Source organism: Tepidicaulis marinus, assembly GCF_000739695.1.
Lineage (GTDB): Bacteria > Pseudomonadota > Alphaproteobacteria > Parvibaculales > Parvibaculaceae > Tepidicaulis > Tepidicaulis marinus.
In genome coordinates this window covers 1-107,508 of the sequence record NZ_BBIO01000001.1, presented here as the reverse complement: position 1 = coordinate 107,508, position 107,508 = coordinate 1, and the positions used below count along the sequence as shown (strand labels likewise).

128 protein-coding genes, 1 tRNA gene and 1 pseudogene are annotated in these 107,508 nt (G+C 60.8%); 104 read left to right on the top strand and 26 right to left on the bottom strand.

From position 1 onward, the window contains the following. Positions 1 to 920 precede the first annotated feature (920 nt). Positions 921 to 1,538 carry a S24 family peptidase gene (locus tag M2A_RS00650; protein ID WP_197052800.1) on the bottom strand — a complete coding sequence of 206 codons (618 nt, stop codon included), beginning with the start codon at positions 1,536 to 1,538 and terminating at the stop codon, positions 921 to 923. Between the two features lie 204 nt (positions 1,539 to 1,742). Between M2A_RS00650 and M2A_RS17685 the strand changes: the two genes are divergently transcribed. The 23 genes from M2A_RS17685 (at position 1,743) to M2A_RS17000 (ending at position 17,411) form a co-directional block, all read left to right on the top strand. Next, complete coding sequence (locus M2A_RS17685) at positions 1,743 to 2,048, top strand: helix-turn-helix domain-containing protein (protein WP_197052799.1); 306 nt, start codon at positions 1,743 to 1,745, stop codon at positions 2,046 to 2,048. 186 nt (positions 2,049 to 2,234) lie between these two features. Further along, on the top strand, positions 2,235 to 3,083 hold the full coding sequence (locus M2A_RS17015; protein ID WP_052379088.1) for a ParB N-terminal domain-containing protein: 849 nt from the start codon (positions 2,235 to 2,237) through the stop codon (positions 3,081 to 3,083). Beyond that, positions 3,083 to 3,568 carry a hypothetical protein gene (locus M2A_RS00640; protein ID WP_045441713.1) on the top strand — a complete coding sequence of 162 codons (486 nt, stop codon included), beginning with the start codon at positions 3,083 to 3,085 and terminating at the stop codon, positions 3,566 to 3,568. The genes M2A_RS17015 and M2A_RS00640 overlap by 1 nt, the downstream gene beginning before the upstream one ends. After that, a complete protein-coding gene (locus M2A_RS00635) occupies positions 3,565 to 5,517 on the top strand; it encodes a transposase domain-containing protein (RefSeq protein WP_045441711.1) in 1,953 nt (650 codons plus the stop codon). The genes M2A_RS00640 and M2A_RS00635 overlap by 4 nt, the downstream gene beginning before the upstream one ends. 84 nt (positions 5,518 to 5,601) lie before the next feature. Beyond that, positions 5,602 to 6,570, top strand: a complete 969-nt coding sequence (locus M2A_RS00630; protein ID WP_052379087.1) for an AAA family ATPase — start codon at positions 5,602 to 5,604, stop codon at positions 6,568 to 6,570. 8 nt (positions 6,571 to 6,578) lie between these two features. Beyond that, complete coding sequence (locus tag M2A_RS00625) at positions 6,579 to 6,785, top strand: hypothetical protein (protein ID WP_045441708.1); 207 nt, start codon at positions 6,579 to 6,581, stop codon at positions 6,783 to 6,785. Continuing rightward, on the top strand, positions 6,782 to 7,093 hold the full coding sequence (locus M2A_RS00620) for a hypothetical protein (RefSeq protein WP_045441705.1): 312 nt from the start codon (positions 6,782 to 6,784) through the stop codon (positions 7,091 to 7,093). The genes M2A_RS00625 and M2A_RS00620 overlap by 4 nt, the downstream gene beginning before the upstream one ends. Beyond that, on the top strand, positions 7,090 to 7,632 hold the full coding sequence (locus M2A_RS00615) for a helix-turn-helix domain-containing protein (RefSeq protein WP_045441702.1): 543 nt from the start codon (positions 7,090 to 7,092) through the stop codon (positions 7,630 to 7,632). The genes M2A_RS00620 and M2A_RS00615 overlap by 4 nt, the downstream gene beginning before the upstream one ends. Beyond that, entirely contained in the window at positions 7,625 to 8,161 is a 537-nt protein-coding gene (locus M2A_RS00610; protein ID WP_045441699.1) for a host-nuclease inhibitor Gam family protein, read from the top strand. Before M2A_RS00615 ends, M2A_RS00610 begins: the two co-directional genes overlap by 8 nt. After that, positions 8,148 to 8,438 carry a DUF6378 domain-containing protein gene (locus M2A_RS17920; protein ID WP_045441696.1) on the top strand — a complete coding sequence of 97 codons (291 nt, stop codon included), beginning with the start codon at positions 8,148 to 8,150 and terminating at the stop codon, positions 8,436 to 8,438. Before M2A_RS00610 ends, M2A_RS17920 begins: the two co-directional genes overlap by 14 nt. Next, positions 8,435 to 8,824 carry a LexA family protein gene (locus M2A_RS00600; RefSeq protein WP_081875271.1) on the top strand — a complete coding sequence of 130 codons (390 nt, stop codon included), beginning with the start codon at positions 8,435 to 8,437 and terminating at the stop codon, positions 8,822 to 8,824. The genes M2A_RS17920 and M2A_RS00600 overlap by 4 nt, the downstream gene beginning before the upstream one ends. After that, on the top strand, positions 8,821 to 9,525 hold the full coding sequence (locus M2A_RS17005) for a regulatory protein GemA (protein ID WP_052379085.1): 705 nt from the start codon (positions 8,821 to 8,823) through the stop codon (positions 9,523 to 9,525). Before M2A_RS00600 ends, M2A_RS17005 begins: the two co-directional genes overlap by 4 nt. Continuing rightward, a complete protein-coding gene (locus M2A_RS17915; protein WP_156101648.1) occupies positions 9,522 to 9,773 on the top strand; it encodes a hypothetical protein in 252 nt (83 codons plus the stop codon). Before M2A_RS17005 ends, M2A_RS17915 begins: the two co-directional genes overlap by 4 nt. After that, positions 9,766 to 10,164: a hypothetical protein gene (locus M2A_RS00585; protein WP_156101647.1), complete on the top strand. Its 399-nt coding sequence runs from the start codon at positions 9,766 to 9,768 to the stop codon at positions 10,162 to 10,164. The genes M2A_RS17915 and M2A_RS00585 overlap by 8 nt, the downstream gene beginning before the upstream one ends. Positions 10,165 to 10,287: 123 nt before the next feature. Continuing rightward, positions 10,288 to 10,845 (top strand): glycoside hydrolase family 108 protein, encoded by a 558-nt coding sequence (locus tag M2A_RS00580; protein WP_081875270.1) that lies wholly within the window; start codon positions 10,288 to 10,290, stop codon positions 10,843 to 10,845. Then, positions 10,845 to 11,468 (top strand): 3TM-type holin, encoded by a 624-nt coding sequence (locus M2A_RS00575; protein WP_052379083.1) that lies wholly within the window; start codon positions 10,845 to 10,847, stop codon positions 11,466 to 11,468. Before M2A_RS00580 ends, M2A_RS00575 begins: the two co-directional genes overlap by 1 nt. Continuing rightward, positions 11,371 to 11,679: a TraR/DksA C4-type zinc finger protein gene (locus tag M2A_RS18495; RefSeq protein ID WP_081875269.1), complete on the top strand. Its 309-nt coding sequence runs from the start codon at positions 11,371 to 11,373 to the stop codon at positions 11,677 to 11,679. Before M2A_RS00575 ends, M2A_RS18495 begins: the two co-directional genes overlap by 98 nt. Then, the gene (locus M2A_RS00565; RefSeq protein WP_045441684.1) at positions 11,679 to 12,077 is read left to right on the top strand and encodes a DUF2730 family protein; all 399 of its coding nucleotides are present in this window, start codon (positions 11,679 to 11,681) and stop codon (positions 12,075 to 12,077) included. The genes M2A_RS18495 and M2A_RS00565 overlap by 1 nt, the downstream gene beginning before the upstream one ends. Continuing rightward, positions 12,074 to 12,379 (top strand): VpaChn25_0724 family phage protein, encoded by a 306-nt coding sequence (locus M2A_RS00560; RefSeq protein WP_045441681.1) that lies wholly within the window; start codon positions 12,074 to 12,076, stop codon positions 12,377 to 12,379. Before M2A_RS00565 ends, M2A_RS00560 begins: the two co-directional genes overlap by 4 nt. Positions 12,380 to 12,381: 2 nt before the next feature. After that, on the top strand, positions 12,382 to 12,945 hold the full coding sequence (locus tag M2A_RS00555) for a DUF3486 family protein (RefSeq protein ID WP_052379082.1): 564 nt from the start codon (positions 12,382 to 12,384) through the stop codon (positions 12,943 to 12,945). Continuing rightward, the gene (locus M2A_RS00550) at positions 12,938 to 14,593 is read left to right on the top strand and encodes a terminase large subunit domain-containing protein (RefSeq protein WP_052379081.1); all 1,656 of its coding nucleotides are present in this window, start codon (positions 12,938 to 12,940) and stop codon (positions 14,591 to 14,593) included. The genes M2A_RS00555 and M2A_RS00550 overlap by 8 nt, the downstream gene beginning before the upstream one ends. After that, positions 14,584 to 16,017: a hypothetical protein gene (locus M2A_RS00545; protein ID WP_045441678.1), complete on the top strand. Its 1,434-nt coding sequence runs from the start codon at positions 14,584 to 14,586 to the stop codon at positions 16,015 to 16,017. Before M2A_RS00550 ends, M2A_RS00545 begins: the two co-directional genes overlap by 10 nt. Positions 16,018 to 16,019: 2 nt before the next feature. Then, complete coding sequence (locus M2A_RS17000) at positions 16,020 to 17,411, top strand: putative phage head morphogenesis protein (RefSeq protein WP_052379080.1); 1,392 nt, start codon at positions 16,020 to 16,022, stop codon at positions 17,409 to 17,411. 103 nt (positions 17,412 to 17,514) lie between these two features. On the opposite strand, the gene M2A_RS00535 is transcribed toward M2A_RS17000, so the two are convergent. Next, positions 17,515 to 17,715 (bottom strand): hypothetical protein, encoded by a 201-nt coding sequence (locus M2A_RS00535; RefSeq protein ID WP_045441675.1) that lies wholly within the window; start codon positions 17,713 to 17,715, stop codon positions 17,515 to 17,517. Positions 17,716 to 18,050: 335 nt separating this feature from the next. Between M2A_RS00535 and M2A_RS00530 the strand changes: the two genes are divergently transcribed. The 17 genes from M2A_RS00530 (at position 18,051) to M2A_RS00450 (ending at position 31,312) form a co-directional block, all read left to right on the top strand. Continuing rightward, the gene (locus tag M2A_RS00530; RefSeq protein ID WP_045441674.1) at positions 18,051 to 18,446 is read left to right on the top strand and encodes a hypothetical protein; all 396 of its coding nucleotides are present in this window, start codon (positions 18,051 to 18,053) and stop codon (positions 18,444 to 18,446) included. Further along, on the top strand, positions 18,443 to 20,776 hold the full coding sequence (locus M2A_RS00525; protein WP_052379079.1) for a phage major capsid protein: 2,334 nt from the start codon (positions 18,443 to 18,445) through the stop codon (positions 20,774 to 20,776). Before M2A_RS00530 ends, M2A_RS00525 begins: the two co-directional genes overlap by 4 nt. Positions 20,777 to 20,904: 128 nt before the next feature. After that, positions 20,905 to 21,561 carry a hypothetical protein gene (locus tag M2A_RS00520; RefSeq protein WP_045441672.1) on the top strand — a complete coding sequence of 219 codons (657 nt, stop codon included), beginning with the start codon at positions 20,905 to 20,907 and terminating at the stop codon, positions 21,559 to 21,561. Next, complete coding sequence (locus tag M2A_RS00515) at positions 21,561 to 22,079, top strand: hypothetical protein (RefSeq protein ID WP_045441671.1); 519 nt, start codon at positions 21,561 to 21,563, stop codon at positions 22,077 to 22,079. Before M2A_RS00520 ends, M2A_RS00515 begins: the two co-directional genes overlap by 1 nt. Then, positions 22,079 to 22,621 carry a hypothetical protein gene (locus tag M2A_RS00510; protein ID WP_045441669.1) on the top strand — a complete coding sequence of 181 codons (543 nt, stop codon included), beginning with the start codon at positions 22,079 to 22,081 and terminating at the stop codon, positions 22,619 to 22,621. The genes M2A_RS00515 and M2A_RS00510 overlap by 1 nt, the downstream gene beginning before the upstream one ends. Continuing rightward, positions 22,614 to 23,261, top strand: coding sequence for a phage baseplate assembly protein V (locus tag M2A_RS17675; RefSeq protein ID WP_081875266.1), 648 nt, complete (start codon positions 22,614 to 22,616; stop codon positions 23,259 to 23,261). The genes M2A_RS00510 and M2A_RS17675 overlap by 8 nt, the downstream gene beginning before the upstream one ends. Positions 23,262 to 23,268: 7 nt before the next feature. Further along, positions 23,269 to 23,466, top strand: a complete 198-nt coding sequence (locus M2A_RS00500; RefSeq protein WP_045441667.1) for a hypothetical protein — start codon at positions 23,269 to 23,271, stop codon at positions 23,464 to 23,466. Positions 23,467 to 23,477: 11 nt separating this feature from the next. Continuing rightward, on the top strand, positions 23,478 to 23,804 hold the full coding sequence (locus M2A_RS00495; protein ID WP_244444346.1) for a GPW/gp25 family protein: 327 nt from the start codon (positions 23,478 to 23,480) through the stop codon (positions 23,802 to 23,804). Then, positions 23,801 to 24,784 (top strand): baseplate assembly protein, encoded by a 984-nt coding sequence (locus M2A_RS00490; RefSeq protein ID WP_045441665.1) that lies wholly within the window; start codon positions 23,801 to 23,803, stop codon positions 24,782 to 24,784. Before M2A_RS00495 ends, M2A_RS00490 begins: the two co-directional genes overlap by 4 nt. Next, positions 24,777 to 25,352, top strand: coding sequence for a phage tail protein I (locus tag M2A_RS00485; RefSeq protein WP_045441664.1), 576 nt, complete (start codon positions 24,777 to 24,779; stop codon positions 25,350 to 25,352). Before M2A_RS00490 ends, M2A_RS00485 begins: the two co-directional genes overlap by 8 nt. Next, a complete protein-coding gene (locus M2A_RS16995) occupies positions 25,336 to 26,343 on the top strand; it encodes a phage tail protein (RefSeq protein WP_052379078.1) in 1,008 nt (335 codons plus the stop codon). The genes M2A_RS00485 and M2A_RS16995 overlap by 17 nt, the downstream gene beginning before the upstream one ends. 2 nt (positions 26,344 to 26,345) lie before the next feature. Beyond that, positions 26,346 to 27,008, top strand: a complete 663-nt coding sequence (locus M2A_RS16990) for a hypothetical protein (RefSeq protein WP_052379077.1) — start codon at positions 26,346 to 26,348, stop codon at positions 27,006 to 27,008. Positions 27,009 to 27,023: 15 nt separating this feature from the next. Further along, entirely contained in the window at positions 27,024 to 28,211 is a 1,188-nt protein-coding gene (locus M2A_RS00465) for a phage tail sheath subtilisin-like domain-containing protein (RefSeq protein WP_045441662.1), read from the top strand. An 80-nt stretch (positions 28,212 to 28,291) separates the two neighbouring features. Continuing rightward, positions 28,292 to 28,789, top strand: a complete 498-nt coding sequence (locus M2A_RS00460; protein ID WP_045441660.1) for a phage major tail tube protein — start codon at positions 28,292 to 28,294, stop codon at positions 28,787 to 28,789. 23 nt (positions 28,790 to 28,812) lie between these two features. Next, positions 28,813 to 29,085 carry a phage tail assembly protein gene (locus tag M2A_RS00455; protein ID WP_045441658.1) on the top strand — a complete coding sequence of 91 codons (273 nt, stop codon included), beginning with the start codon at positions 28,813 to 28,815 and terminating at the stop codon, positions 29,083 to 29,085. Then, on the top strand, positions 29,082 to 29,210 hold the full coding sequence (locus M2A_RS18440; RefSeq protein ID WP_280113595.1) for a hypothetical protein: 129 nt from the start codon (positions 29,082 to 29,084) through the stop codon (positions 29,208 to 29,210). The genes M2A_RS00455 and M2A_RS18440 overlap by 4 nt, the downstream gene beginning before the upstream one ends. After that, on the top strand, positions 29,207 to 31,312 hold the full coding sequence (locus M2A_RS00450) for a phage tail tape measure protein (RefSeq protein ID WP_052379076.1): 2,106 nt from the start codon (positions 29,207 to 29,209) through the stop codon (positions 31,310 to 31,312). Before M2A_RS18440 ends, M2A_RS00450 begins: the two co-directional genes overlap by 4 nt. 4 nt (positions 31,313 to 31,316) lie before the next feature. Here the strand turns inward: M2A_RS00450 and M2A_RS00445 are convergent, their stop codons facing one another. Beyond that, positions 31,317 to 31,709: a hypothetical protein gene (locus M2A_RS00445; protein WP_045441656.1), complete on the bottom strand. Its 393-nt coding sequence runs from the start codon at positions 31,707 to 31,709 to the stop codon at positions 31,317 to 31,319. Between the two features lie 62 nt (positions 31,710 to 31,771). On the opposite strand from M2A_RS00445, the gene M2A_RS00440 reads away from it, so the two are divergent. Both M2A_RS00440 and M2A_RS00435 read left to right on the top strand, forming a co-directional pair. After that, positions 31,772 to 32,203: a phage tail protein gene (locus tag M2A_RS00440; RefSeq protein WP_045441654.1), complete on the top strand. Its 432-nt coding sequence runs from the start codon at positions 31,772 to 31,774 to the stop codon at positions 32,201 to 32,203. Beyond that, positions 32,200 to 32,409, top strand: a complete 210-nt coding sequence (locus M2A_RS00435) for a tail protein X (RefSeq protein ID WP_045441652.1) — start codon at positions 32,200 to 32,202, stop codon at positions 32,407 to 32,409. The genes M2A_RS00440 and M2A_RS00435 overlap by 4 nt, the downstream gene beginning before the upstream one ends. 4 nt (positions 32,410 to 32,413) lie before the next feature. Here M2A_RS00435 and M2A_RS00430 read toward each other — a convergent pair whose 3' ends face one another. After that, positions 32,414 to 32,842 (bottom strand): hypothetical protein, encoded by a 429-nt coding sequence (locus M2A_RS00430; RefSeq protein WP_045441650.1) that lies wholly within the window; start codon positions 32,840 to 32,842, stop codon positions 32,414 to 32,416. Between the two features lie 44 nt (positions 32,843 to 32,886). Between M2A_RS00430 and M2A_RS00425 the strand changes: the two genes are divergently transcribed. From M2A_RS00425 to M2A_RS00410, 4 genes are all read left to right on the top strand, one after another. Continuing rightward, positions 32,887 to 33,861 (top strand): contractile injection system protein, VgrG/Pvc8 family, encoded by a 975-nt coding sequence (locus M2A_RS00425; RefSeq protein WP_045441647.1) that lies wholly within the window; start codon positions 32,887 to 32,889, stop codon positions 33,859 to 33,861. A 47-nt stretch (positions 33,862 to 33,908) separates the two neighbouring features. Then, on the top strand, positions 33,909 to 34,313 hold the full coding sequence (locus M2A_RS17910; RefSeq protein WP_156101646.1) for a hypothetical protein: 405 nt from the start codon (positions 33,909 to 33,911) through the stop codon (positions 34,311 to 34,313). Between the two features lie 100 nt (positions 34,314 to 34,413). Next, entirely contained in the window at positions 34,414 to 35,217 is an 804-nt protein-coding gene (locus M2A_RS00415; protein WP_045441641.1) for a DNA adenine methylase, read from the top strand. A gap of 5 nt (positions 35,218 to 35,222) precedes the next feature. Next, positions 35,223 to 36,059 (top strand): bifunctional DNA primase/polymerase, encoded by an 837-nt coding sequence (locus M2A_RS00410; RefSeq protein WP_045441638.1) that lies wholly within the window; start codon positions 35,223 to 35,225, stop codon positions 36,057 to 36,059. A gap of 208 nt (positions 36,060 to 36,267) precedes the next feature. Here M2A_RS00410 and tsaD read toward each other — a convergent pair whose 3' ends face one another. Next, entirely contained in the window at positions 36,268 to 37,305 is a 1,038-nt protein-coding gene (gene tsaD, locus M2A_RS00405; RefSeq protein WP_045442226.1) for a tRNA (adenosine(37)-N6)-threonylcarbamoyltransferase complex transferase subunit TsaD, read from the bottom strand. A gap of 161 nt (positions 37,306 to 37,466) precedes the next feature. Here tsaD and hemC point away from each other — a divergent pair, with 161 nt between their 5' ends. The 6 genes from hemC to M2A_RS00370 all read left to right on the top strand — a co-directional run bounded on the left by hemC (position 37,467) and on the right by M2A_RS00370 (position 43,360). Next, positions 37,467 to 38,396, top strand: coding sequence for a hydroxymethylbilane synthase (gene hemC / locus M2A_RS00400; protein ID WP_045441635.1), 930 nt, complete (start codon positions 37,467 to 37,469; stop codon positions 38,394 to 38,396). Between the two features lie 29 nt (positions 38,397 to 38,425). Beyond that, positions 38,426 to 39,136 carry a uroporphyrinogen-III synthase gene (locus tag M2A_RS00395; RefSeq protein ID WP_045441632.1) on the top strand — a complete coding sequence of 237 codons (711 nt, stop codon included), beginning with the start codon at positions 38,426 to 38,428 and terminating at the stop codon, positions 39,134 to 39,136. A gap of 89 nt (positions 39,137 to 39,225) precedes the next feature. Continuing rightward, positions 39,226 to 40,560: a mitofilin family membrane protein gene (locus M2A_RS00385; RefSeq protein ID WP_052379075.1), complete on the top strand. Its 1,335-nt coding sequence runs from the start codon at positions 39,226 to 39,228 to the stop codon at positions 40,558 to 40,560. Between the two features lie 16 nt (positions 40,561 to 40,576). Then, positions 40,577 to 42,184 carry a heme biosynthesis protein HemY gene (locus tag M2A_RS00380; RefSeq protein WP_045441623.1) on the top strand — a complete coding sequence of 536 codons (1,608 nt, stop codon included), beginning with the start codon at positions 40,577 to 40,579 and terminating at the stop codon, positions 42,182 to 42,184. Between the two features lie 9 nt (positions 42,185 to 42,193). After that, positions 42,194 to 43,144 carry an alpha/beta fold hydrolase gene (locus M2A_RS00375; protein WP_045441620.1) on the top strand — a complete coding sequence of 317 codons (951 nt, stop codon included), beginning with the start codon at positions 42,194 to 42,196 and terminating at the stop codon, positions 43,142 to 43,144. Positions 43,145 to 43,180: 36 nt separating this feature from the next. After that, entirely contained in the window at positions 43,181 to 43,360 is a 180-nt protein-coding gene (locus tag M2A_RS00370; protein ID WP_045441617.1) for a DUF2256 domain-containing protein, read from the top strand. Here the strand turns inward: M2A_RS00370 and M2A_RS00365 are convergent. From M2A_RS00365 to M2A_RS00355, 3 genes and pseudogenes are all read right to left on the bottom strand, one after another. Continuing rightward, positions 43,357 to 44,880: a cryptochrome/photolyase family protein gene (locus tag M2A_RS00365; RefSeq protein WP_045441615.1), complete on the bottom strand. Its 1,524-nt coding sequence runs from the start codon at positions 44,878 to 44,880 to the stop codon at positions 43,357 to 43,359. The genes M2A_RS00370 and M2A_RS00365 overlap by 4 nt on opposite strands. Before the next feature lie 11 nt (positions 44,881 to 44,891). Next, a pseudogene (locus M2A_RS00360) lies at positions 44,892 to 45,364 on the bottom strand (ATP-dependent Clp protease proteolytic subunit). An 81-nt stretch (positions 45,365 to 45,445) separates the two neighbouring features. Next, positions 45,446 to 45,808, bottom strand: coding sequence for a helix-turn-helix domain-containing protein (locus M2A_RS00355; RefSeq protein ID WP_052379074.1), 363 nt, complete (start codon positions 45,806 to 45,808; stop codon positions 45,446 to 45,448). Between the two features lie 276 nt (positions 45,809 to 46,084). Here M2A_RS00355 and M2A_RS00350 point away from each other — a divergent pair. Further along, positions 46,085 to 46,160: transfer RNA gene (locus M2A_RS00350), tRNA-Thr, on the top strand. A gap of 8 nt (positions 46,161 to 46,168) precedes the next feature. Here the strand turns inward: M2A_RS00350 and M2A_RS00345 are convergent. From M2A_RS00345 to M2A_RS00335, 3 genes are read right to left on the bottom strand one after another with little or no spacing between them, the layout of a single operon-like run. After that, positions 46,169 to 46,786: a DNA-3-methyladenine glycosylase I gene (locus M2A_RS00345; RefSeq protein ID WP_045441613.1), complete on the bottom strand. Its 618-nt coding sequence runs from the start codon at positions 46,784 to 46,786 to the stop codon at positions 46,169 to 46,171. 22 nt (positions 46,787 to 46,808) lie between these two features. Then, entirely contained in the window at positions 46,809 to 47,096 is a 288-nt protein-coding gene (locus M2A_RS00340; RefSeq protein ID WP_045441611.1) for a YciI family protein, read from the bottom strand. Between the two features lie 50 nt (positions 47,097 to 47,146). Continuing rightward, positions 47,147 to 47,779 carry a TetR/AcrR family transcriptional regulator gene (locus M2A_RS00335; RefSeq protein WP_081875262.1) on the bottom strand — a complete coding sequence of 211 codons (633 nt, stop codon included), beginning with the start codon at positions 47,777 to 47,779 and terminating at the stop codon, positions 47,147 to 47,149. Positions 47,780 to 48,103: 324 nt separating this feature from the next. On the opposite strand from M2A_RS00335, the gene yghU reads away from it, so the two are divergent. Together yghU and M2A_RS00325 are read left to right on the top strand one after the other, a co-directional pair. Further along, a complete protein-coding gene (yghU, locus tag M2A_RS00330; protein WP_045441610.1) occupies positions 48,104 to 48,970 on the top strand; it encodes a glutathione-dependent disulfide-bond oxidoreductase in 867 nt (288 codons plus the stop codon). Continuing rightward, a complete protein-coding gene (locus tag M2A_RS00325) occupies positions 48,967 to 49,329 on the top strand; it encodes an MmcQ/YjbR family DNA-binding protein (RefSeq protein WP_045441608.1) in 363 nt (120 codons plus the stop codon). The genes yghU and M2A_RS00325 overlap by 4 nt, the downstream gene beginning before the upstream one ends. Positions 49,330 to 49,338: 9 nt before the next feature. Here the strand turns inward: M2A_RS00325 and M2A_RS00320 are convergent, their stop codons facing one another. The 3 genes from M2A_RS00320 to M2A_RS00310 form a co-directional block, all read right to left on the bottom strand. Next, positions 49,339 to 50,727, bottom strand: coding sequence for a flavin-containing monooxygenase (locus M2A_RS00320; protein WP_045441605.1), 1,389 nt, complete (start codon positions 50,725 to 50,727; stop codon positions 49,339 to 49,341). A 91-nt stretch (positions 50,728 to 50,818) separates the two neighbouring features. Continuing rightward, positions 50,819 to 51,046, bottom strand: a complete 228-nt coding sequence (locus tag M2A_RS00315; RefSeq protein ID WP_045441602.1) for a hypothetical protein — start codon at positions 51,044 to 51,046, stop codon at positions 50,819 to 50,821. Positions 51,047 to 51,068: 22 nt separating this feature from the next. After that, a complete protein-coding gene (locus tag M2A_RS00310; RefSeq protein WP_045441599.1) occupies positions 51,069 to 51,818 on the bottom strand; it encodes an SDR family NAD(P)-dependent oxidoreductase in 750 nt (249 codons plus the stop codon). 178 nt (positions 51,819 to 51,996) lie between these two features. Between M2A_RS00310 and M2A_RS00305 the strand changes: the two genes are divergently transcribed. From M2A_RS00305 to M2A_RS00290, 4 genes are all read left to right on the top strand, one after another. After that, positions 51,997 to 52,434, top strand: coding sequence for a hypothetical protein (locus tag M2A_RS00305; protein ID WP_045441597.1), 438 nt, complete (start codon positions 51,997 to 51,999; stop codon positions 52,432 to 52,434). A gap of 116 nt (positions 52,435 to 52,550) precedes the next feature. Next, complete coding sequence (locus M2A_RS00300; protein ID WP_052379073.1) at positions 52,551 to 53,684, top strand: transporter; 1,134 nt, start codon at positions 52,551 to 52,553, stop codon at positions 53,682 to 53,684. A 9-nt stretch (positions 53,685 to 53,693) separates the two neighbouring features. Next, entirely contained in the window at positions 53,694 to 54,236 is a 543-nt protein-coding gene (locus M2A_RS00295) for a copper chaperone PCu(A)C (RefSeq protein ID WP_052379072.1), read from the top strand. Between the two features lie 155 nt (positions 54,237 to 54,391). Further along, positions 54,392 to 55,267 (top strand): hypothetical protein, encoded by an 876-nt coding sequence (locus M2A_RS00290; RefSeq protein ID WP_045441595.1) that lies wholly within the window; start codon positions 54,392 to 54,394, stop codon positions 55,265 to 55,267. Positions 55,268 to 55,309: 42 nt separating this feature from the next. On the opposite strand, the gene M2A_RS00285 is transcribed toward M2A_RS00290, so the two are convergent. Then, the gene (locus tag M2A_RS00285; protein WP_045441592.1) at positions 55,310 to 56,368 is read right to left on the bottom strand and encodes an SO2930 family diheme c-type cytochrome; all 1,059 of its coding nucleotides are present in this window, start codon (positions 56,366 to 56,368) and stop codon (positions 55,310 to 55,312) included. A 41-nt stretch (positions 56,369 to 56,409) separates the two neighbouring features. Continuing rightward, positions 56,410 to 57,702, bottom strand: coding sequence for a parallel beta-helix domain-containing protein (locus M2A_RS00280; protein WP_052379071.1), 1,293 nt, complete (start codon positions 57,700 to 57,702; stop codon positions 56,410 to 56,412). 166 nt (positions 57,703 to 57,868) lie between these two features. Here M2A_RS00280 and M2A_RS16985 point away from each other — a divergent pair, with 166 nt between their 5' ends. From M2A_RS16985 to M2A_RS00215, 12 genes are all read left to right on the top strand, one after another. Further along, positions 57,869 to 58,471 (top strand): TetR/AcrR family transcriptional regulator, encoded by a 603-nt coding sequence (locus M2A_RS16985; protein WP_081875261.1) that lies wholly within the window; start codon positions 57,869 to 57,871, stop codon positions 58,469 to 58,471. Positions 58,472 to 58,829: 358 nt separating this feature from the next. Then, complete coding sequence (locus M2A_RS00265; RefSeq protein WP_081875260.1) at positions 58,830 to 60,848, top strand: DUF1302 domain-containing protein; 2,019 nt, start codon at positions 58,830 to 58,832, stop codon at positions 60,846 to 60,848. A 402-nt stretch (positions 60,849 to 61,250) separates the two neighbouring features. Next, positions 61,251 to 62,636 (top strand): DUF1329 domain-containing protein, encoded by a 1,386-nt coding sequence (locus M2A_RS00260; protein ID WP_197052798.1) that lies wholly within the window; start codon positions 61,251 to 61,253, stop codon positions 62,634 to 62,636. Positions 62,637 to 62,851: 215 nt separating this feature from the next. Continuing rightward, positions 62,852 to 63,943 (top strand): WD40/YVTN/BNR-like repeat-containing protein, encoded by a 1,092-nt coding sequence (locus tag M2A_RS00255; RefSeq protein WP_052379068.1) that lies wholly within the window; start codon positions 62,852 to 62,854, stop codon positions 63,941 to 63,943. A gap of 211 nt (positions 63,944 to 64,154) precedes the next feature. After that, positions 64,155 to 64,961, top strand: a complete 807-nt coding sequence (locus tag M2A_RS00250) for an enoyl-CoA hydratase/isomerase family protein (RefSeq protein ID WP_045441584.1) — start codon at positions 64,155 to 64,157, stop codon at positions 64,959 to 64,961. Positions 64,962 to 64,963: 2 nt separating this feature from the next. Beyond that, positions 64,964 to 66,163, top strand: a complete 1,200-nt coding sequence (locus M2A_RS00245) for an acyl-CoA dehydrogenase family protein (protein WP_244444345.1) — start codon at positions 64,964 to 64,966, stop codon at positions 66,161 to 66,163. 26 nt (positions 66,164 to 66,189) lie between these two features. Next, positions 66,190 to 67,365 carry an acyl-CoA dehydrogenase family protein gene (locus M2A_RS00240; RefSeq protein WP_052379067.1) on the top strand — a complete coding sequence of 392 codons (1,176 nt, stop codon included), beginning with the start codon at positions 66,190 to 66,192 and terminating at the stop codon, positions 67,363 to 67,365. Between the two features lie 134 nt (positions 67,366 to 67,499). Then, on the top strand, positions 67,500 to 68,135 hold the full coding sequence (locus M2A_RS00235) for a TetR/AcrR family transcriptional regulator (protein WP_158597242.1): 636 nt from the start codon (positions 67,500 to 67,502) through the stop codon (positions 68,133 to 68,135). Between the two features lie 32 nt (positions 68,136 to 68,167). Beyond that, positions 68,168 to 68,944, top strand: a complete 777-nt coding sequence (locus M2A_RS00230) for an SDR family NAD(P)-dependent oxidoreductase (protein ID WP_045441581.1) — start codon at positions 68,168 to 68,170, stop codon at positions 68,942 to 68,944. Positions 68,945 to 69,068: 124 nt separating this feature from the next. Further along, positions 69,069 to 69,878 carry an enoyl-CoA hydratase/isomerase family protein gene (locus M2A_RS00225; RefSeq protein ID WP_045441578.1) on the top strand — a complete coding sequence of 270 codons (810 nt, stop codon included), beginning with the start codon at positions 69,069 to 69,071 and terminating at the stop codon, positions 69,876 to 69,878. A gap of 56 nt (positions 69,879 to 69,934) precedes the next feature. Then, on the top strand, positions 69,935 to 70,705 hold the full coding sequence (locus M2A_RS00220) for an SDR family oxidoreductase (RefSeq protein ID WP_045441575.1): 771 nt from the start codon (positions 69,935 to 69,937) through the stop codon (positions 70,703 to 70,705). Continuing rightward, positions 70,683 to 71,966 carry a PQQ-dependent sugar dehydrogenase gene (locus tag M2A_RS00215; RefSeq protein WP_045441573.1) on the top strand — a complete coding sequence of 428 codons (1,284 nt, stop codon included), beginning with the start codon at positions 70,683 to 70,685 and terminating at the stop codon, positions 71,964 to 71,966. The genes M2A_RS00220 and M2A_RS00215 overlap by 23 nt, the downstream gene beginning before the upstream one ends. Before the next feature lie 11 nt (positions 71,967 to 71,977). On the opposite strand, the gene M2A_RS00210 is transcribed toward M2A_RS00215, so the two are convergent. Both M2A_RS00210 and M2A_RS00205 read right to left on the bottom strand, forming a co-directional pair. Next, positions 71,978 to 73,261, bottom strand: coding sequence for a lysophospholipid acyltransferase family protein (locus M2A_RS00210; protein ID WP_045441571.1), 1,284 nt, complete (start codon positions 73,259 to 73,261; stop codon positions 71,978 to 71,980). Between the two features lie 265 nt (positions 73,262 to 73,526). Beyond that, complete coding sequence (locus M2A_RS00205) at positions 73,527 to 73,760, bottom strand: hypothetical protein (protein WP_045441569.1); 234 nt, start codon at positions 73,758 to 73,760, stop codon at positions 73,527 to 73,529. Positions 73,761 to 74,426: 666 nt separating this feature from the next. Here M2A_RS00205 and M2A_RS00200 point away from each other — a divergent pair. Genes M2A_RS00200 through M2A_RS17905 form a run of 4 tightly spaced genes read left to right on the top strand, consistent with a single transcriptional unit; the run spans position 74,427 to position 76,427 of the window. Next, complete coding sequence (locus M2A_RS00200; RefSeq protein WP_045441567.1) at positions 74,427 to 74,681, top strand: hypothetical protein; 255 nt, start codon at positions 74,427 to 74,429, stop codon at positions 74,679 to 74,681. Then, positions 74,678 to 74,932 (top strand): hypothetical protein, encoded by a 255-nt coding sequence (locus tag M2A_RS00195; RefSeq protein ID WP_045441565.1) that lies wholly within the window; start codon positions 74,678 to 74,680, stop codon positions 74,930 to 74,932. Before M2A_RS00200 ends, M2A_RS00195 begins: the two co-directional genes overlap by 4 nt. A 17-nt stretch (positions 74,933 to 74,949) precedes the next feature. Beyond that, positions 74,950 to 75,693 carry a P-loop NTPase family protein gene (locus tag M2A_RS00190; RefSeq protein ID WP_045441563.1) on the top strand — a complete coding sequence of 248 codons (744 nt, stop codon included), beginning with the start codon at positions 74,950 to 74,952 and terminating at the stop codon, positions 75,691 to 75,693. Further along, positions 75,693 to 76,427: a purine-cytosine permease family protein gene (locus M2A_RS17905; protein ID WP_156101644.1), complete on the top strand. Its 735-nt coding sequence runs from the start codon at positions 75,693 to 75,695 to the stop codon at positions 76,425 to 76,427. Before M2A_RS00190 ends, M2A_RS17905 begins: the two co-directional genes overlap by 1 nt. Positions 76,428 to 76,438: 11 nt before the next feature. Here M2A_RS17905 and M2A_RS00175 read toward each other — a convergent pair whose 3' ends face one another. Next, complete coding sequence (locus M2A_RS00175; protein ID WP_045441559.1) at positions 76,439 to 76,732, bottom strand: addiction module antidote protein; 294 nt, start codon at positions 76,730 to 76,732, stop codon at positions 76,439 to 76,441. Positions 76,733 to 76,741: 9 nt separating this feature from the next. Then, positions 76,742 to 77,032, bottom strand: coding sequence for a type II toxin-antitoxin system RelE/ParE family toxin (locus tag M2A_RS00170; protein ID WP_045441557.1), 291 nt, complete (start codon positions 77,030 to 77,032; stop codon positions 76,742 to 76,744). A gap of 71 nt (positions 77,033 to 77,103) precedes the next feature. Between M2A_RS00170 and traM the strand changes: the two genes are divergently transcribed. Genes traM through M2A_RS00145 form a run of 5 tightly spaced genes read left to right on the top strand, consistent with a single transcriptional unit; the run spans position 77,104 to position 81,375 of the window. Beyond that, complete coding sequence (gene traM, locus M2A_RS16980) at positions 77,104 to 77,541, top strand: conjugal transfer transcriptional regulator TraM (RefSeq protein WP_156101643.1); 438 nt, start codon at positions 77,104 to 77,106, stop codon at positions 77,539 to 77,541. Positions 77,542 to 77,553: 12 nt separating this feature from the next. Continuing rightward, positions 77,554 to 77,880: a TrbC/VirB2 family protein gene (locus M2A_RS00160; RefSeq protein ID WP_045441555.1), complete on the top strand. Its 327-nt coding sequence runs from the start codon at positions 77,554 to 77,556 to the stop codon at positions 77,878 to 77,880. Then, positions 77,877 to 78,191, top strand: coding sequence for a hypothetical protein (locus M2A_RS00155; RefSeq protein WP_045441553.1), 315 nt, complete (start codon positions 77,877 to 77,879; stop codon positions 78,189 to 78,191). The genes M2A_RS00160 and M2A_RS00155 overlap by 4 nt, the downstream gene beginning before the upstream one ends. Continuing rightward, positions 78,188 to 80,572, top strand: a complete 2,385-nt coding sequence (locus tag M2A_RS00150) for a VirB4 family type IV secretion system protein (protein ID WP_045441551.1) — start codon at positions 78,188 to 78,190, stop codon at positions 80,570 to 80,572. The genes M2A_RS00155 and M2A_RS00150 overlap by 4 nt, the downstream gene beginning before the upstream one ends. Further along, positions 80,554 to 81,375 carry a hypothetical protein gene (locus tag M2A_RS00145; RefSeq protein WP_081875258.1) on the top strand — a complete coding sequence of 274 codons (822 nt, stop codon included), beginning with the start codon at positions 80,554 to 80,556 and terminating at the stop codon, positions 81,373 to 81,375. The genes M2A_RS00150 and M2A_RS00145 overlap by 19 nt, the downstream gene beginning before the upstream one ends. Before the next feature lie 5 nt (positions 81,376 to 81,380). Here M2A_RS00145 and M2A_RS00140 read toward each other — a convergent pair whose 3' ends face one another. Further along, entirely contained in the window at positions 81,381 to 81,671 is a 291-nt protein-coding gene (locus M2A_RS00140) for a hypothetical protein (protein WP_045441545.1), read from the bottom strand. A 37-nt stretch (positions 81,672 to 81,708) separates the two neighbouring features. Between M2A_RS00140 and M2A_RS00135 the strand changes: the two genes are divergently transcribed. The 19 genes from M2A_RS00135 to traI all read left to right on the top strand — a co-directional run bounded on the left by M2A_RS00135 (position 81,709) and on the right by traI (position 98,368). Further along, positions 81,709 to 82,896, top strand: coding sequence for a hypothetical protein (locus M2A_RS00135; protein WP_045441542.1), 1,188 nt, complete (start codon positions 81,709 to 81,711; stop codon positions 82,894 to 82,896). Further along, entirely contained in the window at positions 82,893 to 83,105 is a 213-nt protein-coding gene (locus tag M2A_RS00130) for a hypothetical protein (RefSeq protein ID WP_045441539.1), read from the top strand. The genes M2A_RS00135 and M2A_RS00130 overlap by 4 nt, the downstream gene beginning before the upstream one ends. Then, entirely contained in the window at positions 83,102 to 83,266 is a 165-nt protein-coding gene (locus M2A_RS18105; RefSeq protein WP_197052796.1) for a hypothetical protein, read from the top strand. Before M2A_RS00130 ends, M2A_RS18105 begins: the two co-directional genes overlap by 4 nt. A 44-nt stretch (positions 83,267 to 83,310) precedes the next feature. Then, the gene (locus M2A_RS00125; protein ID WP_045441536.1) at positions 83,311 to 83,982 is read left to right on the top strand and encodes a VirB8/TrbF family protein; all 672 of its coding nucleotides are present in this window, start codon (positions 83,311 to 83,313) and stop codon (positions 83,980 to 83,982) included. 3 nt (positions 83,983 to 83,985) lie between these two features. Further along, on the top strand, positions 83,986 to 85,038 hold the full coding sequence (locus M2A_RS00120) for a TrbG/VirB9 family P-type conjugative transfer protein (RefSeq protein ID WP_156101642.1): 1,053 nt from the start codon (positions 83,986 to 83,988) through the stop codon (positions 85,036 to 85,038). After that, the gene (locus tag M2A_RS00115) at positions 85,035 to 86,111 is read left to right on the top strand and encodes a TraB/TrbI/VirB10 family type IV secretion system protein (RefSeq protein ID WP_045441534.1); all 1,077 of its coding nucleotides are present in this window, start codon (positions 85,035 to 85,037) and stop codon (positions 86,109 to 86,111) included. The genes M2A_RS00120 and M2A_RS00115 overlap by 4 nt, the downstream gene beginning before the upstream one ends. A gap of 19 nt (positions 86,112 to 86,130) precedes the next feature. Continuing rightward, positions 86,131 to 88,311 (top strand): hypothetical protein, encoded by a 2,181-nt coding sequence (locus M2A_RS00110; RefSeq protein WP_045441532.1) that lies wholly within the window; start codon positions 86,131 to 86,133, stop codon positions 88,309 to 88,311. 9 nt (positions 88,312 to 88,320) lie between these two features. Further along, positions 88,321 to 89,271, top strand: a complete 951-nt coding sequence (locus M2A_RS00105) for an ATPase, T2SS/T4P/T4SS family (protein WP_045441529.1) — start codon at positions 88,321 to 88,323, stop codon at positions 89,269 to 89,271. Continuing rightward, a complete protein-coding gene (locus M2A_RS00100; RefSeq protein WP_045441527.1) occupies positions 89,265 to 90,218 on the top strand; it encodes a hypothetical protein in 954 nt (317 codons plus the stop codon). Before M2A_RS00105 ends, M2A_RS00100 begins: the two co-directional genes overlap by 7 nt. After that, positions 90,212 to 91,999: a type IV secretory system conjugative DNA transfer family protein gene (locus tag M2A_RS00095; RefSeq protein WP_045441525.1), complete on the top strand. Its 1,788-nt coding sequence runs from the start codon at positions 90,212 to 90,214 to the stop codon at positions 91,997 to 91,999. The genes M2A_RS00100 and M2A_RS00095 overlap by 7 nt, the downstream gene beginning before the upstream one ends. Continuing rightward, positions 91,986 to 92,219, top strand: a complete 234-nt coding sequence (locus M2A_RS00090) for a hypothetical protein (RefSeq protein ID WP_045441523.1) — start codon at positions 91,986 to 91,988, stop codon at positions 92,217 to 92,219. Before M2A_RS00095 ends, M2A_RS00090 begins: the two co-directional genes overlap by 14 nt. Next, positions 92,212 to 94,371: a zincin-like metallopeptidase domain-containing protein gene (locus tag M2A_RS00085; RefSeq protein WP_045441521.1), complete on the top strand. Its 2,160-nt coding sequence runs from the start codon at positions 92,212 to 92,214 to the stop codon at positions 94,369 to 94,371. The genes M2A_RS00090 and M2A_RS00085 overlap by 8 nt, the downstream gene beginning before the upstream one ends. Positions 94,372 to 94,440: 69 nt before the next feature. Then, positions 94,441 to 94,707 carry a hypothetical protein gene (locus tag M2A_RS00080; RefSeq protein ID WP_052379063.1) on the top strand — a complete coding sequence of 89 codons (267 nt, stop codon included), beginning with the start codon at positions 94,441 to 94,443 and terminating at the stop codon, positions 94,705 to 94,707. Positions 94,708 to 94,740: 33 nt separating this feature from the next. Further along, positions 94,741 to 95,673 carry a hypothetical protein gene (locus M2A_RS00075; RefSeq protein ID WP_045441519.1) on the top strand — a complete coding sequence of 311 codons (933 nt, stop codon included), beginning with the start codon at positions 94,741 to 94,743 and terminating at the stop codon, positions 95,671 to 95,673. Between the two features lie 30 nt (positions 95,674 to 95,703). After that, the gene (locus M2A_RS17900; RefSeq protein ID WP_156101641.1) at positions 95,704 to 95,871 is read left to right on the top strand and encodes a hypothetical protein; all 168 of its coding nucleotides are present in this window, start codon (positions 95,704 to 95,706) and stop codon (positions 95,869 to 95,871) included. Between the two features lie 97 nt (positions 95,872 to 95,968). Then, a complete protein-coding gene (locus tag M2A_RS00070; protein ID WP_045441516.1) occupies positions 95,969 to 96,241 on the top strand; it encodes a hypothetical protein in 273 nt (90 codons plus the stop codon). Beyond that, entirely contained in the window at positions 96,210 to 96,791 is a 582-nt protein-coding gene (locus M2A_RS16975; RefSeq protein ID WP_156101640.1) for a hypothetical protein, read from the top strand. Before M2A_RS00070 ends, M2A_RS16975 begins: the two co-directional genes overlap by 32 nt. Positions 96,792 to 96,794: 3 nt before the next feature. Then, entirely contained in the window at positions 96,795 to 97,154 is a 360-nt protein-coding gene (locus tag M2A_RS00060) for a plasmid mobilization protein (protein ID WP_045441514.1), read from the top strand. Continuing rightward, positions 97,151 to 98,368 carry a TraI/MobA(P) family conjugative relaxase gene (gene traI / locus M2A_RS00055; protein ID WP_052379061.1) on the top strand — a complete coding sequence of 406 codons (1,218 nt, stop codon included), beginning with the start codon at positions 97,151 to 97,153 and terminating at the stop codon, positions 98,366 to 98,368. Before M2A_RS00060 ends, traI begins: the two co-directional genes overlap by 4 nt. A gap of 299 nt (positions 98,369 to 98,667) precedes the next feature. Here the strand turns inward: traI and M2A_RS00050 are convergent, their stop codons facing one another. The 4 genes from M2A_RS00050 to M2A_RS00035 form a co-directional block, all read right to left on the bottom strand. Further along, positions 98,668 to 99,465, bottom strand: coding sequence for a copper resistance protein B (locus tag M2A_RS00050; RefSeq protein ID WP_052379060.1), 798 nt, complete (start codon positions 99,463 to 99,465; stop codon positions 98,668 to 98,670). Next, complete coding sequence (locus M2A_RS00045; RefSeq protein ID WP_045441509.1) at positions 99,462 to 101,327, bottom strand: copper resistance system multicopper oxidase; 1,866 nt, start codon at positions 101,325 to 101,327, stop codon at positions 99,462 to 99,464. The genes M2A_RS00050 and M2A_RS00045 overlap by 4 nt, the downstream gene beginning before the upstream one ends. A 2-nt stretch (positions 101,328 to 101,329) precedes the next feature. Further along, entirely contained in the window at positions 101,330 to 102,049 is a 720-nt protein-coding gene (locus tag M2A_RS00040) for a DUF2231 domain-containing protein (RefSeq protein WP_156101639.1), read from the bottom strand. A 68-nt stretch (positions 102,050 to 102,117) separates the two neighbouring features. Beyond that, complete coding sequence (locus M2A_RS00035; protein WP_045441505.1) at positions 102,118 to 102,561, bottom strand: hypothetical protein; 444 nt, start codon at positions 102,559 to 102,561, stop codon at positions 102,118 to 102,120. A 54-nt stretch (positions 102,562 to 102,615) separates the two neighbouring features. Between M2A_RS00035 and M2A_RS00030 the strand changes: the two genes are divergently transcribed. The 4 genes from M2A_RS00030 to M2A_RS00015 all read left to right on the top strand — a co-directional run bounded on the left by M2A_RS00030 (position 102,616) and on the right by M2A_RS00015 (position 105,852). Then, a complete protein-coding gene (locus tag M2A_RS00030; RefSeq protein ID WP_045442186.1) occupies positions 102,616 to 102,888 on the top strand; it encodes a metal-sensitive transcriptional regulator in 273 nt (90 codons plus the stop codon). Positions 102,889 to 102,921: 33 nt separating this feature from the next. Next, positions 102,922 to 104,019, top strand: coding sequence for an acyltransferase family protein (locus M2A_RS00025; RefSeq protein WP_052379059.1), 1,098 nt, complete (start codon positions 102,922 to 102,924; stop codon positions 104,017 to 104,019). A 243-nt stretch (positions 104,020 to 104,262) separates the two neighbouring features. Beyond that, entirely contained in the window at positions 104,263 to 105,582 is a 1,320-nt protein-coding gene (locus M2A_RS00020; protein WP_045441503.1) for an APC family permease, read from the top strand. Positions 105,583 to 105,633: 51 nt separating this feature from the next. Then, complete coding sequence (locus M2A_RS00015; protein ID WP_045441501.1) at positions 105,634 to 105,852, top strand: hypothetical protein; 219 nt, start codon at positions 105,634 to 105,636, stop codon at positions 105,850 to 105,852. A gap of 33 nt (positions 105,853 to 105,885) precedes the next feature. On the opposite strand, the gene M2A_RS18305 is transcribed toward M2A_RS00015, so the two are convergent. Continuing rightward, the gene (locus M2A_RS18305; RefSeq protein WP_081875314.1) at positions 105,886 to 106,074 is read right to left on the bottom strand and encodes a GDCCVxC domain-containing (seleno)protein; all 189 of its coding nucleotides are present in this window, start codon (positions 106,072 to 106,074) and stop codon (positions 105,886 to 105,888) included. 651 nt (positions 106,075 to 106,725) lie between these two features. On the opposite strand from M2A_RS18305, the gene M2A_RS00005 reads away from it, so the two are divergent. After that, positions 106,726 to 107,508 (top strand): TolC family protein (locus tag M2A_RS00005; protein WP_045441497.1); only part of this gene is annotated, 783 nt, incomplete at its 3' end.

Sequence of the window (107,508 nt, the reverse complement as noted above, 5' to 3'; positions counted from 1 at the left end):
TGGGCGCCAAAATTTTTTGCCGGACGGGGCGCGGGGAAAGCCCGGTTTTCCGCCAGATTTTGTGCATTGCACAAAAAATATGGAATGAACGCTGAATAAAATTGATTTCATTCATTGTTTTTCGTTTATAGGTTCCCATATCCCTTCCATCGCGGGACGGAAAGGCTTGGAACCCCTCCCGCGAGCAAGTTTTGAAACGAGTTTGATAGCGATATTGACCTTTAGGGAGCCTCCCATGCTGAACATCAATCTTCATCAGCTGGCAAATCCTCAGACCTTCGTTGGCGTTGTTCTCGGCGCCTATGCCCTGCTTTTCATCGGCCAGGTGGCCGTGCAGGTGGCTTGATCGCGCTGCTTTGTTGCAGTGCGCTCTGAGAATACCAGTCTGTTCTTCCGATCCCCCGCCGGGCCCTCTCTCCCCCTCCCCCTTTGTTAGGGGACACTTGTTATTGCAGTACCGGGATTTGGCGGCATTAGGCGGGATATACTGGGACAAACCTTAGTTTTCCGGGCATTTCGCGCCGCCGTTCCGTGCCGCCGCCGCGACGCGTTGTTTTTGCAGTAAGGCTGATTTGCACCGGCACCGCCAGTTAAATTTGCAATCGGCCCGGCGCTTCTGACCGTCCTCCTAGAGCGCTCTCAGCCGCGCGTTAAAGCATCTCTCAGGACAAGCGAATAAGCGCGTAAAAGCGGCTCTGAGAGCCGTTTGAGATGTCTAAAAGCGCTGCTCTCAATGACAGCCCAGCGCGTTGTGCTACGCGAGTTGAGGCGTCGGAATGCGCCCGAGTTTGGGGCCGAAACTCGGGCGATGATGCGCGAGTTTCTTCAGGCCGCCCGACTTCGGGTTTTCTGCTTTATATTCAATAGCTTGAGTGTTTTCTAAGAGCGGGCAGCCAGAGCCAAACTCGGGCGGTATTTCTCTAAAGCCGCTTCACTGCCGCAACCACACGGCCATAGATTGTCAGGTGGCTTTTGCGGGCCGGATCTATGGTTTCATCAGCATAATTCGGGTTGTCACTTCGCAGAACGAGCCGGCCATCCGTCAGGCAGGTAATTCGCTTCACGATGCAGCCTTCGTCCACCACAAGCACATAGATGGCGTCACCGCTGATCCGCTCGATGCTCGTGTTGATGATGAGTACATCGCCATCGCCAAAGGTCGGCTCCATCGAATCCCCTGCGACGTAAAGCCCGGCAAGAGATCGGGGAGATGTGTTGAGCAGATGCGCTGCCAAGGCCGGGTCGAATGCCAGGCCAGGCGAAGGAAAACCGGCTTCGTTGACTGCCCCCGAGCCTGCTGCGGCACGAGCAGTATAGAGCGGGAAGGTAATCCAATCCGGATGCTCTTCATCTGCAGGGGCGATATCGCGCTCGCGATTACCGCCAGCAATCCAGCCTAAATCGATGTCCTTCCCCGCACATAGCTTGGCGACCGCTATGAATGGGACCTTCGCCTGGCCTTTCAGCCACTTGCGAAGCTGCTCATCTGTGACGCCAGCAACGCCCGCCGCCTCTCGGCGGCTTGCGTAAAGGTTCACGACCTCCTGCAATCTCTGCAGGAAAGCATCCCCCTCAAATTCTATGCCCCGCATCTTAGACATTCTGCGGGAGGCGATAAAAATCGCCCTCATATAGCGTTTTTTGTTTGGACATAACGACGAAAATCGCTATCCTTTGCTCGTTCTAGCAAATCACCATTCAACAAAACCCGGCCTGGCAGGGCCGGGAAAATGGGTGACCCGATGACCGATCAAGCCTCCCATGATTGGGATCGTATCCGGATTCTTTATGAGTTGAAACGCGCTGGTGTCGCGAGTTTTTACGCGCTCGACCGATCACATAAACTGCCACTTTCAACTTGCTCAAAAGCAGCGTCTATTCCCAACACACGCGGCGAGCGCGTGATCGCTAAGGCGCTGGGGCGTCCCCCCCATCAAATCTGGCCCAGCCGGTACGACGCCAAGGGGCGGCGTCTGCGTCCTCAACCTGCAGAAAACTATAAGCAGCGCGCCGAAGGGCGTCACTGTCAAATCGGCGAGGCGGCTTAGACATGAGCCAGGCGCTTCGCTCTCCAACCTTTTCTTGTGAGCGATCCCTGTTAGCTCACAGCCCGCGTCCTGGCCGGTGTGGTGGCCCTCAGCTCCTGACGCCTTTCCGGCCGGGACGCCTCTCCCAAACAATTCTTGCAACAGGCCGGCCTAACGTGCCGCTGAAGAAGCGAGTGAGGTAACGCAATGAGTGTGATGCGGCAGGTTTCCCTTTCAGAGATCAAGGTCGGACAGCGTCTCCGGCGCGTCGATCCCGATCATGTCGAGGTGATTGCTCAGTCCATGCGGGACTGCGGCAAGGTACTCACGCCCTTGACGGTGCGGGAGGATAAGAAGAGCGGCGAGGTTCATCTTATCGCGGGGGCTCACCGTCTGGCAGCGGCAAAGAAGGCTGGCTTCGAAACCGTCCCTTGCGAGATCCATAAGAACCTGTCGCCTGCCGAAGCCCGGCTCATGGAGATCGACGAGAACCTGTGCCGTCATGAACTCAATCCGCTCGATCGGGCAGCTTTTCTGGCCGAGCGGAAGGCCGTTTATGAAACACTTTACCCCGCAACCAAAGCCGGGGTAGCGGGGGCAAATGCCCGTCACGGATCTGCAAACGACATGATGTCGTTTGCAGACGACATCGCGGAGAAGACCGGCTGGAGCAAGCGAACGATTGAGCGCCATGTGCGGCTTCATCAGCGTTTGGACCCGCAAGCCCGCAAGAAGATCATCGGCACGGACATCGCCCGTAACCAAAGCGAGCTGCTGTCCCTCGTGCGTTTTGAGCCAGAGCGTCAACGGGAGATTGTGAAGCTCCTGATGCAGGGTGACGGCGAAATCAAGCGCGTCGGTCAGGCAGCTGCCAAGCTCGAAGGCCGCAGTACCGGCCCGGACAAACAGAGCCGCGAAGCGAAGGTCGCCCGTGCGGTCGAAGCCTGGAACCGCCTCGACAAGCGCGGACAAGACATGCTGCTCGATCACATTGGCATCGAGCGCCTTTATACCTTCCTCAATTCCCGCACCCCAAAGCTGGAGGTCGCTGACTGATGGCACGGGTGCGCGGCGATAAAAAGACGCTCGACCTTCTGACCTGGCGCCCGGAAGCGCCCAAGGTCGACAGATTTGATCCGGTGACCGTGCGCGCCGGAACGATCGGCGCTCGCGTCAGCAAAGCCGTCTCCCAGGTCCTTAACGATGCAAAAGCCCGTGAGGAGAACCCGCTCGACCGAGACGAGATCGCGGAAAAGATGACCGAATTTCTCGGCCTGGGCGAGGACGACAAGGTATCGGCACATATTCTCAACGCCTATGCGAGCGGCGCGCGGGAGGCTCACAATATCTCGGTTGTAAGGGCTGTCGCGCTTGCCCATGCCACCAGCGATTTCCGCCTTCTCAACCTCCTTGCCGAAGAGCTCGACCTTTGTGTGATCCCGCGCCGCTACGAGAACGCTGTGCGTGAAGCGATCCTCGCCGAGCAGATCGAAAACATGAACGACGAGCTGAAGGCTCTGCGGCGGGGGAGAAAATCATGATCGAAACCTTCGCTCATAAGCAGATCGCATCCTGGCTTACCGCCGATGAAATCGCCGCGCTCAACCTGCCGGGTCTTCCGTCTGATGTTAGTAACATTCGCAAGCTTGCGAAACGTGAAGGCTGGAAAGACAGGCTGAATGCTGCCGGCGAGCCGATGGCGCGGCGGCGCAAGGGGCGAGGCGGCGGTTACGAGTATCACATTTCCTTGCTGCCGATGCGCGCGCAGGTGGTGTTGCTCGGACGCGTGGGGTCGAAACAAAACCCTGCCGAGCCCAAAGCGCAGAGCTCTGAGCTTTGGGACTGGTATAACCGCCAGCCGGATACGAAGAAATCAAAGGCCGAAGACCGCCTTCGGACATTGAACGCTGTGTTCGCGCTCGAACATGGCGGCATGATCCGCAACCTCGCGGTGCATGAGGCAGCCAAGAAAGAGAAGGTCAGCCCGCGCACCGTCTATAACTGGCTGGACCTGGTCGCGGGCGCACCCCGCTCAGACTGGTTACCGCGCCTTTGCCCCCGGCATGCGGGAAGAACGCAGACCGTCGAATGCGATCCGCGCGCCTGGCAAACGCTGCTGGCCGATTATCTCCGCCAATCCCAACGGCCTTTCGAAATCTGTTATGAGGATCTGAAACGCCTCGCCGATCAGAAAGGCTGGAGCCTTCCTTCCGCGCGTACTTTGAAGCGCCGTATCGACCAGGAAATTCCGAAACCCGTTCTCGTCCTGCACCGTCAAGGCCCGCGCGCGCTGGCCCGGATGTATCCGCCTCAGGAGCGTGACCGCACGGCGCTTCACGCGCTGGAGGCTGTCAACGTGGATGGTCATAAATGGGATGTCTTCGTCCGTTGGCCGGACGGAACGATAGCCCGCCCGCTCATGGTCGCCATTCAAGACCTCTTCTCGAACAAGATACTGGGCTGGCGAATTGACCGGAGCGAGAACACCGACCTGGTCCGGCTCGCGTTTAAAGATGTTTTCGAAGCCTTTGGCATTCCCGACAGGTGTCTTCTCGATAACGGCCGAGCCTTCGCTTCGAAATATATTTCCGGCGGAACGCCTAATCGCTTCCGCTTCAAGGTGAAGCCGGAAGAGCCCGTCGGCATTCTGACGGCACTCGGCATCGATCTGCGCTGGGCAACCCCCTATAGTGGCCAGTCCAAGCCGATCGAGCGCGCCTTCCGGGAGCTTTGTGACCGGATCGCCAAACACCCGGCTTGCGAAGGGGCTTATACCGGTAACTCGCCGGAAGCGAAGCCGGAGAATTACGGCAGCCGCGCCATCGATCTGGGTGATTTTCTGCAGATCGTCGAGCAAGGCATCCGCTTCTTCAACGCCAAGCCGGGGCGCCGCACGAAGGTTTGCGGCGGGACGCTCAGCTTCGATGAGGCTTTCGAGCGCAGCTACGCGGCATCCGCGATCAGAAAGGCTGGGCCCGAGCAGCTTCAAATGTGCTTGCTTGCTGCGGAGTCCGTTCGGCCGAACAAATATGACGGAAGCATTCGCCTTCTCGGCAACCGGTACTGGGCCGAGAGCTTACACGATTATCTCGGCAAGCCGGTCACCGTCCGCTTCGATCCCGATAACCTTCATGATGGTGTCCACATTTACCGGACCGATGGTTCTTATGTCGGCTTTGCCGAATGCATTGAAGCGGCCGGGTTCTTCGATGCGGAAAGCGCCCGCGCCCATGCCCGCGACCGCCGTGCTTTTGTGAGAAAGACGAAAGAACTGGCGACGATGGAGAAGCAGCTTTCCGCGTCTCAGCTGGCCGACCTTTATGCCGGGATCGAGGTCGAGGATCGCGAGCCGCCTTCATCGAAAGTCGTGCGGGCCATCGTCGGCAACACGGCCCGGAAGGCAGAAGAGCAGCCCGATGAGGAGGAGATCAACTTCACCTCCGCTTTGAGCGCCGGTCTGACGCTCGTGCAAGGCGGAAAAGAATTGTGAGGACGCGGCAGGTTTGACGGCCCCGCGTCCTCACTGAAACCGGCGGTCCAGAGAAGGACTGCCAATCCACATGGGAGAAACTACATGTCTGATGCGGCAAACGAAAGAACCTTTACACCGGAAGAGCACCAGGCCGTGCGGGATCAGATCCGCGCGATTATGGAGACCGAAGACAAAAGCCAAGCAGCCTTGGCGAAGGAAGTAGGCATTGCCTATGGCACCTTCACGGGGTGGCTAAGCGGTTCTTACCAGGGCAATAACGATAGGATCACGGCGGCGGTCCAGATCTGGCTTGCCGGGCGGGAGGAGAAGAAGCGGCAAAAGGCAATCGTGCCCCGAGCCCCGGAGTTCATTCTGACGCCTTCCGCGCAGGATTTCATCGAGGCGCTGCGCTTCGCTCAGATCATGCCGGAAATCTCCGTCATTGCCGGTGGCGCGGGCATCGGAAAAACAACGTCCATCCACGAATATGCGCGCAAGAACCGGAACGTGTGGATCGCCACGATGGACCCGTCCACATCGAGCATTCACACGATGCTGAGCGAGGTGTGCGAGGCGATGGACCTTGTGGAGCGGTCCGCCTCCAAGCTCGCCCGCGCCGTTGCCCGCCGTGTTGAAGGTTCGGGTGGGCTCATCATTATCGATGAGGCGCAGCACCTGAAGTCCGAGGCGCTTGATCAGCTCCGCTCGATCTATGACCGGGCGGACGGGAGCGTCGGCATTGCGCTAGTCGGGAATGAAAGCGTCTATACGCGTCTTGAAGGCGAGGGGCGCAAAGCAACATTCGCCCAGCTTTTCTCCCGCGTCGGCGTCCGTGTAACGCAGGCGCGTCCGAAGGCGAAAGACATCTGCGCCATCATCGATGCCTGGAAGATCACCGAAGATGAAGAAGTCCGGCTGCTCAAGGCCATCGGCCGTAAGCCAGGCGCTCTGCGCGGCCTCACGAAATGCCTCCAGCTTGCAACGGTTCTGGCTTCAGGTGAAGGCGAAGAGCGGAACCTCAAACACATCAAGGCTGCGTTTGAGCGGCTCTCCACATCTTCAGCTGCGTGAGGTGCCTCATGATCAGTAATGACATCCGCAATCTGAAAGCATCCATGAAGGCTCACTACGAGTGCGGTCAGCTTTCGCCGGGTTTCTTCAACGCCTTTCTTGCCAAGCTGGACGCTCTCGCTGAGCAAGCGGAAGGCATGGAACGCTCCAGCGTTGCGCCGCATGCCCGGCGCTCCTGCGTACAGCTTGAGCTCATCAAGGGAGGCCAATCATGATTGCCGCTTCCAACACTGCGCCCATCGATGTAGTTGCCGTGGCAACCGACATTTTGAACAAGGGCGCGCGCCGCGAAACGATGGCAAGCCAGCAAGAAATCCGGGCGCTGGCTGCAGCTGTTCTTGATTTCTCCGCTTCTCTTCACCTGGCCGCGAGCAGCCTCGGCCTTCTGTCGGCTCTCGCCTCAGACCCGGCTTCGCCTGGTCTGAGGATCGAAGCGATAGGCGGCTTCGCTGCGCTCGAAGGCGAGCTTATGAGAATGGGCTTTCTAACCCGCAAATCGGACGATGAAAGAGGTGCGGCATGAGAGAGCTCGCTCTTATCAAATCGGTCGTGGCCGAGCACTACGGCATTGAGCCGCGGCTTCTTGAAAGGAAACACGGGGCGAGGCGTCATGCCCGTCCGCGTGAACTCGCCTGCTATTTGGCCAGCCACATGTTCGATTTCTCTTATGGCGAAATCGGGCTGGCATTCGGCAACAGAGAGCAGAGCGCCGTTCGGGCGCTCATCAAAAAAACCGAGAAGAAACTGAGTGCCGCCGCAAGTACCGCGATGGCGGAAGAGATCGCGGAACTAAAGCTCGAAATCGAGAGAAAGTTGCCGTCCATCTCTGGCGCCGGTGACAGCCAAATTACGGCTCGCATCAACTCGCTTTTCCTCCTTATCGAAACGGCCCGCACGGAGCTTGCCGAACTTCAGCGTCTCATCATTCGGGAGAGAACGTCATGTACCAGCTTTTCCGCCGCTTCTTCAAGCGAGCCGCGCGACCTTTCAGGCAGCAATGGCGCTGGATCTGCACCGCTTATGGACCGCAATCCGGTTCGCGAGGGAGGCGTTCATGAGTGATTTTTCTGAGATCGAATGCTTGACCAAGGCATATGCCGACGCCCGGTCCGAACTCGGTGATGCGGTTGCCGAACTCGAAGCGGAGATGACCGGCCTCAAACGGCGCAGGCTTCGGCGCATCAGGAACCTGGCCGAGAAAGCTGCCAATGCGCATGCGGAGCTACAGGCGACAATAGACGAAAGTCGAGCGCTTTTTAAAAAGCCGAAGACGCGCATTCTGCATGGCATCAAGGTCGGTATCATGAAGGAAAAGGGCAAGCTCAAATTCGATGCCGGCATGGTCGTGAAGCTTATCAAGCGCCACATGCCGGAGAAGGCTGACGCGCTCATTAATGTAACCGAGAAGCCTCAGAAGACTGCTCTCTCGGGTCTCACAGCAACCGACCTTAAAAAGCTTGGCGTGACGGTAATCGGGGGCGGTGAAGCCGTGGTCATTAAGCCTGCCGATAGTGAAATCGACAAACTGGTCGATGCGCTTCTCGATAAAGAGGTGGCGGCCGGGGAGGTTCAAGACAATGAGTGTGCTTAAAGATCCATCTCCCGAAGCAAAAGTCCTCTTCGCTGCCCTGGAAAGTGTCGACGGCCGGCAGAAGAGTTACGGACCTCCGGCGCGGTTCATGGAGCATGTTGCCGATCTGTGGCGCGCCCAGTTCGGCTGGGACGTCACGGGCGGCGATGTTGCCCAGGCCATGATCCTTTTCAAGCTGGCCCGTCTTTCCCATGACGCTGAGCACCATGATAGCTGGGTCGACATATCAGGTTATGCGGCCATCGGCGGCGCGGGAACCAAAAAAGAGGGTGCATGATGGAAACCCTCACGCCCGCACAAAAGATCGATATCGAAAGAGCAGCCCGCCAGTTCCTGCGCGCTGCCAAATCCAGCACGCCGGATCAGATGTGCTCCGCGCTGCGGGATCTCCGGCTTGCCTGCCGGGCGGAAGCGCGCGGGCTCACCGACCGGCAGGCAAAGGTGCTGCTCGCTATCGAGCGGTACATCTCTAAACACGGCCATGCGCCGGCCGTGCGCGAGCTTCAGGGCATCACTGGGTATCGGTCGACCGGCGGTATCGCCCGCATACTGGACCTTCTTGAAGAGCGCGGCCGGATCGTGCGCCGCCGCCGGTGCGCCCGCTCGGTTGAGGTGGTGAAGCCGCTCACGCTGGGCGATATGATGGAGATTGAAGGCAAATGAAAGCTGCCCGCAAACCTGCATCCTCCCGTCATTCTCTCTATGCGAAAATCTCGATCGCTCAGAAACAGCTTGGGCTCGATGAAGACACCTTCCGGGATATCTTGGAGGCACGTTACGAGGTGCGGTCGCGGACAAAGATGAGCGATGCGCAGCTTGTCGATCTTCTGAAACATTTCCAGGCACAAGGTTTCCAGCCTCGCCCGCGCTCTGGTAAGCCGAAGGGCGCGGCCCGCCGCGAGCACGGCAAGATGCGGGCGCTCTGGCTGTCACTGTACCACTTAGGCGTCGTGCATGACCCTTCGGACGGCGCGCTCGCTGCCTTTGCAAAACGCGTGACCGGCGGAAAGGCAGCTGGCGTTGACGCGCTTGCCTGGATCGCGGGTGAGGACGCCTCAACGGTGATAGAAGCGCTGAAGGATTGGGCCAGCCGTGACGGCGGCGTGAACTGGGAACCTTACGCGAGTACGAACGGCTCCTTTCACAATGAGCGGTGCCGCGTCATTGAAGCTCAATGGCAAAAGCTGCACGCTCTCAAAGCGGTCAGAATTGATGATCGCGGCGCGCTGGACAGGTGGGCCTGCCGGGCATTGGGCATTGCCTCACATAGTTCCATCACCCAATTAGATGCTGCGCAGCTGGATGCGCTCATCCGCCAATTCGGCGAGATGATCCGGCGCCGCCTGCCGGAGGAGCAATCATGAGAGCGCGGCGCTCCCGTCCCGGCCGGCATCTACGCCCGGTCGATGCGCTCAGGCTGCTTGGCCATGACGAGGAGCTCATGGCCTTTCACAAGCGCTGTATTGCCGATGGCTATGTTCTGAAGAAAACCGTCCGACCGTACCACCGCCAGGACGGCGGGCTCACGTGCCGTTTTATCTGGCGCAAACGGGCTGAAGATCCTGCGATGACCATCGAATACACGGTTCGCTGGAGAGTTGCCCGTGACTGAGGAAAAGAGCTGGCCCATAGGACTGCAGCGTCTTGCCGTGATCATTGGCCCGAAAGCTGCCCTGCAGCTGGCCGAACATTTCGGCGGCGTCCAGGACCAGTATATTCCGCGCCGCGCGCGGCTCGATCATCCCTTTACCGCTCTCATTGGTCTTGACCGCATGGAGCATCTTTGCGAAGCGCTTGGCGGCGAGCGCATTGATATCCCGAAGGGCACATATGCCAAGCTGAAGAAAGCGGAGATCATCGGTCAGCGCGGCAGCGCACGGTCGATTGCGCTGCGTGTCGGCTGCTCGATGCGCTATGTGAAGAAGATCCGCTCCGATCTTGTCGACGGGGACGCGGATGAGCCTGATCTCTTCACCGCGCCGGAGAAGAAACCGCACGATTGACGGCGGTCACCAGCTCTGCGATTTATAGACAGCACCCCGACCTACCTCGGGGTGAACAGTTCACCCCAAAATCTATGCGCCGTTCTTCTTTAGTGTGGCTCCACACCAAGGGAGCCATGAGCCGTGAGCGCAGCCTTCTCAACAGCCATTCAAACTGTTCTCGAACATGAGGGCGGGTATGTGAATGATGCGGACGATCCAGGCGGCGCCACCAATTGGGGCATCAGCTTGCGCTTTCTCCGGCAGGTCGGCGAGATCGATGCCGACGGTGACGGCTTCTTCGATTTCGACATCGATCGCTCAGGTGAAATTGATCCTGGCGACATCCAGCTTCTCACGAAAGAGGATGCGATGGCGCTCTACCGCGAACACTGGTGGGACAAATATCGCTACGAGGATCTTCCGCCCGCGATCGGTGTGAAAGTCTTCGATCTTTCGGTCAACATGGGTGCCGTGCAAGCGCATAAACTCCTGCAGCGCGCCTGCCATGCAGTGGGACTCCCCTTAACCGAAGACGGCATTCTCGGCCCACGCACGCGCGCTGCCGTGCAATCGGCTGACGCGTATCAACTGCGCGCCGCGCTGCGCTCGGAGGCTGCGGGCTTTTACCGCTCTCTCGTGGCATCCCGCCCGTCACTCAAGAAGTACCTCAAAGGCTGGCTCAGGAGGGCCTATCACTGATGGAACCTGTGAGCCTGGCACTTGGCATCGCCCAATTCGCAGCGCCCGCCCTTGGGCGCTGGCTCTTTGGTGAAAAGGGCGAAGAGACAGCCGAGAAAATTATCGACGTCGGCAAGGCCGTGGTGGGCACTGACAAGGCGGAAGATATCCTTCCGGCGCTCAAGGCGAACCCCGAGCTGCTCATCCGGTTCCAGCAACAGGCAACGCAGATCGAACTTGCCGAGCTGGAAGCCCACACCCGCCAGCTCGAAGCCGTCAACGAGACGGCCCGTGCGGCCATCAATTCCGACGATAAATTCGTCCGCCGCTGGCGCCCGACCTGGGGCTACGTGACGGCCGTCACCTGGGCTCTTCAATCCATGGCCATAATGTTCTGCTTTTGCGCAGCCGCTGTTGCCACGCTCTACGGAAAGGCGGAAGCGGTCACCGCACTCATGAACGGGGCAGCAAGCCTTGCGGGTGCGCTCACGGTCCAGTGGGGGGTCGCTCTGACGGTGCTCGGCGTCAATGTCGTGAAACGCTCCCATGACAAGCAGGTTTGCGCCGGCCAGCGGCCGGGAACCATGGCGCCGAGCGCCGTCACCGACCTTGTGCGCCGCGTCACGGGGGGTGCCCGTGGATGAGGTTGATTGGTGCCAGGAGTTTGAGGAAGAAGAGCGGCGCCTTCTCATTCGTCAATGTTTACGGACGGCGGGTTCGGCCGGATCAGTTACCGGCCCGGCCGGGACTGATTGCGCGGACTGCGGGGAACCGATCCCGCCCGAACGCCGGCGCGCTCAGCCCGGCGCACGACTTTGCGTTTCATGTCAATCAGAGAAGGAGAAAACCCGGTAATGGATAGCGGCACGGCCCTCAGCATCATCGGCGTAATTATTTCCGGGGCGGCCCTGATGGTGAGCTTCCTTGCCTTCCTGCGCCTTCTCAAACTCGACCGGTCCGGCAAATTCAAGGAACTCGGGGAAGCGATCGACAAAATCGAGGATGCGCGCATCGAGGACAAACACAAGCTGGTCGAACGGATCAGCCGCCTTGAGGGTGCGCTTACGCATATCCCGACGGCCGAGCAACTGGCCGCGCTCCGACGCGAGCTGCACAAGGCCGAAGCGGCCATCGCCAATGTGAATGCCCGTATCGAAGGTTTCGACGACATCCTTCGGAGCCATGAAAACCGCCTCTCACAGATCTTTGAGGATGCCCTTGTGAAGGGGCGCAGCCAAAGAGGTGGTGCATGATCCTTCCGGCCGATCTTCCTTATCTTCGCTGGGTGCTTCTTAAGCTGCTTGCCTCACAGGGCGGCGGTTATTGGGCCGCAGATGGCTCGCTCGCGCGCGGCCTCGATGCCATCGGCTTTGGTGCGAGTATGGCGCAGGTTCGCGCCGGCCTTTTCTGGCTGGCGGATGTGTCCGCCGCCGAGATCAAGACAGCCGGTGAGAATGTGAGCGCGCGGCTCACCCAGGCGGGCCTCGATGTGGTCGAAGGCCGGCAGCTTGTTCCGGGCATCAAGAAACCGCTGCACCTCGATCTGGAGGAATGACGATGGCGCGTCCGTCTTCCATCGACCAATTGCCGCGCGACGTGCGTGAGCTCATCGGTCAGCTCCGCATGAACGGGGTGACGATCGACAGTATTCTGGACAAGCTGAAAGAGCTCGATCTCGATGTGTCGCGCTCGGCCCTGGCGCGCCACACCCAGAAGATCGACGCCATTGCGGAACGCGTCCGGGAAAGCCGGGCGGCTGCGGACGCAATCATGGACCGGCTTGGCGCGTCGACCGACAACCGGCAGGCGCGGCTCAATATCGAGTTGATGCATGCAAGTCTGATGTCGCTCCTGGCGGGGGAAGACGGCGACGATGTGGTGCTCTCGGCGCAGGACGCGATGTTCCTTGGCCGCGCCCTCAAGGATCTCGCCTCGGCCTCGAAGCTTGATCAGGACCGTGAGATCAGGCTGCGCGACGAGATCGCTCGGCAGGAACGGGTGAAGGCCGCGGAGAAGGCGGAAAACGTAGCGCGCTCAAACGGCATGGATGCTAGCCAAGTCGCTTTCCTCCGCGCGCAAATCCTCGGTGTGCCCGTCGAGAAAGACGAGGGCAATGACTGAGACCGTTTCCGCCGAAGCTGTAACCGTTTCCTCCGCGCCTCTCGAAGGCGCGGAGTTGCAGAACGCGCTCGATCTCGTGGAAGAGATCCAGGAGGAACGTGCGTCACGCAAGCTAAAGCCCGCAGAGGTTCCACATGTTCTCCTGCCTTACCAAGCGCGCTGGCATGCGGATCGTTCGCCGGTGCGCATCGCGCTCAAATCCCGCCGCATTGGGTTCAGTTGGGGCGCGCTTGCTGCAGAGAGTGTGATCGAGGCGGCGGCGGCCAAGGAAGCCGGCGGTATGGACCAGTTCTATATGGGCTACAATCAGGCGATGGCTGCCGAGTTCATTGGGGACTGCACCTTCTTCGCTAAAGCCTTCGATCAAGCCGTCAGCGTAATCTCTGTTTTCCGTGACGTCGTGATGGTGGAAGATGAGCGCCGGGACATCCTGCGCTACAAGATCCGCTTCGCCTCCGGGCACCGTGTCGAGGCGCTCTCCTCGAACCCCTATAACTGGCGCGGTAAGCAGGGTCATGCGCGCATCGATGAGGCAGCTTTCCACGAAAACTTAAGAGAGGTGGTCAAGGGCGCGCTCGCCTTCCGCATGTGGGGCGGGCGCGTCGATATCGTCTCGACCCACAACACCGAGAACAATCCGTTCTTCGAGTACCTGCGGGACGTGCAGGCGAAGGTATTGCCCTGGTCCCCGCACACGATCACCTTTGACGATGCGCTGCGCGAGGGGTTTTACCGGCGCGTTTGCCTGGTCCGGGGAAATGACTGGTCGCAAGACGCCGAGGCGGATTACCGGCGCTCCATCCGGGCGGATTACCCGGATGCGGAGGACGCGGCCGAAGAACTGGATTGCATTCCGAAGCGAGGTAGCGGCGCTTACTTCACGCGCATGATCATCGAGCAATGCTGGGATGCGGAAATCCCGATTCTCTATCACGCGCGCCCTGCCGAGTTCGTACTCGATCCTTTGCGCGAGCGTAAGACACAGGAATGGATCGATGAGGTCTTGCGGCCCGTCATCGATGCCATGCCGAAGGACAAGCGCACCGCCTTCGGGCAAGATTTCGGGCGGTCGGGCGATCTGTCAGACATCTGGGTTCTTCAGGAAGAAGGCGACCATTGGCGCACGGCTTTCCTGCTGGAGCTGCGCAACATCCCCTTCGATGTGCAAAAGCAGATCATGCTGTTCGTCCTTCAAAATCTGCCGCTTCTTCAGAACGCCAAGTTCGACAGCCGTGGCAACGGGCAAAGCCATGCCGAGGCTGCGCTTCAGGCGCTCGGCCCCTCCTTTGTCGAGTGCGTGATGCTTTCCGCCGGCTGGTATGCGGAATGGTTTCCGAAGTACCGCTCAGCCTATGAGGGCCGCTCTATCCGCGTGCCGAAATCGGAAGACATCGTGCAGGACCACCGGCTCATTGTGCTGCGCGACGGCAAGCCTGTTGTCTCGGCCGCCAAAGTCAAAGGTTCGGATGGCAAGGACCGGCACGGCGACAGTGCCGTTGCCGGGCTGCTTGCCTGGGCAGCTGCGACCGGCGAGAGCCTGCAGCCCTCGGCCGGCGCGACCATCCAGCGGCATAGCCCCGTCGAGAACCGGCCATCGCGGGGCCTGATTAAACGGCCAGTAGAAAGAGGACGCCGGCGATGGGCTTGATCGATTTCATGATGCGGCCTTTCCGCAAGGAGCAGGAACCCGAAACGCCAATGCGCGAGGCGGCCGGGCAGACGATCGACGGTGAAGAACATGGCTGGCGGCGCCTGACCGGTGACGGCATGCGCAACCTGCAGCCGCTGACGCAGTCACGCATGCAGGAGCTTGCCGTCTATCTTTGGCGGACGAACATGCTGGCGAACCGGCTCATCGAACTGCCGGTCGCTTACCTTCTGGCGGAGGGCGTGGAACTCACCGCGCCCGATGAGGAAGCCAAAGGCTGGCTCGATGCCTTCTGGCGCGACCCGATCAATCAGATGGATATCAAGCTGCCGAAGAAGGTACGCGAGCTTGCGATCTTCGGTGAGCAATGCTGGCCGGTCTTCGTAAATGAGATGAACGGCCATGTCCGGCTCGGCTATCTCGACCCGGCGCTGATCGAAACCGTGGTGACGGATCCCGACAATATAGAGCAGCCGATCGGGGTGGTGACCACGAAGGATAAGCACGGCCGCACCAAGCGCTACCGTGTCATTGTCAACGGCCCCGAAGAGGTTTTCTCGCAGCGTACCCGCGAGATCCGCGAGACATTCGAGGATGGCGAATGTTTCTACTTTGCCGTCAACCAGCTTTCGAGTTCGACGCGCGGGCATTCCGACATGCTGGCGCTTCTCGATTGGCTCGACTCCTACGACACCGCAATGTTCGGAGAGCTGGAGCGCTGGGATCTGCTCCGCGCCTTCATCTGGGATGTCACGATGAAGGGCGCGACGGAAGAAGAGGTCAACAAGCGGGCCAGTCAGATCACGGTGCCGAACGCCGGCAGCGTGCGGGTTCACAATGATGCCGAGGAGTGGAAGGCCGAAGCGCCCAATCTTCATTCGAGCGACAGCGACGGCCTTGCGCGGCTTTTCCGCAATCATATTCTGGGCGGCTCGACTTTGCCGGAGCACTGGTATGGCGGCGGCGGTGATGTGAACCGGGCGACAGCGGGCGAGATGGGCGAGCCCACGGTGAAGATTTTCACGATGCGCCAGCGCTTCTGGGGGTACATCCTCTCGGAGGTTGGCACCTTCGTAATCCGTCAGCGTCTGCGCGCCTATTATGGCGCAGAGCCGGAGGCCTCGGACGATCCTGCCGTCTATGTGCCTGAAGCCCGCTTCCCTGAACTCACCTCGAAAGACACGTCGAAATTCGCAACCGCGCTGCAGCAGGTTGTGCTGGCCGCCGCAACGGCGGTTGACCGCGGACTTCTCTCGGAAGAAACAGCTCTTAATCTCATCGGCTTGGTGGCATCCCAGCTCGGGCTTTCGATCGATCCCTCCGCAGAGCTGGAACGGATCCGCGCTGAGCGCACGCGGAAAGACGAAGAGGATGGCTTCGTGCCAGGCGAGACCGGCGACGGCGAAACCAGCGATGAGCAGTAGGCATGGCGACCGACGCAGAGCGCAACCGGGCATTCCAGGCCGAACGGCGTCGGCAGATCAAAGCCTATGCCGGTATTCATCGGGCTGCCCTCGATGACGTCAAACGCCTTTTGGAAAAAGCGCAGGCGAACATCGCGGCGGAGCTGAAGGCCGCGCCTAGCGATTTTCAATCCTGGCATCTCGCCAATCTCAATCAGTCGATCGATGCCACGCTTGCGGAAATCGGAACGGAGATGAGCGAAGCAGGAAGCGTGCGCATTGAGGCCGCCCATCAGGCCGGCGTCTCGCTCATCGATGAGCCGATCCGGGCCGGCGGGATCAATATCGCGGCGGTGCTCCAGTCACCCGACACAAGACAGCTTGCCGCCATGCGCACTTTCTTCACAGACAAGCTCAAGGATGTGAGCCGGGAGGCAGCGGCGAAGATCAAGTCGCAGCTCGGCCTCTCCATTGTCGGAACGCAAACGACCGGCGATGCCGTGACGCAGGTGCAGGGCATCTTGAAGTCCAGCCGCTCACGCGCCATCACCATTACGCGGACCGAGATCGGCCGGGCCTACTCGACCGCTGCTCAGGAGCGGATGAGCCAGGCGAAAGAGGTGGTGCCAGGCCTCAAGAAGCAATGGCGCCGGTCCGGCAAGATCCATAGCCGCCTGCAGCACGATCTGACCGACGGGCAAATCCGCGATGTGGACAAACCCTTTAACGTTGGCGACACCGAGCTCATGATCCCGCGCGACCCGAATGGCCCCGCCAAAGAAACGATCAATTGCGGCTGCCTGTCTTTGCCCTACATGGAACATTGGCGTGTGGCACAGCCGGACCGCCAGCCTTTTTCGGATCAGGAAGTTTTCCTCAATCCGCGCAAGCGCAATATCGCCCGCGAACTCAATCCCCCGATCAGCCGTGCGGCGCCGGGGCTTTCCTCTATCCGCGCCCTGGAACGGGAGCACGCCGCAACAGCCCGGCGTATCATTGCCGATCAGCTGCAAACGGAGAGCTTTCGGCGCTTTCTGAAAGGATCCACGAAGACGCGGGATCATTTCCCCGTCGGTCTACTGGGAGAGGATCTGAAGGCCGCGCTCGGTTCGGAGGCTTCCGTCCTGCGGCTTTCAACCTTCACGCATATCAAGCAGCAAGCGCACCGGCGAGGCCAGGCGTTCACCCCGGCCGATTACCGCCGCGTCCAGGCGCTCCTGGACGAAGGCACGGCCTTGCAGGAAAGCGACCGGCTGGTGCTGGTCTTCGGCGAGATCGAGGGGAAACTCTGGAAGGCAGTTGTTAAACGGACTGAAAGCGGGCGGGAGCTTTATCTGCAGTCCCTGCACCGGGCGACTGCCAAACAGCGCCGGAGAGAGATAGCGCGTCATCGTCTTGTGCGGGAGGGAAAGTGACGGCTGGCGGGGAGCGACACACCCCCGCACGGGCCCGAAGGTTACCGGCTCTCGCATTTGCTCAGCCGTCACGTCCAGAAGATAGGAGACTTAGCCAGGGCCGTCAAAGATCTTCTCTAGTCCTATAATAGCGGTGAACCTTGTCGTTCAGCCATCCTAGGATAAAGAAATATCCGAAACCCACCAAAGTTCCTAGCCATGCCGGAACGGGGAGTTGATACCCAAGCCATATCAAAAAGGCTGCACCAATAGCCCATAGGAGAAAGGCGATGGTCATGCTCATTTCACTGTGCTTCTTGTCCATGGATGCCTCCGGTTCATTGGATGCAGTCTAGATGAACTCTGAGCATAAACGGACCGCCGTCGGTGATCGATAAAATCCGGCCCGTGTGGGCGCTTGTCTGCCCGCCGGGCCACCACCGGCCCTGAAACACCAAGAAGGGCCTCTCACGGCCTCTTAAAGGCTCTTAAAAGGCCGCTTCGTTCCCTCTCCTGCAAGAGAGAACGCCCCAGCCGCCTGAATTTCCGGAAATCGGGGTGAACTGTTCACCCCAAGCCTGTCTCCAGCCCCGCCGCTAGGGTGCACTTCAACGGCCGCGAGATGGGGCCGATTTGCATTTCAGGCTTCTGGAGATTTTCATGGCACGGAACAGAGCTTCGGCGCAACCCGCATCAAGCAGCTCCTCCCAGGCGGCGGAAACGGCATCAACCGAAAAACAGGAGCAGGGTGCCGCACCTGCCCCTGACGCAGATGCCGCTTCCGCCGCCGCTCCTGAGAAGGAGAGCGGCAAGCAGACGGCGGAGCAAGCCAAGAAGGCAGGTAAAAAGGCCGATCAGGAACTCTCCGCTACCGATCTCGCCCCGTTTCTTGGGGAGATGCGCGACCTGGAGAAGGGCAAGGACGGCCGGCTCAAGGCCGTTCTCCGCGAAGTCACCGAGGCGGACATCCTTTCTTTCCGTCAGAACGGCGACGAGGTTTCCGTCGTCACAGCCGACGGTCACCGCCACGCGCTCAAGCTTGGAGAACTGGCATGAGCGGCGCGGTGGCCGTTGCGGGCCTTTCGGGCGCTCTGCTGGTTGAAGCGGCGTTCCGCGAGGCGAAGGGCGAGGTGCCGGCGCTTGGCATCATCGGGCCGGAAGCCGTCCGGGAAGCTTTTGAAGGCGACCTCACGCAGCTCAGAGACCTTCTTCAGGGCGCCGTTAAGAAGGCGCTGGAGCTTGCGGGTGAAGAGGAGTGGTGGCCTTACGTCCATGCCCTTTTCGATGATTTCATCGTCGTCGAGCAGAAGGACGGCAAGCTCCTCAAATATCCCTACGAGATCGACGGCACGAAAGTCACGCTGGGCACGCCCCAGGAAGTCGTGAAACGCTTCGTGCCGGCCGAAGAAGGCTCGGCTGCATCGATGACCGAAGCGGCATCGCCGCTCTTCATTGAAGCGCGGGACGAGGCGACCTACCGGATCCGCATCATTAAGGCTGGGCTCTCCGGCAACCGGAACTACTATCCCGACGCCGTCCTGCGCGAAGCCGTGCCGCTGTTCGAGGGCACCCGTGTCTTCGTCAAATCGGACGCCGAGCATCTTTCCGGCGGCGGTAAGGATGTGCGCAACCTGATCGGCGCGCTGCGCAATGTGACCTTCACCGAGGGTACGGGAACCGACACGGGGGAGCTGCAGGCCGATCTCGTACTCCTGGAACCTGAAGGCGATATCGCGGTCAAACTACGGGAAGCCTGGAGCCGCAAACTCACCGAGCTCTTCGGCTTCTCCATCGATAGCCGCGCGCTCGCCAAGACCCGCAAGGCCGGCCAGGTCACGGTCCGCGAAGCGGTGAAATTCACCGCCGTCAACTCCGTCGATCTCATCGTCGAACCCGGCGCCGGAGGCGCCATCATCAACCTCATCGAAGCAAAAGGAGATCCGCTTATGGATCGTGAGGAAATCATCGCCCTGCTTGAAGCCAAAGGGCTGCTCAAGGGTAAGAATACGGACCGGCTCTCGGATGAAGAGCTGACCACGATGCTGCGCGAAGCCGTCGGTACGGCCGCGCCGGCTGAAACGGCAACGGCGGGTGATACCGTGACCCGCGACGAGCTGCGGATGATCGAAGCGCGTCAGACGATGCGCGAGAAGGTCGATGCCTCCTCGCTGCCGGATGCGGCCAAGAAGCGCGTCAAAACCCGCTTCCTTGAGATGGCCAGCTTCCGCGAAGCGGATGTCGATGAGGCTATTCGGGAGGAAGCGGATTATCTCGCCACCTTTACGGAGAGCGGCCGGGTGAACGGGCTTGGTGACACGCCGCGCATCGAGATCGGCCGGTCGCGTTTCGACAAAGTCAATGACATGTTCGATGCGTTCTTCGATCCCTCGCACAAGGACCACCGGCACGCGCGTTCCTTCAAGGAATGCTATGCGGCCGTGACGGGTGATACCCGCGTGACGGGCCGTCTGTCCGATGCGGATGAAACGCTGATGCGCGAAGCGCTGGACAGTGCGAGCTTCTCCGATGTGCTCGGCAACGCGATGAACCGCCGCTTGATCGCCGATTACAATTCGCCGACGAGCTACGACATCTACAAGGCGCTCACCGGTTCGCCGGTGCCGATCAATGACTTCCGCACCCAGGAGCGTGTCCGTTTCGGCGGCTATGGTGACCTGCCGGTCGTGGCCGAGAGCGGTGATTATACGGCGCTCGACAGTCCGACGGACGAGAAGGCGAGCTATAGCGTGTCAAAGCGCGGCGGGATCGAGACCATCACGCTTGAGATGATCAAGAACGATGATGTCGGCGCGATCCGTCAGATTCCTGGTAAAATGGGCCGGGCCGCAAAGCGCACGCTCTCAAAGTTCGTGCTCGATTTCCTGCGCACCAATCCGGTCATCTATGACGGCGTCACGCTCTTTCATGCGAGCCATAACAATCTGGGCGCGGCGGCGCTTAGCAGCGCATCGCTCGCTGCGGCCCGCCTCGCCATGTTGAAGCAACAGGAAGCCGGCTCCGATGAGCCGCTCGGCATCGGTCCGCGCTATCTTTGGGTGCCGCCGGAACTTGAGGAAGCCGCTGTCGATCTTTTCCGCCGCAACACGGAAAACGACAAGACGTTCCAGCAGAGCCTGAGCCTTGAAGTCATGCCCGTCTGGTACTGGACCGATGTCAATGACTGGGTGGTGACGGCCGACCCGGCCGATATCCCCATCATCGAGCTTGGGTTCCTGGACGGGAACGAAGAACCCGAGCTCTTCGTGCAGGACAACCCGACCGTGGGCTCCATGTTCAGCTCCGACAAGCTCACTTACAAGATCCGCCACATCTACGGCGGCACCGCAAAAGACTCTCGCGGCGCCTACAAGTCAGTCGTGGCGTAACGGAATAACCCCGAGAGCAGAGAGCGCGGGGGCACTGGAACGGCAGTCCCGCGCTTAGAAAGAAGTCCCCGGCTTGCGGCGCCGTTCCGCTTCAAGCCGGGGCATGAATTTCAGAAACAGGTCCGCAGATGGCGCTCGCCGATTTCCAGTCTCTGGTTTCCAATCTCATCCGCGACTACAGCGGAGAGATTGCCGATGCCGACCGCGACCAGGCGCTCTCGCTCGCAGTGACGCGCTATTCGACGGACCGCCCCCGCACGCATATCGAGGCTGTCCTGGCGGGCGGCACCACGGCGCTCGATCTTCCTCAAGCATGGGAAGAGAATTTCAGTACGCTTCGGGCACTCGGCATCCCAGGACAAGGCGAGATCGCGGGCAAGGTCGAGCAGACCATCACCGGCACCATCATCCGCACGGCCGACACGATCCGCAGCGGCACGAACGTGCATGTCAGCTTCACGGTCCAGCATGTGTTGGACGAAAACGACGATACCATTCCGCCCGCCGACCGGGAGGCCGTGGCGAGCTGGGCGGCGGCGCTTCTGCTCGAACAGCTCGCGAGTTATTACGCCGGCGCGAAGCAATCGACGATCGATGCGGACAGCGTGGATTGGCAGTCGAAAAGCCGGGACTTTGCCGGCCGTGCCGCGCGGCTGCGTAAGCTCTACCAGGATCATCTGGGCATCGATCCGAAACGTAATGTGCCGGCCGCCGCCGTTGTCGATCTCAACCGGCCGAACAGCCTTGGCCGCTCACGCCTGATCAAGGGCCGGGGGCGTATCTGATGAGTAACGGGCTTGATATCCGTATCGATCTTCACTCGGCAGAGGCGCTGATCGCAGCCTTTGAAGAAGCGCCCGAGATCGTCGAAGAGGAGCTTTACGGGGCAACCTGGGAGGCTTCGCTTTTCCTGCAGCGTGAAGTACAGGAACGCACGCCGGTCGGTGTGGGCGGTGGCGGCGGGCTCAAGGGTTCGATCTCGGCGCGTGAACCTGGCCGCATTGCAGACGGCGTAATCGGCGCTGTTGCGACGTCACTCGCCCATGCAGCTCCCGTCGAGCTCGGCACGAAGCCGCATATGCCGCCTGTAAAGCCGATAGAGGATTGGGCGCGGATCAAGCTCGGGCTCGCCCCGCAGGAAGCCAAAGGCGTGGCCTTTGCCATCGCCCGCAAGATCGCGCGTGAAGGCACGGAAGGCGCTTTCATGTTCACCGAGACCTTCGAGGAAGGTGAAGATCAGGTGCAGGCGATTTTCGGTCAGGCGCTGGAGCGCATCGCTGCCCGCATGGCGGAGGCGCGGTGATGCAACAGGACATGGAGCTCATCCGCGAGGCGATTGCCGCCAAGATCGAGGGTGTGGCGGATGCCGGCATCGTGCAGCGCCATGAGCGCTGGGCACAGCGCCAGGACAAATTCCGTGCCCGCTACGAGCAGGATGGCAAGATCAAGGGCTGGTTCGTGCGCCGTATCCGCCGCCGCGCCCGTGTGCTGACCTATGCGGTTAATGAGGTCCAGCATTCGTGGGTGATCCGGGGCTTTCGTTCCTTCAATGACGAGAGCGCCAGCGAGATCGAGTTCGACCGCCTGATCGAGAGCATTGTGGAAGCCTTCCGGGCGGACGACACGTTGGGCGGTACGGTCATCACCTGCACCACACCGCAGGCGGCGGGCCTTCAGCTCAACGAGAGCGCGCCGGTCATGTTCGCCGGTGTTCTCTGTCATGGGGCTGAGCTGGAACTGACGACAATCACGCTTGAAGGCCCGGATGACGAAGCGCCGGAATATCTGCGCGAGCTTTATTTGAACGGCGATCTGATCGCGTCGAGTGGGGACGGCGATGCTTGATCTTGAATACCGCATTGCTGAACTCGAACGGCGCTTGGCCAATATCGCGCAGCTCGGCACCATCTCTGCCGCCGATTACGGCAAGGCGCGGGTGCGCGTGAATATTGGAGAGCGGCAGAGCGGCTGGCTTCCCTGGGTAACAGCCCGCGCCGGCGGAGACCGGACTTGGTGGGCGCCTGAGATTGGCGAGCAGGTGCTCGTGATCTCACCTTCCGGCAACCCGGCGCAGGGCATCGTCATGCCGGCAATTTACAGCCAGGCCGCGCCGGCACCAGGTGCCTCGGCGGATGTAGCCAGGATCGAGTTCGCCGATGGCACGGTGATCGAATATAGCCGTGGCGAAGGACGTCTTTTTGCCAATGTGAAGGGTGATGTCGAGGTCGTGGCGGAGGGCACCGTGACTGTCGATGCAGGAGGCGATGTCACTGTGACCTCTGCCGCGTCCATCGCAGTGGAAGCGTCGGCCAACGTCTCCATCACCGCGCCCTTTGTCAGCATTCAATCGACCGAAGGTGGTGCGGCTCAAGCCTCTCTCAAAGGTAACTTTTCGCTTGAGGGCAATCTCGACGTGACCGGCAACATCAATGCGACCGGTGACATTCTCGCCGGCGGCGCGAACTCCAACCACCATGACCATTGAGGCAGCCATGAAAACGGAAACCTATGAAGTTCTGAAGCAGCTCCCGCTCCGCAAGGAGAACGGCGAGCCCTGGCAGCCGGGTGAGCGCATCCAGCTTGCTGCGCGCGCCGCCAAGTATCTCCTGCTTTCCGGCCACCTTGCTGCGCCGGACGCGCCCAAGACGAAGACAAAGAAAACGCCGGTAGAAACGGAGATTAAAGACTGATGACCACGGGCATGAGCGCGCATACAGGCAAAGCCCTGTCGGGTCAGGATCACCTGATCCAGTCGATCGGCGACATTCTGTCGACGCCGATCGGCACGCGCGTCATGCGCCGTGAATATGGTTCGGCCCTGTTCGAGAAGATCGACCGGCCAATGACGCCGGAGCTCCTGGTGGACATTTATGCCGACGTGGCCGAGGCGCTCGATCGCTGGGAGCCGCGTTTCGAGCTGAAGCATGTACGGGTGGCGGCAGCGGAGGCCGGCCGGTTCACGCTCGATCTCAAAGGCCGCTGGCTGCGCACGGGTGAAACTCTGACGCTGGAGGGCATCACCCTATGAGCCGCTTCGATGTCATTGATCTTTCTTCGCTTCAAAAGCCGCAGGTTATCGAGGAGCTTTCCTATGAGGCGATTCTTGCGGCGCTGAAAGCCGATTTTCTGGAACGCAACGAAGACTATGATGCCGCCTTCCTTGAAAGCGATCCGGCTATGAAGCTGCTGGAGACGGCGGCACACCGCGAATTGTTGATCCGCCAGCGCGAGAACGACAAAGCCCGCTCGATCATGCTGGCCTTCGCGGCAGGCAACAACCTCGATCACATTGCGGCAAATTACAGCGTCGAGCGCCGGCTGCTCTCTCCCGGCGATCCGGAAGCCTTACCTCCGATCGAGCCGGTTTATGAAGACGATGCGTCACTGCGCCGCCGTGTTCAACTCGCACCGGAAGCCCTATCCGTTGCCGGGCCGCGCGGCAGCTATATCTTCAATGCGCTTTCGGCCGGGGAAATTCCCACCGATATCCAGGTGGAAACGGGCGTTCCCGGCATTGTGACCATCACCTACGAGTTTGCCGAAGGGGGCATCGCCGCAAACGTGAAGGACGCGGATGCTTTCCGTTCCGCGCCCGGCGATGTAACCGTCATCGTGATGGCGCATGAGGGCGACGGCGTCCCGGATCAGGCAACTCTCGATGCCGTCGAGGCACATCTGACGGATGAATATGTCCGGCCGCTCTGCGACACGGTATTCGTTCTTCCCGTTGAGATCGTCACCTACACGGTCGATGCGGTGCTCGAAATCACCGATGGACCGGAGGCGCCGCTCATTCTTGCTTCGGCCAATGCGGCCGTCGAGAAATACATTACTGGCCAGCACAAGATCGGCCGGCGTGTAACAGAAAGCGGTCTCAAAGCGGCGCTTACGGTTGCCGGCGTCGAAAAGGTGCGCCTTAACGCTCCGGCGGTCGATGTCGAACCCACACGTTACCAGGCGGCATATTGCACGGGCATCACCTTGACCACGGAGGTGGCCGGTGACTGAACTTCTGCCGCCCAATGCCAGCCAGCTTGAGCGCGACCTCGATGCAAGCATCGAGCATGCGCTCGCTATCCCGGTCCGCATTGCCGATGTCTGGGATCCGCACACTTGCCCGCTCGACATTCTGCCTTGGCTTGCCTGGGCCTGGTCGGTGGATCTCTGGGATGAGAACTGGTCGGTTGAGGCGCGGCGGAACACAACCGCTGCGAGCCTCGCATTTCATAAACGAAAAGGCTCTCCAGGCGCGATGCGCGATGCGCTGCGCGCGGCCGGTTACGGCGAGGTGGAATTTATCGAGCGGCTCGATGCGCGCCGGTATGACGGACGCGCCAGTTACGACGGGGTCCATTTTTACAGCGAGAGCGAACACTGGGCCTGGTACTCGATCGTGCTGCAGAAACCCGTTTCCATCGCCCAGGCCGCGCAGGTCCGAGAGATCCTCGACCGCGCTCAACCTGAGCGCTGCAAGCTACATGAACTGCGCTACGACCAGGCGCTGAACCTCTATAACGCCGCCATCACCTATGACGGCGCATATACACACGGAGTTGTCGATGGCCAATCTGCCTGAAGCCGCCACATGGGAAGGTGGTATTTATCAGCTTGAGCTCACGGATCCCGTTCAAGGCGGCCCGGACGGTATTTCCAACAATCAGGCAAAGCAGCTTGCGAATCGCACGGCTTACCTAAAGCAGGAAGTCGAGCTGCGCGCGCCGATTGCCTCGCCTGTCTTCACTGGTAACCCCACAGTGCCGACGCAGCCGCCCGGAAACAATTCGCTGAGCGCGGCAAATACCGCCTTTGTGCAGGCAGCCATTGCCGCGCTCGTGGCCAGCTCTCCCGCAGCGCTCGACACATTGAACGAGCTAGCGGCAGCGCTGGGCGATGATCCGAACTTTGCCACAACCGTGATGAACGCGCTTGCCCTGAAAGCGCCGCTTAATTCTCCTGCCCTTACCGGCACACCGACAGCCCCGACGCAGGCCCCTGGTGACAGCTCGCTTGCCCTCTCGACCACCGAATTTGTGCAACAGGCCGTGGCAGGATTTCAAACCGTTCCCGTGGGCGCGGAAATGGATTGGCCGTTTGAGACGCCGCCAGCCGGGTGGTACGAGGCGGACGGCGCCTTGATTTCACGAGTGGATGCTGCTGCGTTGTGGCAGAGGGCGTCGCAATCGAACCTTATTGTATCCGAAGCTTTCTGGCTCAGCGGTCAGACCGGCTATTACTCGGTCGGTGATGGCAGCACCACTTTCCGGTTGCCGGATTTTCGCGGTTATTTTTCGCGTGCCTGGGACCATGGACGCGGAATTGACAGCGGACGCGGCCAGGGCAATGCGCAGGAAGACGCGTTTCAGGGGCACACCCATTACATGGAGCGAATTCTTCGCGCCGGTCCGGCCGGTACGACCAACTATCCATCCTTTGAAGATAGCGAAGGAACCGCCGATGAAACGGGCCAGCCGATCAGCGACGGCACGAACGGCATTCCGCGCATTGCGGCAGAGACCCGGCCCAAAAACATCGCCCGGATGCGGATTATCTATGCAGGGAACCAGTGACGATGGCACCTACCCTTTATCATTTCGATGCACTGACCGGCGAGCTGAGCGGCACGACGCCCGCGCGGGCAAATCCAAAGCAGGAGGGCGCTTGGCTGCTCCCCGCTTTTGCCACCTTCACGGCACCGCCGGAAGTGGCAGAACATGAGGCGGCTGTCTATGCCGAGGGAGCGTGGACAATTGTTCCCGATTGGCGCGGGCATACCTACTGGCTTGCCGATCGCAGCAAACACAAAATCACCGAGCTTGGTATCGAGCCGCCCGCCGAGGCGTTGTCCGAGATGCCAGCTCCTCCGTTTGCAGAAGTGAAAGCGGCAGCGCTTCAGAAAATCGACACCGATGCTGAAGCGGCCCGGATGCTGTTCATCACACCTGGAGAGGGACAAGCCTGGACCTATCAGCGCAAGGAGCGTGAAGCGGAAGCCTTTATGGCGGATGCAAGTCCCGACCCTGCCGACTATCCGGTCTTGAGCGCCTGCATTCCCGGTGACGGGGCTGACCTTGCGGCCGTTGCCCAGACCGTGCTTGCAGCCCGTGATGCCTGGCTGCAGGTCGGCGCGGCTATCGAAGGCATCCGGCGCGCCGCCAAAACGCAAGTGGAAGCGGCCGGTGATGTGCCCGCTATTCAAACCATTCTCGACGGCCTTTCTTGGCCGCAGCCTTAACCGAAGGAGGGCTTGATGCCTGAACAGTTTTTGCACGGTGTAGAAGTAATCGAAATCGACGAGGGCATCCGTCCCATCCAGACGGTGAAATCCTCGGTCATCGGCCTTATCGGCACGGCGCCCGACGCGGTTGGGGCAACGTTCCCGCTCAACACGCCGGTACTACTTGCCAATCAGCCGCGCAAGGCTGCCGATCTTGGCGATGCCGGCACGCTGAAAGATGCGGTGGATGCAATCTACGATCAGACGGGTGCAACGATCGTTATCATCCGCGTCGAAGAAGGTGTCGACACCACGGCAACCATGTCGAACATCGTGGGGGACAGCGCGCTCGGCACCGGTGTCCATGCTTTCCTCTCGGCCGAGAACGAGGTCAAAGTGCTCCCGCGCATTCTCTGCGCGCCCGGCTTTACGGGTGACCGGCCTGCAGCTGCCGCCAATCCGGTCGTGGCGGAGCTTGTCGGGATTGCCGAGAAGCTGCGGGCTGTCATTGTCGCCGATGGCCCGAACACGACGACTACCGAAGCGATTACCTGGCGGGAAGACTGGGGCTCGGCGCGCGTTTATGTGACCGACCCGGCCGTCAAGGTTTGGGACACGGCTCTTTCGCAGGCCGTCGTGCAGCCCGTCTCTGCCCGTGTGGCTGGCGCCATTGCCAAGCGGGATAATGAGCGCGGTTTCTGGTGGTCGCCTTCCAATCAGGTGCTGAACGGCATTGTCGGTACGGCCCGGCCGATCGGCTTCAACATGTCCGATCCGAATTCGGAGGCGAACCTGCTTAACGAAAACGAGGTGGCGACCGTCGTTTTGAAAGACGGCTACCGGCTCTGGGGCAACCGGACCTGTTCGGACGATCCGCTTTGGGCGTTCCTCTCCGTGCGGCGCACGGCCGACATGGTCTATGAGAGCGTCGAGCGCGCCTTCCTCTGGGCCATGGACCGCCCGCTTTCCGCTCAGCTCGTGCTCGATATCCAGGACAGCGTGCAAGCCTATCTTGGCTCGCTCCAGGCACGGGGCGCGATCTTGGGCGGCACCGTCTGGCTCGACCCCGAGCTCAACACGCCGGATCAGCTCATGGCGGGCAAGCTCTATCTCGATTTCGACATCGAGCCGCCCGCGCCGCTTGAGCGCCTCACGTTCCGGGCGCACCGCAACGCCGGCTACTACGAAGAGCTGGTCAACCAGGTTCTCGAAGCCGCCTAAAGGCGCGCATCGAGCCCTCACAGGGGCGGCCGAACTGCCCCTGAGAGCCATTTAATCAGGCACTGAAAAGGATTTCAGACATGTTGCCCAAGACACTCCGGAACTTCACCGGCTTCATCGACGGTTTCGGCTATGCCGGTAAGATCAAGGAAGGCGTGCCGCCGACCGTCTCGCTGCAAGTGGAAGAGTATCTGGCCGGCGGTATGGCCGCGCCGATCGATATCGACATGGGTGCGGTGGAGAAGATGGAATGTTCCATGACCTTCTCAGAGTTCTCCAACGCACTCTATGCCCATATCGGCAAGACCGACACGCCGCTCACCTTGCGCGGCGCGCAAGTGGGCCCGAACGGGGAAACCGAAAGCGTGATCTATCAGATGCGCGGTCTCCTGCGGGAAGTCGAGCCCGGTACCTGGCAGCGCGGCTCGATGCCCGACAAGAAGCTCATGTTCACGCCGCATTACCTGAAAATCTCCGTCGCCGATCAGCCGGTGGTGGAGATCGATGCGGAGAACATGATCCGCCGCATCGCAGGCGTCGACCAGATGGCCGATCAACGTCGCGCGCTGGGTCTCTAAGCGGCAGGACGTGAGGAAAAGAGATGAAGCATATCAAACTCGATCACCCCGTTACCGTGAACGGCACGACTATCCGCGACATCAAGATGCGCCGGCCGAAGGTGCGCGATGAACTGGCCGCCCAGACTTACAAGGAAGAGGCGGAGCGCGAGCTGATGTATTTCTGCTCGCTCACGGAGCTAACCCGCGAAGAACTGGAAGAGCTTGACTTGGCTGACTGGGGCAAGCTGCAGAAGGCTTTCGAGGAGATGCTGCAGCCGGGAAAGCCGGGGGAGCCTCCTCTGCCGGATCGTTGAGGCTTTCCGTCCTCCAGCTTTGCAGCGTGTCGGGCGGCAATCTTGCCGAATGGCTCGACATGCCGCTCGATGAGTTTGACCAGTGGCGCGAAGCGGCCGCGCAACTGAAACAGGCAGAGAAATGAAGAAGCTCGGTTACGGCATCGAGGTCGGCGCAACGCTTGGCGGCAGCTTCCGCTCCACGATGGGGCAAGCGCGCCAAACGATCGGCGGTGTCGGCAAATCGGTCAAGGCTCAGGAGCGGGACCTCAAGTCCCATGCCCGTTCTGCCCGCAATACCGCGCGTGAGACGGACCGTCTAGATCGCTCGTCTTCCCGCCTCGGCCAGTCCATGCGCCGCACGAAGGAAGAAATCGCCCGTGCCGCGCGCGGCGCCGCGAATTACGGCCGCACGCTCGGCCGGGCGGCCGCTCAGTCCCGGAAGCTGGGCAAAATGGGAGCATTGGCCGGGAAAGGGCTCGACTTCGCCGCGAATAAATACACCGCCTTGGTGGGTGCCGTGGGCCTTGGTGCCACGATCCGGCAAGTCGGCAACCTGGAAGAACGATTTGTCCGCCTCGGCATTCAAGCCAACAAGAGCCAGGCTGAAATCAATGCGCTGAAGAAAGATATTTTCGACATTGCGCTTGCTGATGATGTACGCGTCGATGCCGGCGAAATCACCGCCGCCGTCGAAACGATTGTCGAAAAGACCGGTGATCTCGATCTCGCCCGTGAAAACCTCCTCAACATTGCGCTGGCCGTTCAGGCATCAGGCGCAGCCGGCCAGGACATTGGCGCGATGGTCGCCAATATGTGGGACAAGTACAGTATCCGGGACGCCGAAGAGGTGCTTCGTCAGCTCGACCGCTTTGTCGAGCAAGGCAAGTTTGCCTCTTTCGCTCTGAAGGATCAGGCAACACAGAGCGAGCGGTTAATGGCTGCCTATGCCGGCGTCGGCCGCAGCGGTGCGGCTGCCGCATCGGAGCAAGGCGCGCTTATTCAGATGTTCCGCAAAGGCACTGGCTCGGCCGAGCAGGCAGTCACGGCCTTTGAGCGCACCCTGGCGGAACTGCGCTCCAAATCGGAGGATGTCGAGGATATCGGTGTCGATGTCTGGGATCCGGAAGCCCTTGCCGAAGGCCGCAGGGAAATGCGCGCCGTCACGGATGTGCTGAAGGACTTGATCACCGCCACCGAAGGCGATGTGAAAAAGCTCGGCGAGATATTCGGGGATGAGTCCATTCGCGGCATCAACGTCCTCGCGTCTGAATTTAACCGCACCGGCGAATTCAAACAGCTGGACGATCTTCTTCAAACGGGCGGCACAGGTGATGCGCTTGCTAAGGATGCCGCGCGCGCAAGCCGGACGTTCAACCAGTCGCTCGGCGCGCTCTCGACGGCATGGGAGCGTTTCGCAGACAGCAAGTTAAGCAAGCCGGTGGATTTGCTTGCCTCCGCTATCAACAATCTTGGGGCGGAAGGGGCGAATACGGCCTTCACGATCGGCACAATCGGAGCGGGCTTGGTGGGCTCGGCCATCGCCGCGCGCAAGCTCGGCATCGGAAAACTCTTTTCGCGCGGGCGCAAAGGTGCTGCTGCGCGCGCGACAAGCACGGTGGGTGCCGGTCTTGGCGGCTTTGGCGGCGTTACGCCTGTGCATGTGACGAATATGCCGCCAGGCGGGTTCGGTGGCCTTGGCGCTGGCGGGAAAGGCCGCGCAGGCCGGGGCGCTGCGCGGGCCGGACGGCTCGGCCGGGCACTGCGTGGCGGCGGGAAGCTGCTTGGCCGGGCAGCTTTACCTCTGGCGGTCGGCCTGGGCGCGGTCGACCTCATCGGTGCGGCGCGCAGCGGCAATGCAGAGGCGGTCGGCCGGTCGGGCGGCGGTCTTGCCGGCGCATTGGGCGGGGCGGCAGCCGGTGCCGCTCTGGGCTCAATCGTCCCCATTATCGGCACGACGATCGGGGGCATCCTGGGCGGCGTGATCGGCGGACTGGGCGGGGAATTTCTTGGCGGAAAGATCGGTCAGGCAGTGGGGGGCATGCCGGCGGCGGATGCCGCCGGGGCTACCTCTATTGCGGCCGGCGCGGTGCCCTCATCCACGGCTGCATTTCCGGCTGCGCTGCGGCCTATTCAGGTCACGAACCAGATTACGGTTCATGCGGCGCCGGGGATGGATATGGAGGAGCTCGTCCGCAAGGTGATGCAACGCATGGAAGCGGGCACCCGGAGGGCGTTGCATGATTGAGGCGCTACTTGAATTTATCGGCGCGGGGAATGTCGTCCGCCATGTTCAGACAGGTGCTGGCAAGGTCAGCGGCTTGAGTGTTCTCACCATCAGGCTGCTGTGCCCACGGCTTCGACGTGTTCGTGACACATTCTGCAAGGTGTTTCGCATTGAGTGCGATCATGACTTCTGCTTCTGGCCCAAGCTGCTCATAGTTTTCGCGCCCCATCCAAACCGCAATCCAGACCTTGGATGTGTCGACGCGGTCTCGTTCCGTCGCGCGATGCCAATCAGAAATTGTTGCATCGTTCAGGGGAACCCGCCCGCCATACCAGCCGGTTTGTCCTGTCATATTGAGAATGCCGATCCCGACAAGGCCGACACATATGACCAGCGCGATACCCCAAATGGCTTTCATGGCGATGCCCTTTCCATCATGAACGGCGCAGTTGAGCACAAGCAGAGTCCGGGAGGCAAGCAATGAGCCGGACAATGATGGCGCTTGGTAAATACCGCTTTTCCGTCGACACGGCCGCCTATCAGCGGCTGATGCGCGAGCAGGAGTACCGCTGGGCGTCCCAGCCGCGCCTCGGCCGCCGCCCGGCGCGCCAGTTCATCGGCGCGGGAGAGGAGCGCATCGAGCTTGAGGGCACGATCTACCCGCACTTCCGGGGCGGGCTCGGCCAGATCGATGCAATGCGCGAGGAGGCGAATGCCGGCGAGCCGCTGCTTCTTGTCGACGGGCGCGGGAACGTCTGGGGCAAATACGGGGTCGAGCGCATCACCGAAACGCAGACCCGCTTTCACGGCAACGGAGTGCCGCTGAAGATTGAGTTTCAGCTCGTGCTTTCCCATTACGGCGAGGACGCCGGCGACGGCACACAGGCGGCAGGAGGCGCGCGCAGCCGATGAGCAGGCTCTACCGCACAAGCGACGGAGACATGGTGGATTTCATCTGCTGGAAGCATTACGGCGTCCAGTCTGGCGCGGTGGAAGCCGTGCTTGAGGCGAATGAAGGCCTGGCGGCGCTCGGCCCCCGGCTGCCTGCCGGCGTGACGATCACGCTGCCGGATCTGCGCCCCAAGGTGGAAGTGAAGACGGTGCGGCTATGGGATTGAGGGGTCAGACACCAGCTGCCGCTCTGATCGCAGCAAATGCGAAGGATGTACCGTGCTTAATAATGTCAGGCACCAGCTTCTCTACGCCGCCAAGGGCACCTTTCTTTGCCGCTTCCTTTATTTGCTCTGCCGCACTTTTCTTCCCGTCAATTGATGATGGAGTGGCATTCAATGCCGTCAATCCTTTCTCCGAGATAATGACGTCGAAGAACTTGTCATCTAAGGAGTTTTCGAAGTCGATATATCCGTACCTCTTGAGCCAGGTAATTGCGTGCCCGGCCAAATCGGCAGCTTCCCAGTGCTCCTTTTGGCCGTTGATCTTTTTAGGAACCAGGTCAGTTGGCTTGATATCAATCGGTTTCGGGAAGTCCATGAGCAGCCGCCCAAAAAGCGCTGCGGCGACTTGGTTGAAATACTCGGTATTGTCCTCCATTCCGCTCCCCCAAAAATTACAACATGGCGATATTGGAGCACCCTATGCGCCCTGATTTCAAGATTGTCGCCAACGGCACTGACATTACCCGGCTGATCGCGGACCGGCTGGTTTCGCTCCAGGTAACGGATGAGCGCGGGGACAAGAGCGACACGGCCGTGATCGAGGTCGACAACCGGGCGCGGCTGGTTGCCGTGCCGCTCACGGGGGCAATGCTGGAGACCTGGCTCGGATACCGGGAAACCGGCATGGCCCGGCTCGGGGTCTTCACTTGCGACGAGATCGAGCTGAGCGGCCCGCCCGACATGCTGACGATCGAGGGCAAGGCGGCCGACATGGGCAAGAGCCTGAAAGCCCCCAAAACCCGCAGCTGGGACGCCATGACGCTGGGCGGCATCGTCTCCACCATTGCCGGCGAGCATGGTCTGGCGCCGAAGACGGCCGAGGCGCTGGCGGCCACCGCTTATGAGCATCTCGATCAGACGGATGAGAGCGATCTGCACTTTTTGACGCGCCTGGCGCGCGACCTCGATGCGGTGGCGAAGCCTGCAAACCGGCACCTGCTGTTCGTGCCGCGCGGGGAGACGAAAGCAGCTTCCGGCGCGCTGCTCACGGCAGTGACGGTGACGCCGGAGGATCTCGCCGGCACCTGGCGCGCGCGCTTTGCCGACCGGGGCAAGTACACGGCCGTCAAAGCCTATTGGCACGATGTGGAAGGCGCGGCGCGCAAGGAAGTCGTGGCAGGTTCCGGCACGCCGGTCTTCACCCTCCGCAACCCCTATTCAAGCGAGAGCGAGGCGCAGGCGGCCGCCAAGGCAAAACTCAAGGCGCTGAGCCGGGGGACGGCGGTGTTTGAAGGGGAGTTTCAGGGGCGGCCGGAGTTTGCGGCCGAGGCGCCGCTGCAGGTGCAGGGCTTTGGGGCGGAAGCGGATGGGAGCTGGGTTCTGACGCGGGTGACGCATTTTTACCGGGAGAGCTCTGGCTATCGCTGCTTGATTGAGGCGGAGCAGAAGGGGTGAACGGGGCTCTTTCGCTCAGCTCACTTGCGACCTCTTCAAGCGTAATGATGAGCAAGACCAGAGTGAGGAAGTTAGCGCAGGTTGTGCCAGTAAACAGCTTTCCATCGCTGGCTTTAAGAAAGTTGTCGGATCCGATCAGGCGCGTACGTTGTTGCGGAGGAGTTTTCAGAAATTTCGGCTCGCGCGTATTCACGAGCGAAATAACAAACCCTGTCATGGCAAAATTGAGAATTGAGGCGATGAGGGTGAATTCCGCCATCTTCACCGCACTTGGGCTTAGACCCCCGCTGGCCAGAAGACCGACAAATATCGATGACGAAATCACGACAAGCCCTGAACTTCCGATCGTGAAGTACTGGATCAGGTATGGGCTCTTCAGAAAGGCAGGCGTGGTTGATTCCTCAGTCATTAGATACTTCTCCCCCTTCATAGGCGGGGGCCGGGCTGATTAGCGCAGCCCGAACCGGGAGCGCCAACTCCCACAACCGAAACCGGCCGCGAATCGGCCGTCCCGCCACCGCGCACGCGGCGGGAACCTTATAAGCACTGGACATGATGGAGTCGATTCACACTGTAGAACCCGTTTCACCCGCCGCCCCTTGGCTGGGCGGCAAGCGCAACCTCGCAAAGCGGCTGATCGCCCGCATCGAGGCTGTGCCCCATACGCTCTATGCGGAGCCGTTTGTCGGTATGGGCGGCGTTTTCCTGCGCCGCACACAGGTGCCCCGCGCCGAGGTGATCAACGACCTCAACCGCGAGGTGGCGACCTTCTTCCGCATCCTCCAACGCCACTACGTGCCTTTCATGGAGATGATGCGCTTCCAGCTCACCACACGGGCCGAGTTCGAGCGGCTGACGAAGACGGATCCGGACACGCTGACGGATCTGGAACGCGCCGCCCGCTTTCTCTACCTCCAGCGCACGGCGTTTGGCGGGAAGCCAAGCGGGCAGAATTTCGGCGTCTCGCCGGACCGGCCGGGCCGTTTCGACATCACGAAGCTCGGGCCGATGCTGGAGGATCTCCACACGCGCCTTTCGGCCGTGACGATCGAGTGCTTGCCCTATGCCGAGTTCATCACCCGCTACGACCGGCCGGGCGCGCTTTTCTACCTCGATCCACCCTATTGGGGCAGCGAGAGTGACTACGGCAAGGAACTCTTCTCACGGGCCGATTTCGAGCGCCTGAGAGACCTCTTAAAGGGGCTTGAGGGCCGCTTCATCATGTCGCTCAACGACACGGCCGGCGTCCGGGAAACATTCCAGGACTTCGAGATCGAGGCCGTGGAGACCAGCTATTCCGTCGGCAAAAAGCCTGGCTCACGCGGCCGCGTGGGCGAGGTAATTATCTCGGGGTAACGGCGATGCGGGAGATCAGCTTTGCAGAAATGGCCAAGCCCTATGTGCAGGGCTACGGCTGGCCTGTATTCCCGGTCTCCCGTGGCCCCCGCAAGAAGCCGCTCGTCAAGGGCGGCTGCCATGCAGCCACGACCGATCCCGATCTGATCGATGAATGGTCTGCGCACTTCTCCCCCTGCAATATCGGCGTGGCGACGGGTGCGCCGATCGGGATTTGCGTCCTCGATGTCGATGTGCCCGAGGGGCTGGAAAGCCTGAACCGGCTCTTTGCGAGCGGGCTTGAGCCTTTCCAGCCGACGCCGCTGGCGCAGTCTGGCTCGGGCGGACTGCATTACTATTTCATTCAGCCGCCCGAACGGCTGAAGAATCGGGCTGGCAAGATTGCACCAGGGCTCGATATCCGCTCCGCGGGCGGCTCGATCGTCGTGCCGCCCTCGATCCATCATTGCGGCAAGCCATACCGCTGGCTTGTGCCGCCCGATCGCTGGAACCATGGGGGCCTTGTCATCCCTGCGCCCATGCCTGCATGGCTGCGGCTTGCGGCCGGGGCCGAGCCCCTTCCGAAGCCTGGCAAGCGCCAGCGCCGATTTGAGGGGCCTCCGAGCCTGAAAATCCTGGAGATGGAAGAAGACGCGCTCCGCGCGGCCCGGCCGGGCACGCGAAACGACCAGCTGAACCGCGCTGCCTTCGTCTTTGGCCAGTTCACGGCCGCAGGGCGCATAAGCGAGGCCGAGGCCAGAGCCAGGCTCACGCAAGCCGCCCTGGCCATCGGCCTAGATCGGGCCGAGATCGAGGGCACGGTGACAAGCGGCCTGCGGGCAGGGATGGCGAAGCCGAGATAGTGAGAAAAACCCGCTAAGAGGCCGTTCAAGAGCCTCTCAGCGGGTTCTGAGGAAAACTAGGTTGCTGCAAAACCAAGTGGCAACCACTGAAAAATCAAATGACGCGCTACACCCTTATCGATGGAGGGTCCGGCACCCCCCCTGAGCCCCAAGCTCAGACCTTGGCGCCGGCTTTTTAGCCGGCGCTTTTTTTATGCGGGAGCGGACGTTAAGAGGCGGCAAGGTCGGTGAGCGGCCAGCGGGCGCGGGCGGCAAGGTCCAGCGGATCGGAAAGTCCGAGGGCAAGGCGCTCGGCTCCGGCCCAGGCGATCATGGCGCCATTATCGGTGCATAGTTTCGGCGGCGGTACGATGAGCTGCGCGCCGCGCTCCTGGCAGAGCGCTTCAAGGCGTGTGCGCAAATAGCGGTTGGCGGCGACGCCGCCTGCCACCACAAGGCGGGGAGCGGGGCCGAGGCGGGCGCCGGCCATCTCCAGCGCCTTGCCGGTCTGGCGGGCCAGAATATCGCCGACTGCCTTCTGGAAAGAGGCGGCAAGGTCGGCTTTGTCCTGCGGGCCGACCTCTTCCAGATCGAGCAGCGCTTTGCGCACGGCGGTTTTAAGGCCGGAGAAGGAAAAATCACAGCCTTCCCGCCCGGTCAGCGGCCGGGGCAGGGCAAAGCGGTCCGCATTGCCGCTTGCCGCCGCTTTTTCCACGGCAGGCCCGCCCGGATAGCCGAGCCCCATCATCTTGGCGGTTTTATCGAAGGCCTCGCCCACCGCATCGTCGATCGTGGCGCCGAGGCGCTCATAGCGCCCGACCCCTTCCACGATGAGAAGCTGGCAATGCCCGCCGGAGACGAGGAGAAGGAGATAGGGAAAGGGCGCCTCGTCCGTCAGCCGGGCCGTCAGAGCATGGCCTTCCAGGTGATTGACACCGATCAGCGGCAGCCCGTGGGCAAAGGCAAGGCCCTTGGCGGTCATCAGCCCGACCAGGACGCCGCCGATTAGGCCGGGACCGGCGGTCGCGGCAATCCCGTCAAGATCGGTAAAATCAAGCTTTGCTTCGCTGAGGGCCGCAGTGATCAGGGCGTCGAGATGGGTGACATGGGCGCGGGCGGCCAGCTCCGGCACTACCCCGCCATAAGCTGCATGGTCCATTTGGCTGAGAATCTGATTGGCCAGAAGCTCGCCCGTGCCATCGGCGCGCCGGCGCACAATGGCGGCGGCGGTTTCATCGCAGCTTGTTTCCAGGCCCAGAACGATCATATCGCGGGAGAGGGTCATCGCGCCGCCATCCAGCCTCTTAAGAAAGGCGCATATCTAGGCGCCCTTATAAAGTGATGCCGATGCTCCCTGTTATTTGGGGGCCAAGGCTGTATAAGGGGCCGGTCCAGTTGGTTCACGCTCTAGCACTCACGGCTTCATCTATGCAACGTCCTATTCGTATCGGCACCCGCGGCTCCAAACTCGCCCTCATTCAGGCGGAAACGGTGGCAAACCGTCTGCGCGCCCATCACGGGCTCGGCGAAGAGGATGTGGTGCTGGAAATCATCCAGACCACGGCGGACAAGTTTCAGGACCGCCAATTGATGGAAATCGGCGGCAAGGGGCTCTTCACCAAGGAAATCGAGGAAGCGCTGGCCGAAAGCCGCATTGATCTGGCCGTCCATTCCATGAAGGACATGCCGACCGTGCTGCCTGAAGGGCTGATCATCGACTGCGTGCTGGAGCGCGAGGACCCGCGCGATGCCTTTATCAGTCTGAAATACGGCTCTATCGATGAGTTGCCGGAAGGGGCGCGGTTCGGCACCTCCTCGCTGCGCCGGGCCGCGCAGATGCTGATCAACCGGCCGGACCTCGAAATCGTGCCCTTCCGCGGCAATGTGCAAACGCGCATGCGCAAGCTTGCCGATGAAGTGGCAGACGGCACCTTGCTTGCCATGGCCGGGCTCACCCGGCTCGACATGCTGGAAACGGCGACGCAGCCGCTTTCTCCCGAAGAAATGCTGCCTGCGATTGCCCAAGGGATCATCGGCATCGAGCGGCGGGTGGACGATGAGGCGCTGGCCGATATGCTCGCCCCGCTCAATCACGAGGAAACCTCGATCTGCATGGCCGCCGAGCGGGCCTTTTTGAAGGAGCTCGACGGCTCCTGCCGCACGCCGATCGCCGGCTATGCGACGCTGGAAGACGGGATCATTCATTTCCGCGGCGAAATCGTGAAGCCGGACGGCTCGGAGAAGCTGGGCTGCGAATCCGATGGCGCGGCATCGGAAGCAGCGCTTCTGGGGGCTGCCGCTGCCCGGGCCTTGAAAGAGCAGGCCGGGCCCGATTTCATGGCCGCGATCACGCATTAGGCTTTCAGCCCCGCCAAGGGAGGGCGCAGGTGCGACTGCTGGTCACAAGACCTGAGGAAGACGGCGCGGCGCTTGAGGCCCGGCTGAAGGATTTCGGCCATGAGGCGCTGTGCGCGCCGCTTCTGACCATCCGCTATCATCCCGAAAAACCCCTGGAGCGGGCGGGGGCGCAGGCGCTTCTGGCGACCAGCGCGAACGGCATCCGCGCCTTTGCCCGCCGCGCCGATTTAAGCGCCTGGCAGGACGTGCCGCTTCTTGCCGTCGGGCCGACAACGGCGGCGCTTGCCGCCGAGGCCGGTTTTAAAACCGTTTTGGAAGGGGAGGGCGATGCCAAGGCGCTTGCCGCGCTTGCCCGCGCGCGCTGCGTGCCGGGTGCCGGGCGGCTCATCCATATTTCAGGGGCGGTGATTGCCGGGGACCTTAAAGCCTGGCTCGAGGCGGAGGGCTTCGAGGTCGAACGCGCCGTGCTTTACGAGGCGGCGGGCGCGGAAACTTTTCCGGCAGAGGCAGCAGAAGCGCTGCGCGCGGGCCGCATCGAGGGCGTGCTTTTTTATTCCCGGCGCACGGGCGAGATTTTCCGGCGTTTATGCGAGGAAGAAGGGCTGACGGATTTTTTGGCGTCTGCCTGCGCTTATTGTCTCGCGCCGGGTATCCGGGAAGTTCTGGAGGGGCTTCCCTTCCGCGATTTTGCCGTGGCGGGCGCGCCCAATGAGGACGCGCTGCTCGATCTTCTGGCTTAAACGCTTTGCGGGAGGTTTTGGCGCGGAAAAACGGCTATGGTGTCAATGTCCGGGGCGGCAGGCAGGAGCCGGTCTTAAAGGGAGTTGGGATGAGCGACGAGACGGATAAGGGCGGACCGCAGGATAAGGCGCAAAAGGGCGGTGCAGAGGGCGCATCGGGCGATCCGGAGATTTTGCGCCCCGGTCAGAAGGCGAAGGCCAGTAGCAAGCGCCGCGAGGACGATCCGCGCATCATCGAAGGGGAAGCCGAAGAAGTGCGCGAAGACGAGGCGGCCCGCAGCGAGGCCTCTTCTAAGGCGCCGCCTTCTATGTCTTCCAATGGCGCTTCCGGGACGCTCGGCCCGGTACTTGCCGCAGGTCTTGGCGGCGGGCTCATCGGCGCGGTGGCGCTCGGCGCTTTCCTGCATTTTTCCGGCGCGCTTCCCGGCACGGCTTTCGAAGGGGATGGCGACAGGCTTGCAAGCGTCGAATCCCGTCTTGCCGCGGCGATGGATTTCACCCGCTCGGAAACTTCGCGCCTTGGCACGCAGATGAGCCGCTTCGAAGAAGAGCTCGGCGCGCTTGAGCCGGAGCGGGTGACCGGCATCGAAGAAAATCTTTCCGTGCTCCAGCAGGAGGCGCGCAAGGTGGAAAGCCGCCTTGCCGCGATCGACAGCCGTTTTGAAGAAGTGGCCGCTACGCGCGATGCACGGCTTGCCGAACTCAAAGCCGGGATTGCCGATCTGCAGGGCCAGCTCGATGCGCTGCGCCTGCAATTGCCGCCTGCCGATCTTGCCGCGAAAGTCGGCGCGAATGACCGCCGTCTTGATGCGCTTGAAACCGGGATCGGCGCGCTCGGCCCGCAAGTGGCCGGTTTAAGCGAAGAGCTTTCCGTGCTCACCGAAAAGGTCAATGAGCCGTCTGGCGCGGAAAAAGCCGCGCTCGGCACGGCGCTTGCCGGGCTCGCGCGGGCCTTTGAAGGCGGGCAGCCTTTTGCAAGCGAGCTCGAGGCGATCAAGGCCGTGACGGGAGAGCGTCCCGAACTCGAGGCGCTTGAAGAAGCAGCTGAAAAAGGCGTGCCCTCGCTCGCTACGCTCAAACAGCGGTTTCCCGATCTTGTGGGCCGCGTCCTGCATGCGGAAAAGACGGAGGGCGCTGACGGGCTTTGGGAGAAGCTTGCCGCGAATGCAAGCGCGCTCGTCACCGTGCGCCGCCAGGGTGAGGTAGAAGGAGACAGCACGGAGGCGGTGCTTGCCCGGATGGAGCGCCGGCTCGGCGAGGATGATCTCAAAGGCGCGGTGGAAGCCGGCCAGGCATTAAGCGGGCCTGCGGGCGAGGCGGCCGCGCCCTGGCTTCAGGCCGCCGAGGCGCGCCTTCAGGGCGAGGCGCTCATCGGCGCGCTTCAGACGGCGGTCATGGCAAGTATTGCCGCAGAGAACGGATAAGAGAGCGGGTGAGAGAATGCGCCGTGTACTGACTATATTTCTCGTTCTCGTGCTGCTTTCCGCCGGTGCGATCTGGCTCGCGCAGGAGCCGGGCGATCTTGTCGTCCATTGGCGCGGTTATGAAATCCGCACCAGCTTCGTGGTGGGCGCGGGCATCATCGCGCTTCTGGCGGGCGGGCTTGTCTATCTCTGGCAGATGACGCGCCGGCTTTTCCGCTCCCCGCGCGATCTTTATGCCTTCATTGCCGTGCGCCGGGAGCGCAAAGGCTATCTGGCGCTTACCAAAGGCATGGTGGCCGTGGCCGCTGGCGATGCGCGCGAGGCGCGGCTGCGCGCAGCGCAGGCCGAACGGCTCCTTGGCCGACCGCCTTTGACCATGCTGCTTTCCGCGCAAGCCGCGCAGCTTGAAGGGGACAGTGAAGGCGCCAAGCGGCATTTCGCCGCCATGCTGGAGGATAAGGACACCTCCGTCATTGGTCACCGCGGGCTTTTCATTCAGGCGCAGCGGGCGGGCGATCCCGTTGCCGCGCTTTTCCATGCCCGCGCCGCGCAGGAAGAAGCCCCGCGCACCGGCTGGGCGGGGGACGCCGTATTCCAGCTTGAAACTTATGAAGGCGATTGGGATGGCGCGCTGAAGACGCTGGATAAAATGGTCTCGGGCGGTCTCGTGCCGCGGGACAAGGCCCGCCGCCGCCGCGCCGTGCTGCTCACCGCCAAAGCGCGTGAAATTGTGGCGGAAGCCCGCGAGGATATGTCGGAGAGCGGCAAGGCGCGCCGGACCGAGGCCTTGAACACGGTTTCTGAGGCGGTGGAAATGGAACCGGCTTTCACGCCCGCCGTTACGCTGGCTGCGCGGCTTCTGGGCGCGGAGGGCAAGACGCGCAAGGCCACACGGCTTATCGAGCGGGCCTGGGCGTTTCATCCGCATCCTGAATTACTTGACACATTCCTTACCGTCCACCGGGATGAAAGCGCCTTCGAGCGCCACCGCCATGTGCAGGCGCTGGCCGCGCAAAATCCAGAGCATAAGGAAAGCCGGATCGCGCTTGCCAAGGGCGCTATCGGTTCGCGGGACTGGGAAGCGGCGCGCGCCGCGCTCGGGCATTTTCTTGAAGGCTCCGCCGAGGGCGAGCCCAGCGTGCGGATTTGCGAATTGATGGCGGAGATCGAGGACGGGCAATTCGGCAATAGAGGCCGGGCGCGCGAATGGCTATCGCGCGCGCTCCATGCCCCGCGCGATGAAGCCTGGGTAAGCGATGGTTATGTCAGCCAGGACTGGCTGCCGGTCTGTCCGCGCACGGGCGCCTTCGATGCTTTTGAGTGGAAAGTGCCGCAAAGCATGATCGTGCCGGTTGCTTCCGCCCCTTCCGCCGCCGCGCCGCTGCCGGCAGAGCGTGAAAAGACGGTGCGTGAAGAGACGGGCAGTGAAGCGGAAACGGCACCTGCTGAAGCCGTGCCCAGTGAAAAAGAACCGGCGCGGCCTGCCGCTGTCATGCCGCAGCCCGGCGCACAGAAAAAAGACGAGGCCGACATTCTGCCGCCCGCGCCGGATGATCCGGGGCCGGGCGCGGATGAGGAGGATGAGGAGGCCGGGGTCAAATGGGTGCGCCCGCTCGGCGATTAGGGGGGAGAGATGATCAAGAAAATTCTGGGCGGGCTTGCCGTCCTTCTGGTGCTGGCTGTGGCCGTGCTCGGCATTCTGCTTTTCCGGCCCGCGCTCGATAAGCAGGATCTTGCAAAATATGCCGGGCCGCAGTCTCAGTTCTTGGAGTTGCCGGACGGCGCTGTCGCTCATTACCGCGATCAGGGCAATAAGAACGGCAAGATCCTGGTGCTCGTGCATGGCTCCAACGCCTCGCTCCATACCTGGGAGCCCTGGGTTGAAGAGCTGGGCGATACGTTCCGCCTCATCACCGTCGATATGCCGGGTCATGGGCTGACCGGGGCAATTCCGAGCGATGATTATTCACGCGCCTCCATGGCCCACTTTCTCGATGCGGTGATGCGCGAGCTGGGCCTGACCGGTTTTGCGCTGGGCGGCAATTCGATGGGGGGCGGCATTGCCGCGCATTACACCATCGCCTATCCGGAAAAGGTCTCCCATCTCATTCTGGTTTCTTCCGGCGGCTTTCCTGCGTCGCCGGACCGTGAGGTGCCGCTCGCCTTCCGCATGGCCTCGACGCCTATCGTCAAGGACCTCATGCCCTATATGGGCTCGCGGGCGATGGTGGAAGACGGGCTGAAAAACGTCATCGTGGACGACACGCTGGTTACGGAAGAGATGATCGACCGCTATTCCGATCTCAACCGCTACAAGGGCAACCGGGAAGCCATGGTGCAGCGCTTCTCTCTTTACGGCATGAAAGACGATGTGCTGCCCGCCCGGCTCGGTGAGATCGATGTGCCGACACTTATTCTCTGGGGCGAGAAGGATTTTCTGATCCCGGTCGAAAACGCGTATAAGTTCGATGAGGCGATTTCGAATAGCACGCTGGTGATCTATGAGAATGCCGGCCATATCGCCATGGAAGAAGTGCCGGAACAAAGCGCGGCGGATGTGCGCGCCTTTCTCGAAAAGCAGTAGGGCCGCTTTTTTTGAACGATCCTTTATGGCCGCGCCATGTGCGCGGCCTATTTCTTTGCCATGAAAAAGAAACGGGACCTGCCTTCCAAGATCTGCGCTGCCTGCGCGCGCCCTTTCAGCTGGCGGCGCAAATGGGCGCGGGATTGGGAGGCGGTGAAATATTGTTCCGAGCGCTGCAAGCGCGCGGGGCGGGTGCGGCGGCCAGCGCGCCCTTAAGCGAGCTTTTCCAAAAAGGTGCGGGCCGAGGCGCGGATGGCTTTCTTTTGATCCGCCTCCATGCGCGCCCAGTTCCGGTAGATGGGACCCATGCGCGGATTGCTCTTCAGCCGGGCCTCGTGGCGGGCGATAAAATCCCAATAAAGATAATTGAAAGGGCAGGCTTGCGCGCCCGTCTTCTCTTTCACTTTATAGGCGCAAGCTTTGCAATAATCCGACATGCGGTTGATATAGGCCCCGCTTGCCGCATAAGGCTTGGAGCCGAGCAGGCCGCCATCGGCATATTGGCTCATGCCGAGCGTGTTGGGCGCTTCCACCCATTCATACGCGTCGGCATAGACAGCAAGATACCACTCATGCAGCGCCTGCGGGCGCACCCCGGCCAGAAGCGCGAAAGTGCCGGTGAGCATCAGGCGCTGAATGTGATGAGCATAGGCTTCCTCGATCGTCTGACCGATTGCCGCTTTCAGGCAGGCCATCTGCGTCTCGCCGGTCCAGTAAAAACCCGGCAGGGGGCGCTCGGCACCCAGCGCATTGCTGTCTGTGTAGCCGGGCATGCGCTGCCAGTAGATGCCGCGCACATATTCGCGCCAGCCGATGATTTGACGGATGAGGCCTTCGGCGGCATTGAGCGGCACGCGCCCGGCTTTATATTCCGCCTCCGCCGCCTTTGCCGTTTCGAGCGGATCGAGGAGGCCTGCATTCATGTAGATGGAAAGAACGGAGTGGGCGAGAAAACGCTCTTCCCTTGCCATCGCATCCTGGTAATCGCCGAAAAGGGGAAGCGCCGTTTTCAGAAAATGATCACGGGCTTTTTCCGCTTCCTTGCGGGTGACGGCGAACCAGAAGTTCGATAGCGATCCCATATTGGCGGCGAAGCGTTTGTCGACGAGCCCCAGCACGTCCCGCGTGGTCTTGTCCGGCGCGGTGCGCTGCGGCCCGGCAAAGCGCTGGCCCTTGGGCAGGGATTTGCGGTTCTCCGCATCGAAATTCCATTTCCCGCCGCAAGGCGCGCCCCCTTCCATGAGAAGGCCGGTTTTACGGCGCATCTCGCGGTAGAAATATTCCATGCGCAGTTCTTTGCGGCCCGCCGCCCATTGGGCGAATTCCTCATGAGAGGCGATGAAGCGGGTGTCGGGGCAAATCTCGACGGGCAGCGAGAAGCGCTCCGCCCAGCTTTCCATTTCCTTTTTGAGCCGGTATTCGCCGGGCTCGGTGACGAGCAGGCGCTGCGGGCGGTGTTCTTGGACGGCGCGGGCAACCTCGCGGGCAAGGGAGCCCTCCTTTCCCGTTTCCTCCAGCTTGCGGTAGGTGAGCTGCCAGCCCGCCTTTTTCAACGCCGCGCCGTGATGGCGCATGGCCGAAAAAGCGAAAGCCAGTTTCTTTTTATGGTGCGGCACGTAGGCGGCCTCTTCCATGACCTCGGCCATGAGAAGGCGCGCCCGGCTCTTATCCGTGCGGCGCAGGCTGGAAAGGTTAGGGGAAAGCTGGTCCCCCAGAATGAGAACGAGGTCGCGCATGAAGAAAAGAGCTAGGGCGCGGGGCGGGCCGCGACAACCTGATCGATGAGGCCGAAGGCTTTTGCTTCTTCGGGCGCGAAATACTTATCGCGCTCCATGGCCTTGTGCATTTCCTCTTCCGTGCGCCCGCAATGATGGGCGTAGAGCTTTTCCACCTGGCGCCTGCCATCAGGACGAGCGAGCCGGCGGAAGCGGCTTGGCCGAGGCAAAGCGTTGCGATATCCGGGCGGACATATTGCATCGTGTCGTAAATGGCGAGGCCCGCCGTCAGAATGCCGCCCGGCGAGTTGATATAGATGTGGATGTCTTTTTTCGGATTGTCCGCTTCGAGGAAAAGCAGCTGCGCGCAAATGAGGCTCGCGCTCGCACCGCTCACCTCCCCTGTCATGAAGATGATGCGCTCACCGAGGAGGCGCGAATAAATGTCATAGGCGCGTTCGCCGCGCGCCGTCTGTTCGATGACGGTTGGAATGAGAAGGTTCATGGGGCCGCTCCTGCCTGTTGTCCCTGACGGTTGTTCGGGAGCAAGGCTAGGCAGGGCGCGCGGGCCAGTCTTGAAGGATTCTCAGCTTGCCGGTTTTTCGGGTCTCTCGCGGGCCTTCACTTTACGGGCAAAAGCTGCCGGGGTTTCCCCTGTACGGGCGCGGAAGGTACGGGTGAGATGGGCCTGATCGGCAAAGCCCGTAGCGGCGGCGACCGCTGCCGGGCTTTCGCCTTGGGCGAGCAGGGCTTTGGCTTTCTCGATGCGCCGGGCAATCAGCCAGTCATGCGGGGCAAGCCCCGTTTCCTCGCGGAAGACGGCGGCGAAATAAGCGGTGGAAAGACCGGCCTCGCGGGCAAGCTCGGGCACGGAAAGGGGCTGCGCATAGCCCCTTACCATCCGCCGCAGCGCGCCGGAGATGGCGGCCCGGGCCCGGGGCCCTGCCATTTGGAGCGGTATGCGGGGGTGCGGCAAAGAGCGGCGGAGGGTCCGCGCGCGCCGCCCAATAGGCCCTACAGTGGCTCTCGGGATAGAGCGGGCGGGCAGGATAAGGCGGGCTTTTAGGGCAGGCATGGCACTCTCCGGGCTCTTGGTGCAGGCAGGCCCGGAAAAGGTGAGGTTTGCCCCGCTTATCTGCAAGAGGATTTATGAAGAGTGTTGCCAAACCGGGGCAAGACCGGTAGAAAAGCGCGAAGTTGCGGGGCCCGTCCGGGCCCTTCGCGGGCCGCTTTAGCTCAGTTGGTAGAGCACATCATTCGTAATGATGGGGTCGGGTGTTCGAGTCACCCAAGCGGCACCACTTCCCCCTTATTTCAATCTTTTCGGCCGCTTGAAGGCCTTGCGGGCTTTTTCCACCTTGGCGTGGACGGCGCACTCTTCCACATGGTCGTTCATGAGGCCCATGGCCTGCATGAAAGCGAAGACCGTGGTCGGGCCGACGAATTTCCAGCCGCGTTTTTTCAGTTCTTTTGAAATGGCGATGGACTGGGGCGAGGTGGTGAGCGTTTGCGGCTTGCCGAGGGAGCCGGGCTCCGGCTCATAGGACCAGAAGAAGGCGGCGAGCGAGCCTTCCTTTTCCACCATCTCAAGGGCGCGTTTGGCATTGTTGATCGCTGCTTCGATCTTGCCGCGATGGCGGATGATGCCTTCGTCTTTCAGGAGCCGGTCCACATCGCGCCCGGTAAAGCAGGCGACTTTTTCAAAATCGAAATCCTTGAAAGCGGCGCGGAAATTTTCCCGCTTTGCCAGGATCGTCCGCCAGCTCAGGCCCGATTGAAAGCCTTCCAGGCAAATCTTTTCGTAAAGCCGCCGGTCATCGCCCACCGGAAAGCCCCATTCGCGGTCGTGATAGTCCAGATAGTCGGGCGCCGCCGCGCACCAGCGGCAGCGCGGCTTTCCGTCCGGCCCGGTAATGGTCGTGCTCATGCTGTCTCCTTACCGCCCCGTTTCAGCCTGCCAGAAAGGCAAGCCGCTCGTCCCAGCGTCCGGGGGTGATTTCCAGAATATCGGCGGTGACGATTTTCTCGGCGACGAACGGGTCCTCGGCCACGCGCTTTTCGACCTCCTCGCGCGAGGCGCCATGGGCGAGCAGCGCGCCGCCAAGACCGGGCTGCAGATTGCCGACCATTAAAAAGACGCCGTCATCGAAGCCTTTCTTGATCCAGTCTTTGTGCGCTTCCATGAATTCTCCGGCCCGCTCGCGGGCGCCGGCGAATTTCAGTGCGATAACGAACATGGGGTTTCCTTTCGGGGGGTGGGGGAGTGATAAATTGGAAGGGGGCGGCTTTACGCGCCGGCATTCCCTTTGCCTGTGACGTCATCCAGCCAGGTGTAAAGCGCTCGCACTTCCCGGCGGATGAAGGTTTCGTCGTGAAACGTATTGGCGAGCGTCGCGATGCCTTGGGAAAGGGCGAGCAGGTGCATGGCCAGCCGGTCGGCGCCGCGCTTTTGTCCGGCAAGGGCAAACTGCCGGGCGAGCCAGGTGCGGAAGAGTGTGAAAAGCTTTCCCGCTTCCCCTTGCAAGGGGTGATCGAGTTTCGTCAGCTCCGTGCTTAAGCTGCCGAGCGGGCAGCCATAGCGCAGGATCTTGTCGCGGTTCATGATCAGAATGTCGATGAAGCGGCGGATGCGGGCCACGGGGTCGTCGTTCTCACGCTCCCATTCGGCAAGCCAGATTTCCCGTTCGGTGAGACGGTGGGCGATCACCGCATCCAGAATCTCGTCCTTCGTCTTGAAGTGATAATAGAAATTGCCGCGCGAGAGGTTCACCGCGCCGGCAATATCGGCGAAAGACGTGTGCTCATAGCCCTGTTCGTAAAAAAGCCGGTCCGCCGCCTCGATGATGCGGGCGCGGGTGCCGGGTTTTTGCGGCGCTTGGCCGGGCGTTTTTGCTTGGTGTTTTCGGCTGGTGCGGGTCATGGCGGCAGAGGCGCAGGTTGGCGGTTTCTCGGACAATTGTCCTAGACGTAATTAGGACGCGTGTCTTATTCTGTCAAGGTGCCTTGCGCCGGGCCCTGCCGGTTCTTAGGTATGCTCTTTCGGTGTGTCTGGCGGGCAGCGCGGCCCGGAAGATGGTTTCGGGCGCGCCGTGACAGGGCCGTAACAAGATTGTGAAGCCGCTTCAGTTCTGCGCCGCGCCATGCCGGTGATGAGATGTCCGGCGCACGCAGCCCTTGCGCGCCGCGGGCTAAGAGAGAATTCTAGGCGCAACCGACATCATAAACGTGAAGAGGGAAGAAGATCGTGAGCGAATATACACCGCCGAAAGTCTGGACCTGGGACAAGGAAAGCGGGGGGCGCTTTGCCAGCATCAATCGGCCGATCGCCGGGCCCACCCATGAAAAAGAATTGCAGGTTGGCAAACATCCGATCCAGCTTTACTCGCTCGGCACGCCGAACGGCGTCAAAGTGACGGTGATGCTGGAAGAGCTGCTGGAGCTCGGCCATAAAGGCGCGGAATATGATGCCTGGCTCATTAATATCAGCGAGGGCAATCAGTTCTCCAGCGGCTATGTCGCCGTCAATCCCAATTCCAAAATTCCGGTGATGGTCGATCATTCGACGAAGGAGCCGACGCGGGTTTTCGAAAGCGGTTCGATCCTGCTTTATCTTGCCGAGAAGTTCGACGCCTTCCTGCCGAAGGAACATCACAAACGCACGGAAGCTTTGAACTGGCTGTTCTGGCAGATGGGCAGCGCGCCATATCTGGGCGGCGGCTTCGGCCACTTCTATGCGTATGCGCCGGTGAAGCTCGAATATCCGATCGACCGCTTCGCCATGGAAGTCAAACGCCAGCTCGATGTGCTCGACCGCAATCTGGCCGAGCGCGAATATATGGCGGGGGATGAATATTCCATCGCCGACATGGCGATCTGGCCCTGGTACGGGGCGCTGGCCAAAGGCCTTCTTTATGAAGCGGGCGAGTTTCTCTCCGTCCATGAATATAAGAACGTCATCCGCTGGACCGATCAGCTTTCCGAACGTCCGGCCGTCAAGCGCGGGCGGATGGTGAACCGGGTCTGGGGCGAGCCGGCAAGCCAGCTGCCCGAGCGGCACGATGCCAGCGACTTCGACACGAAGACGGGTGACAAGCTGAAGACCGGTACGTGACCTACGACCAGTTCAACGCCTTTTGCGCCGCCCTGCCCGCCGCGACTTACGTGGTGCAGTGGGGCGGCGCTCATGTCTGGAAGGTGGGCGGCAAGGTCTTTGCCATTGGCGGCTGGGCCGATGGAAGCCCGGCCTTCACCTTCAAGACATCCAAACTTTCCTATGAAGTGCTCAAAGACCAGCCGGGCCTTCGCCCCGCGCCCTATCTTGCCTCGCGCGGCATGAGCTGGATCCAGAACTATGCCAAGCCCGGCCTTAAAGACAAAGAGCTGAAAGCCTATCTCACCGAGTCCCACCGCCTCGTCGCCCTCGGCCTCACCAAGAAGAAGCGCAAGGAGCTGGGGCTGGAAGTGGCGTGAAGGCGGGGCCTAGGCCGCCTTCTGCTTTGCCTCTTCCGCACGCGCGGGGACGGGGAGTTTGCCGCCTTGTTTTTTGGCGCGCGCTTCGCCCTTGGCGATTTCCTTCATTAGCTGGCGGACATAATGCGGGAAGTCGAGCTGCATTGTGTGGCGGGCGGAATTATAGAAATTGCCGGTGTAAAGCGCCTCGTCGGCTTTCGTCATGCGCCACATTTCTTCTTCCGATGGCAGCGCATACTTGCCCGCCAGATATTTCGCGACGAGCTTCGATTGCTGTTCGGCGAAATTGACGAGGGTAGGCAGCGCCTGGGCGAGCCCCATGAAGAAGAGGTTCGGCACGCCGGGGCGCATCATGCGTTTGAACAGCGAGACGTGATTGTTCTCGACCTTGACCGCCTCGTCTTTCAGGAACGGGAAGCTCACATTATAGCCCGTCGCATAAATGATGACGTCCACATCTTCCACCGAGCCGTCGGTGAAGCGCACTTGGCGCCCGAGTTTCGCTTCGATATTCGGCTTGATCTCGATATCGCCGGAGCCGAGGCGGATCGCAAATTCGCTTGAGACGGTGGGATGCGCATCGAGCGGGCGGTGGTCGGGCTGCGGCATGCCGAGGCGGGTCTGATCGCCGATGATTTTTTTCACTGCGTACCGCCCCAGGGCCTTTTGCAGTTTGAGCGGCATCCAGGCGGGCGCGGAGGCTTTATCGAGCGGCTCGCCCTTGTGATATTTCGGGATGACATAGACCCCGCGCCGGGCCGCCATCATCAGCCGTTTGGCGATGGGCTTTTGCGACAGCTCGCAGGCGACATCCATGGCCGAGTTGCCCATGCCGACGACGACGATGTTCTTACCGCGCATGTCGATGGGATCGAACGGATCGCAATAGGCGTGCACATGCATTTCATCGCCCTCGAAGGCGCCCAGAAACTCCGGCATGCGCGGGTCCCAATGATGACCGTTCGCCACGACCAGCGCGTCGTAAAGTTTCGTTTCGCCGGTCGAGAGCGTCACCGCCCAGAGCCCGTCGCCGGTGCGTTTGGCTTCCGTCACTTCGGTGTTGAAGGTGATGTGAGGGCGGAGGCCAAAATGTGCGACATAGTCTTTGAAATATTGCTGCAGCTGGGCGTGGTGCGGAAAATCCGGAAAGTCTTCCGGGATCGGGAAATCCTCGAAGGCAAGGCGCCATTTCGAGGTGTCGATATGCAGGCTCTCATAGCAGGCGGAGGCGCCGTTCGGGTTCTTGTAATACCAGTTGCCGCCGATATCGTCCGACATCTCATAACAGTCGAAGGGTATGCCGTAATCCTTCAGCCGTTTGGCGGTGGTAAAGCCGGAGCAGCCGGCCCCCACGATGCAGACTTTCGGCAGGCGCGTGTTCTCAGGCTGTGCGTTCATCTCTCTCCCCTTCCGCCGCCCCGCTTCTGCGGCGGGATTGGCGTGACCTATCGGTTATTTTGTCCCAAGTTTGAGGGAGAGGGGGCACATGTCAATGGCGCGGGCCGGTGGGGGCGGGCGTGTCTGCCGAAGCGCCCGGTTCCCCTGCGGCAAGGAAAAGCCGGATCGCTTCAATGATGCGGTCCCATTCGCCGAGCGCCTTTAGATCGCCTGCCGCGGCGAATTCAGCCGCGCGCAGCATGGCAATGGTTTCGGCATCCTCGCCATATTGGGCGATGAGGGCGCGGGCGGCAGCGTCTATCTGCGGGTCTTTACTCATAACGCGCTCTCATAATGCTCTTTCATGGGGCGATTTCCGTTCCGTCGAAGGCAAAGCAGCGCCCGCTTTCGCCGGGCCCCTTCTCGTCGATCACTTTCAAAAGGTGGCGGGCGGTTTCCTCCGGGCTTTGCACTTGCCCCTCTGGCAAGCCCCGCTGGAAGGGCGCTGAAAGGTCCGTGTCGACGGTGCCCGGATGCAGCGCAAGGGTTAGGGCCTCTTCGTTCTTGCGCGCCAGTTCGATGGCGAAAGTGCGGATCAGCATGTTAAGCGCGGCTTTCGAGGCGCGGTAGGCATGCCAGCCGCCCAGCTTGTTATCCGAGATCGAGCCGATGCGGGCCGACAGCGCGGCAAAGCAGGATTTGCGCCCGCGCGCGAGCAGCGGCAGCGTGTGTTTGGCGATGAGCGCGGGGGCGAGCGTGTTGACGCGCAGCACTTCTTCCATGGCGCCCGCCTCGATCTGCCGCCAGCTTTTTTCCGGGCGGACATCGTCGCCGTGCAAAATGCCCGAGGCGACAAGCACGAGATGGAGCGGGCCTTCCGCGCGCATTAGCGCTGCGCCGTCGGCGATCATTTCCTCGCGGCGGATATCCGTGGCGATGGCGGTCAGTTTTTCATGGGCGGGAAAATGGCTGCGCCTGGAAAAGGCAAAGACGCGCTCGACCGCGGGGTCGGCGAGCAGCGCCTCGCGCAGCGCCGTGCCGATGCCCCCGCTTGCCCCGTAAAGGGCAACGGAAAGGCCGGTGCCGAAACTGGCAAGCTGCGTTTTCCTCATGATCCTGATACGCGGGCGCGGCGCCCTTGGATCGCTTTCTATCCTTCAGGTTTTTCCGTGCTTCCTGCGGCACCTTGACCTCTGTCAATGTGCGCGCGGCTCCCTTAGCCTAAGAAGAATACCGGCCCAGCGTGATCACCAGTGCGGTGAAGCGGCGGGCCGATAGAGGGGAAGCAAGATGTTCCATTCCATTGCCCGGATACTGGCCGTGCTGGCGCTTTTCGCGCATGTGGCAGGGGGCTTTGTGCATGGGGCGGCCACGGCGCAGGCCGCGTTCATCCCGTCTTCTCTTTCCTCTTCTGGCGGCCTTCCTCAAACAGCCGGGGATGCCCAAACAGGGAATGCCAAGATCGAGGCCCTTCTCGCCGATCTTCTCATTCTCTGCTCGCCCTCCCAAAGCGGCGAGAATGGCAAAAGCGGGCACGTGCCGGCCAAACTTTCCGACTGCGCCTTTTGCGCCCATGGCTCGCAAGGGGCCTGCGGCGGATGCTGTCTGCCCGGCGGGGCCTTTCTCGGCGCCGTGCTGCGTTTCGAGCCGCCGCTTGAAACCGCGCTTCTGACCGGCGGCGTCTCCCCTGCCGTTACCCATCCGCGCGGGCCCCCTCTCTCCGTCTGACATTTGCGTTGACTTGAATTGGCTACGGCCTGCCGGCATGCGCGCGCATGCCGGGCCGTTTGTTTTTGCTTCCGCCGCTTTTCACAAAGCGCAGCGGGAGAGGGGATGAGAGATAAATGATTTTTGAAAAGAAGAGGCCGGGGGCAAAACCCGGCGCCCGTTTCGCTGCGCTTTTTGGCGCTGCCTTTGCTGCCTTCGGCAGCGCGCCGCTGCAAGCCGACCCGATGCACGGGGTGGATGTCTACCGCGCCGATGGCCACGCGCCGATGGGGGTGATGGGCGATCACATGCATAAGACGGGCGAGTTCATGATGTCCTTCCGGCAAATGCATATGGAGATGGAGGGTAACCGCAGCGGCACGTCTTCGATAAGCGCGGAAGAAATCGTCACCTCCGTGCCCAATGTGCATTTCGGCAAACCCATGCAGCCGCCGACATTGCGCGTCGTGCCGCAGGACATGTCGATGGACATGTATATGGCAGGCTTCATGTATGCGCCGAGCGACTGGCTGACGCTGACCGCCATGGGCATGTTTCTGGAGAAAGAGATGGAGGCGCTCACCTTCCAGGGCATGGCGGGCACCGCGCGGCTTGGCACTTTCACCACGCGCTCCTCCGGCTTCGGCGATACGAAAGTAGCGGGGCTTCTTCGCCTTGATCACAGCGAGACGTGGCAGGTGCATCTCAATCTCGGCCTCAGCCTGCCCACGGGGTCCATCACGGAAGAAGACGATGTGCTCACTCCGATGAACACGCGCCCCGTCATGCGTCTTCCTTACGGGATGCAGCTGGGCTCGGGCACGTTCGATCTTGAGCCCGGAATTACCTATACCGACCGGCAGGGCGATTTTTCCTGGGGCGGGCAGGCGCGCGCCACGCTGCGGCTCGGCAGCAATGATGAAGGCTATACATTCGGCGATATCGGCCGGCTGACGGGCTGGGCGGCCTATCAATGGGCACCCTGGATTTCCACCTCGCTGCGCGCGCTGGGGGAAGTGGAAGGCTCGATCGACGGGCAGGACGCGCGGATTGCCGGGCCGACACAAGCCGCCGATCCCGCCAATTACGGCGGCAAGCGGATCATGCTTTCTGCGGGCGTGAATTTGATCGGCCAAAGCGATACGCTGGACGGGGCGCTTGCCAGTCACCGGCTCGGCATCGAATTCGGCCTGCCGGCCTATCAGGACCTGAACGGCCCGCAAATGGAGCGGGATTGGACGCTGACCATCGGTTGGCAGAAATCTTTTTAAGGAACTCTTATGCGTTACATGATTTCAAGTTTCCTGCTCGCCCTCACTCTCGCCTTTCCAATGGCAGGCGCCCATGCGGCGGCGGAAGCGCCGGAAACTAAAAAAGAAGCCGAAGCGCAAGCCGAAGCCCCGGCTTCTCCTTTCATGATCGAAAAGGCGGTGCTGCGCCCGACCATCGGCCCGGTGCGCCGGAGCGCGGGCTATTTCACGCTGCACAATCATGGGGAGGCGGACCGTCTGATCGGCGCTGAACTTGAAGGGGCGGGCAATGTCGAGCTGCACACCCATATCAAGGAAGGCGAGGTGATGAAGATGCGCCGCATCGAAAGCGCCGAGGTGCCGGCCAACGGTATGTTGATCTTCAAGCACCGCGCCCATCACCTGATGATTTTTGATCTTGAAGGCCCGCTCGAAGAAGGCATGTCCGTAGATGGCGCGCTGATTTTCGAAAAGGCGGGCCGCGTGCCCGTTACTTTCTCCGTCATGACGCCCGGTCTGTCTGGCGGTACGCAGAAAGGCGATGGCATGAAACATCACGGCAGCGGGCACTGATTTTTTTGGGAAGCTCGCGGCTGAATGAAAAGCCGCTGCCCTCAGGGGCGGCGGCTTTTTTCTTTATGTGCGGAGTATGGGCGATACCACCCCATGCTTTCCTTCCGGTGGGTGTCGTGAAATAGTCGGGGAAATCACTGTTTCATGGAGGGGGCATGATCTTTTCCCGCGTAAAACGCCGGCGGGGCTTCTTTCTGGTTCTTGCACTGCCCTTGCTGATCGGAGGCTGCGATAGACCGGATGTCGGAGTGGTTTGGCTTCAGGCCACGCTCTTGACCTTGATCGGCGGAGGGAACTTGTACATGCCCTCTGATCTAACGGATCTCTGCGAGAGTGATCTGCAAGGCTTTGTGAATCCCGTGTCTGGCGTTAAGGGATACGCAATCCTTCCAGATGCCGACGCATTGTCTCTGCCCGACGCCGCAGCGGGAAAGTATCAGACCGTTCCCGCAGGGTGTTTCCCATGTTTCAAAGAGCTAGTTCACGATCAATATGATTACGTAGAGAGCTACTATGGTGCCAAAGACGGCCCGACATATTCCGAATATGGCAGCCGCGGCATGGTGACGGGGCTGTATCGTTACACACTCGAGGCACGAAATGATCAAACAGCTAACTGCGCGGAATTTGATGACTGGGTCTGGCGGGTTTGGAGAGCGGAAGCTTCGCTGGCTCAAGGAAGTTACGTTTCCGCTTCCGATCTCTCGCGATTCGGCCGCGAGTATAGAGAATACAAATCGCTTCTCGGTGATCGGTGTGTCGTTAAGAAGCGAGTAGAGCGTCTCTCTGCACCATATGTCTATGAAACCAGAAAAGACGTCATTAAGCCGGCGACTTGGTTTTTGGTTGATGGAAACATCGTTCGGTACAGAAGCTGGGTTTATGAACGTGAAGCGGAGAATCCGGTCGCCATCTCCGAGACCTTTTCTCTGAGAGTGGAAACGAGTAGTGGGATATCGGAAATTTTTACCGCTTGCTCGTCCGAGCGCTTACCTCCGATCAATACTATTCTGCAGCCCAGGGAAGATTGAACTCGGTGCCGGGAGTGATTTGCGTCCACTTCCCAAATTCGTTCAAAGCTGCTCGATCCAGGTGCGGATCAGGGCGACGCCTTCTTCGTGGATGAGGCTGCGGCCAAGCTCGGGCATCATGATGCCGGGATCGGCGGAATTCATGCGGTAGTGAAGGATCGAGGCCTCCGGGTCTCCCGGCACAATGTCGAAAGCAAGCCCGCCCGAGCCGCGCCCGGCGGCGACGGGTCTTTTATGGACACCCCATCTGGCCGGATCTTGTTCCTGCCAGGTGAGAAAGAGGCCGGAGGTTTTCGCGGGCCCGTCTTCCTTGTGGCAATGGGCGCAGTTCACATCGAGATAGGCACGGGCGCGCACGGCAAGCGTGCCGCTTTCTGGGTCCGACCAGTCCGGCACGCGCGGCCAGGCGCCGGGCCCGCCGTCGGGAAGGCCCGTCAGGATGCCCGCCTCCTGCCAGGTACTCAGCTGATTGGCCGGGCCGCTTTCATACGAAAAATCGTGATTGAGATTGCGCGCCTTGGGGCCGATGGGCTCCAGCGTCTTGCCGGAGACATGACAGCCCTTGCATTGATTGACATTGGGCACGGCGTAGCGTGCGGTGAGGATGCGTCCGTCCGGCCGTGGCACCGGAATTTCCATCCGCGCACCGGCCACTTTGAGCACGGCCTCGCTCTGCGCTTCGTTCCAGACATAAGGATAGGCGTGCCAGCCGTCTTCTCCATGAATGAGAAGGCGGGTTTCGATGAGCCGCAGCCCGTGGGCGGCGGCTGCGCTCTCGTCCTTATAGGCAAAGGTTTTGACGAGAACGCTGCCGACGGGGAAAGAAAAAATATCTTCGCCGTCATATGAGGCGACTTTGCCCTCCGGCACGAAGACGAAGCGGCGTTTTTCCGCATAATCGGAGAAAAGCGGCGTGATGAGATCGTATGGCAGAACGCCTTTCGCCGGGCGCTGCGCGCCGCCGTCTTCAAACAATCCGTAGGCGGAAAGCGTGGCGGCGGGGCGCTTACTCAGCACCGCCTCCATATTGACGGCGCCCGCGGGCAGCGCCCCTCCCGCCCAAAGGGCAAGGCCCAAGAGAATATGCGCGGCGCGTTTCATGTTTACTCTACCTGCTTTTGCCCGGTCTCTTATTCTGCCTCTTATTGCGTCTCTTGCGGCTGTGTGACGGGCGCCAGTGTGACGGGCGTAAGCGTTGCAGGTCCACCCGCATGATCCGGCAATTCCCGCTTCGTGCTGTGGAACCAGTTTGCCGCATACCACATCGTGGCATCGACATTGGCGAAGTCCACTTGGCCGCCTTCATCCGTTGCCGTGTTCTCGCCGATGTAAATGCCATTGCCGGCCTCCGGGCCGAAGAAATAATCGCCCCATGGCATGCGCCCGTCCCAGATGATATCGGGAATAGGCGTGCCGGTGATCTGCGCGATCAATTCGCCGATCTCGTTATCGGGCGTCGTGCCGCCTTCGCCGATGCGGTTGCCATGCACATGAATGCCCTGCGGGAAGGGGAAATAGTTTTCATCTTCATAATCGTTTGGATAGGCGACGATGAGCACATTGGTGGTGCCGTTATCGGCGATCTCGTTACCGAAAACCTCCACGTTCCGGTTCGCCATCACCATGATGCCGGTGCCTGTCGGCACTTCGCCGACAATATTGCCTTCGGGCGCGAAATTGCCGGTGTCGTTATTGACGACGCGGTTATCGAAGACGCGGATGGAATGGCCGCCCTGTTGCGGCAGGCCCGGCAGATCGAAAATCAGAATGCCGCCGGTATTGTGCTCGGCTGTATTGCCGAAGACATCGGCGTAATAGGAGTTTTCGATTTCGATGCCCGCGACATTGAAGGCCGCGCGGCTGTTCTTCACGATGATGTGCTGCGACTGGCCGACATAGATTCCGGCATCGGAGGCGCCGATGGCTGTGCAATTGTCGATCAGCACATTTTTGGAGGAGACGGGATAAAGACCGTAGGCGCCGTTCGTTTCCTTCGGCCCGTCCGTCCATTCGGTGCGCAGGCGGCGCATGGTGATGCCGTCCGCGCCCATGACTTTGATCGCATCGCCTTTTGCGTCTTCAATCGCGAAATCTTCCAGCGTCACGCCGCTCGATGTGACCATCAGCCCTTCGCTGCCCGCTTCCTGGTTTTTGAAGGAAAGGATCGTCTTTTCCGGTCCTGCGCCTTTCAGCGTGACATTGTCGATATCGAGAGAGAGCCCGTCGGTCAGCGCGAAAGTGCCTTCGGGAAGCAGCAGCGTGTCGCCGGGCTCGGCCAGAATGAGCGCGGTTTGCAGGCTTTCCTGGGCGCTCATCTCTGTGCCCGAGAGATCGAGCGCGTGGGTGGCGGCCTCGGCACCTGCAGAGAAAGCGGCAAGGGTCAGGCTGAGCGCGGCGAGGCCGGCAAACAGTTTCATTTTCAGGCGCGGCATCATGGGCGGTCCTCCAGCTTCCGGCCCTGTATAGCGGCCGCTTTCCGAAACTTATTCATGTTTTGGCTTATCTTTTGCCGTGTATGGCTGGACGTCAATCAAAATATGAAGGATATTCACTTTGGGATGTTGCCTCACCCGTTTTCCGTTTCCGCAGGAGTTTGTGTCCATGCGTCAGCCGACACAGAAACGCGCCCGGGAGCGGGTCCGGCAGATGCTGGCGGCGGCGCGCGCGCTTTTGGAAGAAGAAGGGCTTGATTCGGTCACCACCACGCGGGTGGCGGAGCGGGCGGGCGTGCCGGTGGGCTCGGTCTATCAATATTTCGACGACGCGGGCGATCTTCTTGCTGCATTGCACAGTGAGGTGACGGGCCGCATTACCGCTCGATGCTTTGCCCGGCTTGGCGCGCTGCCGGCTTCCGCCTCCTGGCAGCGCATCCTGCGGGAGGTGCTGGAGACTTATTGGCAGGGGCTCGAAGAAGAGGCGGCGCTGCGCCCGCTTTTCAGTCACTTCATCCGCACACATCCCTATGGGCCGCAGATCACGCAGCCGGAAAGTCAGCTTGGCCGGCTCTTCGACGAAGCGCTGGTGCGGGCGGGCCTGCGCTTACCCGCAGCGCGGGCGGAGGCGATCAAAATCACCTTTCTTTCAATGCTCTCTATACTGACGGATACGGGCCTTCTTGCCGATGATGCCGCCCGCCGCAAAGCGCTCAGAGCCGAGGCGCTGCGGGTGGCCGAGCTTTATCTCGACGATACGTTTTCGGCATGATTTGGCGGGGATGTTCCCGGCGGGATTCCGCGCCGCGGCGCCGTTTCAGCGTTTTTGCAGGTGCGAAGAAAGTGGCGTTCCGCTAAGAAAGATTTGGTCTACCTTTCTTTAAATTAGGACAAATTATTCTTTCGCGGAACTGTGTCAATTCTGCAATAACGGGACTCGAAGTCCGGCAGCTTTGTTTAAAAACCGAGCATCCTTGTTGACTTCTTAGGGCTTTTCCGGTGGGGTAGCGTTTGAGGGATGCTGACTGGTCGAGGGTAATCATGTCTACGAGGGGGCATAGATAACCGCCATATTTTCCGGCCATCGTCAGTGCGTTAAATGCATCGAGGATTGAGGAGGATCGCACTCAATGACAACAAGAAATCTGCGTTTATTGCTTACGGTTTGTTCACTTACTGCCGTCGGGGCGTTTGGCGGCGGAGTTAGCCAAGCTGCCGAGTTTGAACTCGGAGAAGCCAATCTTGCCATCGATACGGTCGGTTCGGTTGGTTTCGGTGTGCGCGTTCACGATCAGGACTGTACGTTTATTAGTGAGCCCAATGGCGGGTGTTCGTCAAATGGCGCTTTTTTTGGAATAAACGATGACGACGGCAACGTCAATTTCGAGCGTGGCGATTTCATCAATGCTACGGCGAAAATCACGACTGATTTTGACTTGCGATGGCGCAATTATGGCGCCTTCGTTCGCGCAAGTGCCTTCTATGATTATATCGGCGCAGAAAAAGCGGGACAAAATTCAACTCGATTTGGTCGCCGTCCACTGAATGATAGCCTTCGCGGTTCGAGCCCAGAAAGCCGTGCGGGGCGAGATTTCAAACTGCTTGATGCGTTCGTTTACGGCAATTTTAATGTGGGCAATAATCTGCCGCTTAATGTGCGTGTTGGTAACCAAGTGATCAATTGGGGGGAAAGCCTTTTCATTCAGGGCGGTATCAATTCTAACCTGTCCTTTGACGTAACGGCGCTTCGCACGCCAGGGGCGGAATTGAAAGAAGCCGTGTTGCCGCAGCCTGCGTTTTATGCTGGCCTTGGGTTGCCTGCTAACTTTAACTTAGCTGCGTATTATGTTTGGGATTACAAGCGCACTAAAATTGATACGGTGGGCACCTATTTCTCTGGTTCAGATGGGGCTGGTGAAGAGGGTGCATACATTATGAACGGGGTGGAATTTGCCGAATCCATTTTGACTCCGTTTGGTCCCCTTACTCCCCAACAGGCCGATGCCCAAGGTTTTCTGGTTCCGCGGACTGCCGGAACTGAAGCTGGTGATCAGGGGCAATGGGGGGTGAAGCTGGGGTATTATGCAGAGTGGCTAAACCAGGGCACTGATCTGGGTTTCTATTTCCAGAATTTCCACAACAAACTTCCGATCGGCACATTTACGGCAAGTCAGGTTCCGGGTTCTCCAAACTGGGGGCAGACATGCTTAGGAATTGTTGGAAATGGGGGGGCGCCTGCAAGCACATGCATCAATAATGAAGCGGTAGTTGGCGGAATTTTGTTGAATGGCGCGGCCTTTAAAGAATACCGCAACACTTACATCGAAGACATTGAGATGTGGGGCGCAAGCTTTAATACGTCGATAGATCTTCTGGGCGGAACCGCGCTTGCCGGCGAAATCGCCTATTCTTCGAATATGCCTTTCCAGATTAATGATGTTGAAGTTAATGCTAACGATCTCGATCGTTCGCTTGCAGGACAGGCGGCGGCATTTGTTGGTGCAACGCCCGGAGCGACGATTAACGATTTGGTTACGTTCTTAGGTACACAAAACGCAACTCCTTTGTTGACACAATGGAGTTCGCTTACCAATTCCGGTGAAATCCCAGGTTTCAAGCGGGCGAATGTGGTTACAGGCCAAATTCACACGCTTAGCACACTCACTGCATCTGAGCCGATTGTGGATTTTTCGGGAGCGGATTTGATGGTGTTGCTGGCAAATGTCGGGTTCCAGTATCTACCAGATCAGTCCGATGACAATGAGCGTTTCTCTATTCCGCGTTCTGGTGCCGGCCATGCGAATCCTCTTGTTTCCAATTTTTTGGGGCAAGGGTTAGACGGCCACTATGCCACCTCTACGTCTTGGGGTTACCGGCTTGTGGGAGCATTAGATTACAATAATGCGTTCGGCATTCCGTGGACCGTCACGCCGTCGATCCAATTTGCGCATGATGTGAGCGGTTTCTCAGCGGGGCCAGTTGGCCCAGGCTTTGTCGAAGGCAGGAAGACAGTTTCCTTAGGAGTCTCTGCCAGTTATCAGAACTCTTGGCGGGCGGAAATCCGGTATACGAATAGTTTTGGTAACAAGTTTAATAACTATTCCTATGATAAGGACTTCGCAACCTTCAACGTTTCTTATGCGTTCTAATCCTTAACGGATTCATACGACGGGTCGCTGGACGACCGGTTTAGAAGTACTTTTTAAAGCCTGGCGGGAAACCGCCGGGCTTTTGGTTTATCGGTACCGTTCAGAATCTTTCGCTCTTCTTGTCATGCCACAGCTCCGTGGGTTAATACTTTCTGATCTGCTCCTGACCGGAGCCCCAACTGACCTGAGCCCCCTGTCCGATTTCCTAGGACCACCTCAGTCAGTAGCCGTCAAACATAACAGTCCCAAACGTTCTGTATGTTATCTTTGTTTCAGTCAACTTGTCCTACTCGTTCTAATCATAGTAGGATGTGACTTAGCGGGGCCCGGCGGGAAACTGCCGGGCCCTTTGCTATGCAAAGAGGGGCCTGGTTTCACAGGCACATGTGGAGGGAACAAACCGTGACGCGTAAGACAAGTGTTTCGGTGCCGGCGCTTTTGGCCGGTACTTTTTTTGTGAGTGCCCTATCGATGGGCGGCGCGCTGGCCAAGGTGCCGGACGCGCAAGTGGGCCGCCTCGGCGGCGATCTGACGCCGGTTGGCGCCGAAAAGGCGGGCAATGGCGGGGATATCCCGGCCTGGACCGGCGGCCTGACCGGTGTGCCTGACAGCGTGAAAGGCGAATATTCCGCCGATAAGCTGCTGCCGAACCCGTTCAAGGGCGATGCCGTCAAAGTGGAAATCAGCCAGGGGAATATGGGCCAGTTCGAGGGCCAGCTCACCGATGGCTATAAGGCGCTGCTTGAGACCTATCCGTCCTATAAGATGAAGGTCTATCAGACCCGCCGTTCCTGCGCGTATCCGGAATTCGTCTATGAAGCGACGAAGCGCAATGCCCAGGTCGCCGAGCTGACGCCGGGCGGCAATGGTGTGTCCGAGGGGATCATGGGCTTTCCCTTCCCGATCCCCAACAACGCGCTGGAAGTGATCTGGAACCACACGCTGCGTTACCGCGCCTTCAAACTGACGCGCGAGTTCACCGCGGCCCCGGTCACCCGTTCGGGCGAATATGAGCTGCAGACCGTGCAGGATGAAGCCATTCTGCAATGGTCGGACCCGAGCAAAAAACGCGCGGAAGAGCTGAACAATATCTCGCTCTACTACATCGCCAACACCGTGGCGCCCGCCCGCTCCGCCGGCAGCGTGATCCTGGTGCACGAAACGCTGAACCGTGCCCTTGAAGACCGCAAAGCCTGGCAATATTCGCCGGGTACCCGCCGTGTGCGCCGCGCGCCGAACATTGCCTATGACAACCCGGGCACCAACTCCGACGGCCTGTCCACTTCGGACAGCTTCGACGGCTATAACGGCGCGCCGGACCGCTATGACTGGACCGTTCTCGGCAAGTCCGCGAAATTCGTTGCGGCCAATGCCTATGACGCTTCGCTTGCGTCCTATGCCGATTACCTCAAGCCCCTGCACCTCAATCAGGACCATGTCCGTTATGAGCTGCACCGGGTATGGAGCATCGAGGCCAACCTGAAAAGCGGCACCCGCCACGTCTATTCGCGCCGTGTGACTCACCTCGATGAGGACAGCTGGACCATTACGGGTGCGGAACTTTATGACGGCCGCGGCGAGCTCTGGCGCGTTCAGGAGCTGCATGGCCGCCAGGATTACGGCGAGCCGCTCTGCAACAAAGGCGCGGAAATCGTCTATGACCTGCAGGCTGGCCGCTACCTCGCCCTTGCCATGCAGAACGAAGGCCAGCCCATTAACTATGGGGCTGATGAGCTGGATGTGAACCGGTATACGCCGGCCGCTATCCGCCAGCTTGGCGTTCGCTGATAAAAGCAGTATGATGCCTCGGGCCGGCCGCCGGGTTTCCCCGCGGCCGGCCCGACGTGTTTAAAAACAATCGCTTTTTAAGAGCAATCATTTGGGGGCGCATCCCGCCTCCTGGGGAGTGGACCGAGGCTGATCTGACGCAAAGCCGACCGGCGGGACCGGGAGAGGGTGCGAATAACAATAGTCAGGCTGTCTCCGCAAACTGAGTGACATAGATGTTGACTGGTACGATCCATCATTTTTCCGGCCGCCATTTTTTCGGTCGTATGGCGCGCGTGATGACAAGCGGCATTGGCGCTCTGGTTTTGAGCGGCCTTCTTGCGGTGTCTCCGGCGAGCGCTGCAAAAGACTATACGGTGCTGGAGGATGTCGAAGGCTTCGATCCCAATGCGATCAAATATGCCACGCCCTCCGATCAGGCCGATGACAATCTTCTTCTCGATGTGGTGCGCGCCAATGGCCGCCTCGTGGCCGTGGGCGAGTTCGGTCATGTCATTTATTCCGACGACCAAGGGATGAGCTGGACCCAGGCGGAAACGGTGCCCACGCAGGTGACGTTGACGACCGTGGCTTTTCCCAGCGACAAGGTCGGCTTTGCGGGCGGGCATGACACCACCATCATCAAGACGGAAGATGGCGGGGTAACGTGGGAGCGCGTCTATCACGATTTCGAAGCGGAAACGCCGATCTTCGGGCTTTATTTCGATACGCCCCAGCACGGTTTTGCGATCGGCGCTTTTTCGCTGGTGCTGGAAACCAATGATGGCGGGGAAACCTGGGAGCAGACCGATATCGTCGATGGCGGTGAATATGATTATCACCTGAACGATATTTTCGAAGCGAAAGACGGCACGATCTATATCGCGGCGGAATTCGGCAATGTCTTCCGCTCCACCGACGATGGCGAAAGCTTCCAGGCCATCAAGACGCCTTATGAAGGCTCTTTCTGGAGCGGCATCGGCCTGGCCGACGGCTCGGTGTTGGTCTATGGCATGCGCGGCAATGTCTACCGCACGGTGGACGGCGGCGAGACCTGGACGAAAGTGCCGACGGGTACGAAGAAATCCTTCGGCGGCGGCGTGCAGCTGGATAATGGCGACATCATCCTGGTCGGCCTCAACGGCGCCGTTGCCTATTCTTCCGATGGCGGCGAGTCGTTCCTGACCACCTCCCGCCGCGACCGCGAGGGGTATAATGCGGTGGCGGACGGGCCGGAGGGCAAGATCGTCATTTTCGGCGTGCCGGGTGTGAAGATCATGCCGGATAATGCGGAAGATGCCGTCTCCCAGGACGATGTCTCGAGCTAAGCTTCCGGGCTCAGCCTGCGGGCACGTGTTATTTTGAAAACCCCGGCCCCGGCGGCCGGGGTTTTTATTTGTAATCGCGCGCCGTCCGTCCGAGCCTTCTGTCAGGCGCTGCGCGGCGGGTGAACGCAAATGCGCCTTTACAAGATGAATTTAGTTCGTGACACTAACTAAAAATGAGCCGGTAACAGTCCGGCCCAAGGGAGGAGAGGGCATGGCTCACGACGCGCCGGATTTCAGCCGCTATGAACGCATCAAAGCGCATCACGAGGGACGTATCCTGGTGCTGTCGCTATCCAATCCGAAGCTTATGAACGCGGTGGATGAGCTCTTGCACCGCGAGCTTTCCACGATCTTTCTCGATGCGGCGGACGATCCGCGCTCGGATGTGGTGTTGCTGACCGGTGAAGGCCCCGCCTTTTGCGCAGGCGGCGATCTGAACTGGATGAAGCATACCTATGAGACGGGCGGTAAGGGCCCGGATCCCATGGAAGCCAAACGCATCATCTTTTCTTTGCTCGATCTGGAAAAACCGCTGATCGCTGCCGTGCGCGGGCCCGCCGTCGGCCTTGGGGCCACCATCGCTTTGATGTGCGATGTGATCTATGCGAGCGAGAACGCGAAATTCGCCGATCCCCATGTGCGTGTCGGCATTGTGGCCGGTGATGGCGGGGCGATCATCTGGCCGCAGCTTTGCGGCTATGCCAAGGCCAAGGAATATTTGATGACGGGCGATCCGGTGCCCGCCGCCGAGGCGGAGCGGATCGGCCTGATCAATCACGTCGTGGCGGATGAGGCACTCGATGAGGCGGCGCTGTCCTTCGCCAAGCGCCTTGCGCATGGTGCCATTCAAGCGATCAAATATACGAAAGTCTCCGTCAATATCGGGCTCAAACAGCTTGCCCATTCCATTCTCGATACGTCCATCGCCTATGAGATGAATACATTCGCGACGGACGATCACCGTGAAGCCGTGCGCGCTTTCCTCGAAAAACGCGTGCCGAAATTTACAGGGCATTGAGCATGGATATGGAAAGCGGAAACGGTGCGATGAGCGATGCGATGAATTTCGACGAACCGGAACATGTGCGCATGCTGCGCGATCAAACGCGCCGCTTCGTTGCGGAGCATATGCCCCGTGCCAAGGCGCGCGAATGGGACCGGGGCAATATTTTCCCGCGCGAGGTGTTCGACAAGTTCGCCGCCCTCGGCATGATGGGTCTTACGACGGAGGAGCGCTATGGCGGCGCGGGGGTGGATATCTACGCCACCATGGCGGTGATTGAGGAAATCGCCAAGCGCTCCGTTGCGCTTGCCTGCCCTTACATCATGGCCGTTTGTTATGCGGGGATGAATCTGGGCGAATCGGCAAGCGAGGAACAGAAAGAAACTCTGCTGCCGAAAGTCGCCGCCGGTAAGCTGATGTTCGCTTACGGGCTTTCCGAGCCTAATGTGGGCGGCGATCTGGCGACAGTGGAAACTACGGCCGCGCGTGAAGGCGATGAGATCGTCCTCAATGGCGCCAAGCGCTGGTGCACGGGCGCCCATATTGCCGATTATATTTTCTGCCTCGCCCGTTCCGGCCCGCGCGAGGAAAAATACAAGAACCTCTCCATCGTGCTGGTGCCGGCGGATGCGGCGGGCCTGACGATCACCCCGCTCGGCCATCTCGGCATTCGCGGCGTGGAAACCAAGGATGTCATCCTGGAGAATGTGCGCGTGCCCGCCGCCAATATTCTGGGCGGGCCGGAGAAGTGGAACAAAGGCTGGGGCCAGCTTGCTGGCCGCGCGCTGGAAGTGGAAAAGCTCGAGCTTTCCGCCTGCGCTTTGGGCCTGGCGGAAGCGGCCCTTGCCGATGCCTGGACCTATGCCGAAGAGCGCGTGCAATTCGGCAAGCCCATCGCCCATCACCAGGCGATCCGCCACAGCCTTGCAGAGGCGCGCACGAAAGTGCAGGCGATGCGCCACATGCTTTATCACGCTGCCTGGCTGGCGAATAACAACCGGCCCTGCTCCGTGGAAACCTCGATGGCGAAACTTTTCTGCTGTGAAGGCGCGGCGGAGGTGAGCGAGCAGGCCATCCGCGTCGTCGGCGCGTACGGGCTTTCGGACGATATGGATCTTGAGCGCTATCTGCGCGATGCCAAGAGCCTGCCTATCGTCGGCGGCTCGTCCAACATGCAAAAGAACAATATCGCCAATAGGCTGAAACTCGGCGCGTGAAGGCGCGGCGATGAGGGGAGACCGCCATGAGCATGCTCGACCGTTTTGAGGAAACCGATCCGCTGGCCCTTGCCGACGCTTTGGCAGGTGACATTGCCGCGCGGGCCGATGAGATCGAAGCGGCAAGGCAATTGCCGCAGGATATTGCGGAGAAATTCGCGGCGAGCGGCCTTTACCGCATGTGCATCCCCAAGGCCTATGGCGGGCTTGAAACGCCGCCCTGGACCTTCATCGAAACGGTGGAGCGGCTTGCGCGCGCCGATGGGTCGGCGGCTTGGTGCCTTTTCATCGGCGCCACGTCCGGCATGGTCAGCGCCTTTCTGCCGAAGGAGGCCGCGCAGCATATTTTCGGCGATCCCAAAGTCATCACCTCCGGGGTTTTCGCGCCCAAGGGCAAGGCCGTGCGGGTGAAAGAGGGCTTCAAGGTCAATGGTCAGTGGCAATGGGGCTCCGGTTCGCGCAATGCCGACTGGATCATGGGCGGGGCCTTCGTCATGGACGATAGCGGCAAGCCGGAAGTGCTGAGCAACGGCAAGCCCAATAACCGTATGATGATCATGAAGGCGGGCGATGTCGATATTCTCGACACTTGGTATGTTTCGGGCCTGCAAGGCACGGGCTCGACGGATTACGCCGCGCAGGACGTTGTCGTGCCCGAAGCCCATTCCGTCGATCTCATTCACGACAAGCCCTTGGAGCGTCCGCTTTATGCCTTTCCCACATTCGGATTTCTCGGGATGGGCATTGCAGCGGTGACGCTCGGCATGGCGCGCACGGCGATCGACGAGCTTGTGGGGCTCGCCGTGGAAAAAACCCCGCAAGGCAGTTTCAAGCCGCTCGCCATGAAGCCCATGGCCCATGTGGATGTGGCCGAGGCCGAAGCGCTGGTGCGCTCGGCCCGCGCCTTCCTTGAAGAGGCGACGGGCGCGGCCTTTGAGGCGGCGCAGGCCGAAGGGGTGATCTCCATTCCCCACCGGCGCGATCTGCGCCTTGCCACCACCCATGCGGTGAAATCTTCGGCCAAGGCCATCGATCTTATGTACACGCTGGCAGGCGGCAGTTCCGTTTACCGCACCTCGCCTTTGCAGCGGATCTTCCGGGATGTGCATGTCGCCACCCAGCACATGATGGTGGCCGGGCCGACGCTCGAGTTGACGGGACGTCTTTTCATGGGGCTCGATACCGACACCGCCATGCTCTAACGCCTCTCACGTCGCCCCGGACCTTACCGGCCGGTTTTCCCCCTCTTTTCAACGGAAGGCAGGACGGCTTGACGCCGCGCTTCTCTCTCTCTATTTTCGGAATGAATGTTCATTCCGAAAATAAGAAGACCTTCGTGCCGCAAGCTGCTTCACATCGTCATGCTTCTTCCCGGCCCGCGCCGCCCGCCCGCAAAGGCCGGCCGAAGGCGGCAGAGGCCGAGGCGCGCCTGCTGGCCGCCGCGCTCGATCTTTTCGAGGAGCAAGGCTATGAGGCGACGGCGGTGCCCGATATCGCCCGCAAGGCAGGGGTGGGTGTGGGCACGCTCTACCGCTATTTTGCCAACAAGGAAGCATTGGTGAACGCGCTTTTCCAGCGCTGGAAGGGGGAGTTCAACGCGCGGGTGCTGGCGCCTTTGCCCGAAGGCACGGGCGTCAAGCAAGCCTTCGAGCTTTACTGGGCGCGCGCGGTGGACTGGCTGCTGGGCTTTCCGCGCGAGGCCCGCTTCATCGATCTGCATTTCCATGCGCCCTATCTCGATGCGGCCAGCCTTGCTTATGAAGAGCCTTACAAACGCGCCATTGAAGACTTCGTCGTCTGGGGGACGAGGGAAGGGGTGCTCAGACCGCTCGACCCTGTGGTCTTTGCCGCCCTTTTTTGGGGGCCGCTTGCCGGTCTTTTGAAGTTTGCCGAGGGGCGTCCGCTTGAGCCTGCGCATCTTAATGAAATGCGCGCCGCGCTCTGGCGGGCCCTATCGGTCTCTGACACCTAATGCCCGGAAGGGCGATCCCAGGAGATAGTCCCATGACCTCACCCATTACCCTGATTACCGGCGCTTCCGGCGGCATTGGCGAAGACCTTGCCGGTCATTTTGCCAAGGACGGCAAGGACCTCGTGCTTGTTGCCCGCTCGGCGGAAAAGCTTGAGGCGATTGCCGAGAGCTTGCGCAAAAAGCACAAGGTGAGCGTTCATGTGTTCCCCCTCGATCTGGCAGCGCGCGATGCCGCAGCCCGCGTCACGGCAGCGCTTGCCGAAAAGGGCCTTCATGCGGAAGTGCTGGTCAATAATGCAGGCTATGGCGCGAAGGGCGCCTTTGCCGAGCTTGAGGCGGATTATCAGCTCGGCATGATCGATCTCAACATTTATGCGCTGACCGCGCTTACCCGGGCGCTGGTGCCGGGTATGATCGAGCGGGGAGAGGGCGGGGTCATGAACATCGCCTCGACCGCGGCTTTCCTGCCGGGCCCGCGCATGGCGGTCTATTATGCCAGCAAGGCCTATGTGCTCTCCTTCTCAAGGGCACTGCAATATGAGCTGAAAGACAAAGGCGTCAGCGTGACGGCGGTCTGCCCCGGGCCGACGGCAACGGGCTTTCAGGATGCCGCACGGCTGACGGGGGCGCGGCTTGTCACCTTGAGCCCGCTCATGTCCTCCAAACGCGTGGCGCGGCTTGCTTACAAAGCCTTCAAGCGCAAGCAGCCTGTGGTGGTGACGGGGCTCATGAACCGCATTCAGGCCGCCTCCATGGCCTTTACCCCTGCCCGGATCAAGCTCGGCCTCGTCAATTTCCTGCAGGCATAAGGCCGGCTTGCCGCAAAGCCCGCCGCAAAGAATAGTGCCGCGGCCTCTTTGACTGGTGCCCGCTTCTTCTCTCCGCTAGGGTCTCTTGCCGGATAAGGCGGGTCTACCGCCAGAGGGAGGAGCCATGCAAGAAGCCGAACGTTTCGGAGAGTTCACCACCATCGCCCGAGAGGGGCGGGTGGTGCTGGTCGAGTTTTCCCGCGGCGACGGGATGAACGCGCTGTCCATCGCCGCGATGCGCGAGCTGACCGCGCTTGCCCGTCATCTCAGCGAGGATACGGCAAGCTCGGCCATCGTGCTGACGGGGGGCGGGGGCGCTTTCTCCGCCGGGGCTGATTTGAAAGACCCGGAGGTGGCGGCGCGGCGCGATCTCAGCCTCATCGAGCAGCGCCAGGCGCTGAAAGTCGGCCCGGATATGTGCGCGGCCTGGGAAGCGCTCGAACAGGTCACGATCGCGGCCATCGAAAAATTCTGCATTGGCGGCGGCGTCGCGCTTGCCGCGGCCTGCGATCACCGCATTGCCGGCAAGAGCGCGCATTTGCGCCTGCCCGAGGTGCCGCTCGGCATGAATATGAGCTGGCACTCCAACCCGCGCCTCGTCAATCTGATGGGCCCTTCCAAGGCCAAGCTTTTCACGATCCTCGGCGAGAAACTCTCCGCAGGCAAAGCCGAGGTATGGGGGCTTGTCGATGAGGTAAGCGCGGATGGAAAAGCCTGCGAGACGGCGCTCGATCTTGCCCGGCGCATCGGCGCCTTGCCGCCGCTTGGCGTGCGCATGTCCAAGCAGTCCATCGATATGGCCGCAAAAGCGCTCAATCAGGCGGTGACTTTCATGGACCGGGATCAGTTCGCCCTTGCCGCGGGCAGCGAAGACCAGCGCGAGGCGATCAAAGCCTTTCTGGAAAAACGCCCGGCAAGCTTCAAAGGAAACTGAAGGCCGGCCCACGCATTTCATTGCCATCCAAAAAGAGAAAACGACAGGAGACATTCATGGGACGGGTTGAAAGCAAAATGGCTTTCGTCACGGGCGGCGCGCAGGGCCTTGGCCGGGCGAGCGCGCTTTTGATGGCGAAAGAAGGCGCGAAGGTGACCGTTGCCGATATCAATGAGGCGGGCGCCAAGAAGGTCGCCGATGAAATCAACGCCGCCTATCCCGGCAAGGGCTTTGCCGTGGCGCTCGATGTGACGAGCGAGAGCCAGTGGCAAAGTGCGCTCGATGAGGCGGTTTCGGCCATGGGCGGGCTCAATGTGCTCGTCAACAATGCCGGGATCGGCGGTGGCTCGACGGTGGAAGACACGGATTTTGCGACCTGGAAGAAGGTGCAGGAAGTCGACAGCGATTCCGTCTTTCTCGGCTGCAAATACGCCATCCGTCACATGGTGCCCCATGCGCCGGGCTCCATCATCAATGTCTCCTCGATCGCCGGGCTGATCGCCGGGCACAATATGGCCGCTTACAACGCGGCCAAGGCAGCGGTCTGGTTGCTTTCCAAATCCGTCGCCCTACACTGTGCCAAGCGCGGGTACAACATTCGCTCCAATTCCGTTCACCCCACTTTTATCGACACGCCCATTCTCGACGGGATGACCGGGGCGATGAGCAAGGACGAATTGAAACGCAAGCTCGCAAAGCAAGTTCCGCTTGGGGTGGTGGGCGAACCGGATGATGTGGCCTATGCAGTTCTTTTCCTGGCGAGCGATGAGTCGAAATTCATTACCGGATCGGAGATTAAGATCGATGGCGGCATCAGCGCCATGTGATAGCGCGCGCGCGCTTGCTGCATTGGCGGCAGGCGCGCTTCTCTTTTCTCTGGCCGCGCCTGCCCATGCGCAGGATGACGGCCTGCCGCTCATGCAGGGGCCGGGCGAGCCGGTGGGCACGCGCCATGAAATCCGCTTTGAGGATTTGCCGAAGCCTTATGCCACACCGTCCGCCTCAAACCGGCCCGTCGTCATCGACCGTCCCGCCGGGGCCGGCTTGCGCGTGCCGGAAGGCTTTAAAGCGGCGCTTTTTGCCGAAGGGCTCGATCATCCCCGGTTCATGGTTGCCGCGCCCGACGGGGCGATTTTCGTGACCGAGCCGCATCTGGGCGAAGTGCTGCGCCTTGAGGATAAGGACGGGGACGGCAAGGCCGAGACGCGCAGCGTCTATGCCGATGCGTTCGAGCGGCCCTCGGGGCTTGCCTTCCGCGACGGGCAGCTTTTCGTCGCCGATCTGAGAGCCGTCTGGCAGCTTGGCTATGCCAAGGGACTTAAAGAAAATCAGGCCCGCCGGCCCGTGACGCGCGCAGGCGCGCTCGGTCAGGGCGGCGGACATTGGACGCGCGACATCGCTTTCGGGCCGGACGGCGCGCTCTATGTCGCGGTGGGCAGTGAAGGCAATATCGAAGAGGAAGAAGCCCCGCGCGCCACGATCCAGCGTTTCGATCCCGGCGCTTTCAACCGGCAGGAAACCTTCGCTGCCGGTCTGCGCAATGCTTCCGCCATTGCTTTTCATCCGCAAACGGATAAACTTTTTGCCGCCGTCAACGAACGGGACGGGTATGGCGACGAGCTGGTGCCCGATTATTTGACGCAGGTGCGCGCGCGCAGCTTTTACGGTTGGCCTTATGCCTATCTCGGGCCTCATCCCGATCCCCAGTTCGGGCAGATCCGTCCCGACCTCGTCAAGCGCACCCAGGTTCCGGATCTGCTGATTGCCGCGCATTCGGCGCCGACGGGATTGCTGTTCTACGATGGCACGCATTTTCCCGCGCCTTATCGCGGCGGGGCTTTCCTTTCTCTGCGCGGCTCGTGGAACCGGGAGCGGCCGACGGGATACAAGGTGGTTTTCGCGCCGTTCAAAGACGGTAAGCCGGAAGGTCATTATCTGACATTCGCCGCCGGCTTCTGGCGGCAGGGCGAGCAGCGGGCCGAGGTGATCGGCCGGCCTGTCGGCCTTGCTCAGGCGCCGGACGGGGCGCTGCTTATTGCGGATGATGCGGGCGGGGCGATCTGGCGGGTGACTTACGAGGCGCGGTGAGCGCGCCTCTATCAAACGAACCGGTCGGCGGCCAATTCGTCCAGCGTGCAGCGGCGCATATTGCGCGGGAAATCCTGCACTTCCCCGATCGCCTTGCCGGTGATGAACCAGACGCCGAGCTCTTTCAGCTTCTTGGCGAGGTCGATGGTCGGCACATATTCGATCGAAAGAAGAATGCGCGCAGTCTCCGCCTCTTTCACCAATTGTTCGACGCGGGCGAGAATTTTCTCCTGATCGGCGTTTTCCGGTATGCGGTAGGTCACCGTGGAAACGCTCAGATCCCTGAAGTAACGCAAGTTCGAGGCAAAGGACGGTGCCCGCACAGCAAGGAAACCGAAGAAGGGTTTGAGCGGAGAGACACGCTGCATGAATGTGGTCATGGGCGTGTGCTCGGGCAGGCCGACAATTTGCAGCAGCAGGAATTTGCGCAGGTGATTGGGAATCTGGCGGCAGACGGCCATGACTTTTTCTCGGCCAGCGGACGTTTCCAGACTGTCGTAATGGACCTGCGTGATCAGCTGCAGCGCGAATTTATTGACGTAAAGCTCGTTCATCGTCTCAATCGCCTGATTGAGATGTTCCAGATCGAGCGCCAGCGTGTCGGCGCTGGTGCGGTCGGGCGGCAATACGGCATGCTCGAAGCGCTCGCGCCCGTTTTGCCGCTTCTCGTAAGGAATATAGGCATAACCGCTCAGGACCTGGTGGCGGGCATTCCAGATCGGCGCATAGACGCTTTCATAATTTGACGGGCCGATATCGGGCAGAATGAGCCCGGCATCGGGGTCCTTCTCTTCCTTGTGTTCGGAAAACTGAATATCGCCGTCGGCGCTGGCATTCACCTGGCCGAGAACCGTTTCGACCTGAAGCAGCTCGGTGCCGCTTTCGCCCAGAAGGTTGGCCATCAAATGGTCGGTCACTTTGGCCATGACCTCTGCGGCATGGCGCGGGTCGTTTGAGGCGAAAATGACGATGTAGCGCTCGTCACCGAGGCGGGCATAAACGTCCTTCACCCCCAGCTGCTGAGAGAGAATGTTTTCGATCGCCAGATGAATGGTCGAGGCGAACTTGTCCCAGGTCGGACCCAATTGGCGGCGCAGGGATTCCAGGCCCAGAATCTGAATGTTGCCGGCCTGCCAGGAGCGCGGGCCTTTTTGTCCCGGCGCGATCTGGCTGACCAGACGCGCAAGCTGGCTATCGGCGCTGAGCGCCGGCCCTTCGGGCTTGCGGCCTGTTACTTTCTTCGCAGCGGCTGACAAGCGGTCTTTCAGCGCATCCGCGATGGGCTTATTAGTCATTCAGATGAACGCCTCGAAAACAAAGGAAATGGCGCCGCGCCATCCTGCCGGATAAGCGTGCCGCCCAATATCTTAACGCTGGCTTTACTATGCGGGGGCCCTGGTAAAGATTCTCTGAACCGGGAAAGGTCCCGTTTACTTTTCGGTTGCCATCGTTCCATGAACGAGGCCGGATGCCCCCGGTTCCCGCGCCGTTTCTCCAGCTTTTAAGGGCTTTTGCCGGCGGGGGAACCAAGGGGTTGCGGCATTTTGTAGCCGGTAAAGCTTAAGCGGCGCGGCCGGCAGGCGCTTTCGGCTCGGCGCGGGCCACCGTGACCAGGCCCCATACCCAAGCAATGAGGCCCACCGGACCGCCAATCAGAATGCCGATGCCGGTCAGGTTCAAAAGGAGAGCGGTGAAGGCAAGGGCGAGCTGGATCAGGCCCGCAACGATTTTTCCCATAAGCAGGGAGCCGGCGCCCGGCAGGAAAATACTGATGATGATAGCTGCGGTTTTCATGAAATCCGTCCGTCATTACTGAAACGGGCTTCAGTTTTTCCGGTAAGCCTTAAAGAAAAACTACCGTTTCTCCATGAGTGGCGCGGTTCGAGAAAACGTGATGCGCCGCGCCGCTTCTGCAGGCTTCCGGTCCAGCGGATATTGGCGGGGATATGGTGGAGCCGACCTAACCCTAGTGAAAAAGAGTCGGACCACATCTTGGCACTGAATACAGAGAGTTATCAATCTGTAGGAGTTGTCAAGGGTGTCTATGGAATGGGGGCAGGCCAGGGTCCAAATTGCGGCCCTACGAGATGAGATAGTTGAGCGTCTCGAAGCCGGCCAGACAGTTAAGCGAATCTATGAGGAACTAAAAGAGGTTGGTCGCGTGTCTATGACACTGCGGGCCTTTTACGTCAGCGTAAATCGCTTTCGCTCCGAAGCCTCTCAAAGCACCTCGCCCAACCAGCAACGCTCTGCAAGCACCACGCGCCAGGCGCGCTCTTCTGAAAATCCTCCCAAACCCTCGCATCCGTCTAGTTCCGACAAGGACGCAGACCCCGTGCGCGCCACGGCATCCCTTAGCGGACTGCGTTTTGATGGTCCGCGCTCGACACCCTCCTCCGCGCCGCGCATCGATGATGATCTTTGGGGCGGGAGCAGCGTCAAAACGCCTGGAGGGTCTTCATGAGCAACGTGATCGACCTTCGCCCCGTCGTGCAATCCGTTCCCTGTCTTTCCAACGGCTGGCATTGGCTGCAGCGCCGCAGTGACGGCGCCATGCGCCTTGGCTTTTTCAACCAGCTCGGCGGCTGGCGGGTTTCGGATGCCATCGGCCGGACCGAGCTCATGGGCCGCGCCGCTGTCGCCCGCCAATACCGAATAGTCGCGGCCCTGCCGCTCCCCCTTTCCCCCGCTGACATCAATGGAGAAGGCGCATGACCCCGCATGGCCCGGCCAAGGTCACGATCGAGCTCACCCGCGAGACAGAGGGTGTGCGCATCCATGTGCGCGAAGACGAGACCGTCCGCTGCAATGAGCTGGCCGAGGATTGGGCGCACGCGTTTCGCGAATGCGTCCACGCCTTCCTGAACGGCCTCAAACAAGCCGAAGAAACCATGTTCACCCGCCACCAGCGCGAGGGACTCACCCCCGCGCATTCCGAGCGGCAATCGGTTGCCGCAACCCGCTGAAGAAGGAGACCCAACTAATGGCGCTGATTAATCTCACCCTGCAAGGCAAAGGGGGCGTTGGTAAGAGCTTCGTTGCCTCGCTGCTCGCCCAATATTACGCGGGCAAGGACGTGCCCCTGGCCTGCTATGACACCGATCCTGTGAACCGGACCTTTGCAGGCTATGAGGCCTTCAATGCCGAGACTGTGCTGCTCGGCGAGCGGCCCGATGAGCTGAACCCCCGCTACTTCGACGCGCTTGTCGAAAAGATCATGACGGCAGAGGAGGACGCGGTCGTCGTGATCGATAATGGCGCTTCCACCTTCCTGCCGCTTCTTGGCTACATGGTGGAAAGCCAGGCCCTGGAGATGATCACGGGCTCTGGCCACGAGGTGCGCCTCCATACGGTGCTGACCGGCGGCCAGGCGCTCAATGACACGCTGCAGGGCCTTTCGCAGGTCCTCACTTATGTGCCTGACGTTCCTGTCGTCGTCTGGCTCAATGAGTATTTCGGGCGCATCGAGCGGCAGAACGACAAGGGAGAAGTTCAGGGCTTCGAGCAGTCCGGTCTCTACAAGCAGAACAAGTCCCGCATTCATGCGCTGGTCCGCTTGCCGGAAGTGCGCAAAGAGACCTTCGGCCATGACATCGAGCAAATGATGCGCGCCCGGCTGACCTTTGATGAAGCCGTCCAGCATCTCGATTTCCCGCTCATGGCAAGGCAGCGTCTCAAGATGAGCTGGAAGGCCATTCACGGCGCCATGGACCAGGCGGTGCTGTGATGAGCAAGCGGATGTCTACGATTCATCCGGGGTTCTTCTCGCTGTCAGTCAGTAAAAATACTGACGGTAAGGGAAAGGGTGAGGCCGAGAACGCCACGGATCAGGCTGAACAAAGTGATGTCCCGGAACCAGCGGAACCGGTGCGCGCTGTAACCGAACCAGAGAACAGCAGTGATGGGAATAATGGCCAGATACCAGTCGAGGGTAAAACTCCCGGTAAGGCTGGTGCAGATGGTGACACCTGCCTCACTCGTGAAGATGGCCGAGCATTGGAGATCGGTCATCGGAACTCTCACTATGTGACGATCTGTTCTTTGACCATGGCCTTTGCGTCCGCGCAACCGGCGTTTTTTGTGCCGCTCTGGATTTGGTATGGAATTGGAACCGGCCTCTGCGCAGCGGCATTAATGGCCGAATGGTATGTACGCAAGACGTTGGCAATGACAGGGCGGGGGACCCTGGACAGGGCGTTCGCAACCTTCAATCCAGCCTTTTCGCCCCTTATTGGCCAACGGTTCCTTCTGGTTTTTATCGCGGTTCTTTTCTTCAACCCCGCAAGTTATGGGTTTGTTGACTGGAAAGTCAGCCTGATGCCCTGGGACACGCCTTCAGCACTAGGGTCGGCTGTCGGTATCCTCTGTGCTCTCGCCGTTAGCGGGATCGCCTGGCAAGAACAGACATATTACCGCTACGATCAGGAGCGCCTCCCGAAGAAAGGGGGGGCGCGGGTATGAGCACAGCACTTTCACGCGGTGACGGAAATCCGCACGCCCAGCGCCTCCATGACTTTCATCACGGTTGCGAACTCCGGGTGCCCTTCGGCGGACAGCGCCTTGTAAAGATTGGCGCGGCCAAGGCCGGTTTCCCGCGCAAGGTCCGTCATGCCGCGCGCGCGCGCCACGACGCCCAGCGCGTGGGTCAGCAAAGCCGGGTCTTTCTCTTCCAGAACCGCGTCAAGATAAGCGGCGATATCCTCGTTGGTTTCAAGGTGTTCGGCGCTGTCCCAAAGACGGGTTTTGGTTTTGGCTTTTTTGGCCATGACTTTCTCCTAAAGGTTTTCAGCGAGGCGCTGGGCCAAAAGAATGTCCTTGCTCTGCGTCCGTTTCGAGCCACCCGCCAGCAGAACAACAAGCGTTTTGCCGCGCTGGATAAAATAGACCCGGTAGCCGGGGCCGTAATGGACACGCATTTCCGAAACGCCATTGCCGACTGGCTTGCAGTCCCCGAAGCCGCCGAGTGCCATCCGGTCGATCCGTGCTTGCAGACGGGCACGGGCCTGACGGTCTTTAAGGCGCTTGAACCAGTTGGCAAACTCGTCTGTCTGGCGGATTTCAATCATCGGAGAATTGTCTCTTATAAAAGACAAAATGTCCAGAGCCTTCTGAGCGCTTTGGGGGTGGAGGCACGGGCATGAGCGTCCTCGACACCCCACCTCCGCCGCCGCTCACTATGGACTCCCTTGAGGAGCTGCGGACTTACTTATGGAAAGTGCATCAGGTGACGGTCGATCAAAACGACCCGATCCTGATGCTGCACACCATCCACAAGGTGGCGCTCGGTGAATATGAGCGGCTGCTCGATAGCCATAAGCGCCAGCTCTCGGATCATGCCCAGAAGACCAGCGCCGAGCTGGTTGATGAGGTCCGCCTCATCATCGGCGATCTCCAGAATGAGACGCTGAATGACGCAGTGCGCGAGCGGCTCGCCACGATCAAGGAAGCGGAGAAGCTCTCTGAGCAGACGCTGAGCCGCTTCCGCCAGAACCTAAAGGTTCAAAGCCTTTTCACCCTTCTGAATGTCATCGCGGCCCTTTGCACGCTCGGCGTGCTCTCGGCCATTGCCCTTTGAAAGGATCAAACCATGGCGCTGAAAAACTTGCGCGATCACCTTTTGGCTTTCTCCGCCGCGTCACTCATTGCTCTGTGTCTCTCAAGCCTTCCCGCCTTCGCTCAAGATGTCGGGAATGGGTGGGAAGAGCCTGCCACGGGTCTTATCGAAGTCCTTCAAAGCGGCCTTGTGAACATCGGTGTCGTTCTGATCGGCGTCGGGATCATCGCTCTTGGCATCTACGGCGTTTTGACCGGCCAGATCGATTGGAAGTCCTTCGGCATGCGGCTCGTCGGGGGGCTGCTCATCATGGTTGGCCCCACGATGATCGTGGCTCTGCTGGAGGTCGCGCGCCAATGAAAGCCGCAAGCGCCGTCCTCGTCCAGTCCCAGCGCCAGCCGGGTGTGCTCGGGCTTGCGCTGCCGCTTGTGGTGATTGCCGCAGGCAGCGCAGGCGTAACGGCGGCCATTACCGTGGTGCTCGATGTGATCGCGCTCACCCTGCCCCTGGCCGGGGCGGTCTTTGTCGGGCTCTGGTTCCTGTGCCTGCGCGCCACCCGCGCCAATCCCTTCTTCGACCGGGATCTTCTCCTTGCCACCCGCTTCTGGGCGGGCAAGGGCGAGACCCGTGTCCTCATTGCCGGAGGACGGATCTCAAGGGGGCAGGCATGACGATCTGGCCGCAAGTGATCACAACGGGATTGCTCGCGGGCGGGGCGGCGGCTCTGGCGGTCCCTGCCACACGCAAGCTCATGCTGGGCTCCCTCAAGCAGGACTGGCTGCAGGACGAACTGGCGCTCGACGCCATCGAGCCCGATGGTCTCACCATCCGCCTGAAGGACGGCACCTTCGCGCGTGTCTGGTCGATGCGGGGCACGAGCTATGATGCCAAGATCGAACAGGAGCAGCACACGCTCCTGCTCGGCCGGGCCTCTCTCCTGCATGAGCTTGGCAAGAAGGGGCTTTCCCTCCGGCTCTTTGCGGTGAAGCGCAAGCGTCCCATAACCTATGAAGCGCGCTGGCCGGCCCGCGCGCTCAGCGAGATCGGCGAGGCGGAAGCCGCCCTCTTCAAATCCTCCTACTTTGTGGACTGGTATCTGATGGCCGCCTCGGCCTCGATGCAGCCGCTGATCGATGCCGAACAGATCATTGCCGCCCAGGCCGGGGACTATGCGCCTGAGGCCGTGGCCAAGGCGGCAAGAGACGGGGAGGCCTGCCCGCTCACCGGCTTCCTCAATGGTCTCATCTCCGGCGATTACCGGCGGGATTTGCCTTCCGTCTCGGCAAGTCTCTCCGGCGCACTGCCCGGCGCGGATCTTCACTGCGAGAGGGGGAGCGGTGTCATCACGGCCCATGTGCCGGAGAAGCAGCTCCATAGGGTGATCGGAGTGATCTCCTGGCCGGAGACGGTCTCGGGCCGCCTCGTCGGGGACATTCTGGCGCTACCGGGCGACATCGAGATCGCTCAGATCTGCGAGCCCTGGGACCGGGACAAGGCGCTGCTCATCTACAAGCGCAAGCAGCAGGCCCTCAGCGGGTCCTTCTTCGGCAATCCGGCCGCTGCAGGCGAGACGGAAGTGATCCTGTCTCTCCTCTCGGAAGGCACCTCCACACTCTTTGCCACCGAGTTCCAGATCATTGCGCGGGCCGAGACAGAGACCGCGCTTGCCCATCTCGTTCGCGATATTTGCGAGGTTTTGGGCCATGCCCGCGTCCTCTACCGGGTCCAGACCAAAGGCGCGCCCATTTGCTGGTTCAGCCGGCTGCCGTCTGTGCCAAGAGGCAAGCTGATGCCGGGCACCCGGCTCATGCTGCCGCTTGATCTGAGAGACGAGAACATCGCCGCCCTCTGGGCCATGCCGCACTCCGCGCAAGGCCTGACTTCCAGCCAGTTCGGCCCGGCGCCGGTCCGCTATTTCAGGACGCCGACGGGCCAGGCCTATGCCTTCCAGTTCCATGTGGAAGACAAGCCCCAGGCACGCGGCAACTACCTAGTCTTTGCCCCCACGGGCGGCGGCAAGTCCACGCTGATGATGCATCTCCTCGGCGGGCTCGCAAAGTTCGAGGGCGTGCGCTCCTACATCTTCGATTCCAAGGAAGGCGCGCGCTTCATGGTGGAAGCCATGGGCGGGCTCTATCAGAGCTATGACAAGCTCGCGCTCAATCCGCTCGATGTCGGGGAAGACACCCCGGCGAACCGCCAGCGCGTCTATCATATCCTCCGGGCTCTGGCCGGGGATCACAAGCTAAGCCCCGAGGAAGAAGCCGCCTTCTCGCACGCTCTCGATCTGACGTTCCAGCTTGAGCCCCCGGAGCGGACCCTCTCCGCGATCTATGGCTTTGCCTTTGCCAAGCGCTCGGCGCTGCGCCAGGTCTTTGCCAAATGGGTGATCGACGACAAGGGGAACAGGGGACTGCATTCCCACGTCTTCAATGCGCCTCATGACAGCCTTGGAGGCCTGCTCGATCATTACATGGTCGCCATCAACATGAATGAGGCGCTGAGTGACCCGGAACTTGGTCCTCCTGTCGTCACGCATATGGCGGCCGCGATCGGCCAATCGGCGGCAAAGTCCGCCAAAGGCTTCACCATCTTTATCGATGAGGCGGCCAAGCTCCTGCAGAACGAAGGCTTCCGCGCGCTTGCCGCAGAGATGTTCCGTGAATACCGGAAACTCAATGGCGCCGTGGGCCTCGCCTTCCAGGACCCGGCCGCGCTTCTGCGCTCCGGTATGGCCGAAGCCTTCATCGAGAACACGGCCACCTTCATTTTCCTGCCGAATGCCCAGGCCACGGCCGAGAGCTTCGAGCCTTTCAATCTCAATGATGAGCAAATGAGCTTTGTCCTTGGCCGCGCCTCGACGCGGCGCGAGCGCCGGGCGCTCATCGTCAAGCGCGATGCGGCCTCGGGCTTCGATGAGAGCGCCATCATCGATGTTGACCTTTCACCGCTTGGCAAATCCTTGCGCTTCTACCGGGCGGGCACTGACGCCAACAAGCATCTTCAGGACCTTCAAGCAACATGGGGAGAGGCATGGGCCGAACACCTCTAAAACGACGCCTGCGCACCGCAGCTCTTACCATCTCCCTCATCTTCGGTGTGCCGAGCGTTGCTTACAGCGCAATGGCGGTAATTGATGCGAGTGCAATTGCGAAACTTTCTGAGCAGCTGAGCAAGCTGCAGGAACAGATCGATCAGCTGCGCCAGCAAACCGAGTGGCTGAACACACTGAGTTCCCAGGTACAGGACCAGATCAATGCCATTGGCGAGGTTGGTCAGCTTACGCTGCCGACGCTCAACCTTGAGCGGCTGACGGGCCAGGTCTTGCGTAATGCGCAGTGCCTCAAGCCTGACTTCGAAAAGCTCATGCCGGGTATTGACCTTGATGAGCTGCAGTTCGATTCCATCTGCGGCGGCTCGCAGGCCTATCAAAAAGCGCTCTGGTTCGATCCGAACGACCCTGAGAGCTGGCCCGAAAACGCGAACTGGGGCGAGGCCAGCACCTCAGAAGAAAAATGGGAAGCGAGGGCAGAGGCGCGCCGGACTGTTGAAGCGCGCCGCCGCGCGGTGACAAAGGACGCGGCCTCCAAGGGTCTCGCCCAGGCAGACCGTGCGGTTGGCGAGACGGCCGAGGTGAACCAGAAGGCCAGCGAAGAGCTGGAAGCTGCCGCACTCGCCGCGAAAACCCAGCAGGACCGTCTGGCAGTGATTGCGCAGGGCCAGGTCCTGACCAACCGGCAGCTCGTCCAGCAGAACCAGCTACTCGGCCAGCTCCTGAAAGTTCAATCCACGATGTTGATGGTGATGACCTTGTCGCCAAGCGAGCGCGCTGCGGCTGAGGAGGAAGAGCAATGAGACAATCAGAAGAACTTGTCGCGCACCTTCCGGGCCGCCCGGCGGGTCACCGGATCCTCGCCGAACATCATGATCTCGGCCGTGTGCGAGCCGCCGATAGGGCCGCGTTTTTTCTTCGGTGTAGAACTCACCTTTTTCTTGCGGGACTTCATTTCTTTGCGGGCAAGAATGCGTTGCCGGGCGACTTCTGGGTCTTCACGGAGCGAGGGGAAAATCCTCTGCAGAGTTTCGGTAATCAAACCGAGAACCGCTCCGAGCAGAACCAGCGCGAGGACCGCATACAGAACATATTCCACTTCTCTTCTCCCCTTCTAATCGACGAGGTGTGCCGCCATGGCTGATGCCTGTTTCACGTGTGGCGTTGTGAACGAGTACGTCACTCTTGCCAATGCCTTCACTCAAGATTTGAGCACGGTGTTGGTTGATCCACTCTGGGTAATTTTCCTTTCGCTTGCCGGACTCTGGATCGTCATTCACGGAATCAAGATGGTCCTGGGCAAAGCCGATCTCATGAGTTTAGCCCATGAGTTTGTCTTTGTCGTTATCGCCGCAACGTTGATGGCAGGGCAAGGTCCAACGCTGGTTAATCAAATCTATTCAACGTCGCTCACCGTTATGGGCGGCGCGGCAGGAGCTGTGCTTTCAACCGCTTCGATAATCGAGAAGACTGGCGTCTCTACGCAAGGGGCAAGTACTGGTTCGCGGGCTACTCTACCTGCCGGAACGTCCGGCATCAGCGGTGTGGATGGAATGCAAAAACTCGTCTGGGTTGCAGAGACGGGTGTCTTGAAGGTGTTTGGCCTGGCAACTGAAGTCATGTCTCAGGCGTCACTGACAAATCCAGGGCCGATTCTCTACGCCATACTGATTGCCGTTCCTTATGTGTTGCTGCTCATCGTTTACTTCGCGCAGGTCGTCGTCTCGATCTTTCGAGTGATGATGTTCGCCGCACTGTCTCCAATTCTCATGCTGCTGATGGCATTCGGTTGGGGGCGGGGCATGGCTCTGACCGGCATCAAGACGCTCTTTGCGTCGTTCATGGTTCTCTTCGGTGCGACCGTCGCGCTGGCTGTCTGCCTCTACGGCGTTAAAGCACTCGCCGTTGCTGACTATAGCGCCAACACGCCATCCGATGTTCTCTCGCTAACCAGCTCTACTCTCTGGGTTGCCATGATCCTCGGCTGGCTTGGCACGGCCTTCATGGCCGAGGCAACGGGTATGGCGAACTCCATTGCCGGATCGCAGCTCACCAACCAGGCGGCCGCCGTAATCACGGCTGGCGTTACTGCGAGCGGTCTCGCTGCCCTCAACCCCAACACCTACAAAAATGTCGCCCAAGGCATTGGTTCATGGGGTGCAGGGGCCGCTGGCGCAGGTCTGGGAACTATCAGCACTTTGCGTGGTGCCTATGACTTAGCGACTAACACTCGCAAGACAACAGGTGCTGCGCTTTCACCAGTGGGGAAAGCGATCATGGATCGCATTACCACCCCAGTCTTCGACAAAGGAAGCAGCAAATGACCAACAAACCAACGCACCACGCCCTGCAGGCCATCGAAACCAAAGAGCGCGTGATCTGGAACCGCATCGGCGCGGCCTGGGTTCATGGCGACGGCAAGGGCTTCAACGTGAAGCTCGACAGTATTCCCCTCGACGGGGAAGTGATCCTGCGCGAAGTCGGCGCCAAAGAAGTGGGCGATGAGACGGCCATGGAAGGAGCTACGGCATGAAGTGGCTCATCCCTTTCTCCCTCGCCGTTCTTATGACCGGCTGTGCCGGAAACTTCGAGCTGCCCAAGAATGCAGGCGAGGGAACGGACAAGCTGAAGCCGAGCCCCTGCGCCTGTCTCAAAGTCCCCTTCAATTCCGAGGGATACACATGGGCAGGTTAGAACGGCTAACCGCATTTCGGCCGGGTAAGGGAGAGGCAAGCGACATGATGCCTGTCTCTCCCCATGGCGCGGTGCTGGAAGCCGATCCCTTTGCATTCCAAGCGGCGCATCGGCGCCTTGCCTGGATGCTCCGGCTCTCGGCGGGCACAAACATTGTGCTCGGCGCGGCCGTGACGGTGCTTGTCTCGATGTTCTCCGTGATGCTCCCCTTGAAGGAGACCGAAATTGCGCTCATTCGGACGGACCCGGCCGATGACCGCATTTACCGGGTGGAGCCGATTACGCGCCAGACGGAAGGCTTCGACCTTCTGATGGAAAGCATGGCGCGGCGCTATGTGCAGCTCGTGCTAGCCATCGACCCGGTGACCTCAACCGAGCGCTACCGGGAGGCCTCGCGCATGACCGACCGCGCGCTCAGCGAGCGGCTGCGCAAGGAACGCATCGAAACTGACGAAGTCAGAGATGCAATTGCATCGGGCCTCACCCGCGAAATCCGTGTCGAGTCCGTCGATGGGATCACGAGCTTCGGGCGTGATTACAAGTTCGCTGTGGACTTTACACAAGTGGACACGCGCGGCGCCGAAACCGTCCAGCGCAAAAAGCTGCGCGCCTACCTCTCGATGACCACCCGTCCTCGCGAAGTGAAAGAAGAAGACAAATACATGAACCCGCTCGGGGTCGTGGTGACGGCCATGACCTTGAAAGAACGAGGCTGACAGATGTCTATCACCCGCTTGAAAACCCTTTCCCTCATTGGCGGCGCGCTGCTGCTGCCGCAAGTGGCATTCGCCGCGACACCGGCAAGCCCCGTGCGCCCGCCGGTTCCTTCGAACGCCCCGGTCCAGGCGCAGCCGCAACCGGCTCCTTTTCCGCTCCCTGATTCCGTTGCGATCCAGGCCGAAGAACAGGCCGAGGGCTTCTTCGGCACGCTGGTGCGCCCGCGCACCCCTGGCCAGATTCAAGAGGTCTGGGATCAGGCCGAGCCAGAGGAGGCGGTCTATACCGCCGAGATGTGCGAGGCGTGCACCTATAAAATCCGTACGCGCGAGTTCATGGTCACTGTCATCGAGCTGCCGCGCGGCGAAGAGATTGCCTCTGTTGATCTTGGAGACAATGGCGGCTTCTCGGTGAAGGCGCGCGGCAAGCGGCGCCTCGCGGTGCGGCCCGTGGGGCACGGCTATGACAGTTCCCTTGTCGTCTATGGCAAGTCGGGCGCGCTCTATCCTTTTTACCTGCGCGCTGAAGGCTTCAACTCCTATGCGGTCCCTGACCTTGTGGTGCGGATCGCAGGTGCGGTTGCCACAGATACCGGCATCGCCGTGCCGGGCTTCCACTCAAACACTTCCGGGGAAACGTCCCCCATCCCGGAAGGACAGGCCGGGGACATAGCGGGTGATCCTGGTCTGTCCGGCGCTCGCGGCATCGTTGCCGGGCTGACCGAGACAGCGCCCGGTACGCCGGATGGTGACTTTGTCGCGAGCGCACCTTTCGATCCGAATGCGCTGCGCGGCTGGGGCGATTATACGCTCTGGGGCGACAAGGAGCTGCGCCCCGAAACCGTCTTCCGCGACGATCACTTCACCTATATCCGCTTCGGCAAGCGCTGGAAGGATATCGAGCTACCGACCGCTTACGTGGTCGTTGACGGGATCGATGAACTCGTCAACACGCGGGTGCAGGGGCAGACCTATATCATCGAAAGCACAAGGCCGCTCATCACCCTCAAGAGCGGAGAAAGCTTCCTCTGCATCGAGTATGAGGGCGAGGCATGAGCGCCTTCTGCGACATTGCTCTCGCGCTCGGGCTGACCTTCGGCGGCACCTGCGCGGCGCCTGCCGGGCCTCAGCAAGCCTTGCCGGAAGATGATCCGGCCGCCTGGGAACTGCCTGCCCCTCCGCCGCCGCCTGCGCCCGCGCCGCCGCCGACCATGCCGCCCATCATTATCGAGAAGCGGACAGAGCCTCAGGCGCCGGTGCCGGTCATCGAGCTACCGGAGCCTGCCCCCGAACCAGAGCCCGATCCCTTCAGGGAAGCGCTGGCGGCGGCCTGGGCACGGCCCGGCACATTGCCCCGGCGCTGGGATGCGCTCGCAGTGAATGAGGAGGCGGCACAAAAAGCGGCCGGGGTCCGGCCGCTCCCGCCCGCGCCCCTCGAGCCACCGGCAGGCCCGCTCGATCTTGCCTCGGTGACGCCGTCTGATTACGCCGGGCCGCGCCGGACCTCCAGCCGTCCGGTGGACAATGAGCGGATCGTGACGGCCGACCGCTATATCACCGGCATTCTGGAGACCGGCATCAATAGCCAGGTCGGCGGCGATGAGGCCGGGACCATCGTTGTGCAGACGGCGCGCGATGTCTTTGGCTATCACGGCCGCAATGTCCTCATTCCCAAAGGCTCGCGTCTTCTCTGCTCGTTCCAGCCGCCTGCAGATATCGGGTCCTCGCGCTTGCCGCTGAGCTGCTCGCGCATCCTGATGGCCGGGCACCGCGCGGAGATCCGCGAGCTGGAGGCGCTTGTCGGCAATGTCCAGGGCCAGCCCGGTATTGCAGGCAATGTCGATCGGCGCTTCTGGGAAAGGTACGGAACGGCCTTCCTCCTCACCGGCATCTCAACGGCCGTGCGCTTCGGCAGCGCGCTCACCAGCTCTGAGGATGACGGGGACGGTAACGGCTCCTCCTCATCTTCATCGGAAGCGGCCGCAGAAGAGCTGTCCCAGCGTTTCGGCGAAATCAGCGCCTCGGTGCTCGAACAGACGCTTTCCCTCACCCCCATCATCACCATTCCCCAGGGCACACGGGTGCAAATCCGCCCCGCCGTGGACTGGTACATCGCCAAAGCCGAGTAGTTCAAAGGAGTCCCCCCCAATGCTCAATGTGCTTAAGCTGCTCAAACCCACACTCTGTGTCTCTGTTCTTTCCCTGTCGTTATGGGCCGGGCCGGGCTCTGCCGGCGCGACCGAGCCATCCGCAAGCGCCCCTGCCGAGACGGCCGAGCAGGAAGGCGCAGTAAGCCCGAATGTTCAGGAGCTTGCCCGCAAGGTTGAGATCGTCACGCGCACTAAGAACCTGACGGCTGTCCCTGAAAACGAGCCGCAACCGATCGATCTTTCTCTGGTGCGGGTGCCTGGCGCCCCTGCGAACCTGACCGAAGGCGTCACGGCTAATGCCTATTCGCGCTATGTGAAGGTCGACGGCGCGCTTGTTGGCCAGCTCGTGCTCTCCAGCGTCCAGAAGGACGGCAAAGTCGAGGCGCTCAATACCGAGAACTTCGTGGCGCAGTTCACACTGGAACGGCCGGAGCTTGATGCGGCCTCCGTCATCAATGTGGAAGGCAATGGCGATGAGCTGATTGCCGCTCTGGAACGCCTGGCGGAAGAAGACGAGGAGGCCGAAGAGCGGGAGACGGCGGAAGCGGCGAATGCTGCAAGCGGCGCGCCCTCCAATGCGGCCGAGAACAAGGATGCGGCCGGGTATCAGAACCCGGCGCCGCTTGATGTCGAGCCCACCTCCATCCCGAACATCCGGGTGACCAATGAGGGTTGCCAGATCCGAGTGGATCTGATGCAGCAAGTCGCCATCCAGCAGGCCCGCGTTGAAACCGAAGAAGACGGCCGCGTCACTTACTCGGAGTGTGAAGACGGCAATGACCGCTTCCCCCTCCAAAAATCCTATGCGGTGTGCGGGGACAAGGTGGACATCGAGGCCCGTCTTGCTCAGGCGCAATACCTTCTCTTCTACACGGATGCAGGCGGCAACCGGCAGGAGGTCAGCGACTGCGCCCCGGATGAAGAGCAAGTCTTCCCGATCACGGAGAAGCGCGGGGCCTGCACGGTCTATCTCGATTACGCGAAAGAAGAGGCGGTGCCGCAGGCAGCGCTCACCTATCTCAATGCCAGCAATACGGAAGTGCAGGTGCGCGGCTGCGAGCCTTCGCTGGAAGCGGCCGCCGTGCCTCTTCTGCGCAGTGTCGAGGGCTGCACCATCCGCCATGATTTTGCGGCAAACCGCTCGTTCCGGCAGAGCCGCTATACCTATGAGCTCGACGGTGCGATTTGGCAGGCGGGGCCCTGCTCGGATGACGGGACTGAATACGCGCACCGGCAGGTCTATGAGACGGAAGGCGGGGCGCTGGTCTGCGAGCCGATCGTCAGCCGCGACCTTGGAACAGTCACACACCAGTCGCGCATCCAGATCGACCTCGATACGGGGTCTCAGTTCATTACCGAGTGCAAACCGGACAGCAGCGCGAATGCTCTTGTTGCGACGGTGGAAGGCTGCACGAACCCGGCAAGCTGGACGCATGATGTCTCGGCCGGGGTCTCTTACGGCCAGGAGCGGTTTTATTATGAGCGCTCGGGCACGCGCACGTTTGTGTCGGAATGCGTGAACTCAGAGACGGTCTATAACCATCAACAGACCATCTCCGGCTGGCAGAACCATGACGGCCAGCTCTACGCCTACCGGCTCACCACCTTAAGCATCGACACGCCGCAGGGGCCTTACACGGTGCTCTCGTCTGAAGTGCTGCCGGGCGCTGAAGAAGAGCCTTACGTCTATGAAGGCCTCACCACAAAGCTCGATGGCACGGGCTGGTATGAGGGCTGCACGGAATATGCAGGCCAGGACTCGGTGAAGCTCTACCGGCGGCCCGATGGAACATCTTACGAGGTTGTTGTCGGCGATGCCGCCCCGGTGAACAAGGGCAACAAGTGCACGGTCTCTGCAGAGAGCCGGACGGTCTATGCCTATACGGAATGGAAGGGTGGCAAGGACGGCAATTACCTTGGAGCCGGGTGCGCCAACCATCCGAACTATTGCCCCTGGCGTTCGTACTGGGTCCATCTTCCCTCTTCACGCCAGGTGACAGGCCTCAGTTCCTACAATGACTGCATCACGCTCGGCGGCGGGATCAGCATGACCCATTACGACCGCCGTCAAAGCCGCCAGGTAACGCAGTTCCCAGATGGAACGCGCCAGTATGGCAGCTGGGTGAATGAAGGTGCGCCTTACGTGCGGGCGGTCAATGCCTGCCCCAGTGTTGGGTAGGAGCCGGTCATGCTGCATCCCAATCCGCTGTTCCGGCAAATCTTGGCGCCCCTCTCGGTGCATTACGATGACCCGGCCACCGTCGAAATCCGCATGAGCAGGCCGGGCGAGGTTGTCACCGAGCGGCGGGGCGAGGGCAAACGCGTTGTCGAAGACAAAGGCCTCTCTCTTGCCGTCATCGAGTCCATCTCGCGGTCCCTTGGGAACGCGAATGGCCTTGCCTTTGATGCTGATGAGAGCCCCAAGCTCTCCTGCATCTTGCCGGAGAGCCATCGCTTCGAGTGCCTGGTGGGGCCGTCTGTCCGTACCGGGCTCTCGCTGGCGATCCGCTGCAAGCATCCCTTTACCCCTGCCTGGGAACAGGCGGGGGTGAGCCCCGCGATCCGGGAGTATCTGACGGAAGCTATCCAGAGCGAAGCCAACATGATCATTGCCGGGGCGACCAACACCGGCAAGACGACGCTCCTCAACATGCTGCTTGAGACGATCGATGCGAACCGGCGTGTCGTCGCGGTCGAGGACACGCCGGAGCTTCATATCGAGCGCTTCTGGGACGGCGTCGGGCTCATTGCGGCGCGCGAGGCCGGGACCGGCGCGGGTCTTCTCGATTGGCGCCAGCTCTATGATCATCTCATGCGCATCACGCCGGATCATATCCTCTTCGGCGAAATCTCAACCCAGAACGCCTTTGCTGCCCTTGCCGCGCTCAACTCGGGCGTCACGGGCTTCATGTGCACCATCCATGCAGAAAGCCCCTGGCAGGCCATCCACCGGAAGTTCGATCAGAACATTGCCTGGTCGGGCGCCGCCATGCCGCGCGTGCCGGAGTTCCTCACAGAGCTTGTGGATGTGGTCGTCCAGATCAAACGCAGCTCGGACGGGTTCCGGCGCATTACCGACATCTGGGAGCCGCGCCGTGATCGCTGGGTGATGAAAGACGGGGAGGAGCTGACATGCTGACCGGCCTTCCTCTTACAGCCGCTCTCGCAGGCGCTCTTCCCGGCGCTGCGGCGGCCTTGTTCCTCCTGCCCTTCACGGGGCGCTTTGGAGAACAGGAACGGAGTGTAAATGCCTTGAAACAAGCGGGGCTCGCGGCCTTTTTTGCCGTGCCTGGGCTTGTTCTCCTCGATATACCGCTCCCGGTGATTGAGACCATGACCTCCTATCTTTGCGGCCTCATCGCCGGGTTCACAAGTATCATGACCCTCAGCGAAGCGGTCTCTTATGGTTGTCACTACTTCAAGTTCCGGAACGGGTATGACTGGCGCGGCGTGCCGCCGGATGCGCGGATCGCGTCCCTGGTAGAAAGCCTGGGCAAGGTGCCGGGCCTTCGGACCTTCGCGTCCTGTCAGGGGCACGTAACCGGCCAGCGGCTGCCCTATGTAGCCTTCTATGGCGATCTTGAAACAGCCGGCCGGATCGAGGCCGCGTTGAGACAGCTTCGCGCAAGTGAGCGGCTTTACTGGGATTGGCGGCTCTCCATGGCCTTCGGTGGGCAAGGAGAGCCGCACTTCTCCCTTCGCGCGGAAGGGCTGAGCGTTGCTTATGGCAATCCCTTTGCCGCGCTCTGGCATCTGGGCCTGCGCAGATCCGTGCTTGATGGGGATCTCGGCCTGCTCGGCCAGACCTTCGAGGCGCTTGCGTCAGAAGATCGAGAAAAGCGAGAGAAGGCAGAGCCCGAACAAGGTCAGCGGGATGAGAAAAGCGCTGTGTCCGAGGGGATCCTGTGTGCTGCAGGTGGGGCACGGACCGCTCGCGTCGGAAGCGATAGGGGCGCGGCAAATACGGCAAGAGACGAGTTCGACCATGAGACATCCTCTTTTGTTGAAAAGTTGAACCGTTACAGCGCCTGGATCAAAACGATAAAGGGCGCGTTCCGCAGAGGCAAGGAGGCGCGCCCATGCTGACCGCCCGCCTCGCTCTTCTTGCCGTCTTCACTGCGGCACTTGCCGCCATTCTCTTCCAATGGCATCTCGCGGTTGGTTTTGACCCGCTGGACGCGCGCTGGTGGAAATGGGCCTTTAAGAGCGCAGCCCATCCGGCCGGTCTTCCGGCCGAGATGGTCTCGGCGGCGATCTGGACGGGGAGCGCCGGTGTTCTTGCCATGCTGGGCGTGGCGGCGCTTGCCGCGCGTGTCTCGGCCCGCACGCTCTCGGGCGCGCGGGAGGCGGATGAACTCCACGGCACCGCGCGCTGGGCGGAACGCAGAGACGTGAAGGCCGCAGGCCTCTTCTCGGCAAAAGGCGTCACGGTCGGCGGCTGGAAGGGGCGGCTTAAGACAGAAACGCTCCGCCATGACGGGCCGGAGCATGTGATGGTCTTTGCACCGACGCGCTCCGGTAAGGGCGTGAGCCTTATCTTGCCGACGCTTTTGACCTGGCCTGAGAGCGTCTTCGTCCTCGACATCAAGGGCGAGAACTTCGCCCTGACGGCCGGATGGCGGGCTTCCCAAGGGCACCGCATCCTGAAGTTCGAGCCGACCAGCCCCGATTCAACCGTGCGGTTTAATCCCTTGGCCGAAGTGCGCCTTGAAGGCGGCCGGGACATTGCCGACTGCCAGAACATTGCTGCCATGATCATCGACCCGGACGGCAAGGGCCTTCGGGACTATTGGCGCCAAGAGGGCTGGACCTGGCTCTCTGTCGTCATCCTTCACGTCATATATCGGGTGCTGCGCGATGAAGGCCGGGATGCCTGCCTTGATGATGTGAACACCTTCGTCTCCGGCGTCATCGAGGAGGGCACGGGCGAGGACAACTTCGAGGCGCTGCTCGATGACATGATCGCCTTCGAGCATGGCAAACCCCATGTCGATAAGGAAGTGCGGCGCGGGGCAGCGCGCATGAAGATCAAGGCCCCGCAGGAACGTTCAGGCGTGCATTCCTCCGCGATCACGCAGCTGGCGCTTTATGCCGATCCTATCATTGCGGGGAACACGGCGGAGAGTGACTTTGCGCTGGCCGATCTCGTGAACGGCGAGACCCCGGCCGCGCTCTATCTCATCATCCGGCCCTCCGATATCGACCGGCTCAGGCCCCTCATCCGCATCATCATGAACATCCTTCTGCGCCGTCTCACCGAGCGGATGGAGTTCGAGGGCGGCAAGTCGATCGACACCTACAAGCACCGCCTGCTTCTGATGCTCGATGAGTTCACCGCGATCGGCAAGCTTGAGATCTTCGAACGCGCCCTTGCCTTCATGGCGGGCTATGGCCTTAAGGCCTTCGTGGTCGTCCAGGACATTGCCCAGCTGCACCAGGCCTATGGGCGGGACGAATCCGTCATGTCGAACTGTCATGTGCGGATCGCCTTTGCGCCGAACCGCATCGAGACCGCGAAACTTCTCTCCGACATGACCGGCAAGACGACGGTGGTGCAAAAGCAGCGCTCGCGCTCGGGCAAATTGGGTCATTTGGGCTCGGTCTCGGACTCTCTCAGGGAGACCGGCCGCCCGCTTCTGACGCCGGATGAGTGCATGCGCCTGCGCGGCATCGAAAAGCACGGCCGCAAGATCGTTCCCGGCGAGGCCCTCATCTTCTCAGCAGGCTCCCCACCGATCCGGGGCCTGCAGCGCCTTTACTTCCAGGACAAGGAGCTGGCGCGCCGGGCCGCGATCCCGGCGCCGCCCGTCCTTCCCACATCACCCGCGCCCTCTCTGCAACAGGAGACCCCCCATGAGAGAGACTGAAGAGACTTCTGCCCCCGAGGCAGCAATTGGCGAGACGGTCTGGCGCCGTCTCGCCTCGGCCACGATCCCCGCGCTTGCGGCGCAAGGTCCCGTTGCCGTCGATCCCGACCTTGCCGATGAGATGGGCGCCTTTGAAGAGACCGCGCTCTCTGAAGAGGACGCGCTCGACAGCCTGGTGGATGAGATCGCGCTCTCCGCTGAGGGAGGCGCCCATGGCTGAGGCAGAGCAGAAAGGCCCGACCTGGCGGGAGACCGTTATCGAGGAGCTGGTGCGGCATATCGAGGAAGGGACCGCGCCCTGGCAAAAGCCCTGGGACCCCAATCTCATCCGGGGCCGGGCGCATAACCCGGCCAGCGGCACCGCTTACAAGGGGATCAACTCGATCTGGCTCGATCTGCAGCCTTACACAGACCCGCGCTGGATGACCTACCGGCAGGCCGCCGCTCAAGACGCCCAGGTGCGCAAGGGCGAGAAGGGCACAAAAATCGAGTTCTGGAAATGGGAAGAGCGCCGGCAAAAGCTGAATGAAGCCGGCCGGCCGCTGACCGACAGCGAGGGCAATGCGCTTTATGAGACGGTGCGCCTTGAGAGGCCCAAGGTCTTTTATGCGACCGTCTTCAATGCCGAGCAGATCGACGGGCTGGAGCCCTACAAGGCCCCGGAACGCACCTTCGAGCCCGTGGAAGAAGCCGAAAAGGTGCTGGCGGGGGGCGGCGTGCCCATCCATCACGACCAAACGGACAGGGCATTTTATGCCATCAACAAGGACGCCATCCATCTGCCAAGACGGGAGGCGTTCGGCACGGCCTATGAGTATTACGCCACGGCGCTCCATGAGCTGGGGCACGCGACCGGCCATGAAAGCCGGTTAAACCGCGAGTTCGGCGCCTTCGGGTCCGAGACTTACGCCCGTGAGGAGCTGAGGGCGGAGATCGCCTCCTATCTCATCACGACGGAGCTGGGGCTTGGGCACTTCCCGGAACGCCATGCGGCCTATGTGCGCTCCTGGGCCAACACCATCCGCGAAGACCCGGCCGCGCTCTTCCGCGCGGTCAGGGACGCGGAGAACATCCGCAGCTGGGTGCTCGAACCTGAAAAGCGTCTCAGCCTTGAACTCTCCCACAAGAAGCGGGCCGAGCAGGCCCAGGCGCTCGGCTCAGAACCCCAAAAGGAGGCGCAATTGGACACGCCAGACGGCGCGGAACAAGAACCGCCCAAGCGCATCTATCTTGCCGTCCCTTACGAGGAGAAAGACGCGGCCAAGGAACTCGGCGCCCGCTGGGACCGGGGCCGCAAATCCTGGTATGTGCGCGCGGGGACCGATCTTGAGACGGTGGCCAAATGGCTCCCTCAGGAAAACGCCCCGAAGCGCGAGGCGCCGTCTGTCTCGCCGCAAGAAGAGTTCGCGGAGGCCTTGGAGGCGAACGGCCTCAAGCTCAAAGGCGCGCCGCAGATGGATGGCAAATGGCACCGGGTCCCAGTCGAGGGCGACCGCAAGGGCCAGCTCTCCGGCTCCTACCGGGGCTTCCTCGATGGGCGGCCTGCCGGTCAGATCATGAACTACAAGACCGGCGAGAAAGCCGTGCAATGGGTGGCGACGGGCTCACGGCTTGATCCGGAAGAGCTGGCACGCGTCAAAGCGGACTCCCAGGCAAGGCGGGCGAGCCTTGAAGCGGAGATTGCCGAAACCCAAGCCAGGACCGCCAAGCGCGCCTATGCGGTCTATATCAACGCGGAAGAAGCCCCGCAGAACCACCCTTACCTTGAAAAGAAACAGGTCAAGGGCCACGGCCTGAAACTCGACGAGAACGGCAATCTCCTGGTCCCCATGCGCGATGAGAAGGGCTTCCTTTGGAACCTGCAGGTGATCCGGGAAGACGGGACCAAGCGCTTCCTCAAGGGCGGGCGCAAGACCGGCCTTATGCATGTGATCGGGGAAGGCGATGGGCCCCTCCTCATCGCGGAGGGTTATGCCACGGCCGCAAGTCTTGAGAAGGCGACCGGCCGCCAGGTCGCTGTTGCCTTCGATGCCGGGAACCTTGGTCCTGTCGCCGAAGCGCTTAAGGCCAAAGAGCCGGAGCGGGCTCTGGTGATCGCGGCCGATGATGACCACGGCACAGAGCGCAATGCGGGCCTTGCGCGGGCGCGGCAAGCGGCCGAGGCCGTGAATGCCGAGCTGATCGTGCCGCCGCTGACGGAGGCCGAGAAGGCCAAGGGCCTCACCGACTTCAACGACATCGCGCAGGAACGGGGACCGGAGGCCCTGGAAAAGCTTCTGCCCGAACTTGTGAGGACGCGAGGTCAGGAAACCCGGAAAGCCGCGTCCCCTGCCAAAGCGCGACCCGGCGAGGCATTGGGACTTGGGGTCTGAGAGCACACACCGGCTGGCGGCGCGGGCTCGTGCCGCCAGCTTCTTCCTCTTCATACACAGGAGCCATACATGCCGCAGAAAAGCAAAATCGATCCGGCAAAAATCTTTGAGCGCCGGGCCTCTCTTAATCCGCACGAAATCGCCGCCCGGGAAACGTCAGGATGCGAGACTTGTGACAGCCGTCTCGTCTTTGCGCTCGCCACACGGGAAGGTGATGCGTTCTCAATTGACCTGCCCACCATCATTGCCTGTCTTGGGCAAGCGGAAGAGCGCGGGCATCTGCCGCCGCTTCCGGCCAACTGGTGGAACAAGACGCGCAATCACCTGAACCTTTGAACAAGCATCAGGCGTAAAAAAGGAAGCCGCTCCATGCATGTGTGCAAATACCGGATGAACGAGCCGGGGCCCTATCCGGTCGACCGCCAGGTCTTTGAACGGGAAACCGGCAAGCAATTGCCTTGGTACCGTAAGGAAGACGGCAAGGAGCGGGCCTATGCCATTTGCGAGGCCTGCGAGTCTCCCGTTCAGCTGATCGGGCTCTTTGAGCCTTTAGCGCATTCCGAGCGCCCCTATGGAAAGCACATGCACCGGCCAGTGAAAGGACTTGGCCGCTTCGATCCTTCGGTCTTTGAGTGGTGTCCTTATGTCCGCCGATCGAATGCAGGCGGAAAGGCCGGCAAGCGCCCGCTCGAAGGGGTCTCGCTCAAAATACTGGCTTTGGTGCTCGCGCATTTTGACCGGGTGCTGCGCATTCTGGAACAGGAAACCGGCATGCGCTTCTCGCACGCCTTTGCCCAAAAGCTGCTTGAGAGTTGGCTCGACGGTGAAGGCTACCGGTACACGAATGCCACGCTGCGCAATGTTCCCTGGATGGTGGGATACCGGGCACGCGGCCTCAATCCCTTTGGCCAGCAGATTACCGATAATGACGGTCTGCGTGAGGCGATCCTGAAAGCCATCCCTGAGGCCTCGATCGATGAGACGGGGCGGATCGGGAAAAAGGGAGAAGCGTTCTATCCGCTCTCCTGCGCCTTCCAGCACCACAAGGTGAGCTGGGAAGACGGTGCCATGCACGAGAGCATGATCTTCGAGGTGCGCAGCGCGGCGAAGCAGCCGATCTATGAGCAGCGCATCGAGATCAGACCGGAGGCCTTCTCCTATCTGCTCGGTCTGCCGCCGGATAAGGCAAAGAGAGGTGAGAAGCGCCTCGCTCTCGCGCGGGACGTGTACCGCTCACGGTTCAAGCCCGCCGTACTGGAAAGAATCGAGACCATCCTCACAGAAGAAGGTGACGAGGCGTGAAGCGCGCCGCAACAGAAGGAAAAAGACCCCATGCCTACAGAGAAGCGATGCAAGGACTGCGGCAGCACGGAGATCCATTGCCAGATGCTCGCCCACTGGGACGCAGAAGAAGAGGACTGGGTGATGGATACGCCCGTCGATCCGCCCTTTTGCGGCGATTGTCATTCCTTCGAGATCGAGGATGTGGAGGCGGATTAGGCCTCTCTCCTCCCCCTGAAACCGACGTACCCTCTGGCCCGCACGGGCAGGCAGATATAGACTGAGCCTTACCGGATTCGACGCAAAGGAGACCCAAATGCCGAAGAGCTATCTGTGCGAAAAAGAGCGCCAGGAACTGCAGGCTGAACGGGTCTCTGAGAACATGACGTATCTCATTGAAGCTCAAGAGGCCTTCAGTGCCGGAGACCGGGAGACCGGCCGTGCCTGGCTGGCTCTTGCCGAGATTCCGGCGCCCGCTCTTCTTGCGCTCAAGCGCGTGGAGGGGGCCGACTATATCCGGGCCAGAGGCTTGCGTACCGAGACAGCGGAAGCAGCCTATGGCAAAGACTGGCTTGATCGAGACCTTTAACGACACCCTTCTTCTCGAAAAAAGTTTTACCCAGGAAGTCGATCGCACAAGGGCCGCAAAAGAGCGGGCAACCGTGCGCGACACACTTCTGGCCATCGTTCAGGATGCGAGGCGTTCCGGCGATCTTGAGACGATTCTCACCATCGAGCGCCGCTTCCTGGAGAACGACAGGGTGGAATATGTCAGCAGCCGGGCGATGCGCTCGAGCCTCGATGTGGCGCTGGCCGAGCTCAAGATCGCCGAGCGGCATCTGGAGCTGGTCAAGGACCCGGTCCAATACAGGCTCATAGACGAGGCGCATAGCTTGCCCAAGCGCCGCGTCGGCGGCCTTCCGAAAGACGAGGCCCGCCTCTTCTTCGGCTCTCATGCCACGCGGCTCCTCAACCAGGACAAGTCCCGGCTCGACCGCCAAGAGAAACAGATCATCGAGGCGCGCAAGCAGAACATGCGCGCGGGCGCCAGGCTCTATGAGGCGCGCCAGCGCCAGGCGCTGGGGCTCGGAGCGAAGACCGGCAAAGAGCGCGGCCGGGACACCGGCATGGAGCTCTGAGCCATGGCCACAACCCGCAAATGCATCAAGACCTATTTTACAGCCGAGGAAGCGGCGCATCTTGATGAAGTGGCGGCGCGCCTCCGCCTTAACCGCTCCGACTTCCTGCGCCGTTTGACCATGGCCTACCGTGTGCCTGATCCGACCGAGTTCGTAGCCTGGCAGGGCATCCGGGATCTGATGAAGGTGAACGCGGATCTGGCCCGGCTGGGCAATCTCTTCAAGCTCGCGCTCGATGAAGAGCCGCCGGACAGCCTGACCCAAAAACTGGGTGAAATCGCGGCCGATATTGCGGAGACCCAGCAGCACCTGAAAGCCGCCGCGATCGATGTGCGCGCCCTCATCCAGGGGCGGCGCCGATGATCGCCCGGCGTCTTCCCAAGGATAGCCAGATTGCCGACAACTTCACGGCGCTCGGCAAATATATTGCGGCCGCCAAAGACAAGGGCGAGAAGCTGGACAGGCTCTGGATCGCGGGCTGTGATGCTGGGGAAGAGCTGGGCGATCTTGATGCGGCGCTGGCCGAGATCGAGGCGGTCAGGAAGCAGAAACCCGACACGAAGAACAAGACCTATCATTTGCTCGTGTCGTTCCGTCCAAGCGACCAGGAAAAGCTCTCAAGCGAAACGCTCAAACACATCGAGGAAGAGTTTGCGGGCGCGCTGGGCCTCTCGGATCATCAGCGTGTGGCGGGCACGCATATCAATACCGACAACTTCCACATGCATGTGGCCTACAATCTGGTGAACCCGTACACCCTCAAGATGGCGTATCCGCGCCATGACTTCCGGGCGCTCGCCAAAACCGCCCGCGCCCTTGAGCAGAAATACGGCCTTGCGATCGATCCGGGCATGACGGACGGCATCGAGCGCGGCCGGGAGGGCCTCTCGCCACAAGCCCAGGACTATGAGCGCCATACCTGGCAGCAATCGTTCCAGCGCTACATGCTGGAGAACAAGGCGGAGATACTGGAGGGGATTGGGAAAGCCCAGGACTGGCAAGCTCTCCACGAGGGGCTCTCTGCCCACGGGGTCTCACTTCGCAAGCGAGCCAACGGTCTGGTCTTTGTGGAAGCGCGGGAAGGTAAGCAGGCGATGAAAGCCAGTGCCTTCGACCGCTCGACCTCGAAACCGGCGCTGGAGAAGCGGCTGGGACCGTTTGAGCCTATCGAGAAAGAAAGAGAGGCCGGGGTCGTCCGATCGATGCCGGCGCGGCGCTACAAAGCCCGGCCGTTGCTCAAGGGACATCCGGCCATGAGACCGCTATGGCGGCGCTACCTGACAACACGGCGGGCTGTTCCGAAGCGGCCGGGGATCATTGGCAGAGCGATCGGGAACTGGAAGCAGTTCTTGCTGGCGGAGGCCTATAACGATCCGATGGCGATTGTTCTCATCCTTGCGCATCGGGAAATGCTGAATCTGCTGCTCGGACCCCGTCAGGTCCAAGCAAAGCGCGTGCCGAAAACACTTGAGGGCCCCCTTGCCCATTGGCGCCAGCTTGCGCCGGCGCAAGTCTCTCGTATGAAGCCGCAGATGGCAACGCGGCCGGAACGGGCCGAACAAATGCAGGATGGCTAGGGGAACGTGGTCGCGCCACGGCGCAATGACCAGGGCATGGTGGTCGGCCTGCTTGTTCGGGAGCAGGGCGGACACTTTGTTGCGCTACCAAAGACCGTTGCCCCGAGCCGTGCTCGGAGCAACGGTCCAGGTAGTGGTTTGAGTGTGGATACATAATGCGTGATTGAGAAACCTTTTAGCTGTAGTCACGAAATCCAAACCCTGCTTTCCTGCGAGCGAAGAGAGTGTTCGCGGGCTTATTGTATAAGCACACCAAACGCGGAACCCGCGACCTCTAGTGTAAAACGAACCACTGAAAATCAGAACCAGAAGCGAACCCCTGTCACCAGCGACACAGCATCAACATCCTCGCCGCTAGCGCGGGCTATATCCGCCGTCTCGCCCACGGCGCTCTCCCAGGAGACACCTATATATGGGGCGAACTCCCTCACCACCTCATATCGAAGACGCAGTCCCGTCTCCACGGTGCTTAACCCCGACCCGATACCAAGCTCGGGTACATCCTGAACCGCAAAATCGAACTCCGCGCGTGGCTGCAGGATCAGCCGCTGCGTGAGCAACAACTCATACTCCGCCTCTAAACGGGCCGAGAGGTCGCCGTCCTCACTCAGGAACGCGGCCCCGTCCACCTCGAACCAGTAAGGCGCAAGCCCCTGCACCCCCAGAACGGCGAAGCTGCGCGAGGGATGAGGGCGAAAATCGTGACGCACCCCCGCCTGCACATCGAAATAAGACGAAATGGTGCGCGTGTAGAGCGCCTGCACCTCGACACCTTCGGCCTGATCTTTGTCCAGAAGATATTCGCCTTCCGTCTTGACCGTGACCTTGTTGATGTCGCCTCCGAGCCAGCCCTGCATGTCCCAGAGGAGCACTGGTTCGCCCTCATTGCTGCGGTATTCCAGCCGGTCGCCCATAAGCATGAAGTTGGTCTGCCCTCCCGTCTCGTGTTTCAGCGCACGGCGGGCAGCCGCCATTTCTTCCGCGTCATAGTGTTCGTCTGCGGCGCTGTAGCCGAATTCATCTTCCGCCGCGAATGCCGGACCGGCCACAAGCACACCGAACACCGCCAGCCCGGACATTAGAGTTACCGTTTTCATTGAGACGCCTCCGCCATGTCTTTACGTACCGAAACCACCTGAAACATGCCCGCATGCATGTGATAGAGAAGATGGCAGTGAAAGGCCCAGTCGCCCTCTTCATCCGCCGTCACGTCGAAAGACATCTTCTCGCCGGGCTTGACCACGATGGTGTGTTTGCGCGGCTTGTGATCCCCCGCGCCCGTCACCAGCTCGAAGAACATGCCGTGCAGGTGAATGGGATGCGGCATCATCGTGTCGTTGACCATTGTCAGGCGCAAACGTTCGCCATAGTGAAAAATGATGGGCTCCGTCACCTCCGAAAACTTCTTGCCATCGAACGACCACATATAACGTTCCATGTTTCCGGTCAGATGCAGCTCTATCTCCCGGCCCGGCGCGCGCGTATCCGGATTGGGTGCCAAGCTTTCAAGATCCGTGTAAACGAGAACCCGGTGCGTCACATCTTCAAGGCCAATGCCCGGTTCGCCCAGCCGGTTTTGCGGCTGCATCGCTGTGTTGGCAATGCCGGGTCCGGTAGGGTGGTTGTGCGTCTCCATCGCGCCCATGCCCTCCATGCCGTCCTTTTGCATGGCTCCGGCCAGGGCGCTTCCATGGCCCATCGCCCCATGATCCATGGCGCCGTGCCCCATGGCGGAATGATCCATGGACCCGTGGTCCATTTCACCGCTCTTGTGACCGGCCGGTTCGCCCTGGCCCATCGCGGCATGATCCATACTGCCATGACTCATTCCACCATGTCCGGCCATGCCCATGTCCTTCATGGTCAAGAGCGGTCTGGGCCGCAGCGGCGGCACCTCCGCTTCCATGCCCGGACGTGGCGCCAGCGTCGCCCGCCCGTAACCGGATCGGTCGATGGATTCGCACATCAGCGTGTAGGCCTGATCCTTGCGGGGTGTGACGACCACGTCATAGGTTTCGGCCACGCCGATCTGAAACTCGTCCCGCTCCACCGGACGCACATTCTGCCCGTCCGCCTGCACGATGCTAAGCGGCAGGCCCGGAATGCGCACATTGAATACCGACATGGCCGAGGCATTGACGAAACGTAGCCGCACCCGCTCGCCCAGCTCGAACAGCGCCGTCCAGTTATCGCCTGGCCCATGCCCGTTAACGAGGAATGTATAGGTAGCCCCTGTCACGTCGGCGATGTCAGTCGGGCTCATGCGCATGTCGCCCCACATCAGGCGTTCCTCGACGGTCTCGCCAAGTCCCATCCGGGACACGTCGCGCATGAAATCACCAGCGGTGCGTTGCTGGAAATTATAGGTATCCGACATCTTCTTCAGCTTGGCGAAGATCCGGTGCGGTCCCTCGAACGTGTAGTCCGACAGCACCACCACATATTCCCGATCATAGTCCACCGGATCGCTGCCGGCCGGGTCCACGACAAGCGGGCCATAATGGCCGAGCTGTTCCTGCAACCCCGAATGGCTGTGGTACCAGTAGGTGCCGGACTGACGCACCGGAAACGTATATTCGAACGTTTCCCCCGCCTTGATGCCGGGGAACGTCACCCCCGGCACACCGTCCATCTGGAAGGGCACCAGCATGCCGTGCCAGTGAATGGACGTGTCCTCGTCCAGGTGATTGGTCACCCGCATGGTGACCTGCTCGCCTTCTTTCCAGCGCAAGAGAGGCGCGGGCAAGGTGCCGTTGACCGTGATCGCCTCACCGGTGCGCCCGTCTATATTGATGGCGCTGCGGGCAATATCCAGATCGAACCGGTTGCCGGAAAGAGCGGTGATGCCTGCCTCGGACAGGGAACGCGGTGAGCGCGCCCAGGCCGGCAGGAGGCCAGAGGCAGCAAGCATGGCCGCGCCCGATGAAAACGATTTCAGGAGGTGACGCCGTGTAAGCATGTTCAGTGCTCCTCGTGAGAGTGGGGTGAATGAGTGTGCGCCGCCGGATAGGCGTAGTGATCGGCGCCATAAAGCATGCGCCCGCCCAGATAGCCGTTGAGACCAGCAAGAACGGCCAGGACGAAAAGTCCGGTCCGGTAAAGGCCCGGCCCGGATTGCTCACGCCAGTGCCGCTCGCCAAGCCAGAGAACGGCAAGCGCGAGGATGGCAACGGCCGTGCCGTTCCAGCGGTGAAAGGCAAGAAGCGGCCCGTCGCTGCTCACGGAAAATCCGGCGAAGAACCAGCCCAAGATCACCGTGCCCACGGCGGATACGGTCCCTGCCCAAAGCATGAAACGCGCCGCATTGGGCAAAAGCGCGGTCCGGTAACGGAACCGCAACGCCTCGGCCAGCGCGGCGCCCAGCAGCAACCCGATCGGAAAGTTCGTAGCGGCAGGATGAAGCTTGCCGATCCAGTTTAGAAAACGCTCGAAGCCGGTATCGGCCCAGCCTGCATGGGCGCTGTGATCGTGCCCGCCTTCGTCCTGCATCGGTGCAGGCGAACCGGCCTTGGCGTTTGCGAACGCTTGCGCGCCGTGTCGGTCTTGCGCCGGTACGGGCATATCCGCCTGACCAGATGGCCTCTCATGTACTTCGTCACCATGCGCATAGGCGCTGCCCGTCATGGCGAGCACCAGAAATAGGCCCGCCGTGACGGCAAAAATGGAGAATCTGTGAATCATTTCATCTCTTCCGTTTTGAATGAGCAACATGCCGCCTCAAGAAGGCAGCCCTCAATCAAACAAAAGAGCTAAATCAAAAGAAGATTGTGCAGGCCGACCGGCGTTGCCCCAACAAGGGGTGGCCCGGTTTGCACCATAGCTGGCATGTGCTGCCAGAGCAGCGGGGACGGCCAGGCAACCGGCACAGCGCGCGCAGCAAGGCTCGGTGACATTTCAAACGGGGAAAAAGCCCTTGCCGCTGTCAGCGCGCTCGCACGCAACTCTGTAGAGTTGCAGCATTTGACCAGCTCGTGGCCATCTTCCTGTGCGTTTGCGGCCTCGTGTCCGTGGAAAGCAGGTGCCACCGCATCATAAGCACGCTCTTGATGCGCGTGACCGGACATAACGTGTCCTGCCAGCGCCGCATGGGCTGCGCCGCCGAGAGGAAAACATGCACCAAAGGCGCCCGTGCCCCAAACAAGGGCCAGCATAAATACTGCCACAAAGCTGACGACCGGGTTTCTGTGTGTCATATTCCGCTCACTTAAACTTAACCTTTTTCTTATACCCCTATGGAGTATCCGTCAATGGAGGTTGCCACGCGCACGACCGTAAACCGTCTGAAACGGATCGAAGGCCAGGTCCGGGGCGTCACCCGGATGCTGGAAGAGGACCGGTATTGCATAGACATTCTCCGGCAAATCCAGGCGGTCAAGGCTGCCTTGCGAAAAGTGGAAAGTGAAGTGCTGAAGCAGCACACCGGTCACTGCGTCGAACACGCCATCAAGAGCGGTTCGGCGAAAGAGCAACGAGAGAAATTCGCAGAACTTATCGATCTATTCGAGCAGATCCGGAAATGACGGAGGAACATGGCGTACTTGCGGAGAAAGACAGTGTTTTTGGGGGACGTTGCGCAAAACCGCGACAACAATCTCAATCTGCTCCGCTTTCTCGCTGCCGCTACCGTCGCGCTTTCCCACAGCTTCCTACTTGTCACGGGCGACCCGGAAAGCCGCCCGCTCATGAAGGCGACAGGCTTTTCCATCGGCTATCACGCCGTTGACATCTTTTTTGTCATCAGCGGATTTCTGGTCACGCAAAGTTGGATGCGCCGGAGTTCGTTGCTGGATTTTACTGTGGCCCGCGCCTTGCGCATCTACCCGGCTCTTGCCGTATGCGTGATGCTGACCGCGCTTGTGCTGCTGCCGCCATTGAGCAATACGTCCGCTGCAGGCTACTTCTCGTCTTTCGAGACCTTTTCCTATGTTGTCTTGACCGCCAGTCTTGTCTCACCGGACGGCACATTGCCCGGCACGTTCCTCACGACGCCGGTTGCCAATGAGGTCAACGGCTCCCTTTGGACACTCAGATACGAAGTGCTGTGCTACGCGGCCCTCGCCTTTTTGGGTATGAGCGGTATCCTCGCGCGGCGCAAATGGCTGATCCGCACGGCGTTTGTGATCGGCCTGCCCCTCGCCGCACTGTCTCTTTTCCCCATCGCCTATGCCGATGACACGATCCTTGGCCACTTCGTGCGGTTTGGCCTGTGCTTCGGGCTGGGCGTACTGGCCTATGAATACCGCGCGCAAATCCCGCTTCATTGGGCTGGTGTCGTGTTTTTATTCCTGCTCACCGTGGCCATGCGGCCTTACGCTGTTTTTCCGTTGAGCTTCTACCTTCTCACCGCTTACAGTGCATTTTGGCTGGCTTATATTCCCAGCGGCTGGATCAGGAATTTCAATAAAGCCGGGGATTACTCCTACGGTCTCTACATTTATGCCTATCCGTTTCAGCAAGCGCTTGTGCTGACCATGCCGAACCTGACGCCACTTCATCTCTTCGCCGTTACTCTGGCTGCGGTGCTGCCCGCTGCAATCCTGTCTTGGCATCTTGTAGAAAAGCCTGTAATGGCGAAAAAGGGTGATGCGGCGGCGCGGCTGAGACGTTTGGGCAGATGGCTCGCCAGCCGAAAACTGATGCGATGGATATAATGGGATTGCTGGTTAGATTGCTCGCACCCAGTGCAGATACAATCTTGATGGGATGCAATTCCCGCTTCAGACGCTGAGCAAGCAGCCTCGCTTTTGTCTCTAGACGGATGGTATAACGAGAACGCGGGCGATTATAAGGCCGTTCGATAAAGAAAAAATCTCTCTTCTGTGTTGAAGCGGGAACTAAATCGTGCGTAAGTGAGGCTTGGGACTCACTAAGCAAACGAAGCGGACAGTCAGGCAATGAACAGCGAAGACCGTTCTCCCAGTTACGCAAAAAACAGTTTGACGCTCGCCGGCGCCGTCATGCTGGGAACGGGCGTGATGATCGGTGCCGGAATATTCGCTCTAACCGGGCAAATGGCCGAGCTTTCCGGCCCGTTATTTCCCATTGCCTTTCTTTCTGCCGCCATCGTCGTTCTCTTCAGCGCGTATTCTTACGTGAAAATGTCCGCCTCTCATCCCTCGGCAGGCGGCATCGCAATGTATCTGCACAAAGCCTATGGAGACACACTCCCCACAGCCTTCAACGCGCTGCTTATGTATTTTTCCATGGTCATCGCGCAAAGTTTCCTGGCCCGCACATTCGGCGCCTACACGCTGCAGCTTTTCGATGTGCCCGATAACAGCATTTGGGTGCCGGTCCTCGGTGTAGCGCTTCTGATTGCGGCTTTCCTGATCAACCTGTCAAAGAACCAGATCATCGAAGCCGTCGCTTCATTCATCGGCATACTCAAACTTGCCGGTATCGTGCTCTTCGGCGCCGTCGGCATATGGCTGGCGGAAGATGTTACTGCGGATTTCACGCAGTCTGAGCCCCGCGCCTCATGGGAAGGGTTTCTGGCGGCCACCGCGCTTGGGATTCTTGCCTTTAAAGGCTTTACAACCATCACGAATAGCGGCTCGGAGCTCACCGACCCCCATAAGAATGTGGGGCGGGCGATCCTGATCTCGATTGCCTTATGCGTTGTGATTTACGCGCTGGTCGGTTTTGCCGTGGCAAGCAATCTGTCGATCGATCAAATCATAGAAACGAAAAACTATTCTCTTGCCGCCGCGGCCCGCCCGGCGCTCGGTGATCTCGGTCTCTGGTTCACCGTCATTCTTGCCATGGCGGCGACGGCAGGCGGCATTATCGCCAGTATCTTTGCGGTGTCACGCATGCTTGCCATGCTCACGCAAATGCGTCTGGTCGCTCATAGCCATTTCGGCATGCCCGGCAGCATTCAGAAACACACCCTCGTTTACACGGTGGTTCTGGGCATTGTTCTCACTGCTTTCTTCGATCTCACCCGGATCGCGGCACTGGGGATTATCTTCTATCTAATTATGGATATCGCCGTGCATTGGGGCATCCTTAGATATTTGCGCAAAGAAATCGGCGCAAATGCCATGGTCCTGACATCCGCCATCCTGCTCGACCTCATCGTTCTTGGCGGCTTTGTCTGGGTTAAACTTGGCTCCGACATCACCGTAATCGGCGTCGCTCTGGGCGCGATGGCGGTCATCTTCGTTTCCGAGGCGATTTTTTTGAAACACCGCAAGAGTGAGGGACACCAGTAACAAGGGCCGACGCAAAAGAAAGCAACCGCTTCCAAGGAAGGAGACGTTTTGATGATGCAAGAAAACATGGCCGGCGCGCATCTAATCTGGATGTTCGTTCTGGCGCTCATTGTTGTCATTCCTTTCTGGCGCATCTGCCAGAAAGCGGGCTATCCGGGCATACTGGGGCTCTTGTCCATCGTCCCTATTGCCAATATCGCCCTGATTTATTTTCTGGCCTTCGCCAGATGGCCTGCGCACAAAAGCATGCAGCACGACACGTCCTCGTAAACCACGCTTCAGCCAAGCAGCCCGCCGGGGCACTCAATGAGCTTGTTTCGGCGGGCAAGGCCTGTCGCCATAGGAACAGAAAACACAGCAATCGCCGGGTAGAGGGCGCAGAAGTCTGCCGCAGGATTTGCATTCGTAGAAATACTGGCACGCATCCGTTGGCATCTGCTCTACGGCTTTATGGCCGCATGCCGGACATGTAATTAAGGATTCGGTCATCATGAGGCCGGTCCCCATCCAAGTGAGCCGGACCACAAGCCTATCCCTTTGGGCAGATTACGCTTCTTCACAAGATGCGGAGCATATCGCCGCATAACAGGTTTTTCTCTGGACCGGGCGGGCGGAGAGGCTAGGATGGCTTCATGATCCGCTATCTTCTATATCCGCTGCTTGCCTTGGCGCTGCTGGTTGCGCCCGGTACGTTTTTGCCTGCGGATATGGGCCCCTTTGCCGCCCAGGCAGATCAAGGCTCGGCGCCCTCCCCTGACGCAGGGAAAATAAGTGCCGTAGCGGAAGTGAACGCGTCCGCAGGGGACATGCACGATTGCGACACTTGCGGCACCTGCGCGGAAAACGGTGACTGCACGGCGGGCAATAGCGACGCCGCCTGCGATAAAACATGCCGTACAGCTTGCAGCACCGGCTCTCTTTCTAGCTTTCATGCCCCGACTTGCGCCATAACGGCGCGCTCCGGCGGCGATAAGGTCCGCATTCCCGGAAGCCGGATCGCCGCGCATCTTGTCCCCGCCAGCGATCCACCTCCCCCCCGCCTCTAACAGATCACGCGTGTAGCGCCGCTGCGCCGCGCGCGCGCCCTTCCTCCGGCATGGAGCCGGAAGGATCTCCAGATCTGTTCGAGGAGACGATACTCTCATGACGCCCTTTTCCCGGATCGCGCAAACCGCACTGGTTTGCGCAGGCATCCTTGCCTGGACCTATCCGCTCCACGCGGAAGAAACAGCCCTCGGTTTCGAGGAGGCCGCCCGCCTTGCTGCTACAGCACAGGACCCTGCGCTCGAACGTTTCGACGCCCGCGCCGAAAGTCTTGAAGAACGCGCCATCGCCGATTCCGCGCTGCCCGACCCGACGGTTCGCACCGGCCTCGCCAATTTTCCCGTCGATACGCTGCGCGACGTTCAAGAGCCCATGACGCAGTATCAGGTCGCGCTGCGTCAGGAATTTCTGCCTGGCGACACACTTGCGCTCCGGGGCCGTGAACGGCACGCGGAAGCAGCGATCGAGCGGCAGAAGAAAGAATTGCTGCTCCGCCGGATCGTCTTCGACGTGCGCCGGGCTTGGCTCGATCTTTATCACGCGGAAAAATCCCGCCGCATCATTAAGGCCAATCTCAGCGCGCTGCAGAACCTGGCCAGTGCCCAAACCGGCGCTTTCGCGAGCGGCGGATCGAGCAGCCAGAACATCTTCCGGGCTGATCTTGAAATCGCGCTGATGAAAGACCGGCTTTCCGCACTGACCCAGCACGGGAAAAATGCGGCGGCGGAGCTTGCCAGATATATCGGCGTGCATGCCAATCGCCCGCCGGTGGGCGAGCTTCCGCTGCTGAACGAACCGCGCGCGCCAGCAGCACTGAAAGAAGCTCTGAGCGCGCATCCGGCAGTAGATGTCGAGCGGGCGGCGGAGGAGCGCGAGGAGGTA

Excerpts from the sequence above, each read along its gene's own strand:
- M2A_RS17685 (WP_197052799.1), top strand. The coding sequence starts at position 1,743 with ATGACCGATCAAGCCTCCCATGATTGGGATCGTATCCGGATTCTTTAT.
- M2A_RS17015 (WP_052379088.1), top strand. The coding sequence starts at position 2,235 with ATGAGTGTGATGCGGCAGGTTTCCCTTTCAGAGATCAAGGTCGGACAG.
- M2A_RS00640 (WP_045441713.1), top strand. The coding sequence starts at position 3,083 with ATGGCACGGGTGCGCGGCGATAAAAAGACGCTCGACCTTCTGACCTGG.
- M2A_RS00635 (WP_045441711.1), top strand. The coding sequence starts at position 3,565 with ATGATCGAAACCTTCGCTCATAAGCAGATCGCATCCTGGCTTACCGCC.
- M2A_RS00630 (WP_052379087.1), top strand. The coding sequence starts at position 5,602 with ATGTCTGATGCGGCAAACGAAAGAACCTTTACACCGGAAGAGCACCAG.
- M2A_RS00625 (WP_045441708.1), top strand. The coding sequence starts at position 6,579 with ATGATCAGTAATGACATCCGCAATCTGAAAGCATCCATGAAGGCTCAC.
- M2A_RS00620 (WP_045441705.1), top strand. The coding sequence starts at position 6,782 with ATGATTGCCGCTTCCAACACTGCGCCCATCGATGTAGTTGCCGTGGCA.
- M2A_RS00615 (WP_045441702.1), top strand. The coding sequence starts at position 7,090 with ATGAGAGAGCTCGCTCTTATCAAATCGGTCGTGGCCGAGCACTACGGC.
- M2A_RS00610 (WP_045441699.1), top strand. The coding sequence starts at position 7,625 with ATGAGTGATTTTTCTGAGATCGAATGCTTGACCAAGGCATATGCCGAC.
- M2A_RS17920 (WP_045441696.1), top strand. The coding sequence starts at position 8,148 with ATGAGTGTGCTTAAAGATCCATCTCCCGAAGCAAAAGTCCTCTTCGCT.
- M2A_RS00600 (WP_081875271.1), top strand. The coding sequence starts at position 8,435 with ATGATGGAAACCCTCACGCCCGCACAAAAGATCGATATCGAAAGAGCA.
- M2A_RS17005 (WP_052379085.1), top strand. The coding sequence starts at position 8,821 with ATGAAAGCTGCCCGCAAACCTGCATCCTCCCGTCATTCTCTCTATGCG.
- M2A_RS17915 (WP_156101648.1), top strand. The coding sequence starts at position 9,522 with ATGAGAGCGCGGCGCTCCCGTCCCGGCCGGCATCTACGCCCGGTCGAT.
- M2A_RS00575 (WP_052379083.1), top strand. The coding sequence starts at position 10,845 with ATGGAACCTGTGAGCCTGGCACTTGGCATCGCCCAATTCGCAGCGCCC.
- M2A_RS18495 (WP_081875269.1), top strand. The coding sequence starts at position 11,371 with ATGACAAGCAGGTTTGCGCCGGCCAGCGGCCGGGAACCATGGCGCCGA.
- M2A_RS00565 (WP_045441684.1), top strand. The coding sequence starts at position 11,679 with ATGGATAGCGGCACGGCCCTCAGCATCATCGGCGTAATTATTTCCGGG.
- M2A_RS00560 (WP_045441681.1), top strand. The coding sequence starts at position 12,074 with ATGATCCTTCCGGCCGATCTTCCTTATCTTCGCTGGGTGCTTCTTAAG.
- M2A_RS00555 (WP_052379082.1), top strand. The coding sequence starts at position 12,382 with ATGGCGCGTCCGTCTTCCATCGACCAATTGCCGCGCGACGTGCGTGAG.
- M2A_RS00550 (WP_052379081.1), top strand. The coding sequence starts at position 12,938 with ATGACTGAGACCGTTTCCGCCGAAGCTGTAACCGTTTCCTCCGCGCCT.
- M2A_RS00545 (WP_045441678.1), top strand. The coding sequence starts at position 14,584 with ATGGGCTTGATCGATTTCATGATGCGGCCTTTCCGCAAGGAGCAGGAA.
- M2A_RS17000 (WP_052379080.1), top strand. The coding sequence starts at position 16,020 with ATGGCGACCGACGCAGAGCGCAACCGGGCATTCCAGGCCGAACGGCGT.
- M2A_RS00535 (WP_045441675.1), bottom strand. The coding sequence starts at position 17,715 with ATGGACAAGAAGCACAGTGAAATGAGCATGACCATCGCCTTTCTCCTA.
- M2A_RS00530 (WP_045441674.1), top strand. The coding sequence starts at position 18,051 with ATGGCACGGAACAGAGCTTCGGCGCAACCCGCATCAAGCAGCTCCTCC.
- M2A_RS00525 (WP_052379079.1), top strand. The coding sequence starts at position 18,443 with ATGAGCGGCGCGGTGGCCGTTGCGGGCCTTTCGGGCGCTCTGCTGGTT.
- M2A_RS00520 (WP_045441672.1), top strand. The coding sequence starts at position 20,905 with ATGGCGCTCGCCGATTTCCAGTCTCTGGTTTCCAATCTCATCCGCGAC.
- M2A_RS00515 (WP_045441671.1), top strand. The coding sequence starts at position 21,561 with ATGAGTAACGGGCTTGATATCCGTATCGATCTTCACTCGGCAGAGGCG.
- M2A_RS00510 (WP_045441669.1), top strand. The coding sequence starts at position 22,079 with ATGCAACAGGACATGGAGCTCATCCGCGAGGCGATTGCCGCCAAGATC.
- M2A_RS17675 (WP_081875266.1), top strand. The coding sequence starts at position 22,614 with ATGCTTGATCTTGAATACCGCATTGCTGAACTCGAACGGCGCTTGGCC.
- M2A_RS00500 (WP_045441667.1), top strand. The coding sequence starts at position 23,269 with ATGAAAACGGAAACCTATGAAGTTCTGAAGCAGCTCCCGCTCCGCAAG.
- M2A_RS00495 (WP_244444346.1), top strand. The coding sequence starts at position 23,478 with ATGAGCGCGCATACAGGCAAAGCCCTGTCGGGTCAGGATCACCTGATC.
- M2A_RS00490 (WP_045441665.1), top strand. The coding sequence starts at position 23,801 with ATGAGCCGCTTCGATGTCATTGATCTTTCTTCGCTTCAAAAGCCGCAG.
- M2A_RS16995 (WP_052379078.1), top strand. The coding sequence starts at position 25,336 with ATGGCCAATCTGCCTGAAGCCGCCACATGGGAAGGTGGTATTTATCAG.
- M2A_RS16990 (WP_052379077.1), top strand. The coding sequence starts at position 26,346 with ATGGCACCTACCCTTTATCATTTCGATGCACTGACCGGCGAGCTGAGC.
- M2A_RS00465 (WP_045441662.1), top strand. The coding sequence starts at position 27,024 with ATGCCTGAACAGTTTTTGCACGGTGTAGAAGTAATCGAAATCGACGAG.
- M2A_RS00460 (WP_045441660.1), top strand. The coding sequence starts at position 28,292 with ATGTTGCCCAAGACACTCCGGAACTTCACCGGCTTCATCGACGGTTTC.
- M2A_RS00455 (WP_045441658.1), top strand. The coding sequence starts at position 28,813 with ATGAAGCATATCAAACTCGATCACCCCGTTACCGTGAACGGCACGACT.
- M2A_RS00450 (WP_052379076.1), top strand. The coding sequence starts at position 29,207 with ATGAAGAAGCTCGGTTACGGCATCGAGGTCGGCGCAACGCTTGGCGGC.
- M2A_RS00445 (WP_045441656.1), bottom strand. The coding sequence starts at position 31,709 with ATGAAAGCCATTTGGGGTATCGCGCTGGTCATATGTGTCGGCCTTGTC.
- M2A_RS00440 (WP_045441654.1), top strand. The coding sequence starts at position 31,772 with ATGAGCCGGACAATGATGGCGCTTGGTAAATACCGCTTTTCCGTCGAC.
- M2A_RS00435 (WP_045441652.1), top strand. The coding sequence starts at position 32,200 with ATGAGCAGGCTCTACCGCACAAGCGACGGAGACATGGTGGATTTCATC.
- M2A_RS00430 (WP_045441650.1), bottom strand. The coding sequence starts at position 32,842 with ATGGAGGACAATACCGAGTATTTCAACCAAGTCGCCGCAGCGCTTTTT.
- M2A_RS00425 (WP_045441647.1), top strand. The coding sequence starts at position 32,887 with ATGCGCCCTGATTTCAAGATTGTCGCCAACGGCACTGACATTACCCGG.
- M2A_RS17910 (WP_156101646.1), top strand. The coding sequence starts at position 33,909 with ATGAGCAAGACCAGAGTGAGGAAGTTAGCGCAGGTTGTGCCAGTAAAC.
- M2A_RS00415 (WP_045441641.1), top strand. The coding sequence starts at position 34,414 with ATGATGGAGTCGATTCACACTGTAGAACCCGTTTCACCCGCCGCCCCT.
- M2A_RS00410 (WP_045441638.1), top strand. The coding sequence starts at position 35,223 with ATGCGGGAGATCAGCTTTGCAGAAATGGCCAAGCCCTATGTGCAGGGC.
- tsaD (WP_045442226.1), bottom strand. The coding sequence starts at position 37,305 with ATGATCGTTCTGGGCCTGGAAACAAGCTGCGATGAAACCGCCGCCGCC.
- hemC (WP_045441635.1), top strand. The coding sequence starts at position 37,467 with ATGCAACGTCCTATTCGTATCGGCACCCGCGGCTCCAAACTCGCCCTC.
- M2A_RS00385 (WP_052379075.1), top strand. The coding sequence starts at position 39,226 with ATGAGCGACGAGACGGATAAGGGCGGACCGCAGGATAAGGCGCAAAAG.
- M2A_RS00380 (WP_045441623.1), top strand. The coding sequence starts at position 40,577 with ATGCGCCGTGTACTGACTATATTTCTCGTTCTCGTGCTGCTTTCCGCC.
- M2A_RS00375 (WP_045441620.1), top strand. The coding sequence starts at position 42,194 with ATGATCAAGAAAATTCTGGGCGGGCTTGCCGTCCTTCTGGTGCTGGCT.
- M2A_RS00370 (WP_045441617.1), top strand. The coding sequence starts at position 43,181 with ATGTGCGCGGCCTATTTCTTTGCCATGAAAAAGAAACGGGACCTGCCT.
- M2A_RS00365 (WP_045441615.1), bottom strand. The coding sequence starts at position 44,880 with ATGCGCGACCTCGTTCTCATTCTGGGGGACCAGCTTTCCCCTAACCTT.
- M2A_RS00355 (WP_052379074.1), bottom strand. The coding sequence starts at position 45,808 with ATGGCAGGGCCCCGGGCCCGGGCCGCCATCTCCGGCGCGCTGCGGCGG.
- M2A_RS00345 (WP_045441613.1), bottom strand. The coding sequence starts at position 46,786 with ATGAGCACGACCATTACCGGGCCGGACGGAAAGCCGCGCTGCCGCTGG.
- M2A_RS00340 (WP_045441611.1), bottom strand. The coding sequence starts at position 47,096 with ATGTTCGTTATCGCACTGAAATTCGCCGGCGCCCGCGAGCGGGCCGGA.
- M2A_RS00335 (WP_081875262.1), bottom strand. The coding sequence starts at position 47,779 with ATGACCCGCACCAGCCGAAAACACCAAGCAAAAACGCCCGGCCAAGCG.
- M2A_RS00320 (WP_045441605.1), bottom strand. The coding sequence starts at position 50,727 with ATGAACGCACAGCCTGAGAACACGCGCCTGCCGAAAGTCTGCATCGTG.
- M2A_RS00315 (WP_045441602.1), bottom strand. The coding sequence starts at position 51,046 with ATGAGTAAAGACCCGCAGATAGACGCTGCCGCCCGCGCCCTCATCGCC.
- M2A_RS00310 (WP_045441599.1), bottom strand. The coding sequence starts at position 51,818 with ATGAGGAAAACGCAGCTTGCCAGTTTCGGCACCGGCCTTTCCGTTGCC.
- M2A_RS00305 (WP_045441597.1), top strand. The coding sequence starts at position 51,997 with ATGTTCCATTCCATTGCCCGGATACTGGCCGTGCTGGCGCTTTTCGCG.
- M2A_RS00300 (WP_052379073.1), top strand. The coding sequence starts at position 52,551 with ATGATTTTTGAAAAGAAGAGGCCGGGGGCAAAACCCGGCGCCCGTTTC.
- M2A_RS00295 (WP_052379072.1), top strand. The coding sequence starts at position 53,694 with ATGCGTTACATGATTTCAAGTTTCCTGCTCGCCCTCACTCTCGCCTTT.
- M2A_RS00290 (WP_045441595.1), top strand. The coding sequence starts at position 54,392 with ATGATCTTTTCCCGCGTAAAACGCCGGCGGGGCTTCTTTCTGGTTCTT.
- M2A_RS00285 (WP_045441592.1), bottom strand. The coding sequence starts at position 56,368 with ATGAAACGCGCCGCGCATATTCTCTTGGGCCTTGCCCTTTGGGCGGGA.
- M2A_RS00280 (WP_052379071.1), bottom strand. The coding sequence starts at position 57,702 with ATGATGCCGCGCCTGAAAATGAAACTGTTTGCCGGCCTCGCCGCGCTC.
- M2A_RS16985 (WP_081875261.1), top strand. The coding sequence starts at position 57,869 with ATGCGTCAGCCGACACAGAAACGCGCCCGGGAGCGGGTCCGGCAGATG.
- M2A_RS00265 (WP_081875260.1), top strand. The coding sequence starts at position 58,830 with ATGACAACAAGAAATCTGCGTTTATTGCTTACGGTTTGTTCACTTACT.
- M2A_RS00255 (WP_052379068.1), top strand. The coding sequence starts at position 62,852 with ATGTTGACTGGTACGATCCATCATTTTTCCGGCCGCCATTTTTTCGGT.
- M2A_RS00250 (WP_045441584.1), top strand. The coding sequence starts at position 64,155 with ATGGCTCACGACGCGCCGGATTTCAGCCGCTATGAACGCATCAAAGCG.
- M2A_RS00245 (WP_244444345.1), top strand. The coding sequence starts at position 64,964 with ATGGATATGGAAAGCGGAAACGGTGCGATGAGCGATGCGATGAATTTC.
- M2A_RS00240 (WP_052379067.1), top strand. The coding sequence starts at position 66,190 with ATGAGCATGCTCGACCGTTTTGAGGAAACCGATCCGCTGGCCCTTGCC.
- M2A_RS00230 (WP_045441581.1), top strand. The coding sequence starts at position 68,168 with ATGACCTCACCCATTACCCTGATTACCGGCGCTTCCGGCGGCATTGGC.
- M2A_RS00225 (WP_045441578.1), top strand. The coding sequence starts at position 69,069 with ATGCAAGAAGCCGAACGTTTCGGAGAGTTCACCACCATCGCCCGAGAG.
- M2A_RS00220 (WP_045441575.1), top strand. The coding sequence starts at position 69,935 with ATGGGACGGGTTGAAAGCAAAATGGCTTTCGTCACGGGCGGCGCGCAG.
- M2A_RS00215 (WP_045441573.1), top strand. The coding sequence starts at position 70,683 with ATGGCGGCATCAGCGCCATGTGATAGCGCGCGCGCGCTTGCTGCATTG.
- M2A_RS00210 (WP_045441571.1), bottom strand. The coding sequence starts at position 73,261 with ATGACTAATAAGCCCATCGCGGATGCGCTGAAAGACCGCTTGTCAGCC.
- M2A_RS00205 (WP_045441569.1), bottom strand. The coding sequence starts at position 73,760 with ATGAAAACCGCAGCTATCATCATCAGTATTTTCCTGCCGGGCGCCGGC.
- M2A_RS00200 (WP_045441567.1), top strand. The coding sequence starts at position 74,427 with ATGAGCAACGTGATCGACCTTCGCCCCGTCGTGCAATCCGTTCCCTGT.
- M2A_RS00195 (WP_045441565.1), top strand. The coding sequence starts at position 74,678 with ATGACCCCGCATGGCCCGGCCAAGGTCACGATCGAGCTCACCCGCGAG.
- M2A_RS00190 (WP_045441563.1), top strand. The coding sequence starts at position 74,950 with ATGGCGCTGATTAATCTCACCCTGCAAGGCAAAGGGGGCGTTGGTAAG.
- M2A_RS17905 (WP_156101644.1), top strand. The coding sequence starts at position 75,693 with ATGAGCAAGCGGATGTCTACGATTCATCCGGGGTTCTTCTCGCTGTCA.
- M2A_RS00175 (WP_045441559.1), bottom strand. The coding sequence starts at position 76,732 with ATGGCCAAAAAAGCCAAAACCAAAACCCGTCTTTGGGACAGCGCCGAA.
- M2A_RS00170 (WP_045441557.1), bottom strand. The coding sequence starts at position 77,032 with ATGATTGAAATCCGCCAGACAGACGAGTTTGCCAACTGGTTCAAGCGC.
- traM (WP_156101643.1), top strand. The coding sequence starts at position 77,104 with ATGAGCGTCCTCGACACCCCACCTCCGCCGCCGCTCACTATGGACTCC.
- M2A_RS00160 (WP_045441555.1), top strand. The coding sequence starts at position 77,554 with ATGGCGCTGAAAAACTTGCGCGATCACCTTTTGGCTTTCTCCGCCGCG.
- M2A_RS00155 (WP_045441553.1), top strand. The coding sequence starts at position 77,877 with ATGAAAGCCGCAAGCGCCGTCCTCGTCCAGTCCCAGCGCCAGCCGGGT.
- M2A_RS00150 (WP_045441551.1), top strand. The coding sequence starts at position 78,188 with ATGACGATCTGGCCGCAAGTGATCACAACGGGATTGCTCGCGGGCGGG.
- M2A_RS00145 (WP_081875258.1), top strand. The coding sequence starts at position 80,554 with ATGGGCCGAACACCTCTAAAACGACGCCTGCGCACCGCAGCTCTTACC.
- M2A_RS00135 (WP_045441542.1), top strand. The coding sequence starts at position 81,709 with ATGGCTGATGCCTGTTTCACGTGTGGCGTTGTGAACGAGTACGTCACT.
- M2A_RS00130 (WP_045441539.1), top strand. The coding sequence starts at position 82,893 with ATGACCAACAAACCAACGCACCACGCCCTGCAGGCCATCGAAACCAAA.
- M2A_RS18105 (WP_197052796.1), top strand. The coding sequence starts at position 83,102 with ATGAAGTGGCTCATCCCTTTCTCCCTCGCCGTTCTTATGACCGGCTGT.
- M2A_RS00125 (WP_045441536.1), top strand. The coding sequence starts at position 83,311 with ATGATGCCTGTCTCTCCCCATGGCGCGGTGCTGGAAGCCGATCCCTTT.
- M2A_RS00120 (WP_156101642.1), top strand. The coding sequence starts at position 83,986 with ATGTCTATCACCCGCTTGAAAACCCTTTCCCTCATTGGCGGCGCGCTG.
- M2A_RS00115 (WP_045441534.1), top strand. The coding sequence starts at position 85,035 with ATGAGCGCCTTCTGCGACATTGCTCTCGCGCTCGGGCTGACCTTCGGC.
- M2A_RS00110 (WP_045441532.1), top strand. The coding sequence starts at position 86,131 with ATGCTCAATGTGCTTAAGCTGCTCAAACCCACACTCTGTGTCTCTGTT.
- M2A_RS00105 (WP_045441529.1), top strand. The coding sequence starts at position 88,321 with ATGCTGCATCCCAATCCGCTGTTCCGGCAAATCTTGGCGCCCCTCTCG.
- M2A_RS00100 (WP_045441527.1), top strand. The coding sequence starts at position 89,265 with ATGCTGACCGGCCTTCCTCTTACAGCCGCTCTCGCAGGCGCTCTTCCC.
- M2A_RS00095 (WP_045441525.1), top strand. The coding sequence starts at position 90,212 with ATGCTGACCGCCCGCCTCGCTCTTCTTGCCGTCTTCACTGCGGCACTT.
- M2A_RS00090 (WP_045441523.1), top strand. The coding sequence starts at position 91,986 with ATGAGAGAGACTGAAGAGACTTCTGCCCCCGAGGCAGCAATTGGCGAG.
- M2A_RS00085 (WP_045441521.1), top strand. The coding sequence starts at position 92,212 with ATGGCTGAGGCAGAGCAGAAAGGCCCGACCTGGCGGGAGACCGTTATC.
- M2A_RS00080 (WP_052379063.1), top strand. The coding sequence starts at position 94,441 with ATGCCGCAGAAAAGCAAAATCGATCCGGCAAAAATCTTTGAGCGCCGG.
- M2A_RS00075 (WP_045441519.1), top strand. The coding sequence starts at position 94,741 with ATGCATGTGTGCAAATACCGGATGAACGAGCCGGGGCCCTATCCGGTC.
- M2A_RS17900 (WP_156101641.1), top strand. The coding sequence starts at position 95,704 with ATGCCTACAGAGAAGCGATGCAAGGACTGCGGCAGCACGGAGATCCAT.
- M2A_RS00070 (WP_045441516.1), top strand. The coding sequence starts at position 95,969 with ATGCCGAAGAGCTATCTGTGCGAAAAAGAGCGCCAGGAACTGCAGGCT.
- M2A_RS16975 (WP_156101640.1), top strand. The coding sequence starts at position 96,210 with ATGGCAAAGACTGGCTTGATCGAGACCTTTAACGACACCCTTCTTCTC.
- M2A_RS00060 (WP_045441514.1), top strand. The coding sequence starts at position 96,795 with ATGGCCACAACCCGCAAATGCATCAAGACCTATTTTACAGCCGAGGAA.
- traI (WP_052379061.1), top strand. The coding sequence starts at position 97,151 with ATGATCGCCCGGCGTCTTCCCAAGGATAGCCAGATTGCCGACAACTTC.
- M2A_RS00050 (WP_052379060.1), bottom strand. The coding sequence starts at position 99,465 with ATGAAAACGGTAACTCTAATGTCCGGGCTGGCGGTGTTCGGTGTGCTT.
- M2A_RS00045 (WP_045441509.1), bottom strand. The coding sequence starts at position 101,327 with ATGCTTACACGGCGTCACCTCCTGAAATCGTTTTCATCGGGCGCGGCC.
- M2A_RS00040 (WP_156101639.1), bottom strand. The coding sequence starts at position 102,049 with ATGATTCACAGATTCTCCATTTTTGCCGTCACGGCGGGCCTATTTCTG.
- M2A_RS00035 (WP_045441505.1), bottom strand. The coding sequence starts at position 102,561 with ATGACACACAGAAACCCGGTCGTCAGCTTTGTGGCAGTATTTATGCTG.
- M2A_RS00030 (WP_045442186.1), top strand. The coding sequence starts at position 102,616 with ATGGAGGTTGCCACGCGCACGACCGTAAACCGTCTGAAACGGATCGAA.
- M2A_RS00020 (WP_045441503.1), top strand. The coding sequence starts at position 104,263 with ATGAACAGCGAAGACCGTTCTCCCAGTTACGCAAAAAACAGTTTGACG.
- M2A_RS00015 (WP_045441501.1), top strand. The coding sequence starts at position 105,634 with ATGATGCAAGAAAACATGGCCGGCGCGCATCTAATCTGGATGTTCGTT.
- M2A_RS18305 (WP_081875314.1), bottom strand. The coding sequence starts at position 106,074 with ATGATGACCGAATCCTTAATTACATGTCCGGCATGCGGCCATAAAGCC.